103 protein-coding genes (2 of these 103 cut by a window edge) are annotated in these 111,979 nt (G+C 68.6%); 58 read left to right on the top strand and 45 right to left on the bottom strand.

The window, feature by feature from the left end:
* The 7 genes from KU887_RS25435 to KU887_RS25405 all read left to right on the top strand — a co-directional run.
* Nucleotides 1-332, top strand: partial view of a cupin domain-containing protein gene (locus KU887_RS25435; protein WP_006490124.1) — the 3' portion only. The gene continues 247 nt to the left of window position 1, outside the view; only the last 332 of its 579 coding nucleotides appear in the window; its start codon lies beyond the left edge, outside the window; it ends in the stop codon at nucleotides 330-332.
* Nucleotides 333-511: 179 nt separating this feature from the next.
* Nucleotides 512-2,125 carry a peptide ABC transporter substrate-binding protein gene (locus KU887_RS25430; RefSeq protein ID WP_012493623.1) on the top strand — a complete coding sequence of 538 codons (1,614 nt, stop codon included), beginning with the start codon at nucleotides 512-514 and terminating at the stop codon, nucleotides 2,123-2,125.
* Between the two features lie 11 nt (nucleotides 2,126-2,136).
* Entirely contained in the window at nucleotides 2,137-3,075 is a 939-nt protein-coding gene (locus tag KU887_RS25425) for an ABC transporter permease subunit (protein WP_006490137.1), read from the top strand.
* A gap of 13 nt (nucleotides 3,076-3,088) precedes the next feature.
* Complete coding sequence (locus tag KU887_RS25420; protein WP_006490122.1) at nucleotides 3,089-3,991, top strand: ABC transporter permease; 903 nt, start codon at nucleotides 3,089-3,091, stop codon at nucleotides 3,989-3,991.
* A 2-nt stretch (nucleotides 3,992-3,993) separates the two neighbouring features.
* On the top strand, nucleotides 3,994-4,986 hold the full coding sequence (locus tag KU887_RS25415; RefSeq protein WP_048988809.1) for an ABC transporter ATP-binding protein: 993 nt from the start codon (nucleotides 3,994-3,996) through the stop codon (nucleotides 4,984-4,986).
* Nucleotides 4,983-6,002 (top strand): ABC transporter ATP-binding protein, encoded by a 1,020-nt coding sequence (locus KU887_RS25410; RefSeq protein WP_034203162.1) that lies wholly within the window; start codon nucleotides 4,983-4,985, stop codon nucleotides 6,000-6,002. The genes KU887_RS25415 and KU887_RS25410 overlap by 4 nt, the downstream gene beginning before the upstream one ends.
* Before the next feature lie 165 nt (nucleotides 6,003-6,167).
* Nucleotides 6,168-7,634 (top strand): OprD family porin, encoded by a 1,467-nt coding sequence (locus KU887_RS25405; RefSeq protein ID WP_034178623.1) that lies wholly within the window; start codon nucleotides 6,168-6,170, stop codon nucleotides 7,632-7,634.
* Between the two features lie 61 nt (nucleotides 7,635-7,695).
* On the opposite strand, the gene KU887_RS25400 is transcribed toward KU887_RS25405, so the two are convergent.
* The 3 genes from KU887_RS25400 to KU887_RS25390 form a co-directional block, all read right to left on the bottom strand.
* Nucleotides 7,696-8,688 (bottom strand): DedA family protein/thiosulfate sulfurtransferase GlpE, encoded by a 993-nt coding sequence (locus KU887_RS25400; protein ID WP_006490157.1) that lies wholly within the window; start codon nucleotides 8,686-8,688, stop codon nucleotides 7,696-7,698.
* Nucleotides 8,689-8,842: 154 nt separating this feature from the next.
* On the bottom strand, nucleotides 8,843-9,112 hold the full coding sequence (locus tag KU887_RS25395) for a hypothetical protein (RefSeq protein ID WP_012493620.1): 270 nt from the start codon (nucleotides 9,110-9,112) through the stop codon (nucleotides 8,843-8,845).
* Nucleotides 9,113-9,388: 276 nt separating this feature from the next.
* A complete protein-coding gene (locus tag KU887_RS25390) occupies nucleotides 9,389-11,728 on the bottom strand; it encodes a phosphocholine-specific phospholipase C (RefSeq protein ID WP_258255824.1) in 2,340 nt (779 codons plus the stop codon).
* A gap of 580 nt (nucleotides 11,729-12,308) precedes the next feature.
* On the opposite strand from KU887_RS25390, the gene KU887_RS25385 reads away from it, so the two are divergent.
* Both KU887_RS25385 and KU887_RS25380 read left to right on the top strand, forming a co-directional pair.
* Nucleotides 12,309-12,809, top strand: coding sequence for a GNAT family N-acetyltransferase (locus KU887_RS25385; protein ID WP_006490146.1), 501 nt, complete (start codon nucleotides 12,309-12,311; stop codon nucleotides 12,807-12,809).
* A gap of 259 nt (nucleotides 12,810-13,068) precedes the next feature.
* Complete coding sequence (locus KU887_RS25380) at nucleotides 13,069-14,664, top strand: thioredoxin family protein (protein ID WP_258255819.1); 1,596 nt, start codon at nucleotides 13,069-13,071, stop codon at nucleotides 14,662-14,664.
* Nucleotides 14,665-14,703: 39 nt separating this feature from the next.
* On the opposite strand, the gene KU887_RS25375 is transcribed toward KU887_RS25380, so the two are convergent.
* Nucleotides 14,704-14,955 (bottom strand): DUF4148 domain-containing protein, encoded by a 252-nt coding sequence (locus tag KU887_RS25375; protein WP_006490126.1) that lies wholly within the window; start codon nucleotides 14,953-14,955, stop codon nucleotides 14,704-14,706.
* Nucleotides 14,956-15,300: 345 nt separating this feature from the next.
* Complete coding sequence (locus KU887_RS25370) at nucleotides 15,301-16,704, bottom strand: GntP family permease (protein ID WP_006490148.1); 1,404 nt, start codon at nucleotides 16,702-16,704, stop codon at nucleotides 15,301-15,303.
* Between the two features lie 316 nt (nucleotides 16,705-17,020).
* Between KU887_RS25370 and KU887_RS25365 the strand changes: the two genes are divergently transcribed.
* The 5 genes from KU887_RS25365 (at nucleotide 17,021) to KU887_RS25345 (ending at nucleotide 22,772) form a co-directional block, all read left to right on the top strand.
* Nucleotides 17,021-18,508: a sigma-54-dependent Fis family transcriptional regulator gene (locus tag KU887_RS25365; RefSeq protein ID WP_006494351.1), complete on the top strand. Its 1,488-nt coding sequence runs from the start codon at nucleotides 17,021-17,023 to the stop codon at nucleotides 18,506-18,508.
* Between the two features lie 54 nt (nucleotides 18,509-18,562).
* Nucleotides 18,563-19,090, top strand: coding sequence for a BON domain-containing protein (locus tag KU887_RS25360; RefSeq protein WP_006490158.1), 528 nt, complete (start codon nucleotides 18,563-18,565; stop codon nucleotides 19,088-19,090).
* Nucleotides 19,091-19,151: 61 nt separating this feature from the next.
* Nucleotides 19,152-19,424 (top strand): hypothetical protein, encoded by a 273-nt coding sequence (locus KU887_RS25355; RefSeq protein WP_012493616.1) that lies wholly within the window; start codon nucleotides 19,152-19,154, stop codon nucleotides 19,422-19,424.
* Between the two features lie 103 nt (nucleotides 19,425-19,527).
* Complete coding sequence (locus tag KU887_RS25350) at nucleotides 19,528-19,833, top strand: H-NS family nucleoid-associated regulatory protein (protein WP_006490176.1); 306 nt, start codon at nucleotides 19,528-19,530, stop codon at nucleotides 19,831-19,833.
* A 581-nt stretch (nucleotides 19,834-20,414) separates the two neighbouring features.
* The gene (locus tag KU887_RS25345) at nucleotides 20,415-22,772 is read left to right on the top strand and encodes a GNAT family N-acetyltransferase (protein WP_006494355.1); all 2,358 of its coding nucleotides are present in this window, start codon (nucleotides 20,415-20,417) and stop codon (nucleotides 22,770-22,772) included.
* A 655-nt stretch (nucleotides 22,773-23,427) separates the two neighbouring features.
* Here the strand turns inward: KU887_RS25345 and KU887_RS25340 are convergent.
* On the bottom strand, nucleotides 23,428-23,979 hold the full coding sequence (locus KU887_RS25340; protein WP_034178622.1) for a hypothetical protein: 552 nt from the start codon (nucleotides 23,977-23,979) through the stop codon (nucleotides 23,428-23,430).
* A 176-nt stretch (nucleotides 23,980-24,155) separates the two neighbouring features.
* On the bottom strand, nucleotides 24,156-24,977 hold the full coding sequence (locus KU887_RS25335; RefSeq protein ID WP_006490143.1) for an IclR family transcriptional regulator: 822 nt from the start codon (nucleotides 24,975-24,977) through the stop codon (nucleotides 24,156-24,158).
* 663 nt (nucleotides 24,978-25,640) lie between these two features.
* On the opposite strand from KU887_RS25335, the gene KU887_RS25330 reads away from it, so the two are divergent.
* On the top strand, nucleotides 25,641-26,489 hold the full coding sequence (locus KU887_RS25330) for an ureidoglycolate lyase (RefSeq protein WP_006481667.1): 849 nt from the start codon (nucleotides 25,641-25,643) through the stop codon (nucleotides 26,487-26,489).
* Nucleotides 26,490-26,675: 186 nt separating this feature from the next.
* On the opposite strand, the gene KU887_RS25325 is transcribed toward KU887_RS25330, so the two are convergent.
* Together KU887_RS25325 and KU887_RS25320 are read right to left on the bottom strand one after the other, a co-directional pair.
* Entirely contained in the window at nucleotides 26,676-27,059 is a 384-nt protein-coding gene (locus KU887_RS25325; protein ID WP_006481651.1) for a VOC family protein, read from the bottom strand.
* Nucleotides 27,060-27,088: 29 nt separating this feature from the next.
* On the bottom strand, nucleotides 27,089-27,214 hold the full coding sequence (locus tag KU887_RS25320) for a hypothetical protein (protein WP_006494357.1): 126 nt from the start codon (nucleotides 27,212-27,214) through the stop codon (nucleotides 27,089-27,091).
* 122 nt (nucleotides 27,215-27,336) lie between these two features.
* Between KU887_RS25320 and KU887_RS25315 the strand changes: the two genes are divergently transcribed.
* The gene (locus KU887_RS25315) at nucleotides 27,337-27,966 is read left to right on the top strand and encodes an ABATE domain-containing protein (protein ID WP_006494358.1); all 630 of its coding nucleotides are present in this window, start codon (nucleotides 27,337-27,339) and stop codon (nucleotides 27,964-27,966) included.
* A 15-nt stretch (nucleotides 27,967-27,981) separates the two neighbouring features.
* On the opposite strand, the gene prpR is transcribed toward KU887_RS25315, so the two are convergent.
* The gene (prpR, locus tag KU887_RS25310; RefSeq protein WP_059722160.1) at nucleotides 27,982-29,970 is read right to left on the bottom strand and encodes a propionate catabolism operon regulatory protein PrpR; all 1,989 of its coding nucleotides are present in this window, start codon (nucleotides 29,968-29,970) and stop codon (nucleotides 27,982-27,984) included.
* Nucleotides 29,971-30,140: 170 nt separating this feature from the next.
* Here prpR and prpB point away from each other — a divergent pair, with 170 nt between their 5' ends.
* From prpB to prpF, 4 genes are all read left to right on the top strand, one after another.
* Nucleotides 30,141-31,034, top strand: a complete 894-nt coding sequence (gene prpB / locus KU887_RS25305) for a methylisocitrate lyase (RefSeq protein WP_006481649.1) — start codon at nucleotides 30,141-30,143, stop codon at nucleotides 31,032-31,034.
* 40 nt (nucleotides 31,035-31,074) lie between these two features.
* Entirely contained in the window at nucleotides 31,075-32,247 is a 1,173-nt protein-coding gene (prpC, locus tag KU887_RS25300) for a 2-methylcitrate synthase (protein WP_006491569.1), read from the top strand.
* An 85-nt stretch (nucleotides 32,248-32,332) separates the two neighbouring features.
* Nucleotides 32,333-34,927, top strand: a complete 2,595-nt coding sequence (acnD, locus tag KU887_RS25295; RefSeq protein ID WP_006481668.1) for a Fe/S-dependent 2-methylisocitrate dehydratase AcnD — start codon at nucleotides 32,333-32,335, stop codon at nucleotides 34,925-34,927.
* A 24-nt stretch (nucleotides 34,928-34,951) separates the two neighbouring features.
* The gene (prpF, locus tag KU887_RS25290) at nucleotides 34,952-36,142 is read left to right on the top strand and encodes a 2-methylaconitate cis-trans isomerase PrpF (RefSeq protein ID WP_258255807.1); all 1,191 of its coding nucleotides are present in this window, start codon (nucleotides 34,952-34,954) and stop codon (nucleotides 36,140-36,142) included.
* A gap of 58 nt (nucleotides 36,143-36,200) precedes the next feature.
* Here prpF and KU887_RS25285 read toward each other — a convergent pair whose 3' ends face one another.
* From KU887_RS25285 to KU887_RS25255, 7 genes are all read right to left on the bottom strand, one after another.
* Nucleotides 36,201-37,139 (bottom strand): alpha/beta hydrolase, encoded by a 939-nt coding sequence (locus tag KU887_RS25285; RefSeq protein WP_006481650.1) that lies wholly within the window; start codon nucleotides 37,137-37,139, stop codon nucleotides 36,201-36,203.
* Between the two features lie 38 nt (nucleotides 37,140-37,177).
* Nucleotides 37,178-38,332, bottom strand: coding sequence for an acyl-CoA dehydrogenase family protein (locus tag KU887_RS25280; RefSeq protein WP_006481666.1), 1,155 nt, complete (start codon nucleotides 38,330-38,332; stop codon nucleotides 37,178-37,180).
* A 38-nt stretch (nucleotides 38,333-38,370) separates the two neighbouring features.
* On the bottom strand, nucleotides 38,371-39,693 hold the full coding sequence (locus KU887_RS25275) for an MFS transporter (RefSeq protein WP_006481669.1): 1,323 nt from the start codon (nucleotides 39,691-39,693) through the stop codon (nucleotides 38,371-38,373).
* A 10-nt stretch (nucleotides 39,694-39,703) separates the two neighbouring features.
* Nucleotides 39,704-40,756, bottom strand: a complete 1,053-nt coding sequence (locus KU887_RS25270; protein WP_006481652.1) for a porin — start codon at nucleotides 40,754-40,756, stop codon at nucleotides 39,704-39,706.
* A gap of 81 nt (nucleotides 40,757-40,837) precedes the next feature.
* Nucleotides 40,838-41,635 carry an enoyl-CoA hydratase/isomerase family protein gene (locus tag KU887_RS25265; protein ID WP_006481661.1) on the bottom strand — a complete coding sequence of 266 codons (798 nt, stop codon included), beginning with the start codon at nucleotides 41,633-41,635 and terminating at the stop codon, nucleotides 40,838-40,840.
* Nucleotides 41,632-42,852, bottom strand: coding sequence for a CaiB/BaiF CoA-transferase family protein (locus KU887_RS25260; RefSeq protein ID WP_006481673.1), 1,221 nt, complete (start codon nucleotides 42,850-42,852; stop codon nucleotides 41,632-41,634). The genes KU887_RS25265 and KU887_RS25260 overlap by 4 nt, the downstream gene beginning before the upstream one ends.
* 80 nt (nucleotides 42,853-42,932) lie before the next feature.
* On the bottom strand, nucleotides 42,933-43,715 hold the full coding sequence (locus KU887_RS25255) for a crotonase/enoyl-CoA hydratase family protein (protein WP_006481671.1): 783 nt from the start codon (nucleotides 43,713-43,715) through the stop codon (nucleotides 42,933-42,935).
* Nucleotides 43,716-43,849: 134 nt separating this feature from the next.
* Here KU887_RS25255 and KU887_RS25250 point away from each other — a divergent pair, with 134 nt between their 5' ends.
* Together KU887_RS25250 and KU887_RS25245 are read left to right on the top strand one after the other, a co-directional pair.
* Complete coding sequence (locus tag KU887_RS25250) at nucleotides 43,850-44,599, top strand: IclR family transcriptional regulator (protein WP_048987749.1); 750 nt, start codon at nucleotides 43,850-43,852, stop codon at nucleotides 44,597-44,599.
* 125 nt (nucleotides 44,600-44,724) lie between these two features.
* Nucleotides 44,725-45,777: a CaiB/BaiF CoA-transferase family protein gene (locus KU887_RS25245; RefSeq protein WP_258255804.1), complete on the top strand. Its 1,053-nt coding sequence runs from the start codon at nucleotides 44,725-44,727 to the stop codon at nucleotides 45,775-45,777.
* Nucleotides 45,778-45,835: 58 nt separating this feature from the next.
* Here the strand turns inward: KU887_RS25245 and KU887_RS25240 are convergent, their stop codons facing one another.
* Nucleotides 45,836-46,279 carry a PaaI family thioesterase gene (locus KU887_RS25240; protein WP_006480333.1) on the bottom strand — a complete coding sequence of 148 codons (444 nt, stop codon included), beginning with the start codon at nucleotides 46,277-46,279 and terminating at the stop codon, nucleotides 45,836-45,838.
* A 281-nt stretch (nucleotides 46,280-46,560) separates the two neighbouring features.
* Here KU887_RS25240 and KU887_RS25235 point away from each other — a divergent pair, with 281 nt between their 5' ends.
* Nucleotides 46,561-48,180, top strand: coding sequence for a methyl-accepting chemotaxis protein (locus tag KU887_RS25235; protein ID WP_006481657.1), 1,620 nt, complete (start codon nucleotides 46,561-46,563; stop codon nucleotides 48,178-48,180).
* Here KU887_RS25235 and KU887_RS25230 read toward each other — a convergent pair.
* Nucleotides 48,153-49,262, bottom strand: coding sequence for an AGE family epimerase/isomerase (locus tag KU887_RS25230; protein ID WP_043204485.1), 1,110 nt, complete (start codon nucleotides 49,260-49,262; stop codon nucleotides 48,153-48,155). The two genes, KU887_RS25235 and KU887_RS25230, sit on opposite strands and share 28 nt — an antisense overlap.
* A 115-nt stretch (nucleotides 49,263-49,377) precedes the next feature.
* On the opposite strand from KU887_RS25230, the gene KU887_RS25225 reads away from it, so the two are divergent.
* The 4 genes from KU887_RS25225 to KU887_RS25210 all read left to right on the top strand — a co-directional run bounded on the left by KU887_RS25225 (nucleotide 49,378) and on the right by KU887_RS25210 (nucleotide 52,486).
* Nucleotides 49,378-50,076 carry an MgtC/SapB family protein gene (locus KU887_RS25225; protein WP_006481660.1) on the top strand — a complete coding sequence of 233 codons (699 nt, stop codon included), beginning with the start codon at nucleotides 49,378-49,380 and terminating at the stop codon, nucleotides 50,074-50,076.
* Nucleotides 50,077-50,168: 92 nt separating this feature from the next.
* A complete protein-coding gene (locus KU887_RS25220) occupies nucleotides 50,169-51,533 on the top strand; it encodes a flagellar hook-length control protein FliK (RefSeq protein ID WP_124675200.1) in 1,365 nt (454 codons plus the stop codon).
* 175 nt (nucleotides 51,534-51,708) lie between these two features.
* A complete protein-coding gene (locus tag KU887_RS25215) occupies nucleotides 51,709-51,864 on the top strand; it encodes a hypothetical protein (RefSeq protein WP_006481665.1) in 156 nt (51 codons plus the stop codon).
* A 142-nt stretch (nucleotides 51,865-52,006) separates the two neighbouring features.
* Nucleotides 52,007-52,486, top strand: a complete 480-nt coding sequence (locus KU887_RS25210; RefSeq protein WP_034203175.1) for a GNAT family N-acetyltransferase — start codon at nucleotides 52,007-52,009, stop codon at nucleotides 52,484-52,486.
* A 134-nt stretch (nucleotides 52,487-52,620) separates the two neighbouring features.
* Here KU887_RS25210 and KU887_RS25205 read toward each other — a convergent pair whose 3' ends face one another.
* The 3 genes from KU887_RS25205 to KU887_RS25195 all read right to left on the bottom strand — a co-directional run bounded on the left by KU887_RS25205 (nucleotide 52,621) and on the right by KU887_RS25195 (nucleotide 56,333).
* Nucleotides 52,621-55,671, bottom strand: coding sequence for a heavy metal translocating P-type ATPase (locus KU887_RS25205; RefSeq protein ID WP_258255794.1), 3,051 nt, complete (start codon nucleotides 55,669-55,671; stop codon nucleotides 52,621-52,623).
* Between the two features lie 189 nt (nucleotides 55,672-55,860).
* On the bottom strand, nucleotides 55,861-56,184 hold the full coding sequence (locus KU887_RS25200; RefSeq protein ID WP_034203176.1) for a type II toxin-antitoxin system HicB family antitoxin: 324 nt from the start codon (nucleotides 56,182-56,184) through the stop codon (nucleotides 55,861-55,863).
* Nucleotides 56,181-56,333, bottom strand: a complete 153-nt coding sequence (locus tag KU887_RS25195) for a hypothetical protein (protein WP_006494368.1) — start codon at nucleotides 56,331-56,333, stop codon at nucleotides 56,181-56,183. The genes KU887_RS25200 and KU887_RS25195 overlap by 4 nt, the downstream gene beginning before the upstream one ends.
* Nucleotides 56,334-56,631: 298 nt before the next feature.
* Between KU887_RS25195 and KU887_RS25190 the strand changes: the two genes are divergently transcribed.
* Both KU887_RS25190 and KU887_RS25185 read left to right on the top strand, forming a co-directional pair.
* The gene (locus KU887_RS25190; protein ID WP_048987738.1) at nucleotides 56,632-58,068 is read left to right on the top strand and encodes a DUF1254 domain-containing protein; all 1,437 of its coding nucleotides are present in this window, start codon (nucleotides 56,632-56,634) and stop codon (nucleotides 58,066-58,068) included.
* A gap of 151 nt (nucleotides 58,069-58,219) precedes the next feature.
* A complete protein-coding gene (locus KU887_RS25185; RefSeq protein ID WP_258255793.1) occupies nucleotides 58,220-62,041 on the top strand; it encodes a DUF748 domain-containing protein in 3,822 nt (1,273 codons plus the stop codon).
* A gap of 69 nt (nucleotides 62,042-62,110) precedes the next feature.
* Here the strand turns inward: KU887_RS25185 and KU887_RS25180 are convergent, their stop codons facing one another.
* Nucleotides 62,111-62,332: a hypothetical protein gene (locus KU887_RS25180; protein WP_034203178.1), complete on the bottom strand. Its 222-nt coding sequence runs from the start codon at nucleotides 62,330-62,332 to the stop codon at nucleotides 62,111-62,113.
* 251 nt (nucleotides 62,333-62,583) lie between these two features.
* Here KU887_RS25180 and KU887_RS25175 point away from each other — a divergent pair, with 251 nt between their 5' ends.
* Entirely contained in the window at nucleotides 62,584-64,260 is a 1,677-nt protein-coding gene (locus tag KU887_RS25175; RefSeq protein WP_258255791.1) for an alkaline phosphatase family protein, read from the top strand.
* A 179-nt stretch (nucleotides 64,261-64,439) separates the two neighbouring features.
* Nucleotides 64,440-64,634, top strand: coding sequence for a YqaE/Pmp3 family membrane protein (locus tag KU887_RS25170; RefSeq protein ID WP_258255790.1), 195 nt, complete (start codon nucleotides 64,440-64,442; stop codon nucleotides 64,632-64,634).
* A 209-nt stretch (nucleotides 64,635-64,843) separates the two neighbouring features.
* Here KU887_RS25170 and KU887_RS25165 read toward each other — a convergent pair whose 3' ends face one another.
* From KU887_RS25165 to KU887_RS25155, 3 genes are read right to left on the bottom strand one after another with little or no spacing between them, the layout of a single operon-like run.
* On the bottom strand, nucleotides 64,844-65,023 hold the full coding sequence (locus tag KU887_RS25165) for a hypothetical protein (RefSeq protein WP_034187692.1): 180 nt from the start codon (nucleotides 65,021-65,023) through the stop codon (nucleotides 64,844-64,846).
* Entirely contained in the window at nucleotides 64,995-66,002 is a 1,008-nt protein-coding gene (gene cydB / locus KU887_RS25160) for a cytochrome d ubiquinol oxidase subunit II (RefSeq protein WP_006494372.1), read from the bottom strand. The genes KU887_RS25165 and cydB overlap by 29 nt, the downstream gene beginning before the upstream one ends.
* Nucleotides 66,003-66,031: 29 nt before the next feature.
* Complete coding sequence (locus tag KU887_RS25155; RefSeq protein ID WP_006487971.1) at nucleotides 66,032-67,444, bottom strand: cytochrome ubiquinol oxidase subunit I; 1,413 nt, start codon at nucleotides 67,442-67,444, stop codon at nucleotides 66,032-66,034.
* Between the two features lie 469 nt (nucleotides 67,445-67,913).
* Here KU887_RS25155 and KU887_RS25150 point away from each other — a divergent pair, with 469 nt between their 5' ends.
* The 3 genes from KU887_RS25150 (at nucleotide 67,914) to ltaE (ending at nucleotide 69,936) form a co-directional block, all read left to right on the top strand.
* Nucleotides 67,914-68,240 carry a hypothetical protein gene (locus tag KU887_RS25150; RefSeq protein ID WP_058902410.1) on the top strand — a complete coding sequence of 109 codons (327 nt, stop codon included), beginning with the start codon at nucleotides 67,914-67,916 and terminating at the stop codon, nucleotides 68,238-68,240.
* Between the two features lie 13 nt (nucleotides 68,241-68,253).
* A complete protein-coding gene (locus KU887_RS25145) occupies nucleotides 68,254-68,805 on the top strand; it encodes a YMGG-like glycine zipper-containing protein (RefSeq protein ID WP_060265526.1) in 552 nt (183 codons plus the stop codon).
* Between the two features lie 117 nt (nucleotides 68,806-68,922).
* Nucleotides 68,923-69,936 (top strand): low-specificity L-threonine aldolase, encoded by a 1,014-nt coding sequence (gene ltaE, locus KU887_RS25140; protein ID WP_062885033.1) that lies wholly within the window; start codon nucleotides 68,923-68,925, stop codon nucleotides 69,934-69,936.
* Between the two features lie 104 nt (nucleotides 69,937-70,040).
* Here ltaE and KU887_RS25135 read toward each other — a convergent pair whose 3' ends face one another.
* Entirely contained in the window at nucleotides 70,041-70,253 is a 213-nt protein-coding gene (locus tag KU887_RS25135; protein ID WP_006480352.1) for a DUF1059 domain-containing protein, read from the bottom strand.
* A gap of 163 nt (nucleotides 70,254-70,416) precedes the next feature.
* Complete coding sequence (locus KU887_RS25130) at nucleotides 70,417-71,322, bottom strand: HTH-type transcriptional regulator ArgP (RefSeq protein WP_006490811.1); 906 nt, start codon at nucleotides 71,320-71,322, stop codon at nucleotides 70,417-70,419.
* A 278-nt stretch (nucleotides 71,323-71,600) separates the two neighbouring features.
* Between KU887_RS25130 and KU887_RS25125 the strand changes: the two genes are divergently transcribed.
* Both KU887_RS25125 and KU887_RS25120 read left to right on the top strand, forming a co-directional pair.
* Complete coding sequence (locus KU887_RS25125; RefSeq protein WP_006496188.1) at nucleotides 71,601-72,671, top strand: MBL fold metallo-hydrolase; 1,071 nt, start codon at nucleotides 71,601-71,603, stop codon at nucleotides 72,669-72,671.
* Nucleotides 72,672-72,796: 125 nt separating this feature from the next.
* Nucleotides 72,797-73,456: a glutathione S-transferase family protein gene (locus tag KU887_RS25120; RefSeq protein ID WP_006490804.1), complete on the top strand. Its 660-nt coding sequence runs from the start codon at nucleotides 72,797-72,799 to the stop codon at nucleotides 73,454-73,456.
* 99 nt (nucleotides 73,457-73,555) lie between these two features.
* Here KU887_RS25120 and KU887_RS25115 read toward each other — a convergent pair whose 3' ends face one another.
* Together KU887_RS25115 and KU887_RS25110 are read right to left on the bottom strand one after the other, a co-directional pair.
* The gene (locus KU887_RS25115; RefSeq protein ID WP_006490805.1) at nucleotides 73,556-74,248 is read right to left on the bottom strand and encodes a phosphatase PAP2 family protein; all 693 of its coding nucleotides are present in this window, start codon (nucleotides 74,246-74,248) and stop codon (nucleotides 73,556-73,558) included.
* Nucleotides 74,249-74,674: 426 nt separating this feature from the next.
* Nucleotides 74,675-75,907 (bottom strand): MFS transporter, encoded by a 1,233-nt coding sequence (locus tag KU887_RS25110; RefSeq protein ID WP_212262674.1) that lies wholly within the window; start codon nucleotides 75,905-75,907, stop codon nucleotides 74,675-74,677.
* A gap of 101 nt (nucleotides 75,908-76,008) precedes the next feature.
* Here KU887_RS25110 and KU887_RS25105 point away from each other — a divergent pair, with 101 nt between their 5' ends.
* Nucleotides 76,009-76,992, top strand: a complete 984-nt coding sequence (locus KU887_RS25105) for a LysR family transcriptional regulator (RefSeq protein ID WP_077188709.1) — start codon at nucleotides 76,009-76,011, stop codon at nucleotides 76,990-76,992.
* A 30-nt stretch (nucleotides 76,993-77,022) separates the two neighbouring features.
* On the opposite strand, the gene KU887_RS25100 is transcribed toward KU887_RS25105, so the two are convergent.
* Nucleotides 77,023-77,661 carry a 2-hydroxychromene-2-carboxylate isomerase gene (locus tag KU887_RS25100; protein ID WP_258255785.1) on the bottom strand — a complete coding sequence of 213 codons (639 nt, stop codon included), beginning with the start codon at nucleotides 77,659-77,661 and terminating at the stop codon, nucleotides 77,023-77,025.
* A gap of 146 nt (nucleotides 77,662-77,807) precedes the next feature.
* Nucleotides 77,808-78,626, bottom strand: a complete 819-nt coding sequence (locus KU887_RS25095; RefSeq protein ID WP_006490799.1) for an IclR family transcriptional regulator — start codon at nucleotides 78,624-78,626, stop codon at nucleotides 77,808-77,810.
* A gap of 172 nt (nucleotides 78,627-78,798) precedes the next feature.
* On the opposite strand from KU887_RS25095, the gene KU887_RS25090 reads away from it, so the two are divergent.
* The 4 genes from KU887_RS25090 (at nucleotide 78,799) to KU887_RS25075 (ending at nucleotide 83,581) form a co-directional block, all read left to right on the top strand.
* Nucleotides 78,799-79,785, top strand: a complete 987-nt coding sequence (locus tag KU887_RS25090; protein ID WP_258255783.1) for a hydroxymethylglutaryl-CoA lyase — start codon at nucleotides 78,799-78,801, stop codon at nucleotides 79,783-79,785.
* The gene (locus tag KU887_RS25085; protein WP_163123086.1) at nucleotides 79,782-81,074 is read left to right on the top strand and encodes a CaiB/BaiF CoA-transferase family protein; all 1,293 of its coding nucleotides are present in this window, start codon (nucleotides 79,782-79,784) and stop codon (nucleotides 81,072-81,074) included. Before KU887_RS25090 ends, KU887_RS25085 begins: the two co-directional genes overlap by 4 nt.
* Nucleotides 81,075-81,156: 82 nt before the next feature.
* On the top strand, nucleotides 81,157-82,464 hold the full coding sequence (locus KU887_RS25080; RefSeq protein ID WP_006496194.1) for an MFS transporter: 1,308 nt from the start codon (nucleotides 81,157-81,159) through the stop codon (nucleotides 82,462-82,464).
* 1 nt (nucleotide 82,465) lies between these two features.
* A complete protein-coding gene (locus KU887_RS25075; protein ID WP_048987724.1) occupies nucleotides 82,466-83,581 on the top strand; it encodes an amidohydrolase in 1,116 nt (371 codons plus the stop codon).
* 15 nt (nucleotides 83,582-83,596) lie between these two features.
* Here KU887_RS25075 and KU887_RS25070 read toward each other — a convergent pair whose 3' ends face one another.
* The 3 genes from KU887_RS25070 to KU887_RS25060 form a co-directional block, all read right to left on the bottom strand.
* Nucleotides 83,597-84,073: an SRPBCC family protein gene (locus tag KU887_RS25070; protein ID WP_006488803.1), complete on the bottom strand. Its 477-nt coding sequence runs from the start codon at nucleotides 84,071-84,073 to the stop codon at nucleotides 83,597-83,599.
* A gap of 119 nt (nucleotides 84,074-84,192) precedes the next feature.
* Nucleotides 84,193-84,678, bottom strand: coding sequence for an SRPBCC family protein (locus KU887_RS25065; RefSeq protein WP_060265505.1), 486 nt, complete (start codon nucleotides 84,676-84,678; stop codon nucleotides 84,193-84,195).
* Nucleotides 84,650-85,015, bottom strand: a complete 366-nt coding sequence (locus tag KU887_RS25060; protein WP_058902401.1) for a helix-turn-helix transcriptional regulator — start codon at nucleotides 85,013-85,015, stop codon at nucleotides 84,650-84,652. Before KU887_RS25060 ends, KU887_RS25065 begins: the two co-directional genes overlap by 29 nt.
* 204 nt (nucleotides 85,016-85,219) lie before the next feature.
* On the opposite strand from KU887_RS25060, the gene KU887_RS25055 reads away from it, so the two are divergent.
* Nucleotides 85,220-85,750 (top strand): GNAT family N-acetyltransferase, encoded by a 531-nt coding sequence (locus KU887_RS25055; protein ID WP_006496199.1) that lies wholly within the window; start codon nucleotides 85,220-85,222, stop codon nucleotides 85,748-85,750.
* A gap of 161 nt (nucleotides 85,751-85,911) precedes the next feature.
* A complete protein-coding gene (locus tag KU887_RS25050) occupies nucleotides 85,912-86,490 on the top strand; it encodes a hypothetical protein (RefSeq protein ID WP_200062445.1) in 579 nt (192 codons plus the stop codon).
* Nucleotides 86,491-86,529: 39 nt separating this feature from the next.
* On the opposite strand, the gene KU887_RS25045 is transcribed toward KU887_RS25050, so the two are convergent.
* Nucleotides 86,530-87,114 (bottom strand): TetR/AcrR family transcriptional regulator, encoded by a 585-nt coding sequence (locus tag KU887_RS25045; RefSeq protein WP_258255781.1) that lies wholly within the window; start codon nucleotides 87,112-87,114, stop codon nucleotides 86,530-86,532.
* A gap of 313 nt (nucleotides 87,115-87,427) precedes the next feature.
* Here KU887_RS25045 and KU887_RS25040 point away from each other — a divergent pair, with 313 nt between their 5' ends.
* A complete protein-coding gene (locus KU887_RS25040; RefSeq protein WP_069352645.1) occupies nucleotides 87,428-88,132 on the top strand; it encodes an SDR family oxidoreductase in 705 nt (234 codons plus the stop codon).
* A gap of 60 nt (nucleotides 88,133-88,192) precedes the next feature.
* Here the strand turns inward: KU887_RS25040 and fabV are convergent, their stop codons facing one another.
* Nucleotides 88,193-89,395: an enoyl-ACP reductase FabV gene (gene fabV, locus KU887_RS25035; RefSeq protein WP_006483953.1), complete on the bottom strand. Its 1,203-nt coding sequence runs from the start codon at nucleotides 89,393-89,395 to the stop codon at nucleotides 88,193-88,195.
* A 167-nt stretch (nucleotides 89,396-89,562) separates the two neighbouring features.
* Here fabV and KU887_RS25030 point away from each other — a divergent pair, with 167 nt between their 5' ends.
* The 6 genes from KU887_RS25030 to KU887_RS25005 all read left to right on the top strand — a co-directional run bounded on the left by KU887_RS25030 (nucleotide 89,563) and on the right by KU887_RS25005 (nucleotide 95,126).
* Nucleotides 89,563-90,096 (top strand): GbsR/MarR family transcriptional regulator, encoded by a 534-nt coding sequence (locus KU887_RS25030; protein ID WP_006480371.1) that lies wholly within the window; start codon nucleotides 89,563-89,565, stop codon nucleotides 90,094-90,096.
* Between the two features lie 88 nt (nucleotides 90,097-90,184).
* Complete coding sequence (locus KU887_RS25025) at nucleotides 90,185-91,504, top strand: SDR family oxidoreductase (protein WP_258255774.1); 1,320 nt, start codon at nucleotides 90,185-90,187, stop codon at nucleotides 91,502-91,504.
* The gene (locus tag KU887_RS25020) at nucleotides 91,501-91,971 is read left to right on the top strand and encodes a DUF2269 domain-containing protein (protein WP_006485758.1); all 471 of its coding nucleotides are present in this window, start codon (nucleotides 91,501-91,503) and stop codon (nucleotides 91,969-91,971) included. The genes KU887_RS25025 and KU887_RS25020 overlap by 4 nt, the downstream gene beginning before the upstream one ends.
* Nucleotides 91,972-92,064: 93 nt before the next feature.
* Complete coding sequence (locus tag KU887_RS25015; protein WP_058902398.1) at nucleotides 92,065-92,934, top strand: thiol-disulfide oxidoreductase DCC family protein; 870 nt, start codon at nucleotides 92,065-92,067, stop codon at nucleotides 92,932-92,934.
* Nucleotides 92,931-94,430, top strand: coding sequence for a TIGR01777 family oxidoreductase (locus tag KU887_RS25010; protein WP_006485764.1), 1,500 nt, complete (start codon nucleotides 92,931-92,933; stop codon nucleotides 94,428-94,430). The genes KU887_RS25015 and KU887_RS25010 overlap by 4 nt, the downstream gene beginning before the upstream one ends.
* A gap of 72 nt (nucleotides 94,431-94,502) precedes the next feature.
* Nucleotides 94,503-95,126 carry a glutathione S-transferase family protein gene (locus tag KU887_RS25005; RefSeq protein ID WP_006485757.1) on the top strand — a complete coding sequence of 208 codons (624 nt, stop codon included), beginning with the start codon at nucleotides 94,503-94,505 and terminating at the stop codon, nucleotides 95,124-95,126.
* A gap of 78 nt (nucleotides 95,127-95,204) precedes the next feature.
* Here KU887_RS25005 and KU887_RS25000 read toward each other — a convergent pair whose 3' ends face one another.
* On the bottom strand, nucleotides 95,205-96,626 hold the full coding sequence (locus tag KU887_RS25000; RefSeq protein ID WP_059722131.1) for a serine hydrolase: 1,422 nt from the start codon (nucleotides 96,624-96,626) through the stop codon (nucleotides 95,205-95,207).
* A gap of 242 nt (nucleotides 96,627-96,868) precedes the next feature.
* Here KU887_RS25000 and KU887_RS24995 point away from each other — a divergent pair, with 242 nt between their 5' ends.
* From KU887_RS24995 to KU887_RS24970, 6 genes are all read left to right on the top strand, one after another.
* Nucleotides 96,869-97,288: an HIT family protein gene (locus KU887_RS24995; RefSeq protein ID WP_006485763.1), complete on the top strand. Its 420-nt coding sequence runs from the start codon at nucleotides 96,869-96,871 to the stop codon at nucleotides 97,286-97,288.
* A 253-nt stretch (nucleotides 97,289-97,541) separates the two neighbouring features.
* A complete protein-coding gene (locus KU887_RS24990) occupies nucleotides 97,542-97,712 on the top strand; it encodes a hypothetical protein (protein WP_006485756.1) in 171 nt (56 codons plus the stop codon).
* A 162-nt stretch (nucleotides 97,713-97,874) separates the two neighbouring features.
* The gene (locus tag KU887_RS24985) at nucleotides 97,875-98,534 is read left to right on the top strand and encodes an isoprenylcysteine carboxylmethyltransferase family protein (protein WP_077021388.1); all 660 of its coding nucleotides are present in this window, start codon (nucleotides 97,875-97,877) and stop codon (nucleotides 98,532-98,534) included.
* Between the two features lie 377 nt (nucleotides 98,535-98,911).
* Entirely contained in the window at nucleotides 98,912-99,349 is a 438-nt protein-coding gene (locus KU887_RS24980) for a hypothetical protein (RefSeq protein ID WP_006496212.1), read from the top strand.
* Nucleotides 99,350-100,192: 843 nt separating this feature from the next.
* On the top strand, nucleotides 100,193-101,029 hold the full coding sequence (locus KU887_RS24975) for a bifunctional allantoicase/(S)-ureidoglycine aminohydrolase (protein ID WP_006487082.1): 837 nt from the start codon (nucleotides 100,193-100,195) through the stop codon (nucleotides 101,027-101,029).
* Between the two features lie 333 nt (nucleotides 101,030-101,362).
* Nucleotides 101,363-101,596 carry a hypothetical protein gene (locus KU887_RS24970; protein WP_006487081.1) on the top strand — a complete coding sequence of 78 codons (234 nt, stop codon included), beginning with the start codon at nucleotides 101,363-101,365 and terminating at the stop codon, nucleotides 101,594-101,596.
* Nucleotides 101,597-101,931: 335 nt separating this feature from the next.
* Here KU887_RS24970 and KU887_RS24965 read toward each other — a convergent pair whose 3' ends face one another.
* Entirely contained in the window at nucleotides 101,932-102,444 is a 513-nt protein-coding gene (locus KU887_RS24965) for a chloramphenicol phosphotransferase CPT family protein (RefSeq protein ID WP_012493593.1), read from the bottom strand.
* Nucleotides 102,445-102,598: 154 nt separating this feature from the next.
* On the bottom strand, nucleotides 102,599-103,393 hold the full coding sequence (locus KU887_RS24960) for an aminoglycoside phosphotransferase family protein (protein WP_059722130.1): 795 nt from the start codon (nucleotides 103,391-103,393) through the stop codon (nucleotides 102,599-102,601).
* A 243-nt stretch (nucleotides 103,394-103,636) separates the two neighbouring features.
* Between KU887_RS24960 and KU887_RS24955 the strand changes: the two genes are divergently transcribed.
* Nucleotides 103,637-105,766, top strand: a complete 2,130-nt coding sequence (locus KU887_RS24955; protein WP_006496214.1) for a penicillin-binding protein 1A — start codon at nucleotides 103,637-103,639, stop codon at nucleotides 105,764-105,766.
* Between the two features lie 8 nt (nucleotides 105,767-105,774).
* Complete coding sequence (locus KU887_RS24950) at nucleotides 105,775-106,386, top strand: trimeric intracellular cation channel family protein (RefSeq protein WP_258255755.1); 612 nt, start codon at nucleotides 105,775-105,777, stop codon at nucleotides 106,384-106,386.
* Between the two features lie 52 nt (nucleotides 106,387-106,438).
* Here KU887_RS24950 and KU887_RS24945 read toward each other — a convergent pair whose 3' ends face one another.
* The 5 genes in view from KU887_RS24945 to KU887_RS24925 are tightly spaced (at most 49 nt apart) and all read right to left on the bottom strand, a layout consistent with a single transcriptional unit that may run on beyond the window.
* The gene (locus KU887_RS24945; RefSeq protein ID WP_006485871.1) at nucleotides 106,439-107,260 is read right to left on the bottom strand and encodes a heme ABC transporter ATP-binding protein; all 822 of its coding nucleotides are present in this window, start codon (nucleotides 107,258-107,260) and stop codon (nucleotides 106,439-106,441) included.
* A 19-nt stretch (nucleotides 107,261-107,279) separates the two neighbouring features.
* Nucleotides 107,280-108,368, bottom strand: a complete 1,089-nt coding sequence (locus KU887_RS24940; protein WP_062885023.1) for an iron ABC transporter permease — start codon at nucleotides 108,366-108,368, stop codon at nucleotides 107,280-107,282.
* Nucleotides 108,369-108,383: 15 nt separating this feature from the next.
* Entirely contained in the window at nucleotides 108,384-109,316 is a 933-nt protein-coding gene (locus KU887_RS24935; RefSeq protein WP_375167902.1) for a hemin ABC transporter substrate-binding protein, read from the bottom strand.
* A complete protein-coding gene (locus KU887_RS24930; RefSeq protein WP_069352641.1) occupies nucleotides 109,298-110,389 on the bottom strand; it encodes a hemin-degrading factor in 1,092 nt (363 codons plus the stop codon). Before KU887_RS24930 ends, KU887_RS24935 begins: the two co-directional genes overlap by 19 nt.
* A 49-nt stretch (nucleotides 110,390-110,438) precedes the next feature.
* On the bottom strand, nucleotides 110,439-111,979 hold the 3' portion of the coding sequence (locus tag KU887_RS24925) for a TonB-dependent hemoglobin/transferrin/lactoferrin family receptor (RefSeq protein ID WP_034203208.1). The gene runs 733 nt beyond the window's last position; the window shows 1,541 of its 2,274 coding nt (coding positions 734-2,274); its start codon lies beyond the right edge, outside the window — the gene reads right to left on this strand; its stop codon occupies nucleotides 110,439-110,441.

Here is a 111,979-nt window from a genome sequence, read left to right as displayed (position 1 = left end):
CGGTCTGCCGAGGCGATCAGTTGCGCTTCTTCGGGTTCGCCGATTCGACGAACCTGTTCGCGAGGCTGACGAACGTGTCCGAAGGGCGCCAGCTGGAGGCGATCCTCGTGAGGATGCCGCCGGGGCAGAAACGGTCCGAGGTGACGACACATGCAGGAGAGGAGTTCCTGTACGTGATTGAAGGGGAAGTGTCGCTGACGCTGGAAGGCAAGACGTTCGTCCTGCAGGCCGGTGACAGTTCGCACTATCAGTCGACGGTCCCGCACAGCTGGGTCAACACCGCGAAGATCGAGTCGGTGGTGGTCTGGGTCGGGACACCGAGGCTGTTCTAACGCACAGGTATTCCTTCGTTTCTTCGACGGGATGCCTGTCGAAAGAAATGTAAGGAATACTAACATGCAATACGAGAACCACGGGCCTCCTCAATCGCTGCACCCGTCAGCGTCTCACGCGTAAGCCGCGGCATCCGCCGCGCGACGCTCACCGAACACACCTTCTCAAGACTGCCACGATGAAATCCTTGCATGCCATGTCGGCCGTGCTGGCCGCGCTCGCCCTGACGACGCCCGTCGCCCACGCCGTGACCGTTCCGTCCAACGTCACGCTCGCTCCGCAACAGGACCTGACGCGACAGGTGCCCGCCGAAGTCGAGTCGCTCGACCCCGCGCACATCGAATCGTGGACCGGCAACACGATCGGCCTCGACCTGTTCGAAGGGCTCGCGCGCATCGATGCGGCCGGCCAGGTCGTGCCGGGCGTCGCGCTGTCGTGGGAACGCAAGACGCCGCAGACGTGGATCTTCAAGCTTCGCCACGACGCGAAGTGGAGCAACGGCCAGCCGGTGACGGCCGCCGATTTCGTCTATTCGTGGCAGCGCCTCGTCGATCCGAAGACGGGCTCGAAATACACGATCCTCGTCGAGTTCATCAAGAACTCGAAGGACATCATCGCGGGCAAGGCCGCGCCGTCGACGCTCGGCGTGCGCGCCGTCGATCCGTACACGCTCGAGGTGACGACCGACGTGCCCGTCGCGTTCTTCCCCGAACTGACCGCGATGGCGCCGCTCGCGCCGGTGAACAAGGACGTGGTCGCGAAGTTCGGCGACGCATGGACGCGCCCGGGCAACATCGTCAGCAACGGCGCGTACCAGCTCGTCGACTGGCAGCCGAACAACCGCATCGTGGCGACGAAGGACGCGAAGTACTGGAACGCGTCGAAGGTCGTGATCAACAAGGTCACGTACCTGCCGATCGAAAGCGACGAAACCGCGATGCGCATGTACCAGGCCGGCCAGATCGACTACAGCTACTCGATCCCGTCGGGCATCTTCCAGCAGGTCAGCAAGCAGTTCGGCGCCGAACTGCGCCCGGGCCTGCAGCTCGCGACCTACTACTACTACCTGAACAACAGCGACGCGGCGCTGAAGGACAAGCGCGTGCGCCAGGCGCTGTCGATGGTGATCGATCGCGACGTGCTGACGTCGAAGCTCACGCAGGCCGGCGAGAAGCCGATGTACGGGTTGATGCCGAACGGCACGAAGGGCGTGCAGCCGTTCACGCCGGAATGGGCGTCGTGGCCGATGGCCAAGCGCATCGCGACCGCGAAGGACCTGCTGAAGCAGGCTGGCTACTCGGACGCGAAGCCGCTGTCGTTCACGCTCACGTACAACACCAACGACCTGCACAAGAAGGTCGCGCTGTTCACCGCATCGGAATGGCGCACCAAGCTCGGCATCACCACGAAGCTCGAGAACGTCGAGTTCAAGGTGCTGATGAAGCAGCGGCATGACGGCAAGGTGCAGATCGCGCGCGACGGCTGGTTCGCCGACTACAACGACGCGATGACCTTCTTCGACCTGATCCGCTGCGGCAGCTCGCAGAACACCGTCGGCTACTGCAACAAGCAGATGGACGCGCTCGTCGACGAAGGCAACCAGAAGCTCGACGACCAGGCGCGCACCGCGCTGCTCACGCAGGCGCACGACATGGCGATGAAGGACACGCCGATGGTGCCGCTGTTCCAGTATTCGGCCGATCGTCTCGTGAAGCCCTACGTGGGCGGCTATTCGCTGAAGAACGTGATCGACATGCGTGCTTCGCAGGACCTGTACCTGATCAAGCACTGAGCGGAGCGATCATGCTGGCCTATGCATTGAGGCGCACGTTGTGGGCGGTGCCGACGATCCTCGCGGTCATCACCGTCTGCTACCTGCTGCTGCATTTCACGCCCGGCGGCCCGTTCGATACGGAGAAGCAGCTGTCCGCCGCGACGCTCGCGAACCTGAACGCGAAATACCACCTCGACGAGCCGCTGTGGAAGCAGTACCTGCTGTATCTCGGCTCGCTGCTGCACGGCGATCTCGGCCCGTCGTTCCGTTACGTCGACTGGTCGGTGAACGATCTCGTGAAGAAGGCGCTGCCGGTGAGCCTCGGCGTGGGCGGCGTATCGATCCCGGTCTCGATCGTGCTCGGCGTGCTGCTCGGCACCGTCGCGGCCGTGCGCCGCGACAGCGTGATCGACCGCTTCGTGATGCTGATCGGCAACTTCGGCAACGTCGTGCCGCCGTTCGTGCTCGGGCCGGTGCTCGTGTGGATCTTCGCGATCCTGCTGAAGACGTCGGCCGGCAACGGCTGGCTGCCGGCCGGTGGCTGGGGCGACGGCGGCTGGCAATACCGGCTGCTGCCGATCGTGCTGCTGACCTTCATCAACGTGTCGCTGCTCGCGCGCGTGATGCGCGGCTCGATGATCGAGACGCTGTCGAGCAACTACATCCGCACCGCGCGGGCGAAGGGCCTGCCGGGCTCGACGATCGTGCTGCGTCATGCGCTGAAGCCCGCGCTGATGCCGGTCGTGTCGCTGTTCGGCACGGTCTGCATCACGTCGATCACGGCGGCCGTCGTCACCGAATCGGTGTTCGCGCTGCCGGGCCTCGGGCAGCTCGTCGTGAACGGCGCGATCAACCGCGACTACACGCTGGTGCTCGGCCTCGTCGTGCTGACGACCGTCTGCGCGGTGCTGTTCAACCTGCTGGTCGACCTCGCGTACGCGTGGCTCGATCCGCGCATCCGTTATTGAGCGAGGCACAGCGATGACTCCGACCACTCCCGTCGTCGGCCTGCCCGTGCAGACCGATTCGCCGCCGCGTTCGCGCTCGCCGCTCGAGCTGGCGTTCGCGCGCTTCCTTCACAACCGCGCGGCCGTGTTCAGCCTCGTGCTGCTCGCGCTGATCACGCTCGCGTGCTTCGTCGGCCCGTGGCTGCTCGCGGCCGATCCCGCCGCGAGCGACTGGGGCGCGATCAGCCTGCCGCCGACCTGGGCGAACCAGCACTGGTTCGGCACCGACGAGCTCGGCCGCGACCTGCTCGTGCGCACGCTGATCGGCGGCCGCGTCTCGATCGAGGTCGGCCTGCTCGGCACGCTCGTGTCGGGCCTGTTCGGCGTCGCGTGGGGCGCGACCGCGGGCTTCGCGGGCGGCCGCGTCGACTCCGTGATGATGCGCGTCGTCGACATGATGTACGCGATCCCGTACCTGCTGATCGCGATCCTGATGATGACCCTGTTCGGCCGCTCGTTCATGCTGGTCGTGCTGACCATCAGCGCGTTCTCGTGGATCGACATGGCGCGCGTCGTGCGCGGCCAGACGCTGTCGCTGCGCAATCGCGAGTTCGTCGACGCGGCGCGCGCGATCGGCGTGTCGCCGGGGTCGATCGTGCTGCGCCACGTCGTGCCGAACCTGCTCGGCGTGGTCGTCGTGTACGCGACCGTCTCGGTGCCGAACATCGTGCTGACCGAATCGGTGCTGTCGTTCCTCGGCCTCGGCGTGCAGGAACCGATGACGAGCTGGGGCGTGCTGATCCAGGACGGCGCGCAGAAACTGGAATCGATGCCGTGGCTGCTGCTGGCCCCGGCCGTCATGCTGTGCGTGACGCTCTACTGCGTGAACTTCGTCGGCGACGGCCTGCGTGACGCGCTCGACCCGAAGGATCGCTGAAGATGGCAGCTCTATTGGAAGTGGAAAATCTCGGCGTGCGCTTCACGCGCAAGGATGCGCCGCCGATCGACGCCGTCAACGGCGTGTCGTTCTCGCTCGAAGCCGGCAAGACACTGGGCATCGTCGGCGAATCGGGCTCGGGCAAGAGCCAGACCGTGATGGCGCTGCTCGGCCTGCTGGCCGGCAACGGCACGACGACCGGCACCGCGCGCTACCGCGGCGACAACCTGCTCGACATGGATACGCGCGCATTGAACGCGGTGCGCGGCGACCGCATCGCGATGATCTTCCAGGATCCGATGACGTCGCTCAATCCGTTCCTGACGATCGAGCGGCAGATGACCGAGACGCTGCAGCTGCATCGCAGGCTGTCGCGCAAGGAAGCCACGAAGCGCGCGATCGACGCACTCGAATCGGTGCGCATTCCCGACGCGGCGCGCCGCATCCGCATGTATCCGCACGAGTTCTCGGGCGGCATGCGGCAGCGCGTGATGATCGCGATGGCGCTGCTGTCCGAGCCGGAAATCCTGATCGCCGACGAGCCGACCACCGCGCTCGACGTGACCGTGCAGGCGCAGATCATCGACCTGCTGCGCGAGCTGAACCGCGAGCGCGGCACCGCGATCGTGCTGATCACGCACGACATGGGCGTGGTCGCCGGCCTCGCGGACGACGTGATGGTCATGTACGCGGGCCGCACCGTCGAATACGCGCCGGCCGACTCGATTTTCGCGGCGCCGTCGCATCCGTACACGATCGGCCTGCTCAACGCGCTGCCGCGGCTGACCGATGCGGACGATGCGCCGCTCGTCGCGATTCCCGGCAACCCGCCGATGCCCGGCACCGCGCCGGCCGGCTGCGCGTTCGCGAAGCGTTGCACGTATGCGGAAGAACGCTGCGGCGCCGCGCGCCCGGCGCTCGAAACCTATGGCGCCGCGGGCGCGGTGCGCGCGTGCCACCGCCCGGTGGCCGATCTGACGGGAGGTCTGCGATGAGCGTCGATGAACGCCGCCCAGCCGGCGCGACGGACGACACGCTGCTGTCCGTCGAGAACTTGAAGGTGCATTTCCGCGTGCCGCTCGGCGGCTATCCGTGGTCGCCGAAGGGCACGCTGCGCGCAGTCGACGGTGTGTCGTTCGACGTGAAGCGCGGCGAGACGGTCGGGCTCGTCGGCGAATCGGGCTGCGGGAAGTCGACGCTCGCACGCGCGCTGATCGGCCTCGTGCCGATGACGGCCGGCACCGTGAAATGGCGCGGCCAGGCCGTCGCGCCCGATCACCTGCGCGGCACCGCGATGCGGCGCGAAGTGCAGATGATCTTCCAGGATCCGCTCGCGTCGCTCGACCCGCGCATGACGATCGAGCAGGTCGTCGCGGAGCCGCTCGTCACGCATCACGCCGGCCTCGGCCGCACCGAAGTGCGCCGCCGCGTGATCACGATGCTCGAACGCGTCGGCCTGAACGCGCATCACCTGCTGCGTTATCCGCATGAATTTTCCGGCGGGCAGTGCCAGCGCGTCGGCATCGCGCGTGCGCTGATCGGCGAGCCGAAGCTCGTGATCTGCGACGAACCCGTATCGGCGCTCGACGTGTCGATCCAGGCGCAGATCGTGAACCTGCTGCGCGATCTTCAGCGTGAACTGTCGTTGTCCTATCTGTTCGTCGCGCACGACCTGGCGGTGGTGAAGGCCATCAGCCAGCGCGTGCTCGTGATGTATCTCGGCCGCGTGATGGAGTTCGGCACGCGGCAGGACGTGTACGGCGTGCCGCAACACCCGTACACGAAGGCGCTGCTCGATGCGGCGCCGACGCCGGAGCCGGCGCGCGAGCGTGCTCGCCGTCCGATGCTGCTGGCGGGCGAGATGCCCTCGCCGCTCAACCCGCCGTCCGGCTGCGCGTTCCGCACGCGCTGCCCGGTCGCGATCGACGCGTGCGCGCAGGACGTGCCGCTGCCGGAAGTACGGCACGGCTCGGCGGCGCGCGTCGCGTGCATCCGCGCGGGCGCGGCGTGATGTGAAGTGACGCAGCAAACATAACCAAGGCAGGTCAACAGGGGTAGGTGCGGCGCGAACGATCTTCGCGCCGCGGGTACAGGCGCGTCCTTAGCCGGGCTCGCCGGGGGGCTGGAAGCGGATCGCAACCGGCGTGGACGATATCAACACAAGACGAGAATGATGATGAAAAAGCAGAAGACGATCGGGACGGCATCGAAGATGCTGCTTGCATGGGGACTGCCGGCGCTCGCCGGCGTCTCGCTGACGGGTGTCGCGCACGCGGACGACGCGGTGCCGCTGACGGTCGCGCAGGCCGCACCGGCCGCCGGTACGGGCACGGCCGTTGCGCAGGCGCCGACCCAGAACGCCATTGTCAACGCCGAGGCGACCCAGGCCGTCACGCCGCCCGACGAGCCGTCGGCGCAGTCGAAATCGAAGGGCTTCATCGCCGACAGCCATCTCGACTTCCTGTTCCGCAACTATTCGGACATCCTCGACAACAAGGGCGGGCCGCACCGCCATGCGTGGGTCCAGGGCGTGATGGCGAACTTCGAGTCCGGCTATACGGCGGGCCTGATCGGCTTCGGCGTGGACGCGTCGCTGTACGCGGGCCTGAAACTCGACGGCGGCGCGGGCGCCGGCAACATGGTGCACGTGGCGAAGGGCGGCGGCGGGTCGAACCAGCTTGCATGGGCGTACCCGGGCATCTACGACGTGAAGGCGCGCATCTCGAACACGGTGGTCAAGTACGGTCTGCAGGCCGTCGACAACCCGTTCATGGAGCAGCACGACAACCGTGCGCTGCCGCCGACGTTCCTCGGCGCGACGATCGTCAGCAATGAATTCAAGAACGTGATGCTCGAGGCCGGCAGCTTCACGAAGACCGACGCGCGCGGTCATACGACGCTCACCAACCTGACGACGCAATACGGCGGCACGCGCGTCAATCGCCTGACCTACGTCGGCGGCACGTGGGACTACTCGCCGAACGGCGAAGTCGCGCTGTACGCGAACCAGGCCGACGACGTGTGGCACCAGTACTACGCGTCGGTGAAGCACAGCATCGGCAGCCCGCAGACGATCAAGTGGACCGGCTTCGGCAACGTCTACTCGACGCACGACACGGGCGATGCGCTGCAGGGCAAGATCAACAACAACGCGTACAGCCTGTCGGTGGCCGCGCAGCACGGCCCGCACGAGCTGCTGCTCGGCTTCCAGCAGGTGCTCGGCGACCAGTTCTTCGACTACCTGAACGAAACGAACGGCATCTTCCTGACCAACTCGATGGACGTCGACTACAACGCGCCGCACGAAAAGTCGCTGCAGCTGCGTTACACGTTCTACGGCAAGGAAGCGGGCCTGCCGGGCTTCAAGGCGATGGTGTGGGGCGTGACGGGCTGGGGCGCGGACGGCAGCGCGGGTGCGGCGAACGACCCGAGCAAGTCGAGCATCTACTGGAGCAACGGCGCGCCGGTGCAGGGCCGTCACCACGAGTTCGGCTTCATCCCGTCGTACACGTTCCAGAGCGGCAAGCTGAAGGACACGAAGGTCACGTTCATCGCGATGTGGCACAACGGCTCGTCCCACTACTCGGACGCGACCAACAAGGAATACCGTCTGGTCGTGAACCTGCCGCTGCACGCGTTCTGATGCGAAGGGGGCGCAACGCCCCCTGTCCGGACCCGGTGCGGCCGGCCCGCGATCGGTGCGATCAGGCCGGCTTGTGCCATCCCGCTACGGCATCGTTCGCGGCGGGTGTTTCTTCCACGAGCGACGTGAGCTGGCGGCCCGTGTCGCGCCATGCGTCGAGGCCGCCGCGCAGCGCGAGCGCATCGGTGAAGCCTGCATCGAGCAGGCGCTTCGCCATCAGCGCGGCCGTCACTTCGTTCGGGCACGAGCAATAGACGACGAACTTCTGCGTGAGCGGATAGCGCGCGACGATGTCGCCGATCTGGCGCTCGTCGGCGAACTGCGCACCGGGAATCGTGAACGGGTCGAGCTTGCGGTGCTCGGGCGAGCGGACGTCGAGCACCACCGGGGCGGCAGTGTCGCGCAGCAGCACGTCGAGCTCGTCGACGCCGATCCGCGCGTTCGCGAGTTGGCGGATCAGCGCGCGGCGGCGCATCCACCGCACGGCCGCATAGACGGCGAGCAGCGCGACGATCACCAGCAGCACCGCACGGCCGAGGCGGCTCGCGCCGGCGAACAGCCAGTCGATCTGCCGGTAGAACACGAGGCCGGCCATCAGCCCGACGATCGTCCACAGCGCGGCGCCGAGCGCGTCGTAGCCGGCGAACGTGCGGTAGCGCGTGCCGAGCGCACCGGCCATCGGCACCGACACCAGCGACAACCCCGGAATGAAGCGCGCGACCGCGAGCACGCGCACGCCGTAGCGGCCGAAGAAGCGCTCGGTCTTTTTCACGCAGGTATCGCGCGACAGCGACAGCCGGCAGATCGTCTTCAGCGTCGTGCCGCCGTAACGCCGCCCGGCGACGTACCAGACCGTGTCGCCGATCAGCGCGCCGAGCACGGACAGCGCCACGACCGTCACGAGTTGCGAGCCGATCATCGCCGGATGCATCGCGGACATCGCGCCGAACAGCACGAGCGTCGGCATCGCGGGCACCGGCAGGCCGATGGCCGCCGCGAGCACGTTGGCGAACACGAGAAGCGGCCCGTACTGGGCGACGAGGTCACGGAGCATGACGGCTGGCCGAAAAGGAAACGCGTGGGCAGGAAATGCAGATGGGCCGATTATCGGCCTTTTTCAAGGCAGCGGCGGGAATGACGGAAAGCGCCTGACGGCGGCAGGGGGATGTCGGTGAGCCGGCGCGTGGCACGCGGCTCACCGTCCGGAATCAGGAAGGCGTGCGGGCGAGCGAGGCGGCGCCATGGTTTTCGCCGGGCAACTCGGCGCCGTGCGAGCGGATCGCCGCGATCAGTTCGGCCGGCGTGATCTCGTAGCGGACCTCGCGATGGATGCCGGGCTTGCGTTCGTCGATCTCGATCAGCAGCACGCTCTTGCCGTCGCCGGTCGCTTCGAGCCGGAGCGAGCGCAGTTCGCGGCCGTCGGCCGGGTCGTGTTCGGTGAGCAGGGTCATTGCCCCGGATGAGCCGGTAGTGCGCATCGAACCTATCCTCGTATCGTGTCGTGGATGCCGGAGCGGCAAAGATGTCTTTGTTGAATACGGCTTGACGCAGTTTAACGCGAACGGGCCGCGACACGGAGCATTTTCGTGGGGGTGAAATGAGGGCTGCACCACCGATCCCTCTGATGTTTGAGCCGCGCCGGGCGGGCGTCTCAGCCGGATCGGGCACCGGGTGAAACCGGTGCCCGAGCGGCGTTCGCGGCTACGCCGGCGCGGGTGGCGACACGCGCTGCGCCGCGCGTCGCCGCGGCGGCGTCAGAAGCGGTCGGCGAGCCCCATTGCCGGGTCGCTCACCGAGTGGCAGCCGGTTTCCACGCGGCCGGCCACGCGGCGCGAGAAGCTCGCGTCGCTGTCGGCGGTGACGATGAAGTCGTACCAGTGGCCGGTCGAGTCGAGCTTCCAGTGCAGCTCGGACTGGTCGCCGGCGCGCACCGTGACGGTCCAGGTGGTGCCGGTGCCGTGGCCGGTGGCGTTGTCGGTGCCGTGGCCATGACCGTTGCCGCGGTCGTCGTTTCCGCCGCGCCCGGACAGCGGCCCGTAGACCTGGTTCGATTTCACCGTGAAGCGCACCGTGCCGCCGCCGTCGTTGCGCAGCCGCAGATGGAGGTTGCCGCTCGCGCCCGCATAGCCGACGCGCACTTCGGGGTGCGGCGCACGCGCGCCGGCCAGACGGCTCAGGTCGCCGGTGAAGCGGCGGTGATAGCCGTTCGGGCCGAGCACCCACAGGTCATATTTGCCGCCATTGTCGGCGCGCGCGGCCCAGTCGCCGTGCAGCGTCTTGCCCGGCTCGACGACGTAGCGCTGCGGCAGCCGGTCGAGGTGCAGCTTGTCGTAGACGTGAAACACGGCGGCGGCATGGCCGGTGTTCGCGAACTTCAGCGTGACCGTGCCGGCGCCGGCATCGGTGCGCGCGCTCGCGTGCAGTTCGTACGGCAACGCGCGCGACGGGCGCACGCCGGTCGCCTGCGTCGGCAGCGCGGGCGTGGCGGGCGGCACGATCTTCGGCGCGGTTTGCTGCGCGGCGCTCAGCGCGTCGACCTGGCTTTTCGTCGTACGGCCCGCGAGCGTCGGCAGCGGCTCGTTGTTCGGCGTGCGGAAGTTGAACGCGCTCGTCAGGTCGCCGCACACCGCGCGGCGGTACGCGCTGATCTGCGGCTCCGCGACGCCGAAGCGCTTCTCGAGGAAGCGCAGCGTCGACGTGTGGTCGAACACCTGCGAGTTGACCCAGCCGCCGCGGCTCCACGGCGACACGATCCACATCGGCACGCGCGGGCCCGGGCCGTACGGACGGCCGTCGACGGCCGGCTGGCTCGACGTGGCCGGCGTGAAGTCGTGGTATTCGACCGCGACGTCGGCGGCCGACAGCGTATGGCCGCCCGCGAGCGTGCCGTCGGGGTTGCGCGACGGCACGGCCGGCGACGGCATGTGGTCGAAGAAACCGTCGTTCTCGTCGTAGTTGACCAGCAGCACGGTCTTGCTCCAGACCTCCGGGTTCGCCGTCAGCGCGTCGAGCACGGCCTGCACGTACCAGCCGCCCTGCGCGGGGCTCGACGGCCCCGGGTGTTCGCTGTACGCGGACGGCGGGATGATCCACGACACTTCCGGCAGCTTGCCGTTGCGGATGTCGTCGCGGAACGTCTCGAGAAAGCCGTACGGCATCGTGTTGCCGAAGCCCTTCGCGAGCGGGCTCAGCGGGTCGTCGATCGCCGGATCGTAGAACGCGCCGGCCGCCGTCACCGGCTGCGTGATGTCGGTCGACGCGACGTACGTGGGCCGGCGCGCGGCCGGCATCTGCTCGATCGCCGCGCGCCAGTGGCGGAAGCTCATCATCTCGTTGCAGCCGAAGTTGTCGATCAGGCTCTGGTAGACCTTCCAGTTCACGCCGGCCTGTTGCAGCCGGTCGGCATAGGTCGTCCAGGTCCAGCCCTGGCTCGACGGGCCGATGTCGTTGCCGCCGTTGAACTGGTTGTTCAGCGCGGCGATCTTCACGCGGTTGCCGTCGGCCGGGCTGATGCCGTTCGGGCCGTTGGTGCCGCTCCAGTAGAACAGGCGGTTCGCGATCGTGCCCGTGTGCATCCCGCAGTGGTAGTGGTCGCACAGCGTGAACGCATCGGCGAGCGCGCGCTGGAACGGCACCTCGGCCGCGTCGTAGTAGCCCATCGACAGCGGCGTCTTCGCGTCGGGCCAGCGGTTCATCCGGCCGTGGTCCCACGCGGCCTGCGCATCGGCCCACGTGTGCGGCGTGCCGCCCGCGCGCTGCGCGTTGCCCTGGCGCGCGTCGAGGTGATACGGCGTCACGGTCGCGGCGGGCGTCGCCTTCGTGTACGCCTGGTAGAACACGTCGCGGCCGTTCGGCGACGGCACCGCGAAGCGGTCGCCGTAGCCGCGCACGCCCTTGAACGTGCCGAAGTAGCTGTCGAACGCACGGTTCTCCATCATCAGCAGCACGACGTGCTTGACGTCCTGGATGGTCCCCGTTTCGTGGAAGGCGGGAATCGCGAGCGCGCGGCGGATGCTTGGCGGAAACGCGGACAGCGCGGCGGCGGCGAGGCCGGAACCGGCGGTTTGCTGAAGGAATTTGCGGCGTGACGTCATGGCGTTCGGATCCTGTGAGGGTGGGAGCGTTCGTGCGTTCGTCTGGCGGTGCCCGGGCGTCGTCTCGCGCCGGAACGACCGGCGATGCGTGCGCGTTGGGCGCATCGGACGCCTGTTGCGGCGGTGCGCGCATCGCCCGATGCGCGACGTCGCGCGGCTGCCGCGGCCGCCGTCGCGATCCTGCGCGCCGTGCGCTCGTGATGCGCGGAGCAGGAGTCGGCACACACCGGGCCGGCGCATGCCGGGCTGGGGCAGCGCCCAGTCTAGGGACGCGACATGACGCAGGCGTGATGAAGAAATGACATCGCATGTCGCGCATGTGACGTTGCGTGCGCAACGATTCGTTCGAGCGCGATGCGAGGTCGAAAACGGTAAGAAATTACCGATCGCCGCACGCGTGACCGGTCAGAATTTTCCGGATGGGCGCGGATCGCGCGAGCGCCCTTGGTTGCGGATGCAACCTGACGTGCAACGGCGTGACACCCGTGTTTCAAATGCGTGAAATCGGCTAAGCTCGATGCGTTGCTGCGTGCCTGCGCAGTCCGCGCGTTCGGCGCGACTTTTCGGAACCGGCCCACCCATGACCGATATCACGATCCGGCACAGCGAGACGCACGACGTCGACGCGATCCGGCAGATCGCCGCGCATCCCGCGGTGTACATGAATACGTTGCAGCAGCCGTTTCCGTCGCTCGAAAAATGGCGGAAGCGGCTCGACAACGTGCGCGAGCACGGCGTGAGCCTCGTCGCCGAAATCGACGGCACGGTGGTCGGCCATCTCGGTCTGCATCCCGAGCCGAATCCGCGCCGGCGCCACGCGGCGGCGCTCGGCATGATGGTCGACGCGGCGCGTCACGGGCGCGGCATCGGCGGTCGGTTGCTCGCGGCCGCGATCGATCTCGCGGAGAACTGGCTGAACATCACGCGTCTCGAGCTGACGGTGTTTACCGACAACCGCGCGGCGATCGCGCTCTACGAGAAACACGGTTTCCGCATCGAGGGCGAATCGCCGGATTACGCGTTGCGCGACGGCGTGCATGCGTCCGTGTATCACATGGCCCGGCTCAAGGCGCGGCCGTGAAGGGCCGGCCGCTGCGGACGTGACGGCACACGCGGCCGCGATGCCGCGCGTCATATTCAATCGAGAATTCGTTCGTTTTCCTTCGGCTGTACCCGTCGTATCGTCGAACGATTTGCCGGTCGCCGCGGCCGGCTTCGCTTTTCCGTATCGATGCATGCGCGGCGCTGCAGGTCGGCCGGCCTCGTCGTCATCGCTTCACGGCCCTCGTTGCGTGCGCGGCATCTCCCTGAAACCGTCTTGTTCAACGGAACCCGCTTCGATGAAAACCGTTCTTCGCAATCTCACCGCCGCCTGCCTGTTCGCCGCCGCCGGTGCGGCGCTTGCCGCTGCCGCGCCCGCGGGCGCCCCGGTGGCGAACGCATCGCCCGACGGTGCGCATCTGCCGCCCGGCATCGCGTGGCAACACGGCGACGTCGACGCCGCATTCGCGCTCGCGAAGCGCGAGGGCAAGCCGCTGCTGCTGTACTGGGGCGCGGTATGGTGTCCGTCGTGCAACCAGGTGAAGTCGACGATCTTCAGTCAGCAGGCCTTCAAGACGCGCTCGTCGTTCTTCGTGCCCGTGTATCTCGACGGCGATACCGAGAGCGCGCAGAAGCTCGGCGAGCGTTTCAAGGTGCACGGCTATCCGACGATGATCCTGTTCCGCCCCGACGGCACCGAAGTGACGCGGCTGCCGGGCGAAGCCGATCTCGACCGCTACATGCAGGCGCTGTCGCTCGGGATGACGGCCGCGCACCCGGTGCGGCAGACGCTCGCGACGGCGCTGAAGAACGGCGCGTCGCTGACGCCGGACGAATGGCGCCTGCTGGCCGACTATTCATGGGATACCGACGGTGCGCTGCCGGTGCCGGCCGATCGCGTCGCGCAGACGCTGCAGTCGCTCGCGCAACGCGCGCGGGCGGCCGGGGCGAAAGCCGAAGCGGCGCGCTTCGCGCTGAAGTCGGCGGTGGTCGCCGCGTCGGACGACCCGACGCAGGCCGGTGCGCTCGACAAGGCCGCGCTGGCCGATTCGCTGCGCACGGTGCTGCACGATGCCGCGCTGTCGCGGGCCGATTCGGACGTGCTGGTCGCGGCCCCTGCGCGCGTGGTGGCGTATCTCGGCGGCGACGACGCGCAGCGCACGAAATTGCGCGGCGCGTACGACACGGCGCTGGCGCGCCTGTCGACCGACACCACGCTGTCGTCGATCGACCGGCTGATGGCGCTGCACGGCCGCGTGTTGCTCGCGCGCGGCGATGCGCGCAAGGGCACGCCGGCTGCGGCACCGGCGCTGGCCGACACCGCGCGCAACCAGATCGCCGCGTCGGTGCAGGGCGCGGCGAACGCGTACGAGCGGCAGGCGCTCGTCAGCGAAGGCGCGGACACGCTGACCGACGCCAGCCTGTACGACGAATCGGATGCGTTGCTGAAGGCCGAGCTGCCGCGTTCGTCCACGCCGTACTATTTCATGTCGGGGCTGGCCGCGAACGCGAAGGCGCGCGGCGACAAGGCGGCGGCGCTCGACTGGTATCGCAAGGCGTACGACGCGGCGAACGGGCCGGCGACGAAGCTGCGCTGGGGCGCGACTTACTTCGCGAATGCGGTGGAGCTGGCGCCGAACGATGCGGCGCGCATCGAAGGAATTGCCGCCAGTGTGCTCGCGCAGGCCGACAAGACCCGCGACGCGTTCTACGGCGCGAACCTGCGCGCGCTGACCAAGGTCGTCACGCAGTTGAACCGCTGGCGCGGCAGCGGCGCGCACGACGCGTCGGTCAGGTCGGTCGTCAAGCAGTTCGACGGTGTGTGCGGGAAGCTGCCGGCCGGCGATCCGCAGGCGGCGGCGTGCGCGAAGCTGATCCAGCCCGTGAAGGCGTAACGACGCGCGAGCGCATCGTCGAGCGGGCCGGACGTTCCGTTACCGGCCCGACTGCGACGACGCGCCGCGGTCGCTGCCGTATCCGGCGTCGTGCTGGCGGGCGATCTTCGCTTCGGCGGACATGATGCTGGCCGGATAGAACCAGTCGCTCGACTGGAAGCCGGCCTGCTTGAGCGCCTTGACTTCGGCGTGGACCTGCGCGCGCGTGAGCGGCTGGTTCGACTGGGCTTGCGCGGCAAACGGGGCCGAGACGGCCAGGGCGATGGCGACGGCAGGGATCAGGCGCTTCATGATCGGGACCTCCACGATTCCGGTGAATCGCAGCGCTTCGTTTGTCGAAGCGCCAGGCGACATTGAAACCAGTGTAGGCCCGGGCGGAGGTGTGAAAAATGCGATCGCGCCCAACGCAGTGTTTTGCTCCCGGCAACAATCGGCGGATGGCGGCGGGGCCGCGCAATGCGGCCGGGCGGCCCCACGCGCGCGCGGGCACGGTGGCGTGGATTGGACCTGATTGGCCGGGCAGGGAAATGAAATCGGACCGGATGCGCATTCCGGAATCCGTTCCGGTGCGCATGCGGTCCGATCCTGAAACGCGATGCGGACGGCGACGGACGAACGCCGCCTCGATGCCAGGGCTTACACGAGCCCCGTGGCGTAGTAGACGGCGATCACGAAGAACACCGCGAGCGTCTTGATGACGGTGACAGCGAAGATGTCGCGATACGACTCGCGGTGCGTGAGGCCCGTGACCGCGAGCAGCGTGATGACCGCGCCGTTGTGCGGGAGCGTGTCCATGCCGCCGCTCGCCATCGCGACGACCCGGTGCAGTACGTCCATCGGGATGTTGGCCGCCTGTGCGCCCTTGATGAACAGGTCCGACATCGCGGCGAGCGCGATGCTCATGCCGCCGGACGCCGAGCCCGTGATGCCGGCGAGCGAGCTGACCGACACGGCAGCGTTGACGAGCGGGTTCGGGATGCTCTTCAACGCATCGCTGACGACGAGGAAGCCCGGCAGCGCGGCGATCACGCCGCCGAAGCCGTATTCCGACGCGGTGTTCATCGCGGCGAGCAGCGCGCCGGCGACGGCGGCCTTGGAGCCGGCCGCGAAGCGGTCGCTGACACGCTTGAATGCCGTCAGCACGACCAGCACGATACCGAGCAGCAGCGCAGCCTCGACCGACCAGATCGCGACGACGGTCTTGATCGACGTCGTGACCGGCGCATGCACGCCGGGCAGCACGTCCGGCGCGACCGTGTACGACGCGGCGCCGTACCACTGCGGGATCAGCTTCGTGAACGCGAAGTTCGACACGCCGACGAGGATCAGCGGCAGGATCGCCAGCGCGGGATGGGGCAGCGCCTTCGCCTCGACGCGTTCCGGCTCGTTGACGAGCGACGTGCCGTAGCCTTCGCCCTTCGCCATCGCCGAACGGCGGCGCCATTCGAGATACGTGAGGCCGACGACGATGATGAACAGCGAGCCGATCGTACCGAGCGCGGGCGCGGCCCAGGCGGTCGTCTTGAAGAACGTGGTCGGGATGATGTTCTGGATCTGCGGCGTGCCGGGCAGCGAATCCATCGTGAACGAGAACGCGCCGAGGGCGATCGCGCCGGGCATCAGTCGTTTCGGGATGTTGCTCTGGCGATAGAGTTCGGCCGCGAACGGATAGACCGCGAACACCACGACGAACAGCGAGACACCGCCATAGGTGAGCAGCGCGCACACCGCGACGATCACCGCATTCGCGCGCGAGCGGCCGATGTAGCGGATCGCCGCATGGACGATCGATTCGGAGAACCCGGACAGTTCGATCACCTTGCCGAACACGGCGCCGAGCATGAAGACCGGGAAGTACAGTTTGACGAAGCCGACCATCTTCTCCATGAAGATGCCGGAGAAGACCGGTGCGACGGCGGCGGGTTCGGTCAGGAGCACCGCGCCGAGCGCGGCGATCGGCGCGAACAGGATCACGCTGTAGCCGCGATACGCGGCGAACATCAGGAACGCCAGCGCGGCGAGGACGATCACGAAAGACAAGGGAGTCTCCTAATGGCTTTGGTTGTTGTTCGATCGCGCGACGCGCCGCGGACCGGCTCAGGTTCGTGCAGGTTTCGTGCCATCGGCCGGATTGCGCCGCCGGACATGGGCCCGCCGGCGGCCGGCGGGCCCGCGCCGGCGCAAGTCTGACGATTCTACATAAAACGTCTCCATCCGGAGACGTTTCGGCCATCCGGTCACCCCTCGAAATCGTGCAGGGCATTCCCGGACAACGCATTGCGACGTGTCTCCATAGTGAGATAATCCGTCTCGTTCCGGAGACATCCGGTCGACGATACACGGAGACGAAGACACGATGATGAACGACTGGGCGCGCCTGCCCGTCAACTACGGCGACGTGCTGCGGCGCGCCGCCGAGTCGCTGTTCCGGACTTTCGAGGATTCGAGTGCGGGCACGGTGGTCGTCGATCGCGACGCGCGCGTCGTGTGGATGAACGAGCGTTACGCGGCGCGCTTCGGTTTCGCCGATCCGCAGCAGGCCGTCGGCCTCGACTGCGAGGCCGTGATCCCGAACAGCCTGATGCGGGAGGTGGTGTCGACCGGGCAGCCGATCCTGCTCGACATCATGGAGACGGGCCGCGAGCCGCTCGTCGTCACGCGCCTGCCGTTGAAGAACGAAGCCGGCGAGACGGTCGGCGCGATCGGCTTCGCGCTGTTCGACCAGTTGAAGACGCTCACGCCGATTTTTTCCCGCTACGCGCAGCTTCAGCAGCAACTGATCGCGACGCAGCGCTCGCTCGCCCAGGCGCGCCGCGCGAAATACACGTTCGCGAGCTTCGTCGGCACGAGTGCCGCGAGCCTCGAGACCAAGCGCCAGGCGCGCCGCGCGGCGCAAGTCGATTCGCCGGTGCTGCTGCTCGGCGAGACGGGCACCGGCAAGGAGTTGCTCGCCCATGCGATTCACGCGGCGTCGGCGCGTGCGCTCCAGCCGCTCGTGACCGTCAACGTCGCCGCGATTCCCGACACGCTGCTCGAAACCGAATTCTTCGGCGCGGCGCCGGGCGCGTACACCGGTGCCGATCGGAAGGGACGCGTCGGCAAGTTCGAGCTGGCCGATCGCGGCACGCTGTTTCTCGACGAGATCGGCGACATGCCGCTGCCGTTGCAGGGCAAGCTGCTGCGCGTGCTGCAGGACAAGGAGTTCGAGCCGGTCGGCTCGAACCGGATCGTGCGCGCGGACGTGCGCATCATCGCCGCCACGTCGGCCGACCTGCCGGCGCTGGTGACGGCCGGGCGTTTTCGCGCGGATCTCTATTACCGGCTGAACGTGCTGACGATCCATGCACCGCCGCTGCGCGAACGCGCATCCGACATCGCGGCGCTGGTTTATGCGACGCTCGAGGAGCTGGCCGCCCAGCACGGACGCGCCGCGCACTGCGAGCTGACTGACGATGCGCTGCGGATGCTGTGCGCGTATCCGTGGCCCGGCAACGTGCGCGAGTTGCGCAATACGCTCGAACGCGCGCTGATGCTGTCGGACCGTTCGGTGATCGATGCGCGCGCGCTCGCGCCGTTTCTCGGGCCGGTGCGGATCTCGCCGGACGGCGCGGCGCCGGCGCAGCAGGGTGGCGCGGTGCCGGCCGAACAGCGTGCGGACGATGCGTCGACGGCATCCGGTGCGCCGGCCGCCTCGTATGCCGATGCGCTGGCGGCGTGGGAGCGTCAGTTCCTGACCGACGCACTCGCGGCCTGTGACGGGAAGGTCGTCGAAGCGGCCGCGCGCATCGGCATCGGTCGCGCGACGCTGTACAAGAAACTGGCGGCGCTCGGCATCGACCGATAGGCCGATCGGCGATGCCGATGCGGCCCGATGTAACGCATCGAACAGGAGATCACGATGAAGCGGATCGGCATCGCAGGGTGGCTGACCATGTTGCTGGCGAGCTCCGCATTCGCGCAGGCCGGCGACGCCGACACGGCCGACGCGCGGCGCAACTGGTACAACGACCCGTTCGTCGCGCTGTCGCAGGACGTCGCCGAATGCCCGTTGCCGCTCGGCCCGTGGATGACGCGCGCGGAGATGACGGACGATGCGCACTACCGCGCCGAACGCGGCACGACCTGCTGGCTCGCCCATCGCTGCACGAAGCCGAACTCGTATATGTACGATGCGTCGATCGCCGATGCGGCGAAGGCGCACTTCGCGGGCTCCGATCGTCTGCGCGGCACGAGCCTGTGGATTACCGTGCAGCGACGTTTCATCTACGTCGAAGGATGTGCGGATACGAGCGTCGATCGCCAGGCGTTGCAACGTGAATTCGAGGCAATTCCGGACGTCGAGCAGGTGTTCATTCGCATCACCGACGATCCGCGCAAGCGCTTGCCGTACAAGGCGCGCGGACAACCCGACCGCGCGCCGGACTGACGCTCGACGGGCCGCCCATGGCATACTCGCGACATTCAAAAAAAGGTTGACGGGAACCATAATGAAACACATGCTTGCGTCGGTCTGTCGGTGGCCTCGGGCGGCCGTGATGTTGGCTCTGGTTGCAGGGCTCGGCGGGTGCGGTGGCGGTGCTCCGCTGTTCACTTCGGACGGGCGCCCGACCACTCAGGTGCAATGCACCGGCAGCGACTGGAGCAATTGCACGGACAATGCCCGGGCCATGTGCAACGGAGATTTCGACGTGATCCAGCAATCGACGGATGACGCCGTGCGAAATCTTCTCTTCGCGTGCAAGAAGAAGAGCGGTTATTGATCCCGAAATGACCGGCTGAGGAGACCACGATCGGGCGAAGCGCTTTTCTGTTTGCTTGGTGTTACCTATTTTTCACGAATAACACTCACGGAGTCCCATCCATATGGCGACCTACAGGCAACTGTCCGCACAGCTCGAACGGCTTCAGCAAAAGATCGACAAGGAACGTGAAAAGGCGATTGCCGACGCGATTGCCGAAATCCGCGCGAAAATCGACGAATACGACATTACGCCGGAAGAACTCGGTTTTCGCCCGGCAGGATCGGGCGCAGCCGCTGCCGCCACGAAGCCCAAGCGGACCTTGCCGCCGAAGTACCTGAACCCGAAGACGGGCGAAACCTGGAGTGGTCGCGGGCGGGCGCCGGCATGGCTCGGCAAGAATCGCGGACGTTTCCTGATCAAGGACTGACTCCCGAAAATCCTCACCTTTCGCGTATCGACTGACGGTGCGAACGGCCATGCGGCCTTCGCACCGTTTTGTTTTTGGGCGGTCGCCATGCGATTTTCCGTCGCGAATTGAAGTGCAATGTCGCGCAATGAACGGATCCCGTTTTGCGAATTCGCCGCGATCCGACTGCATATTGCGGGGAATTTCCGTAAACAGGCGCGTAATGGCGCAATGCACGCGCATTGGCATTCGCCATTTTCGCGGTGCATGCGCGACGCGGACTTTCATCACCTTTCGCGTATTGGCGCGGTATGTCGTGCGATTCCCGAAGATACTCACCATGGCTCCTGTAAAACCTCACCTTTGAGCGCGCGACTGCAGCATCGTGCCGCGTTGCCTGCATCGTGCGAGCGGCACTGCGATGCCGTGCCGCGTGTGTTGCAGACCCATGATGCGAGCGTTGACGTCCGTCGAATAGTCGGCCGTTCGGCATATAGGCAGTCGCAGGCGCTTCGCCTATGCTTGGGGTTCGCGTCGATCGGCGCACGGCCCGCGTGGCCGCATGCCGATCGTGTCGTCTTTCGTCACCGCAGGGAGCCGATGTGACCGTTCGCCATCTCGATGCGTTGTTCCAGCCCAAGTCCGTTGCGGTCGTTGGCGCGTCGTCGCGCGCGGGCAGTATCGGCGCGATGGTGTGGTCGCGTGTGCTCGACGGCGCGTTCCAGGGGCCTGTCTGGCCGGTCAATCCGAAATATCGCGAGCTGGACGGGCATGCGGTCGTCTCGGATGTCGACCGGTTGCCCGCGCCGCCGTCGGTTGCCGTGATCTGCACGCCGCCCGCGACCTGGGCCGGCATCGTGCGCAAGCTCGGTGAGCTGGGCACGCGGGTCGCGGTGATCGTCGGCGAGGCGCGCACCGATGCCGATCGCGCCGCGGTCGATCGCACGCTGAAGGCGGCGAAGCCGTTCGTGCTCCGTATCGTCGGGCCCGGCAGCCTCGGCGTGTTGTCGCCGGCGCGGCATGCGCATTTCGGCGCGCCTGCGTATACGGCGCGATCGGGCGGCGTTGCATGGGTATCGCAATCGAATGCGCTGACGAACGCGGTGCTCGGCTGGGCCCATGCGCGGGGCCTCGGCTTTTCGCATGTCGTCGCGCTCGGCGGCGAATCGGACGTCGATGCGGGTGACGTCCTCGACTATCTGGCGAGCGATCCCGGCACGCGCGCGATCCTGCTCGAGCTCGATACCGTGCGCGCGGCGCGCAAGTTCATGTCGGCGGCGCGCGCGGCCGCACGCAACAAGCCGGTGCTCGCGTTACGTACCGGCCGTGCCGATCCCGGCGATGCGCTCTACACGGCGGCGTTCCAGCGCGCGGGCATGGTGCGCGTCGATGCGCTCGACGACCTGCTCGACGAAATCGAGACGCTCGGCGTGGGCCGCGTCACCGCACGGGGGGCGGCGACGCTCGTGACCAGCGATGCGGGCGTGGCGAAACTCGCGGTCGATGCGGTGGCCGAGGTGCGCGACGTGCTGACCGGCTGGTCGCCCGCGGCCACGTCGGCCGTCGCGGCCGCGCTGCCGCATCTCGCGGCGCCGGGCAATCCGCTCACGCTGGGCGACGATGCACGCCCCGAACACTTTGCCGCGGCGATCAAGGCGCTCGCCCCGTTTCCGCAGACGGGCACGCTGTTCGTCGTTCATTCCACTTCACACAGTGCGCCGGCCGACCTGGTCGCGCGCACGCTGATCGATTCGCGGCAGTACGCGCATCGCGGCATCCTCGCGTGTTTCTTCGGCGCGGTCGATGCGGCGACACGCGATGCGCTGCACGCGAACGGTATTCCGGTGCACACGACGCCGCAGCGGCTCGCACGTGCGTATGCGCGTCTCGTCGACTACAACCTCGGGCGCCAGCTGCTGATGCAGACGCCGGAGGGCACGCCGCCGCAGCCGGCCGAATGCGTGGCGTCCGCCCAGGCCGACGCGCGCCGCATGGTCGAAGCCGGGCAGCATGAACTGGCCGGCGAAGCCGCGCTGCGCTGGCTGTCCCATTTCGGTCTGCAGGGCGAGCAATCCAGCGAGCCGGCCGGCAAGAAGGTCGTCGATATCACGGTCGACATGTATGACGATTCGAACTTCGGTCCGGTGTTTCGCTACGCCGTGCCGCCGGCGGATGGCGTATCGGCGCCGTTCGTCGTCTACGGTCTGCCGCCGCTGAACACCGTGCTCGCCCGCGCGGTGATGGAGCGCTCGCCGTATGCGCGCAGCACGCCCGTCGAGCCGACGCTCGACGCGCTGACGGCGCTGTCGCAGGTCGTTTGCGACGTGCGCGAAGTCGTTGCGATGTCGGTCACGCTGCGCGTGCTGTCCGACCGCGCATGGGTCGTCGCGCCGCGCATCACGTTGGCTGCAGGGCGCAGCCGGCTCGCGATCATGCCGTATCCGCGGCACCTCGAGCAGACGCTCGAGTGGCATGGCGAGACGGTGACGATCCGTCCGATCCGTCCGGAGGACGAGGCCGCACACAACGAACTGCTCGGTGCGATGACGCCGGAAGATCTGCGGATGCGTTTCTTCGGCGCGGTGCGCAGCTTCGATCATTCGCAGGTGGCGCGCATGACGCAGATCGACTACGACCGCGAGATGGCGTTCATCGTGTCGTTCACCGATGTGTCGGGGCGCGACCACACGCTCGCGGTGGCGCGCGCGGTCGCCGATCCCGACAACGAGACGGCGGAGTTCGCGATCGCGGTACGGCCCGACCAAAAGGGCAAGGGGCTCGGCCGGCTGATGATGATGCGCATCATCGACTACGCACGCTCGCGCGGCACCGCGTGGATGGTCGGCGAGGCGTTGCGCGAGAATACGGCGATGATTTCGCTCGCGAAATCGTGCGGGTTTGCGGTATCGACGACGGAGGAGCCGGGCGTCGTCGGGTTCAGGATGAAGTTGCAGCCGTAGGCGTCAGTCTGTGGTCCCACGTTGCGAAGGTAACGCATGGCGTCGATGCTGCAATGTCTCGCCATGCCGCACGGTCACTCAGGAATGCAAAGGAGTTGAAACCAGTATCCGGCATGAAGCGCTCGCTGACGTGGCGAACCTGCCGGTCGAGGCGATATCGTGAAGCCCGCATCATGTCGGCAGAGGCGCGCCAGCGTGCTGCGATATTCGCCCTGCGCAACCGTTTCAAGCGATGTGCTTGCACGCATTCGTGGCCCTATTCCGGCTTCGCACATGCAAAGCCATCACGAAGGTGAGACTTTTCGGGAGCGGCGAGTGAGCTTTTCCGGGACAGCGCGGTGAGCCGATACGGGAGCGTTCGGTGAGCTTTCCCGGGAACGGCCGATGAGCGCCTGCGGGAAGGGCCGGTGAGCCTTTCCGGGACACCTCGGTGAGCACTTGCGGGAGCGATCGGTGAGGATGTTCGGGAGGCGTCAGTAAGCGTCTCCAGGAGCGTTCGGTGAGACTTTACGGGAGACTGCGGTGAGCGCTTGCGGGATGCCGAGGTGAGCTTTTTCGGGAGCATGCGAACGCACGCCTGCCGCGGGCGCCGCGCCGGCCAATGCCGGCGTGACGCGCGGGTGTGGGCACGCAGGAAGCGTGCCCACGATCACATTCACGCAGCGAGTTTCGACGCCGCGTCGTTCACCTGATCACGCGAAATCGCGAGTTCCTCGAGGTGTGGATCGGCATAGACGGCACCGGTTTCGCGCTCGAGGCGGGCGATCGTCAGCGCACAGCGCGCGGCGTCTTTCGGCATCGCGATGAAGCGCTTGACCGACTCGCCGGACGTGAACGCGTCGAACAGTGCGCCGCGCACGTCGTCCGGAAGCGTCTTGGTCCACTGGTACGGCTTGCCGTTGAACGTGATCGACGGCGGCAGCGTGCGTTCCTTCTTGGTCGCCGTGATGAGCCCGTAGGTGCGCGCCGCGTCGCCGATCTGCTCGGGCGAGAAGAGTTCGTCAGGCGTGATGTCGAACTGCTCGATGTAGTTCTCGATCGCCTGCATTGCGGCGGCACGATCGTCGCGCTTCTTCTGCGCGCGCGCGACGATATCGCGCAGTTCGTCCGCTTCCTCGGGCGTGATCGTGAAGCTTGCCTGCTTCTGCTGAAGTTCGGAGAAACGCTGGAATTCTTGATCGTTCAGAAGTTTGGCCATGACATCCATCGGACACGACGGCCGCGACAACCGGCCGCCGTAGTTTTTGAGAGGGCCGCTATTCTAGCGTAGCGCCGCGGCTGCCCGATGCGACATCGCGCATCGGGCACCGCGCGGGCGTCGTGCGCAATCGCACCCGGCGCCGCTGCGCGATGCCCGGTGCGCGTTGGCGGCGAACCCGCGCGTCAGCAGGTCTCGGTGCGGCACATCGACAGATGGGCGGCCGTGTCGCGCAGTGCGTCGACGACCACGTCGACGGTCGGCGCCATGTGCGCATCGATCCGTCGCATGTACGGACACGTCAGCACGGCCATCGCATGGCCGGCGGGCCCGAGGATCGGCACGGTCAGGTCGGTCACGCCGTAGGCCTGGCGGCTGTCCTGGCGCAGGTAGCCGGACTGCCGGATCGACTGGCATGCATTCGCGAGCTCCTGCTCGTTCAGCGGCGTTTCGCCCTTGACCTTGCGGTGCTCGGCCAGCATGTGCGCGCGTTGCTCGGGGCCCTGGAACGCCAGCAGCGTGCGTCCCGACGCGGTATCGGCGAGCCCGACGCGCGAGCCGAGCCGGACCGACACGCCCCACGGGCCAGGCCCGTCCACTTGCGCGATCACGAGCAGGTTGCCGCGATCGTAGACGGACAGGTGGCACGATTGCTCGGCGGCATCGGCGAAGCGCTGCATCGGCGGCAGCGCTTCGGCGATCAGCCGGTTCATCGGTGGATGCCGGTGCGCAAGCGCGAACAACTTGAGGCTGAGCGTATAGCGGTCGCCGCCGGTCGAACGCATCACGTAGCGGCGTGCGACGAGGCGTTCGAGCATCCGGTAGATCTCGCTCGCGTTACGGCCGAGTTCCTTCGTGATTTCGGTGCGGGTGAGTCCTTCCTTCTGCTCGGACAGGAGTTCGAGAATATCGAGGCCCTTGTCGAGCGCGGGTGCGCGATAGCGGTCGATAGCGGCCATCGATTCCCGTGCGTCGCTGCCGGGAAGCGGGTCGTTGGTTGTCTGCATTGTCGGTGTGAGGTTGGGGGATTACCGTCGATCGGTTGGCGACGCACGCTGGCCGGTTCTGCACGCGTATAGGGCGGGCCCGCGGATGGCAATGAAAGCCATCCGTATGAGCTTAGCAATAAACATACAGTGTGCAATGCAGCGTCTTTTTACCGATCATTACCGGACAAGAACGGATGGGCAAACGTTTCCGATGACAGGGGCACCCCGAATAGCCAGTATTCATGCACCGATGGCAGGCGCCACTGCGAACGATGGTCGTTCCACCGACGCCGGTGCGGCGCGTGCTGCGCCGCAGCGTCGGCAGGCGCACCAATAGTCGGTATCCGTCGCGCGTCATTTCACGGCGCGCGGCCGATGGTACAAAGGCTTGCGGGCCAGCGACGGCGCGGCCGCGCGTGCAGCCGGCCGGCATGGACCGGCACGCGTCGCGGATGCCGGGCCGTCGTCGCCGATGCGCAGACCGGCGGCCGCCCGTTCGATGCGCGCCGTACTTCCGTACGGCGCCGCGATCGCTGCGCCCGCGCGACCCTCGCGCGTCGACGGCATCCCGCATGCGGCGCCGACGCGTGCAATCGACGATCGACAATCAGTCCGGCGCGCGGCTGCGAAAGGCCGCGTCGGCCGGTATCCTGTCCCATTCGACAACAGAGGTTAAGCACGATGAAACTGCTTCGCTATGGCCCGCCCGGCCAGGAAAAGCCCGGCATCCTCGACGCGGCCGGCCGGATTCGCGACCTGTCCGCGCATGTGCCGGATCTTGCCGGCGAGGTGCTGTCCGACGCGGGTCTCGCGCGGCTGCGCGCGATCGATCCGGCCACGCTGCCGCTCGTGTCGGGCGAGCCGCGCATCGGCGCGTGCGTCGGTCACGTCGGCAAGTTCATCGGCATCGGCCTGAACTATGCCGATCATGCAGCCGAAGCCGGCATGCCGGTGCCGAAGGAGCCGGTCGTATTCGGCAAGTGGACGAGCTCGATCTGCGGCCCGAACGACGGCATCGACATCCCGAAGGGTTCGGTCAAGACCGACTGGGAAGTCGAACTGGGCGTCGTGATCGGCGCGAAGTGCAAGGACGTCGACGAAGCGCGCGCGCTCGATTACGTCGCGGGCTACTGCGTCGTCAACGACGTGTCCGAGCGCGAATGGCAGATCGAGCGCGGCGGCCAATGGGACAAGGGCAAGGGTTTCGACACGTTCGGCCCGATCGGCCCGTGGCTCGTCACGCGCGACGAGGTGCCCGATCCGCAGCGTCTCGACCTGTGGCTCGAAATCGACGGCCACCGTTATCAGAACGGCAACACGCGCACGATGGTGTTCACCGTCGCGCAGCTGATCGCGTATCTGTCGACCTGCATGACGCTGCAGCCGGGCGACGTAATCACGACCGGTACGCCACCGGGCGTCGGCATGGGGATCAAGCCGTCGCCGGTATTCCTGAAGGCCGGCCAGATGGTGCGCCTCGGGATCGACGGGCTCGGCGAGCAGTTGCAGAGCACGCGCCACGCGCAATGAGCGCGTGAGCGACGCGGGCCGGCTGGAGGACGCAGCCCCCCGCGCTGGCCATGCTGCCCGCCACGTCGGCATGAATGCCGGCGGCGAGCGGCGTGCCCGAACGACGAGGCAGCTCGAACCAGGGGCCCGATTCCGCGCGATGCGGAATCGGGCCCTTGTCGCATGTCCGCGGCGGTGCGAAGCGGATCAGACCACGTTGTCCAGCTCGCAATGCGCTTCGAGCCGATATCCGTCGGGGTCGACGACGAACGCCGCGTAGTAGCCCGGGCCGTAGTGCTCGCGCTTGCCGGGGCCGCCGTTGTCCTTGCCGCCGTGCTCGAGCGCGGCGCGGTAGAACGCATCGACCTCGACCGGCGACGCGGCCTTGAACGACAGGTGCAACCCCGAATCGGGATCGGCGACGACCGGGCGAGCCGCGTGCTGCAACCACAGCTCGGGCTCGGTCGTGCCGTACCCGATCGCGTTGTCGTCGCTATACAGACGCTTGTAGCCGAGTGCGCCAAGCGTGCTGTCGTAGAAGGTGCGGCTGCGGCCAACGTGTGCAACGCCGAATGAAAGGTGATCGATCATCTGTGGTTCTCCTTGAACTGAGGGGGACGTCAGAACGGCAAACCTGCCTGGAGGCACCATGCCAGCCGCTTGCAGCGAAGCGCGCCGAGCGTACTCGCCTCGTACGTGCGGCCGGCGACGGTGTGGATAACGCTGAACGAAAAGCGATCGATCATCTGTGTCTCCTTGGATTGAAGGGAGCGTCGGTGCAGCAACCTGTTTTTAACCACCATGCCGGTTATGTTAGAAATCGCTCCGGCGCTTGTCAACCGGCATGGTGGTTAGATACGATCGCGTCATGAGAAAAACGCAACCTTCCGTCGCGATCGACTGCCTGATCCCGGCGCCGCCCGAGACGTTGAGCCTCGATTTCGCGAACACGCTGTACTGGCGCGGCAGCGATCCGCCGACGGAAACCTTCGGCGCGCTGGACGACCTGCTCGCGTGGTGCCGCGAGCAGGCCGGCGTACCGGCCGGGCTGGTCGACGCGTGTCGTGAGCAATATCCGAACCCGAAGAAGAATGACGAGCCTCCGATGCTCGCGCAGGCGCTCGCATTGCGCGAGGCGCTCTACCGGCTCTTTCACGCGCAAGCGGAGCAGCGCGAGCCACAGCCCGACGATCTCGCGCTGCTCGGCGGCTTTCTGGCGGAAGCGTCGCCGCGCGTTGCGCTGGCGCGCGTCGACGGCCGCTACGCGTGGCGGATCGATGCGTCAGGTGCGACGCTCGCGGGGCTGCTGAGTCCGGTGCTGTGGTCGGCGATCGACCTGCTCGGCGGCGCGCGGCTCGCGAAGGTCAAGCGCTGCGCGAACGATGCATGCCAGTGGCTGTTCATCGACGACAGCAAGAACGGCAGCCGACGCTGGTGCTCGATGTCGTCGTGCGGCAATCGCGCGAAGGCGTATCGCCACTATCACAAGGCCGAATGACGGGGCGGCCCGAACCTATTTCGCCGACAGCTTGCGCCACAGCGTCGTCTTGCTGATGCCGAGCATCGCGCAGGCGCGATCGCGGTCGCCGCCGCACGCGTCGAGTACCGCGCGGATCTCGTCGGCTTCCGCGCGACGGCGGCGTGCGTGGAGCGTTTGTCCATCGTCGTCGGCGCCCCCACCGGCGTCGGGCGGCGCGGCGAACAGCTCGGGCGCGATCACCTGCAGCGCGCCGGCGGCGAGCGCCGCACACGCGGCGTCCGGATCGCTCTCGTCGACGTCCTCGGCCAGCTCCACCGCGATCCGCTCGACCACGTTCTGCAACTCGCGCACGTTGCCCGGCCAGCGGTAGCGCGCGAGCGTCGCTTGCGTCGCGCCGAGCACGCGCAGCGCGTCGTCGGTGTCGCGCACGCGTTCGGCGAGACGCGGCTCGCGCCGCGCGGCCTGCACGAGCAGCGTCGCCGCGAGCGCGGGAATGTCGGCCGCGCGTTCGCGCAGCGGCGGCAGGCCGACGTTCAGGATGTTGAGCCGGTAATAGAGATCCGCGCGGAACGTGCCGGCCTCGACGGCCGCGAGCAGCGGCCGGTGCGTCGCGGCGATCACGCGCACGTCGATGCGGATCGGCTCGGTCGAGCCGAGGCGGATCACTTCGCGTTCCTGCAGCACGCGCAGCAGCCGGCTCTGCAGCGACGGCGGCATCTCGCCGATTTCGTCGAGAAACAGCGTGCCGCGATGCGCGGCCTCGAACAGGCCGGTCTTGCCGCCGCGCCGCGCGCCGGTGAATGCGCCTTCCTCATAGCCGAACAGTTCGCTCTCGAGCAGCGCTTCCGGAAACGCGCCGCAGTTGACCGCGACGAACGGATAGCTGCGCCGCGCGGACAGCGCATGCAGGCTCTGCGCGATCATTTCCTTGCCGGTGCCGCTTTCGCCGAGCACGAGCACGGTCGCGTCGGATTTCGCATAGCGGCGCACGAGCTCGCGCACGCGCGTCATCGGCGCCGAGGCGCCGACCACGTCGTCGAGCGCATAGCGGGCCGCGAACTGCTGCGTGGTCGGTTGCGAACGCAGCGCGCGATCGAGCCGTTCGACCGCGCGCGATTCCTGGAACGTCAGCACGCTGCCCGACGTGACGCCGCGATCGACCAGCGGCCCGCGATGCACGACGTAGCGCACGCCGCGCACGGTCGCGAGCGCGTCGCCGTCCTCGCCGCGCAGCGTGCGCAGTTCGGGCCGCAGGTCGACGAGCGCGCGGCCGACGGCCGCCGCGGGTTCGACCCCGAGCGCCGACGCGAGCCGCTCGTTGATCGCTTCGACACGGCCGTGCGCGTCCAGCGCGACCACACCGTCACGCAGATGCTGCAGCAGCGTGTCGAGCCGCTGGCGGCGGAATGCCTCGGCGTGCGTCGCATACGCGACTTCGAGCGCCGTCTCGACGGCCTTGCGCACCGACGCGTGCGAATACAGGAACACCGCGCCCATGCCGGCGCTGGCCGCGAGATCGGTGACGAGGCCGGGGCCGACGATCGTCTCGATGCCGCGATCGCGCAGGTCGTGCACGCAGGCTTCCGCTTCCTGCGCGGACTGATATGACGCAAACTGCACGTCGAGGCCGTACGCGGCGACGAAGCGACGCACTTCGGGCGGCGTTTCGCCGGCGCTGACGAGCGCGATCCGCGTCGCGTCGCGTCGCGCGCGCGCGAGCGCCTGCATCACGTCGAAGCCGGTCGGCGACACGACCACCACCGGCACCTGCGCACGCGTTTTCAGAAAGCCGCCGTTCGAGCCGGCCGCGACGATCACGTCGGGCCGCGCGGTGCCCGCCTCGGCGATCGCGCCGAGCGCATCTTCATAGGCGCGCGTCACGATGCGCACGTCGGCGCGTTCGTCGAACTCGCCGGCGATCTCGCGAAACAGGTCGCGCAGGCGGCTGATGCCCATTGCCCAGATGCGCGGACGCACCGTGCGGTCGGCCGGGCCGACGGGCTTGGTCGAAGAGAGGTCCATGACCGCCGATTATGCGCGCGCGATTTCATTTTTGAAACACGAAATTGCCGAATTGAAATCTTCCGGCGCCGCCTCGCCCGGGGCGGGTGCTTAAGAATCAGTGGGTTAGCGACGTTTCGCAAGCTGGCCCGGTCCTTGCTGTTATCGGGCATTCCATCAGGAGGCCGTTCATGAGCAATACGCATCTTCAGAGCGCCGGCGCGAAGTTCCGCGCGGCAGTCGCGGCCGAGCAGCCGCTGCAGGTGGTCGGCGCGATCACCGCGTACGCGGCCAAGATGGCGCAGGCCGTCGGCTTCAAGGCCGTGTACCTGTCGGGCGGCGGCGTCGCCGCGAACTCGCTCGGCATCCCCGACCTCGGCATCAGCACGATGGAAGACGTGCTGATCGACGCGAACCGGATCACCAACGCGACCGACCTGCCGCTGCTGGTCGACATCGACACGGGCTGGGGCGGTGCATTCAACATTGCGCGCACGGTCCGCTCGTTCATCAACGCCGGCGTCGCGGCCGTGCACCTCGAGGACCAGGTCGGCCAGAAGCGTTGCGGCCACCGTCCTGGCAAGGAAGTCGTGCCGATCGACGAAATGGTCGATCGCGTGAAGGCCGCGGTCGATGCGCGTACCGACGACCAGTTCGTGATCATGGCGCGCACCGACGCGGCCGCCGCGGAAGGGATCGACTCGGCGATCGAGCGCGCGGTCGCGTACGTCGAAGCCGGCGCGGACATGATCTTCCCGGAAGCGATGAAGACGCTCGACGACTACCGCCGCTTCAAGGCTGCCGTGAAGGTGCCGATCCTCGCGAACCTGACCGAATTCGGCTCGACGCCGCTGTTCACCGTCGACGAGCTGCGCGAGGCGAACGTCGACATCGCGCTGTACTGCTGCGGCGCGTATCGCGCGATGAACAAGGCCGCGCTGAACTTCTACGAAACGCTGCGCCGCGACGGCACGCAGAAGGCGGCCGTGCCGACGATGCAGACGCGCGCCGAGCTGTACGACTTCCTCGGCTATCACGAATACGAGCGCAAGCTCGACGAACTGTTCGCGCAGGGCAAGAAGTAACGCGGCCCGCATCCCCCGATACCCATTGGAGAAACAAAACATGAGCGAGACGAAAGACGCAGCAGCACCGGCCGCCGCAGGCGCATTCAAGCCGAAGAAGTCGGTGGCGCTGTCGGGCGTGACGGCCGGCAACACCGCGCTGTGCACGGTCGGCAAGACCGGCAACGACCTGCACTATCGCGGCTACGACATTCTCGACGTCGCCGAATCGTGCGAATTCGAGGAAATCGCGCACCTGCTGGTGCACGGCACGCTGCCGAACCTGACCGAACTGGCTGCGTACAAGACCAAGCTGCGCGCGCTGCGCGGCCTGCCGAGCGCGCTGAAGGCCGCGCTCGAGCAGATTCCGGCGTCGGCGCATCCGATGGACGTGATGCGCACGGGCGTGTCGGTGCTCGGCACCGTGCTGCCGGAGAAGGACGACCACAACCTGCCGGGCGCGCGCGACATCGCCGACCGCCTGATGGCGTCGCTCGGCTCGATGCTGCTGTACTGGTATCACTTCTCGCACAACGGCAAGCGCATCGAAACGGAAACCGACGACGATTCGATCGGCGGCCACTTCCTGCACCTGCTGCACGGCAAGACGCCGTCGAAGTCGTGGGTCGAGGCGATGCACACGTCGCTGATCCTGTACGCGGAGCACGAATTCAACGCATCGACGTTCACGGGGCGCGTGATCGCGGGCACGGGCTCGGACATCTACTCGGCGATCACCGGCGCGATCGGCGCGCTGCGCGGGCCGAAGCACGGCGGCGCGAACGAAGTCGCGTACGAAATCCAGAGCCGCTACAGCTCGCCTGACGACGCCGAAGCCGACATCCGCCGCCGCGTCGAGAACAAGGAAGTGGTGATCGGCTTCGGTCACCCGGTCTATACGATCTCCGATCCGCGCAACAAGGTGATCAAGGGCGTCGCGCACAAGCTGTCGAAGGAAGCGGGCGACCTGAAGCTGTACGACATCGCCGAGCGCCTCGAATCGGTGATGTGGGACGCGAAGAAGATGTTCCCGAACCTCGACTGGTTCAGCGCCGTGTCGTATCACATGATGGGCGTGCCGACCGCGATGTTCACGCCGCTGTTCGTGATCTCGCGTACGTCCGGCTGGAGCGCGCACATCATCGAGCAACGCATCGACAACAAGATCATCCGCCCGAGCGCGAACTACACGGGCCCGGAAGACCTGCAGTTCGTGCCGATCGAGAAGCGCTGAAACGCCCGCCGCGCGTGCCGGCGCCCGTGAGGATGCGGGCCGCCGGCGCGCGCGGAACGTCATACCCAGATTTCCGCCCCACATCATGAATACCGCCAACCGCAAACCCCTGCCCGGCACGTCGCTGGACTATTTCGACGCGCGTGCCGCGGTCGACGCGATCGCGCCCGGCGCCTACGACACGCTGCCGTACACGTCGCGCGTGCTCGCCGAAAACCTCGTGCGCCGTTGCGATCCGGCGATCCTCGCCGATTCGCTGAAGCAGATCATCGAGCGCAAGCGTGAACGCGATTTCCCGTGGTTCCCGGCGCGCGTGGTGTGCCACGACATCCTCGGGCAGACGGCGCTCGTCGATCTCGCCGGCCTGCGCGACGCGATCGCGGACGGCGGCGGCGACCCGGCGAAGGTGAACCCGGTCGTGCCGGTGCAGCTGATCGTCGACCACTCGCTCGCCGTCGAATGCGGCGGCTTCGATCCGGACGCGTTCGCGAAGAACCGCGCGATCGAGGATCGCCGCAACGAGGATCGCTTCCACTTCATCGAGTGGACGAAGAAGGCGTTCGAGAACGTCGACGTGATCCCGCCGGGCAACGGCATCATGCACCAGATCAACCTCGAGAAGATGTCGCCGGTGATCCAGGCGCAGGATGGCGTCGCGTTCCCGGACACCTGCGTCGGCACCGACAGCCACACGCCGCACGTCGACGCGCTCGGCGTGATCGCGATCGGCGTCGGCGGGCTCGAAGCCGAGAACGTGATGCTCGGCCGCGCATCGTGGATGCGCCTGCCCGACATCGTCGGCGTCGAGCTGACCGGCAAGCGCCAGCCCGGCATCACCGCGACCGACGTGGTGCTCGCGCTGACCGAGTTCCTGCGCAAGGAAAAAGTGGTCGGCGCGTACCTGGAATTCCGCGGCGAAGGCGCGGCGAGCCTCACGCTCGGCGATCGCGCGACGATCTCGAACATGGCGCCCGAATACGGCGCGACCGCCGCGATGTTCTTCATCGACGGCCAGACGATCGACTACCTGCGCCTCACCGGCCGCAGCGACGAGCAGGTGAAGCTGGTCGAGACCTACGCGAAGGCAGCGGGCCTGTGGGCCGATACGCTCGCGAACGCGCAGTACGAGCGCACGCTGACGTTCGACCTGTCGAGCGTCGTGCGCAACATGGCCGGCCCGTCGAACCCGCACAAGCGGCTGCCGACGTCGGATCTCGCCGCGCGCGGCATCGCCGGCCAGTGGGAAGAGAAGCCGGGCGAGATGCCCGACGGCGCGGTGATCATCGCCGCGATCACGAGCTGCACGAACACCAGCAACCCGCGCAACGTGATCGCCGCCGCCTTGCTCGCACGCAACGCGAACGCGAAGGGCCTCACGCGCAAGCCGTGGGTGAAGAGCTCGCTCGCGCCCGGCTCGAAGGCGGTCGAACTGTATCTGGAAGAAGCGAACCTGTTGCCCGAACTCGAGAAGCTCGGCTTCGGCATCGTCGCGTTCGCGTGCACGACCTGCAACGGGATGTCGGGCGCGCTCGATCCGAAGATCCAGCAGGAGATCGTCGATCGCGACCTGTACGCGACGGCCGTGCTGTCCGGCAACCGCAACTTCGACGGCCGCATTCACCCGTATGCGAAGCAGGCGTTCCTCGCGTCGCCGCCGCTCGTGGTCGCGTATGCGATCGCCGGCACGATCCGCTTCGACATCGAGCGTGACGTGCTCGGCCACGATCCGGACGGCCAGCCCGTCACGCTGAAGGACATCTGGCCGACCGACGAGGAGATCGACGCGATCGTCGCGTCGAGCGTGAAGCCCGAACAGTTCCGCAAGGTCTACGAGCCGATGTTCGCGCGCAGCGCCGATGCGGGCGAGCGCGCGGCGCCGCTGTACGACTGGCGCGCGCAGAGCACGTACATCCGCCGTCCGCCGTACTGGGAAGGCGCGCTGGCCGGCGAGCGCACGCTGAAGGGCATGCGCCCGCTCGCGGTGCTCGGCGACAACATCACGACCGACCACCTGTCGCCGTCGAACGCGATCCTGCCGAACAGCGCGGCCGGCGAGTACCTCGCGAAGATGGGCCTGCCGGAAGAAGACTTCAACTCGTACGCAACGCACCGGGGAGACCACCTGACCGCGCAGCGCGCGACCTTCGCGAACCCGACGCTCGTCAACGAGATGGCGGTCGTCGACGGCGCGGTGAAGAAGGGCTCGCTCGCGCGCGTCGAGCCGGAAGGCAAGGTCATGCGGATGTGGGAAGCGATCGAGACGTACATGAATCGCAAGCAGCCGCTGATCGTCGTGGCCGGCGCCGACTACGGCCAGGGCTCGTCGCGCGACTGGGCCGCGAAGGGCGTGCGGCTCGCGGGCGTCGAGGCGATCGCCGCCGAAGGCTTCGAGCGCATCCACCGCACGAACCTGATCGGGATGGGCGTGCTGCCGCTCGAGTTCAAGCCGGGCACCAACCGGACGACGCTCGGCATCGACGGCACCGAGACCTTCGACGTGATCGGCGAGCGCACGCCGCGCGCCGATCTCACGCTCGTGATTCATCGCAGGAACGGCGAACGCGTCGAGGTGCCGATGACGTGCCGGCTCGATACGGCCGAGGAAGTGTCGATCTACGAAGCGGGCGGCGTGCTGCAGCGGTTCGCGCAGGACTTCCTCGAATCGTCGCAGGCAGCCTGACCGGCGCACATTGAGAACACAGACATGGCTCATATTCCTCAAATCAGGATTCCCGCGACCTACATGCGCGGCGGCACCAGCAAGGGCGTGTTCTTCCGGCTGCAGGATCTGCCGGATGCCGCGCAGACGCCGGGTGCCGCGCGCGACGCGCTGCTGCTGCGCGTGATCGGCAGCCCCGATCCGTACGGCAAGCAGATCGACGGGATGGGCGGCGCGACGTCGTCCACCAGCAAGACGGTGATCGTGTCGAAGAGCACGCGGCCGGGGCACGACGTCGACTACCTGTTCGGGCAGGTCGCGATAGACAAGGCGTTCGTCGACTGGACCGGCAACTGCGGCAACCTGTCGGCGGCGGTCGGCCCGTTCGCGATCAGCGGCGGGCTGGTCGATCCGGCGCGCGTGCCGCGCGATGGCGTCGCGACCGTGCGGATCTGGCAGGCGAACATCGGCAAGACGATCATCGCCCATGTGCCGATCACGAACGGCGCGGTGCAGGAGACGGGCGACTTCGAGCTGGACGGCGTCACGTTCCCGGCCGCCGAGGTGCAGCTCGAATTCATGGATCCGGCCGCGGAGGAAGAAGGCGCGGGCGGCTCGATGTTCCCGACCGGCAACCTCGTCGACGATCTCGCGGTGCCGGGCATCGGCACGCTGAAGGTGACGATGATCAACGCAGGCATCCCGACGATCTTCGTCGACGCGGAAGCGATCGGCTACACGGGCACGGAGCTGCAGGACGCGATCAACGGCGACCCGAAGGCGCTCGACAAATTCGAGACGATCCGTGCGCACGGCGCATTGCGGATGGGCCTGATCGACACGCTCGACGAAATCGCGACGCGGCAGCACACGCCGAAGATCGCGTTCGTCGCGAAGCCGGCCGACTACGTCGCGTCGAGCGGCAAGCGCGTGAACGCGGGCGATGTCGACCTGCTGGTGCGCGCGATGTCGATGGGCAAGCTGCACCACGCGATGATGGGCACGGCGGCGGTCGCGATCGGCACGGCCGCGGCGATCCCCGGCACGCTCGTCAATCTCGCGGCGGGCGGCGGCGAACGCCACGCGGTGCGCTTCGGCCATCCGTCGGGCACGCTGCGCGTCGGCGCGGAAGCGCGGCGCGAGAACGGCGAGTGGACCGTCACGAAGGCGATCATGAGCCGCAGCGCGCGCGTGTTGATGGAAGGCTGGGTGCGGGTGCCGGGGGATGCGTTCTGAGCGTGGTCGTCGGGATCGGCGCGGATGCGGGCGGCTTCGGCCGCCCGCATTGTTTTGGTCAGCCGTGCAGGAACCGGCGCAGCGCGTCGTGGCTCAGGCGGCGCGCCGTTTCCGACACTCGCGCGCCGGGCACGAGGTCGAATCCGTGGACGCCGCCGGGCAGCACGTGCAGTTCGGTCGGCACGCCTGCGCGCAGCAGGCGCTGCGCGTAGTCGAGATTTTCGTCGAGGAACAGGTCGAGCGAGCCGACCGACAGGAACGTGGGCGGCAGGCCGTCGAGCCGCGTGGCGCGCGCGGCCGCCGCGTACGGCGACACGCCGTCGATGCCCGGGGCGTGACCGAGCAGCGCGGTCCAGCCGAACCGGTTGTTGGCCGCATGCCAGATGAATTCTCCGGCATGCGGATGCGGCGGGCGCGTGCAGGTGCGATCGTCGAGCATCGGATAGATCAGGTGCTGGAACGCGAGCGGGAATTCGCCGCGGTCGCGGGCCAGCAGCGCCAGCGCGGCGGCCAGCCCGCCGCCCGCGCTTTCGCCCGCCACGCCGATCCGCGCGGCGTCGATGCCGAGGGTATCGGCGTGACGGAACACCCATGCGAGCGCCGCGTAGCAGTCTTCGATCGCACCGGGAAACACCGTTTCCGGCGCGAGGCGATAGTCGATCGAGATCAGCGCGCAGCCGAGGTGTGTGACGAGCAACCGGTGCACCGCTTCGAGCTCCTTCGCCGCGCCGCGCACGAAGCCTCCGCCGTGCAGGTGGACGATCGCTGGTAGCGGGCGCGCGTGGCCGTCGGGCAGATAGACGAGGACCGGGACGTCCGGCGCGCCGGACGGGCCGGGCACCGTGCGGCGTTCGAGCGTGCTGCCGGTCGGGTCGGGCGGCGGCAGCGGCAGCACGCGCTGGCGCGACTGCGCGAGGTTGTCGGCATCGAGCGTGACGGTCGGCCAGGTCTCGAGCAGCGGGCGGATTTCAGGATCGACGAGATGCAGGGTGTTCAACGCAGGGCTCCATCGTGGAAGTGGGCGGCGCGCCGCGGTCAGAGCACGCTGCGCGCGACGACCCAACGGTGCACCTCGGTCGGGCCTTCGAAGATGCGCATCAGCCGCGCTTCGCTGGCCATCTGCTGCAACGGCATTTCCTTCGTCATGCCCATCGCGCCGAGCGTCTGCATCGCATGATCGATCACGGTCCACGCCATTTCGGTCGCGAACACCTTGACCATCGAGATCTGCGTGCGGGCATCCTGCCCGGCATCCACGCGCGCGGCCGCTTCGTAGGTCATCAGGCGGCATGCGTGGATCTGCGTGAGCGCGTCGGCGACCCACCACTGGACCGCCTGACGCTCCGCGAGCGGCACGCCGAAGGTCGTGCGCTGTTTCGCATGGTCGCACAGCAGCGCGACCGCGCGCTCGGCGCGGCCGATGCACCACGCGGCCATCTCCAGCCGCCGGTTCGCGAGCCGGGCCTGCATCGGCGTGAAGCCGGCGCCTTCCGGGCCAAGCAGTTGCGCGGCGGGAATGCGGCAGTCTTCCAGCACGATTTCGTAGGTCGACAGCCCGCCGATCATCGGAATCCGGCGTTCGATGATGAAACCCGGCGTGTCGCGATCGACGATGAACGCCGACATGCCGCCGCGCTTGCCCTTGCTGCGATCGGTCAGCGCCATCACGATCGTCCAGTCGGCATCGGCCGCGTGGCTGATCCAGATCTTCCGGCCGTTCAGCACCCAGCCGTCGCCGTCGTGCACGGCGGTCGTCGACAGCGCGCCCGGGTCGGAGCCGGCGCCCGGCTCGGAGATCGCCATCGCGGCACGCGTGGCGCCGCGTGCGTACGGGTCGAGATAGCGCGCGCGCTGCGCATCGTCGGCCGCATCGCACAGCATCCGCAGGTTCGGCGAGTCGGGCGGCAGGATGTACGGGGTGACGGTCGTGCCGATCGCCTCGTTCACGCCGACCATCGCGACGGCCGGCAGATCCGAGCCGCCCACGTCGAGCGGCGCGTCGAGTCCCCACAGGCCGAGTTGCCGGGAGCGCTCGTCGAGGTGCGCACGTTCGTCGACGAGCAGCCCGAAGCGCTGGCCGTCGGCCTCGCGCGCCATCACCGCCGCTTCGAGCGGAATCAGTTCGTCCTTCACGAAACGCGCGACGAGATCCCGGATCATCCGGTGTTCGAGTTCGAGTTCGAAATTCATGTGGGTAGGTGCGTACAGGAGAGGAAGAAGCCGTGCCGTCAGCCGGCGTTCGCGCGCGCCGCCGCGCGGGCGCGCAGCGTCCCGAGCAACGCGAGCGCGCCGGCCGCCAGCAGCGCGGCATTGAAATAGAGGCCGCCGCGCATCGATCCGGTGGCCGTGTTGAGCACGCCCATCAGGAACGGGCTCGCGAATCCGCCGATCGCGCCGGTCATCGTGATCGCCGCGATCGCGACCGCCATCGAGCGCTTCGGCAGCGCGAGCCCCGGCAGCACCCAGAACGCGGGCAGCGCCGCGGCGTGCGTGGCGACCGCGATGCACAGCGCGATCATCAGATGCGACGTGCCGGCGCTGCTCGCGAGACCAGCGAGCGCCGCCGCGCACGCGAGCATCGCGACGGCGCCGTGCTTGCGCCATTCGCGCCGGCGCTCGGTGCGCCAGCCCATCGCGAGCATGCCGACGATGCCGCACAGGTACGGCAGCGCGGATATCAGCCCGATCTGCATCGCGCCATGCAAGCCGCCGCGATGCAGGATCACGGGCATCCAGAACACCAGCGCGTAGCCGGCGGCCGCGATCGCGAAATTGGCCGCGCACAGCAGCCAGAAATCGCGGTGCGCGAGCAACGACCGCGCCGCGTTCGCGGCCGGCGTATCGGCTTCGGCCTGCGCATGCGCGGCGCGCAGCGTGGCCTTGTCTGCGTCCGACAGCCAGCGTGCGTCATCCGGCCGGTCGTCGAGAAAGCGTAGCGCGACGAGGCCGAGCGCGCTGCTCGGCAGCCCTTCGACGACGAACAGCCATTGCCAGCCGCTCAGGCCGCCCAAGCGGTCGAAGTACGACAGGATCGCGCCCGACACGGGGCCGGCGATCAACCCTGCGAGATACAGCGCGGTCATGAACAGCGCGAACGCCTTGGCGCGCTGCCGTGGCGGATACCACGCGCCGAGATAGAACAGGATGCCGGGGAAGAAGCCGGCCTCGAACACGCCCAGCAGGAAGCGGCACGCGTAGAACTGCGCGGGCGTCGTGACGAACATCGTCGCGGCCGAGCCGAGGCCCCACAGCACCATGATCCGGGCAATCGTCCGCCGCGCGCCGATCCGCGCGAGCCACGCGTTGCTCGGAATCTCGAACGCCATGTAGCCGATGAAGAAGATGCCCGCACCGAGCCCGTAGACGGCGTCGGAGAAGTGCAGCTCGGCGGCCATCTGCGCGTGTGCGAAGCCGATGTTGATCCGGTCGATGAACGACAGCGTGTAGCAGAGGATCAGGAACGGCAGCAGCCGGCGCGAGATCCGGCGATACAGCGCCTGCGTCGCGCCGTCGTCGTCGACGGCCGGGTGGGTCGAAAGGGTCGGGGTCATGGGCACTCCGTCAGAAGCGGTGAACGATGCCGAGCGCGAACACTTGCTCGGTGCCGCCTGCTTGCGGCTGCAGGCCGGCGACGACGGTATTGCGGGCGTCGCCGCCGTTCTTCATGTAGAGATAGCGGGCGTAGAGCGAAGTCCGCTTCGACAGCGGATGGTCGTAGCCGACGCCGAGCGCAGTCGCGTCGTTTGCCGAACCCTTCACGTCGCGGCGCACCACCGACACGAGCACGCGATCGAGCGCGCCGACGTTGATCGACGCACCGACGCTCGCGGTCGAGAACGCGGGCAGGCGCGCCGCCGTGCCGACGCCGTACAGGAACGCGGCGTACAGCTTGACCCGCGCGAATGCGTAGTTGGTCGCGAACACGTAGTGGCGGGTCGTCGACGGCGCGACGACGGGTCCCAGGTTGCCGGCCGACGTATCGCCCTGGAAGCCGGCGCCGACATAGAGGCCGCCGATCCGGTACTGCAGCCCGGCGCCGTAGTTGCGTCCAGCCTGTGTCGACAGCGCGTTCGGCGTCGGAAAGCCGTACGTGGCCATCACGCGCAGGCCGTTCCAGTCGGGGCTCAGGTACGACGCCGCCTGGTTGAAGCGCGGAATCGGTGGCGTCGTGTTGCTCGTGATCGTGTCCGTCGACGTCGCGAGCAGCGCGAGCGGCGACAGCCGCTCGTTGAGTCCGAACGGATCGCCGTCGTACACGACGTAGAACGCGGGCGTGTATTGCCGGCCGAGCCGCAGGTCGCCGTAGCGCGCGTTCTGCAGCGACACGTATGCCTGCCGGTAGAACAGCGTGCCGCCCTGGAACGATCCGTCGGCCGGCGAGAAGCCGCTTTCCAGCACGAATTTCGTCGACGTGCCGCCGCCGAGATCCTCGACGCCCGTCAGGCCGAAGCGGCTCGTCGACGCGCCGCCGCCGCTTTGCCGCATGCTCGACAAACTGCCGACGCGATCGAATTCGACGTAGCTGTCGACGATCCCGTACAGCGTGACCGACGACGCGTGCGCCGGCGTGGCGCACAGCACGCACGCGCTGACCAGGAATGCTTTTCGTTGCATGAAGGTGTCTCCGTCCATGTTTTATTGGCGCGCCCGCGTTCTGGGAGCGGTGCGCGCGGGTGTCGCGGTGCGGTGCCGGGCTCAGCGCCCCTTGAACACCGGCTTGCGCTTCTCGAGAAACGCGCGGGCGCCCTCGATCCGGTCCTCGCTCGCGTAGACGTCGGGGCCGACGTCCAGCCGCAGCGCGGCGGCCACCGGCAGCCCCTGGCTGCGGGTCGCGGTTTCCTTGATGCGGCGGATCGTGAGCGGTGCGTTCGCGGCGATCGTCTGCGCCAGCTCGCGCACGGTGTCGTCGAGCGCGGCGCCCGGCACGACGCGGTTCAGCAGGCCGACGCGTTGCGCTTCGTCTGCGTCGAAGCGGCGGCCCGTGAACAGCAGCTCCATCGCGATCGCGTGCGGCAACATGCGCGGCAGCAGCACGCTAGCGAAGTTCGCGCCCATGCCGACCCGCGCTTCGGGCAACGCGAAGGTCGCGTTATCGGCGGCGATCCGCAGGTCGCACGCGAGCGCGATTTCGCAGCCGCCGCCGATTGCATGGCCGTTGACGGCCGCGATGGTCGGCTTGCGCAGTTCCAGGATCAGCTCGTGGACGTTGCGCGCGAGTCCGCGCATCGGCTGCATCCCGCGGATCTCGGGGTCGCCGAGATCGACGCCCGCGCTGAACGCGCGTTCGCCCGCGCCGCGGATCACGATGACGCGAATCGACGGGTTGTCGTCGAGCGTGACGAGTTCGTTGCACAGGCGCCGGATCGCGTCGGCGGACAGCGCATTGGCGACGTGCGGGCGATTCATCGTCAGCCACGCGACGCCGTCGGCGTCGTCGCGCAGGATCGACGGCGCATCGTCGTCCGTCGGTGAAGAAAAGCGCGGGGCGGTCATGACGCGCTCCCGGCCACGTCTGCCCGCGTGTCGGGCAGCACGCCCGCCTGCCGCAGCGCGTCGCGGCGCGCCGCGTCGATCCCGAATGCGTCGAGCACGGCGTCTGTGTCGGCGGCGAACGGCTGGGGCGGCCGGCGGATCGCGCCGGGCGTGCGGGACAGCTTGGCGGGGATGCCCGCGCCGATGTACGTGTCGGTGTCGACGAACATCGCGTTGCGCGCCGCCTGCGGATGGCCGAACGCATCGGCCACGGTGTTCACCGGCCCCGTCGCGACGCCGGCGTGCATCAGCCGCTCGACGACGTCGTCCGCCTGCAGTTCGGCGGTCAGCTGGCCGAGCAGCGAGTCGAGCGCATCGCGATGCGCGACGCGCTGTGCATTGGTCGCGAAGCGCGGATCGCGCGCCAGCTCGGGCACGCCCAGCGCGTCGACGAGCCGCGCGAACGTGCGGTTGTTGCCGGCGCCGGTCGCGACCGGCTTGTCCTTGCACGGATAGACGCCGTACGGCGCAATCGCGCCGTATACGTTGCCGGTCGCGACGGGCACGTCGCCGGTTGCCATCCAGCTCGTGCTGACCGGATGCAGCATCGACAGCGCGGTGCTGAACAAATCGATGTCGACGTGCTGCCCGAGGCCGGAGCGTGTCCGCTCGACGAGCGCGATCAGAATGGTGGAGACGGCGCTCAGGCCGGCCGCGTAATCGACGACCGGAAACGGCACCTTGAGCGGCATGCCGCCCGGTTCGCCGTTGATCGACATGAAGCCGGCGAGACCCTGCGCGACCGCGTCGTAGCCCGGAAACCGCGCAAGCGGGCCGTCGGTGCCGTAGCCGGAAATCGAGCAGTGGACGAGGCGCGGAAAGCGCGCGCGCAGGCAGTCTTCGTAGCCGATGCCCCAGCGTTCGAGCGTGCCCTGCTTGAAGTTGTCGATCAGCACGTCGGCCGTTTCGAGCACGCGGAACAGCACGTCGCGTCCGTCGGGATGCGACAGGTCGAGCGCGAGATTGCGCTTGTTGCGGTTGAGCCCCCAGTAGTAGCTGGAGATGCCGTTCGGCATCGCGGGGCCCCAGTCGCGCGTTTCGTCGCCCTGCGGCGGTTCGATCTTGATGACGTCGGCGCCGTGGTCCGCGAGCGTCTGCGCGCAGAACGGCCCCGCATAGACGCGGCTCAGGTCCACCACGCGCACCCCTGCGAGTGCGCCTTCGTTGCTGCTGGTCATGACGATGTCTCCTTCGATGTGGGTTCGACGGGCCGGCAGGCCGGCCTGTGCCGGCCGCACGGCCGCGATGCGTCGCGGGTTCAGCCGCGCGCGGCGAACAGCGCGGTGACGGCCGCGCGATGGTCGGGACTGGCGTGCGCGAACGCCTGGTACGACGCCGACAGGTCGAGCAGCGTGTCGAGGCTTGCGTGGCGGCCTTCGCGCAGCAGCCGCTTGGTCAGGCGTAGTGCGGTGCCCGAGTGATGCGCGATGCGGCCGGCCAGTTCGTGCGCATGCGCGAGGAGGTCGCCATCGGGCACGACGCGCGACACGAGTCCGCAGCGCAGCGCGGCCTGCGCGTCCAGCGCATCGCCGGTGAACGACATTTCCGCGGCGACCGCGGCGCCGACGATCCGCGGCAGGAACCACGCACCGCCGTCGCCCGGCACGAGACCGAGCGCGATGAAGCTCTCCGCGAAGCGCGCACGCTCGGCGGCGATGCGGATGTCGCACATGCACGCGAGATCGGTGCCGGCGCCGATGGCCGGACCGTTGACCGCTGCGATGGCCGGCACTTCGAGGTGCTCGAACGCATGCGCGAGCCGCTGGATGCCGCGGCGATAGCTGGTGCGGATCGCAGCAGGGTCGTGCGGGCCCGCTTCCACGAACGCGCGCATCGCCTTTACGTTGCCGCCCGACGAGAACGTCGTGCCGGCGCCGGTCAGGATCAGCACGCGGATCGATTCGTCACGGTTTGCTTCGTCGCAGCATTCGGTCAGCGCGTCGATCGCATCGGTGTCCGAAATTGCGTTGCGGGTGTCCGGGCGGTTCATCGTGACGGTCAGGATCGCGCCCTGCCGTTCACGGATCAAAAAGGCTGCCATGTTGTCTCCGTGTGTTCTGTGCCGCGGGACTTCACGCCGCGGGCCGAAGCCTAGTATCGTCACGACGGTTGGCGGCGGGAAATTCCGTTCCACATACGTGGAAGGCCCGTGCCGGTCGCTGCGGAGAGGGCGGGATGAGCGGAAACGTGGTCAAGAGCGCGGCGCGCGTGTTCGAGGTGCTGGAACTCTTCAGCACCTTGCAGCGGCCGCTGAGCGTGCGCGAGATCGCGACGCGCTGCGGGTATCCGGGGTCGAGCGCGGCGGCGCTGCTGACCAGCATGAAGACGCTCGGCTATCTCGCCTACGACGATGCAACCCATGCGTATGCGCCCACCGCGCGGCTCGTCAATCTCGGCGAAGCGCTGGTCGATTCGGCGGCCGGCAGCCGGCGGCACTGGCATGCGGTCGCGAAGCGGCTGGCGGCGCGCACGCACGAGGCGGTCGTGATCGCGGTGCAGAGCGACCTGTACGTGCAGTACATCGACGCGGTCGAGGGCTCGCATTCGATTCCGGTGCAGTTCTATGCGCCGATCGGCACGCGTCGCGAGATCTGCATGTCGGGCCTTGGCTGGGCGCTGCTGAGCATCCAGCCCGACAGCACGATTCGCCGGCTCGTGTCACGCAGCATCCGCCGGATCGGGAAGTCGGGCAGGACGATCGACGAGGACGTCGTGCTCGACAAGGTCGAACAGACCCGCCGGCTCGGCTATTCGTATTCGGCGCACACCGTGACGCAGGGCGCCGCGATGATCTCGATGGTGATCGCGGATGGCTGGAACGGGCTGCCGCTGGCGATGGGCGTGGCCGGGCCGGTCGAGCGGATCGACCCGCATCGGGACGCGATCGTGCGCGCGATGCAGGCGGCGCTGGCCGAGCGGGCGTAGGGCCCGCGCAAGCCCGTTATCGGTGTGAACAGGCGCTGGTCGCGCGAAGCTGGCGGGCGCAGGCATTCGCATAGAATCGGAAAGCTTCGCCGCCCCTGTTCCGACTGCATTTCAGCGAGGTCACCATGTCATTGAACGCGCCGCTTGCCGGCATCCACATCGTCGAATTCGAAGGGCTCGGCCCCGGCCCGCTCGCGGGCTGGATGCTCGCCGGCATGGGCGCGCGCATCACGCTGATCGCGCGCCCGTCCGGCCGAACCAGCGCGCCGGACGCGCTGCGGGCTCGCGACGGCGATCTGTTGCGCGAAGGCAAGACGATCGTCGAACTCGACCTGAAGGCGCCGGCCGGGCGTGACGCCGCGCTCGATCTGATCGCGCAAGCCGATGCGCTGATCGAGGGCTTGCGGCCCGGCGTGATGGAGCGGCTCGGCCTCGGGCCCGACGTTTGCGCGCGCCGCAATCCCAAGTTGGTCTACGGGCGCATGACCGGCTGGGGCCAGGATGGACCGCTGGCAGCCGCGGCCGGGCACGACCTGAACTACGTCGCGCTGACCGGGCTGCTGTCGCTGTCCGCGCCCCGCGACGGTCGGCCCGGCGTGCCGCCGACGGTCGTCGGCGATGCGGGCGGCGCGCTCGGGCTCGCGTTCGGCATCGTCTGCGCATTGCTCGACGTGCGCGGCGGCGGGCCGGGGCGGGTGGTCGACGGCGCGATCGTCGACATCGTGTCGATGCTCGGTTCGCTCGCGCTGTGGGCGCGCGCGAACGGCCAGCTCGACGGTGCGCAGCCGAGCCTGTTCCACGACGCGCCGTTCTACGACGTGTATCGCTGCGCGGACGGCGAATGCGTGACGATCGGCGCGCTCGAACCGCCGTTCTATGCGCTGCTGCTCGAACGGCTCGGGCTGACCGACGTCGATCCCGCGTCGCAGTACGACCGGGCGCGCTGGCCCGCGCTGAAGGCGCGTTTCGCGGACGTGTTCGCGCGGCAGCCGTCCGCGCACTGGCGCGCGCTGCTCGAAGGCACCGATGCGTGCTTCGCGCCGGTGCTGAGCGTGGCCGACGCGGCCGTGCACCCGCACAACGCGGCGCGCGGGATCTATCGGACGGATGAGCACGGGAACGTGCGAGCGCGGGTGGCGCCGCGTTTTTTGCCGCTGGTGGGGGACGACGCGGCCTAGCGGCGCGACTTGGGCGCCAGGCGGCCGCGATATTGGGCGCAGGCCGTTCAGGCCGTTCTCACGCCGTTTCCACCGGCGCATCCGGCATCTTGCCGTCGCCGACGCGGTTGATCGTGCCTTGCGCGATCGCGACGAGCCGCTCGTGATCGCCGTCGATGACGAACACATGGCACTGGCAGGTCGCCTGGTGCCGGCCCGCGTAGACGAGCTTCGCGCGGGCGACGAGCGTGCCGTTCACGGCCGGCCGCAGATAGTTGATCTTGTATTCGGCGGTGATCACGCGCGGGCCGAGCACGAGCGCGCCGGCGAACGTCAGCGCGTTGTCCGCGAGATAGCTGATGACGCCGCCGTGCACGAAACCGTGCTGCTGCCGCAATTCCTCGCGCACGGGCAGGCACAGCGACACTTCGTTGTCGCCGATGTGCATCAGCTCCGTGCCCAGCAGCATGCTGAACGGCTGCGCGCGCAATGCGCCGCGCGCGTGGTCCGTGATGTCGGTCATCGAACTTTCCTTCGAAATGCGTGCCCGCTTGCGCTGAACTCTAGGAAGGGGGCTCCGGATAAGCAAGGAAATTCGTCCGCGTTTCGTGCAAATCCTGGCGCGATGCAACGCGATTATTGCGCCGAATACACAAGATCTCCGCGTTTGCGCGCGATTCGACGCGAATGCGCGAGCGAAGCGCGCACTTGACCTGCGTTGCCGCTGATTCCGCCTAAAGTCCGACGAAGAAATGCCGCTAATGCCGGGGCATCGCCTCATCGTCCGCTCTCCAGGAATCCCCCATGTTCGGAAAAATCAAGCTCGCGTCGGGTCTGCTCGGCGTGTTGACCGTGTTCTGTCTCTTCCTGTTCGCGATCGAAGCGCTCGGCTTCTGGGCGCTCACGTCGACGCGCAGCGGCGTCGACGATCTGTCGAATGTCGCGATCGCGCAGGTCGACGCGGCCAGCCGGGCGACCGAGCAACTGCTCGACGCGCGCATCAACCTGTCGCGTGCCGGCACGCGGATGGTGCGCGGCGGGCCGAAGCCCGAAGACATCATCCGCCACGCGGGCACGTCGCTCGCGCAAGCGGACAAGGCGTTCGCCGTACTGACGGCCGCGCAGGCGGTCGACGACACCAACCGCGCGCGCGTCGCGGCGCTCACCGAGCGCTATCGCGCGCTGCGCGGCGCGCTGGGCGAACTCGTGCAGTTCCTCGACGCCGACAACATCCAGGCGTTCCTCGACCAGCCGACCCAGGGCTTCCAGGACGCGTACATCGCCGAGCTGCATCGCTTCACCGACTATGGCGGCACGTCGAGCCGCGCGGCGCTCGACACTATCGACGGCGGCATGCTGTGGTTCAAGTCGGTCGGCATCGTGCTGCTGGTGGCGATGCTCGCGGCGAGCGCGGCGATCTACGCGGCCGCGCGGCGCGCGGTCGTCGCGCCGCTGGAGCAGGCCGGCCGCCATTTCGAGCGGATCGCGCAAGGCCGTCTCGACGAAGCCGTGCAGGCGGGCGGCGTGTTCGAGATCGACCGGATGCTACGCGGCCTCGCCGCGATGCAGACGAGCATCGCGGGCACCGTGCGCACGGTGCGCCAGGCGTCCGACGCGATTCACCTCGGCGCGGGCGAGATCGCGGGCGGCAACGCCGACCTGTCGGCGCGCACGGGCACGCAGGCCGCGTCGCTCGAGGAAACCGCCGCGAGCATGGAGGAACTGACCGCGACGGTCCGGCAGAACACCGACAGCGCCCGCGCGGCGAGCGCGCTGGCCGACGCGGCGCTCGAAGCGACGAGCCACGGCGGCGGCGTGGTCGACAGCGTGATCGACCGGATGCGCGGCATCGCGCAGAGTTCGGGGCGGATCGCGGAGATCATCTCGGTGATCGACGGCATCGCGTTCCAGACCAACATCCTCGCGCTGAACGCGGCGGTCGAGGCCGCGCGGGCCGGCGAACAGGGGCGCGGCTTCGCGGTGGTCGCGGGCGAAGTGCGTTCGCTCGCGCAGCGCAGCGCGCAATCGGCGAAGGAGATCAAGGCGTTGATCGAGGATTCGGTCGCGCAGATCAACGGCGGCGCGGCGCTCGTCGAGCGCGCCGGCGACGCGATGCGCACGGTGTCGGCGTCGATCACGCGGGTCGTGCAGACGATGTCGGAAATCACCGCGGCGTCGGTCGAGCAGAGCGTCGGGATCGAGCAGGTGAACCAGGCCGTCACGCAGATGGACCAGCTCACGCAGCAGAACGCGGCGCTGGTCGAGGAAGTCGCGGCGGCCGCCGCGTCGCTGAACGACCAGACCGCGCACCTGATGCAGGCGGTGTCGGTGTTCGAACTGGGCGACGGGCGCGCCGCGCATGGCGAGCGCGCGGCGCCGTCGTTCGCCGCGGCGGGTTACGCGCCGGTCGGCAGCGCCGCGTAGGCGGTCGCGAGGTGGTAGGGCGTCGTCGACGGCATGTCGGCGCGCGACACCTGCCCGTCCGCCGTCTTGCACTCGAACCAGCCGCGCGGATGCAGGAAGCGCGCGGCGAACCGCTCGATCTGCCGCGCGAGCGGCGCGGAGGCCGGCGTGCCGCCGTGCGTCGCCAGCGCGCGCAGGTATTCGGTCTGCGCCCAGATCCGCTGCGTGCCGTCGATGCATGCGCCGTGCGCGTCGAGCGCCGCGCACACGCCGCCCGTCCGCGGATCGACGCCGTACTGCTCGGCGAACGCGAACGCGCGCGACAGCGCGGCGGGCAGCCCGGTCCGCGCGAGCCGCGCACCGGCCGCATCCACCAGATAGAACCACTCGAACTGATGGCCGGGCTCGAAACGGTTGTCGGCCGCGCCGAGCGGCAGCTCGGCCACGCAGCCGGTCGCCGCATCGACGAACGTGCGCTCGACGGCCTGCGCGGTGCGCGCGAGCGCATCGTCGAACGCGGTATCGCCGAACGCATCGGCGGCCGCGAGCCACGCTTCGGTCAGATGCATCAGCGGATTCTGCAGCGCGCCGCTGCCGGACGACGAGAAATCGGCGTGGCGCGCGGCATCGAGCAGCGCGTCGCCGGGGCGCGGCGCGAAGCGGTCCTGGATCAGCGCGGCGGTTGCTTCGGCCACCGTGCGCGCGGCGGCGTCGCCCGACGCCGCATGCCACGCGGCGCATGCGAACACGATGAACGCATGCGTATAGAGATCCTTGGTCGTATCGAGCGGCGCGCCCTGCGCGTCGACGCTGTAGATCCAGCCGCCGTGGCGCGGGTCGCGAAAGTGCCGGCACAGCGCGTCGAACAGCGTGGCCGCGTGCGCGGTGTCGCCGGCCTGCGCGAACACGAACAGTTGCCTTGCGCACGCCATTGCGCGATAACGGGTCACGGGCAGCGGCGCATGGGTGGCCGGATCGACGGCCTCGAACGGCAGTTGCAATGCTGGGTCGAACCCTGAACCCCGCCAGATCGGCAAGACGACGTGCGCGAAATGGTGGCGCAGCTGGGCGGCCTGGGCGGAAGCGGAGTCGGAAACGGACATGGCGGGGTTGAGCGCTTGGATCGAAACGTGTCGGCGCGGCCCGGAGAATCGGCGCGGCCGGGGCCAAGGATAAAACATTCCGCGCGGCCGGCACCAAAAAAAGGAGAGAAATAGGATGCTCAGCAACCTGGAACTCGTGATGCGGCTCGTTCTCGCGGCGGCGCTCGGCAGCGTCATCGGCTTCGAGCGCGAGCGCCTGTCGTGGGCGGCCGGCCTGCGCACGCACATGCTGGTGTGCGTCGGCTCGACCCTGATCATGATCGTGTCGGCGTTCGGTTTCGCCGACGTGCTCGGCACCAGCGACCACGTCGTGCTCGATCCGTCGCGGATCGCCGCGCAGGTCGTGTCGGGCATCGGTTTCCTCGGCGCGGGCTCGATCCTGCTGCGCGGCGAGATCGTGCGCGGGCTGACGACGGCCGCGAGCCTGTGGTCGGTCGCCGCGATCGGCCTGGCGGTGGGCGGCGGGCTCTATGTCGCGTCCATTTCGGCGACCATCATCATCCTGATCATCCTGGCCGGCATCAAGCCGCTGGAGCGGCGCTATTTCACGGTGCGCCAGCGGCGCCAGCTCGCGTTGACGGTGGCCGGCGGCACGCTGACGTTCGATTCGCTGCATGCGGCGCTCGGCCCCGACAGTGCGCGCGTGAAGCAGTTCATCGTGCAGCGCGCGGACGACACGGGCGAGCAGGACGAGGTGCGCATCGCGCTGGCGCGCGTGTCGGAACTCGAATACAAGGCGATCTGCGACAAGCTGCGCGCGCTGCCGGGCGTCACGCGTTTCGACGGCGGGAACGGGCTGTCGGGCGACGAATAGCGTGAATCGGTTGCGGGGCGTGCGACAATGGCCGATCACCGATTCCGTTCGACATCCGGGTCCGCGCTTGCGGGCCCCGCCATCCGATTTCCATGACCGAATCCGTTTCCACGCCTCGCTCCCGCTCCCGTTCCACCCGTTCGTCGGCCCGTTCGCGCCAGCGCTCGGCCGCTGCCGCAGGCAGCACGTCCGCCCGGGCGACGGCACGATCCGGCAGCGCGCCGGCCGGCGACGCGCCGCGCGACGAACGGACGCTCGACCTGTTCGGCGATCCGGTGCTCGAGCCGGGCGAGCGCATGCCGGTGGCGGCGCACGATGAAGCGAGCGTGGAGGGCGATGCGGCAGCCGGTGTCGACGACGGTCGACAGGCCATGCTGGACGGGTTCAGTCCGCCAGCGGATGCGGCCGTGGCAACGCGTGCGGAAGCGGAGAGTGCGGCGGCGACGGTTGCGGCGGTCGAGGCCGTTTCGACGCCTGAAGGCGGGACGGCCGCGAACGTCTACAGCGCATCCGCAGAGCGTCGTGCAACGCAGGCCGCCGATTTGCCCGCGGGCGCTGGCGCCGCCACGAAGATCGATGGTCCCGTGATCGACGGCGCCGCGAAGGCGGCGACGAAGCTGCAAGCCGCCGATGGCGTTGCGGCGCGGACGGTCGAATCGCAAGCAGCGGACGTCGAAGCCGCGCAGCCTGCAGTCGAGGCGGCGGTCGTCAAATCCCGCGAAGGGAAATCTTCCGGTGATGCCGCGAAGGAACGCCGCGCGTCGTCGGGCGGCAAACGCCGGGCGGCTGCCGGTGCCAACGAAGCGGCGGCGACGCCGGCCGTGCCGGTTGCGCCGAGCGTCGATTCGAAGCCGGAAGCGGTCGATTCGAACCCGCCGTCGGTCCCGGCTGCGCCGGCCGAGCCGCAGACGCAGGCACCGTCCGCACAGCCGCCCGAACCGGTCATCGCCACGCCATTCGCGAAGCCTCGCGACGCAGCGGCGCAGCCCGACGCTTCGCCGTCGCCGGTTGCACAGCCGGTGGCATCCGTCGCGTCGTTCGTGACCAGGCCATCGTCCGAGCGTACGCAACCGGCCGCGCCGGCCTTCGATCCGGACACCCACCTGCGCCCGCTGACCGACCGGCTCGCCGCGCTGCAGGCCGACGTCGACGGCCTGACCCGCGCGGCCGATCGCGAGATGCGCCGCGTCAACCGCTTGCTGCTCGCGCTGGCCGTCGTCGTGCTGGCGGGGCTCGTCGCGCTGGTGCTGCAAACGCGGCAGATCGCGCATCTGAAGCAGGACGTCGCCACCAAGCAGCAACGGATCGATCGTCTCGCGGCCGACCTGTCGACGCAGCAGGCCACGCTGATGACGCTCGAGGAGCACCACGAAGCGCTGCTGTCGCAAGTCGACCGGCTGCAACGCAACGCGAACCGCGAGGCGGCCGTCGCAAAGCGGGTCCGCCGCACGCGTTGATCGTTTCGACCCTATCCAGGAAGCCCGGCGCAGCAAGGATTGCCGTTTCGCACCGACGCGCGGCTGTCGCGTGCGTGCGGCAAACCGATGCAGTGCACTGGCAGAGTTAAGGGAAAACCCTTAGAATGGAGGTCATCTAAGGGAAAACCCTAGCCACATCTGTCAGGAGTCTCACATGAGCTTCATCCTCGCCCTGCTGCAAAAGATCGACGACCTGTTCGTGTCCCCGCACCTGCCGCTCGACGCCGAATACTCGTACGCCGCGCGTCGTGCCGAAGCCGAGCGCGTGCGTCGTGCGCACCTCGTGCCGATCGTCCTGTACCGTCGCTGATTCGCTGATTCGCTGATTCGCTGATTCGCTGATTCGGCGCGGCGTCCGCCGTACCTGCCTGCCCGTGTCCACCGCCGCATCGCGCGCCGGTGCGAGTGTCCCGCTACACTGGAAGTCCGATTCCGTTCACGGCGACCGGGCCATGTTGCAGATGCGGCCGATGACGGCCGGCGAATTCCACGCGTACCGCACGCGAGCCATCGACGGCTACGCGCGCGACCTCGTTTCCTCCGGACAAAATGCTGTCGAAGACGCGCCCGACCGTGCGCGCGCCTGTTTCGACACGCTGCTGCCGGACGGCCTGCTGACCGCCGGCCAGACCCTCGTCACACTCATCGATGGCGCCAGCGGCGACACGGTGGGCGACCTCTGGTACGCGATCGTCCCCGAAGGGCCGAACCGCACGCTGTTCATCTACGACCTCGACATCGTCCCGTCCCGGCGCCGCCAGGGCTGGGCCACGCGCGCGCTCGATGCGCTCGATGCCGAGGCGCGCCGGTACGGCGTCACCGAGATCGGGCTGTCGGTGTTCAATCACAACGCGGCGGCGCGTGCGCTATATCGAGCATGCGGCTTCGCGCCGATCACCACGACGTTGATCAAACCGGTCGTGTCGAACTGAATCCGCCGGCATCGCGATGCATCGTCACGTGCTTTCGGTTCGGCGCACTGCGTAGCCGGCCGTCTTCCCGATCCTTCCTGTCGATCGAACGCCGAACGGCCCGTTCGGCCGTCCGCCATTCACCGCTTGCCGCCTCAACGCGCGCGGCCTTTCCATCTCCGCAGCAGCAGCGCGTTGGTTACGACGCTGACGCTGGAAAACGCCATCGCGGCGCCCGCGATCACCGGGTTCAACAAGCCGAGCGCCGCGAGCGGCACGCCGACGAGGTTGTACACGAACGCCCAGAACAGGTTCTGCTGGATCTTGCGGTACGTGCGCTTCGAGATGTCGATCGCGTCGGCGACGAGCGCCGGGTCGCCGCGCATCAGCGTGATGCCGGCCGTGTGCATCGCGACGTCGGTGCCGGTCGCCATCGCGATGCCGACGTCCGCCGCGGCGAGCGCGGGCGCATCGTTGATCCCGTCGCCGACCATCGCGACGACGCCGCCGTGCGTGCGCTTCAGCTCGGCGACGACGCGTGCCTTGTCGTCGGGCAGCACCTGCGCGTGCACTTCGCCGATGCCGAGCGCCGCCGCGACGGCCGCCGCGCTGCCACGGTTGTCGCCCGTCACGAGTGCGCTCGCGACGCCGCGCGCCGACAGCGCCGCGATCGCGTCGCGGGCGCCCGGCTTCACGGTGTCGCCGAATGCGATCAGCGCGAGCACCGCGCGCGGCGCATCGACGCGCATCAACCACGAGATCGTGTTGCCGGCGCGTTCGAGTTCCGCCGCGCGCGCGTCGAGCGCCGGCGGTACCGCGATGCCGAGTTCGTCGCGCCAGCGCGTACTGCCGAGCGCAAGTTGTTGCCCGCCGACGTGCGCTTCCACACCGCGCCCGGCCACCGCGCGCGCATCGGTCGCGACGACCGGCGCGGCTGCGCCGCCCTGTGCGGCCACGTCGGCGTCATGCGCGGCGACCACCGCGCGCGCGAGCGGATGGTCGCTCTGCCGCTGCACGGCCGCCGCGAGCGCGAGCGCTTCGTCGCGCGGCACGCCGACGGCGTCGAACGCCGTCACGGACGGTTTGCCTTCGGTCAGCGTACCGGTCTTGTCGAACGCGATCACGGTCGTGCGCTGCGCGAGTTCGAGCGCCTGCGCGTCCTTGATCAGCACGCCGTGCCGGGCCGCGACGCCGGTGCCGGCCATGATCGCGGCCGGCGTCGCGAGACCGAGCGCGCACGGGCAGGCGATCACGAGCACCGCGACCGCGTTGAGGATCGCGGTTTCCATCCCGGCGCCGGCGATCAGCCAGCCGACCAGCGTCAGCACGGCGATGCCGAGGATCGCCGGCACGAACACCTCGCTGACGCGATCGACGAGCCGCTGGATCGGCGCCTTCTCGGCCTGCGCGGATTCGACGAGGCGGATGATGCGCGCGAGCGTCGTCTCCGCGCCGATCGCGGTGGTTGCGACGACGAGCGCGCCTTCGCCGTTGATCGAGCCGGCCGTGACGGCGTCGCCGTCGTCCTTCGGCACGGGCAGGCTTTCGCCGGTGATCAGCGATTCGTCGATGTGCGAGCGGCCCGACACGATCCGCCCGTCGACCGGCACGCGCTCGCCGGGCCGGATGCCGACGTGCGTGCCGACGCGCACCTGCGACAGCGGCACGTCGCGTTCGACGCCGTGCTCGACGACCCGCGCGCGGTCGGGGCGCAGCGCGTTCAGCGCGCGGATTGCCTCGGTGGTCTGGCGCTTCGCGCGCGATTCGAGCCACTTGCCGAAGCGCACGAGCGTGACGATGACGGCCGACGCTTCGAAATACAGATGGCCCGGATGCGCGGGATCGCGCAGCAGCATCCACAGGCTCAGCCCGTACGCGGCCGACGTGCCGAGCGCGACGAGCAGGTCCATGTTGCCGGTGCGCGCCTTCACCGCATGCCAGGCCGCGCGATAGAAGCGTGCGCCGAAGCCGAACTGCACGATCGACGCGAGCACGAGCTGGAGCCAGCCGGGCAGCATCAGGTCGAGGCCGAACGGCGCGGCGAGCATCGGCGCGACGAGCGGCGCGCTCAGCACGGCGGCGCCGATCACGAGGTTGCGTTCGCGGATGGCCTCGCGGCGCTTGCGTGCGTCGGCGTCCGGCGCGGGGCCGGCCGGTTGCGCGTCGGCGCCGGCCGTTGCGCCGGCGGGTGACGCGGCGGGAAGCGATGCATGGTAGCCGGCCGTGGTGACGGCGGCGATCAGCGCGGCGGCGTCGAGTGCGCCGGCGCCGTGCACCGACGCGCGCTCGGTCGCGAGATTGACCGTCGCGCGCGCGACGCCCGGCACGGCGGCCAGCGCTTCTTCGACGCGGCCGGCGCAGGACGCGCAGGTCATGCCGCCGATGTCGAGTTCGACGTCGGCGGCCGCGGAAGTGGCGGGGGCCGCAGGCGTGGCGACGGCCGCCGGTGTCGCGCCGTAGCCGGCCTGTTTCACCGCTTCGGCAAGCTGGGCGGCGGATACGTCGGCCGACGCGTCGACCGTCGCGCGTTCAGTTGCCAGATTGACCGAGGCGCGCGTGACGCCCGGCACTTTCGCGAGCGCCTTCTCGACACGCGACACGCACGACGCGCAGGTCATCCCGTCGATGTCGAGTTCGATGCTCGCGGGCGTAGCGGGGCGGGTCGGGGCGGCGGCCGGGGCATTGGTATCCGACGCTGTCGGCGTCGCGCCATAGCCGGCCTGTTTCACGGCATCTGCCAATTGCGCGGCGGAAACCCCGGCCGACGCGTCGACCGTCGCGCGTTCGGTCGCCAAGTTGACCGAGGCGCGCGTGACGCCCGGCACCTTCGCGAGCGCCTTTTCGACGCGCGACACACATGACGCGCAGGTCATGCCTTCGATATCGAGTTCGATCGTCGCGGCGGCGGCCGGCGCGGACGATGTTGCTTCGCGCGCCGCCGGCGTGGCCACACCGGCTTCGACGGCCGCGTCGCGCACCGCTGCGTGGTAGCCGGCCTCACGGATCGCGTCGACGAGCCGGTCGGGCTCGACCGTGTCCTGAGCGGTGACCGTCGCCGCCTGTGCATCGAGATCGACCGCCGCATCGACGACGCCCGGCACGGCGGCCAGCGCGCGCTGCACGCGGCCCGTGCAGCCGCCGCAATGCATGCCGTCGACGCTCAGCGCGATCGTTTGCAGTGCCGCGGAGGCAAGTGGTTCAGTCATGTCGGATTCCCCAAAAGCGCGGTTCGTGCCGCGAATGGTTCCAGTATCAACATTCCCATGATGGTAAGGTCAAGCGCCGGCGACGATGCGACGCAGGTCGATGTACACAGGTTGTCACAACGCGGAAAAAGCGATCGCCCGGCTTCCGGACGGACGACCGGGCGACCGAGCGTGCCGGGGGGTGTGCGCTCAGGCGCAGAGCTTGGCGCTTGCGAGGCGATTGAGGCTGACGCCTTGCTCGGCGGCCTGGATGACCAGCGCGCGGTGCGCCTGCGGCGGGATGCGAACCTTGAATTCGCCGCTGTAGGTTCGGTCGGCGATCGGTTCGGGCACCGTCTCGCCATTCGCCGTCATCTCGCGCACGACGTCGGCGACGAGCCGGCGAATGCCGACCAGCGCGCCTTCCGGTGTTGCGTCGAGCCACGCAAGAGACGGGAATTCCGCGCAGAGGCCGACGTGCTCCCCGTCCTCCGGGGACCACGTTACGCGGTACGTAAAGTGGTCTTGGGTCATGATTTCTGTTCCTTCAGTCGATCGATCGCGTCGAGAACCTGCGAGATCTCGAACAGATCGATGAAGCGCACCTTCGCGGGCTTGCGCGTCATTTGGTCGAGGATCTTCCATTCGCTTGGCGTAGCCTGTGGTGCCAATAGTGACACCATTCGTCGATCCTCGCCGACGGTCTTCGTCTGGCCATCATTCCGGCGCGATGGCGCCGTTTCAGATTTTTGTCGAATCCTGTGCAATATTTCAGATTCGTTGATAGTTCGACTACCGTTTTACCCGTTATTCGGCATATTGGGGGATGCCCTTAGGCGCTATGATACCGGCCTGACATCAGCGCCCACCGTTACGAAACGTAGCGAAACGGTCATCCGGGTACGCTGGGGTGCCCTGTTTTAGCCGTTCGCGAGACGAACAGGGCGTTGACTGAAAAGAACGATATTCGGCCAGTAATCGATGATTGAAAACCAGCGAGAATCAGTTTCTCTGCGACGCGCGTGCGCGTCGCTGGCCATTGCGGCGTTGCTTGCAGGATGCGCGTCGCAACCGGACGCGATCCAGCGGAAAACCGGCTGGATGCGGGCGGAAGTTGCCGACTCCTATATCTATGCGTATCCGCTCGTGCTGATGGACGTCGCGAAGGAAGCTGCGACGGGCGGCGACGGCGCGCAACCGGGGCAGGCGCCGCTCAACACGCTGCGCCACGCGCAGGCGCTGCCGCCCGTCGGCGCGGTCAACCCGCCGCTGCCGGGCGTCGACACGCTCGACTCGACCGGCTGGCTCGATGTCGCCGCCGAACCCGTGATCGTCACGCTGCCCGACACGCGCGGCCGCTACTGGGACGCGCGTGCGCTCGACATGTGGACCAACGTGCTGTGGTCGTCGTCGAGCGTCGCCGCACGCGGCCCCCGTGGTGCCGGCCGATCGCAAACGATTGCCTTCGCCGCGAAGGACTGGCAAGGCACGTTGCCGAAGGGCGTGCTGCGTGTCGACGTGCCGTCCGCCAATGCGTGGCTCGAAGTGCGGTTGCAGACGAGCGGCGGGCGCGACCTGACGAACGTGAAGAAACTGCAGCGCGCGATCCGCGTGGTGCCGCTGTCGGTGTACACCGGCGCCGAGCGCGGTGCGTCGGTCGCGGTCCATGCGGGCAGCGCGCCGTCCGAGGCGGTGGGGGGCGGCACGCCGGCCGAGCAGGTCGCCGCGCTCGACCCGAAGGCGTTCTTCACGCGCTTCGCGCGGGCGCTGCAGGACAATCCGGCGCCGGCCGACGACGCGCACGCGCAGGAATCGCTCGCCGACATCGGCGTGACGGCCGGCTACCCGGTGCTGTGGACGGGCGACCGTCTGACGGCCGCGACGGCCGGCGTCGCCGAGGCGCGCGCGCGGCTCGCGGCGGCGCCGTCGAACCTGCTGAACGCGAACGGCTGGAGCTGGATCGGCGATACGGCCGGCAAGTACGGCCAGGACTACGCACTGCGCGCGTACGCGGCCTACACGCAGTTCGGCACCGCGACGCGCGACGACGAGACGCTCGCGGTCGCCCGCGTCGACAGCGACGGCCATCCGCTGAACGGCGCGAACCGCTACGTATTGCATTTCGCGCCGGGCGCGCTGCCGCCGGTGCGCGCATTCTGGACGCTCACGCCGTACACGACCAACGGCGCGCTGCCCGACGTCGGGTCGGCGCGCCGCTCGCTCGGCGATCGCGACCGGCTGCGCCGCAACCATGACGGCTCGATCGACATCGTCGTGTCGGCGTCGCCGGGCGGCACGCATGCGGCCAACTGGCTGCCGGCGCCGCGTACCGATTTCGCGCTCGCGTTGCGCCTGTACGCGCCGAAGCCGCAGGCGAGCGACGGGTCCTGGATGCCGCCCGTCATCCTCCGGAAATGAACGGTTGACCGTCGCCGTTGTCCGACCGGCGGGCGCTGCGGCGGCGCCCGACCTCCGTACCGTCACCTCCTGAGCCTATACTTTCGGGATAGCGTGCGCGGCCGCCCGGTTATCCGGTGCGGCCCGGCATCCATTCCCGAGGCATTCAAGCATGGCAAGCGCAGACAAAGAAACCGTACCCTCGACCCTCCATGCCCTCGGCGGCGTTGCACGCTCGCGCCGCACCCGGCGTATCGGCATCGGGGTGCTGATCTTCATCGTTTTATTCGGACTGCTCGGCTTCTTCGCGGCGCCGCCGCTGATCCGCCATGTCGCCGAACAGCAGTTGAGCAAGCAGCTCGACCGGCCGGCCACGATCCAGCGCATCGCGCTGAACCCGTACACGCTGAACCTCGAAGCCGACGGCATCCACCTCGGCGAGCGCGGCGGCCAGGGCGATTTCATCGACATCGGCAAGCTGGTCGTGCGGCCGTCGTGGTCGTCGCTGTTCCGCGGCGCGCCGATCGTCAACGAGGTCCGACTCGACTCGCCGCGCTTTCACATCGTCCGCTACGATGCGCAGCGCTTCAATTTCACCGACCTGATCGAGAAGTTCTCGTCGCCGAGGCCGAAGCCCGACAGCAAGCCGACGCAATTCTCGGTGTCGAACATCCAGGTCAACGACGGCCGGATCGATTTCGACGATCGCCTGCTGAACGAAAAGCACGTGGTCGACAACTGGACGCTCGGCATCCCGTACATCGCGACGCTCGCCTCGAAGACCGACATCTTCGTCGAGCCGAAGCTGCGCGCGCGCTTCGACGGCAGCCCGATCTCGATCGACGGCAAGACCAAGCCGTTCGCGCAGTCGCGCGAATCGGAGATCGCGCTGAAGTTCGACCGCCTCGACGTGCCGAAGCTGATCTCGTACGTGCCGGCGAAGCTGCCGGTGGCCGTGACGAGCGGCCTGCTCAGCAGCAACCTCACGGTCAATTTCGTGATGAGCGGCGAGACGCCGGCGCTGCGCGTGTCGGGCACCGTCGACCTGAACGACGCGAAGGTGACCGACCGCGCGTCGGCGCCGCTGTTCGCCGCGCGCGGCGTGCACGTCGCGGCGGCCGGCCTCGAGCCGCTGCGCAACGCGATGCACTTCGACGAGATCCGGATCGACCGGCCGGTGGTCGACCTGTCGCGCGACAAGCAGGGCGTGCTGAACGTCGAGAAGCTCGTCGCGCAACCGGCCGCCGCGCCGAAGGTCGAGGCCGGGGCTGGCAAGCCGGCCGCGTCGGCCGTCGCCGCCGCATCCGGTGCGTCCGGCGCCGTCGCCGCCGCCAGCGGCGCGAAGGCCGAACGTAGCGCCGCCGCGAAGGAAGCGCCGCCGCTCGACCTGACGATCCGTCATGTCGCGATCGACGGCGGCACGATCAACGTCGACGACCGTGTGCCGGCGACGCCGACCGCGATGTCGCTGACGAAGCTCGCCGCGACGCTCGACGGTTTCTCGCTGCAGGGCAAGACGCCCGCGAAATACACGCTGTCGACGTCGCTGTCGCGCGGCGGCGACGTGACGGCCGAAGGCGCGTTCAATCTCGCCGCGAAGCAGGCCGACACGAAGCTGACGGTCGCCGCGCTCGCGCTGCCGGCGCTGCAGCCGTACCTCGGCGAGGCGACGCGCGCACGCGTGCTCGACGGCACGCTCGGCGCGACCGTCAACGCGAAGACCGACTGGGGCAAGACGCCGCTCGCCGCGGAAGTCGCCGACAGCACGGTCAGCCTGAAGTCGCTGAAGATCGCCGCGCCGGACAACAAGGCGTCCGCGATCGTGCTGCCCGACGCGAGCGCGAAGATCGCGAAGGTCGACGTCGCGGCGCGCACCGCGGAGATCGCGAGCGTCGACGCAAGCGGGCTCGCGCTCGACGTGAAGCGCCTGAAGGACGGCAAGATCGACCTCGCGGCGCTCGCCGAACCCGCGCAGGCGGCGGTGCCGAAGCGCACGGTCGCGCGCAAGGCGCAGGCCGCCGCGCCGTCGTGGCACTACCGGATCGACGCGCTGAACGTGAAGGAGGCGTCCGCGAACTTCACCGACCTGTCGACGCCGCGTCCGGTGAAGCTGGCGATCAAGCCGCTGGAGCTGTCGGTGCAGAAGGTGAGCGACGACCTGACGAAGCCGCTGCCCGTGCAACTGAAAGCGACGCTGAACCGCAAGGGCTCGCTGAACGTGACGGGTGACGTGACCGCGCAGCCGCTGAAGCTCGGCCTGAAGATCAACGGCAACCGCCTCGACGCGGCCGCGTTCGAGCCGTACTTCGGCAGCGCGCTGAACGCGACGATCGCCAGCGCGCTGCTCAACGCGCAGGGCAACCTGACGTTCGCGCAGGTGAAGGACACGCCGCGCGCGACCTATCGCGGCGACGTCGCGCTGGTCGACGTGCGGATGCTCGACAAGGCGACGTCCGACCCGTTCGCCGGCTGGCGCTCGCTCGCGCTGTCGAACCTGAAGGCAAACTACGACGAGAAGGGCACCGACGTCGACGCCGCGCGCGTGACGTTCTCGAACTTCTACGGCCGCGTGCTGCTCGATGCGCAGGGGCGGCTGAACCTGAAGGACGTGGTCGCGAAGGAGACGGGCCCTGCGCAGTCGCTCACGCGCGACGCGAGCAAGGGCGAGCCCGTGCCGCTGTCGCCGGGCGTGACGCCGCCGGCCGCCGCGCAGGCCGCATCGGCCGCGGCCGCGCAGCAGGCGTCCGTGCCGGCCGCCGCGTCGGCGACGGTGGTCGTGAAGGCCGCGCCGCAGCCGCAGAACCCGGTGCGGATGCACTTCGGCGAACTGGTGCTGCAGAACGGCCGCGTCACGTACACGGACAACTTCATCAAGCCGAACTACACGGCGAACCTCGTCGCGATCAAGGGCACGGTCGGCGCGTTCGGCACGGATTCGACGACGTCCGCGCCAGTCGACGTCGCCGCGAACCTCGCGGGCAACGGGCCGATCTCGATCAAGGGCTCGGTGAACCCGCTGATCGAGAAGCCGGCGCTCGACCTCACGGCGACCGCGCACGACATCGAGCTGACCAACCTCACGCCGTATTCGGCGAAGTACGCCGGCTATCCGATCACGAAGGGCAAGCTCAACGTCGACCTGCACTACCAGCTCGCGAACGACCAGCTGTCGGCGAACAACCACATCTTCATCGATCAGCTGACGTTCGGCGATCGGGTCGAGAACGACACGGCGACGAAGCTGCCGGTGAAGCTCGCGATCTCGCTCTTGAAAAACACGCGCGGCCAGATCGACGTGAACCTGCCGGTGTCGGGCTCGCTGTCGAATCCGGAGTTCAGCGTCGGCGGGCTGATCTGGCATGCGGTGCTGAACCTGATCGCGAAGGCCGTCACGTCGCCGTTCACGCTGCTCGCGAATGCGTTCGGCGGCGGCGGCGAGGATCTCGGCTACGTCGAGTTCGCGCCGGGATCGTATGCGCTGACCGACACGCAGCAGAAGAAGCTCGACACGGTCGTGAAGATGCTGACCGAGAAGCCGTCGATCCGCCTCGACCTGATCGGCCGCGTCGATCCGGCGCAGGACACGCCGGGGCTGCGTGACGCGTACGTCGAGCGGCTGGTGCGCCAGCAGAAGCTGAAGGACGTGGTCGGGCAGGGCGAGAGCGTCGATCCGATGTCGGTGAAGGTCGACAAGGCCGAATACTCGAAGTACCTGACGCGCGCGTACAAGGCGGCCGACTTCAAGAAGCCGCGCAACCTGGTGGGCCTGCAGAAGACGCTGCCCGATGCGGACATGAAGCAGGCGCTCGCCGATCATGCGCCGGCCGACGACAACGCGCTGCGTGCGCTCGCGCAGCAGCGCGCGCAGGCCGTGCGCCAGTACCTCGACGGCAAGATCGATTCGAGCCGCATGTTCGTCGTCGCGCCGAAGCTCGATGCGAAGGGCATCTCGGACAAGGGCGCGACGACCCGCGTCGACTTCGGGCTGCAGTAAGCGTTACCGCCGTCCGTCATCCCGCATCCGCCGCCGCGCCCGCACTCGTCGGGCGCGGCGGCTTTTTTTTCAGCGGCCGGCGATCGCCGGTTCGCGCTTGTCCAGTTCCTTCCTCGCGGCCAGCGGCAGACGCGCGTCGTCCCACTGCGTCAGCCATTCGACTTCCTTCGCGGTGAACACCGGTCCGTAGTTGCGCAACGCGTACTGCAGCGCGTCGACGACGTGATGACGGATGATTTCAGGGGTACGTGCATCGTCCAGCACGAACCGGAGAGCTTCCAGGGTCGACATACTCGTGCTCCGGGTCAGGGGAAACCCTTTATCACACGCCAATAGTCGCGGGCCAACCCGAAAAAAAATCCCGCCGCACGGGCCGGCGCACGCGAGGGCCGCGGATTGCGACCGCGTGATGTCATTTGCGATTGGTTACGTTTGACAGAGAACAGAAAGCCCCGCTTCATCCGAGCGCCGCACGATCCGGCGATATTTTGCGCGCCTGAAGGCAGGTCACGTGGTTCAACATCAATCGGTGAGGTGGGGTGATGATTTCCAGGTTCATCAAGCAACGGAAAATGGCGGCGATGGTGGCGGGCGCGCTGGCGCTCGCCAGCGCGGGCGTGCATGCGGCGCAACAGGACGGCAACGCACAGGGCGGGGACAACGGCCGGGCGAGCCGCGTCGTGAAGCACGTGCTGCTGCTGAGCATCGACGGCCTGCACGAACAGGATCTCGCGCGCTGCATCGGCGCGAATACGTGTCCGAACATCGCGGTGCTCGCGAAGAGCGGTGTGACGTATGCGAATGCGTATACGCCGGGCCTGTCGGATTCGTTCCCGGGCCTCGCCGCGCTCGTGACGGGCGGCTCGCCGAAGACGGCCGGCCTGTTCTACGACGTGTCGTACGACCGCAACCTGTACGCGCCGAGCGACACCACGTGCTCGGGCAAGCAGGGCTGGAACGTCGTGTTCGACGAGACGACCGGCATCGATGCGCAGAACGGCGGCGCGCTCGTGCACCTCGACGGCGGCGGCGCGTTCAATCCGCAGGCGATCCCGCATGCGAAGGTCAACGGTCAGTGCGTGCCGGTCTACCCGCACAACTACGTGAAGACCAACACGGTGTTCGAGGCGGTGAAGGCCGGCGTGCCGAATGCGCGCACCGCGTGGGCCGACAAGCACGCGTGGGGCTACGACTGGCTGAACGGCCCGTCGGGCACCGGCGTCGACGACCTGATGCGCACCGAGATCAATTCGATCGACCCGGCGACCAACACCGCGTACACCGACGTCTATTCGCACACCGCGCGCTTCGACAACCTGCACGTGCAGGCGCTGATCAACCAGATCGGCGGCCGCGATTCGACCGGCACGAAGATCGCACCGGTGCCGACGCTGTTCGGCGCGAACTTCCAGACGCTGAGCGTCGCGCAGAAGGCGCCGGTCGCGAAGGGCGGCGGCTATCTCGACGCCGATTTCACGCCGAACGGGCAGGTCGCGAACGCGATCAAGTATGTCGACGACGCGATCGGCCATATCGTCGCGGCGCTGAAGCAGGCGAACCTGTATTCGTCGACGGCCGTGATCGTCACGTCGAAGCACGGCCAGTCGCCGAGCGATCACACGAAGCTCGTGAAGAACGGCGACACGCTGACGAAGCTGCTCGAAGCGAACAACTACCTCGACCCGAACGGCAACTTCGGCCAGAACAACACGACGACGGGCAACCTGAACGACGGTTCGGGCCTGGTCGGCACGGGCTTCGTGCAGACCGACGACGTCGGGCTGATCTGGCTGCGCGACCGCAGCCAGCGCACGGCCGTCGTGCAGACGCTGAAGGCGAACCTCGGCTGCAACGCGCCGGGGATCTGCGCGGACGGCCCGCAGGCATACGTGCTGTACGGCGCGGCGCTCGCCGAGCGCTTCGGCGATCCGGCCAACGGCCGCACGCCGGACATCGTCGTCCAGCCGAATCCGGGCGTGATCTACACGTCGAGCACGAAGAAGGACGAGGAGCACGGCGGCAACGCGCCGGACGACAGCCACCTCGGCCTGCTCGTGTCGTATCCGGGCATTCATCGTGCGCGCACGGTGAACGACCTCGTCGGCACGAAGCAGGTCGCGCCGACGATCCTCGCGCTGCTCGGCGCCGACCCGCGCCTGCTGCAGGCGGTCGTGGCCGAGAACACGCGCGTGCTGCCGGGGCTCGGTATCGGGCGTTGAGCGTGGGGAAGGGCGGTGCGTCCGCGGCATGACGCGGGCGTTTCGGAAGTTGAGTGGGGTGAACGCGGCGCCGGGCGGATCACGGCGCCGCGATGCCGGTGCATGGCTTGAATTCAGGCGCGTGCACCGGCATATTCGTCGCGCATCACCCGTTCAACGACGTACCGAGAGGATCGCTCATGCGCCTGCTGCTTGCCCTGCTGCTTCCGTGGTTCCAGTTCTTCACGATCGGCCGCCCGATCGCCGGGACTATCTGCCTGCTCCTGCAACTCACGATCATCGGCTGGTTGCCGGCCGCGATCTGGTCGGTGTATGCGCTGAGCCAGTACAAGACCGATCGCAAGATCGACGCGGCGCTGCGCGGGCGGCCGTAGACGCGCAATGCGCGGTGGGGTGATTCAGCCGCGTGGTTCGTATTTCGGTAGAAATCTATATATTTCATTCACATCGGCGATGTGATTTGCATGGATTTCTGCCTAAATGGCGGATTCGTGCGTTGTTCGACTTGATGTATCCAGCCGAAACCGCTGCCCAATGACAAAACGGCCGCCCGGTCCATCGTTCGACCGGGCGGCCGCTTTACCTACTTCACCGCAAACAGCGTCAGGTTCATGAAGATCTTGAACGCATAGCCGAGCGTGACCGCGCCGATCACGCCGCCCGCCCACAGGACGACGAACCACATCCAGCCGCGCATCCGCGGCCGCGGCGCCTCGGGTGGGCGATCGGCGGAATCAGTGGTGGTAGTAATGCTGGTCTTCATGGCGCACCTTGCCTCGGAATACCCAGTAACCCATCGTCGTGTAGGCGATGATGATCGGGAGGATAACCGCTGCGCCGACCAGCGTGAAGGTCTGGCTCGAACGCGGCGCCGCCGCTTCCCAGATCGTCATCGTCTGCGGAATCGCATACGGGAACAGCGTGACGAGCAGGCCGACGTAGCCGAGCAGCACCAGCGCCAGCGCGAGCACGAACGGCGTCATGTCGTGCCGGTCGCGCACCGCGCGACGCATCCACGCCGCGCACGCGGCGACCAGGAACGGCACCGGCAGCAGGCGCCAGAACAACCCCGAATCGAACCAGCGCTGCGCGATGGCCGGGTCCTGCAGCGGCGTCCACAGGCTGACGATCGCGATGAAGCCGAGCAGCACGACGGTCAGCGGCCACACGACGCGATGCAGGCGGCGCTGCAGGTCGCCTTCGGTCTTCGCGACGAGCCAGCAGCAGCCGAGCAGCGCATAGGTCACGATCAGGCCGAGGCCGGTCAGCAGGCTGAACGGCGTGAGCCAGTCGAACGCGCCGCCGGCATACACGCCGTCCTTCACGTCGATGCCCTGCAGGAACGCGCCGAGCGCGATGCCCTGGAACAGCGTCGCGCCGGCCGAGCCGCCGATGAACGCGAGATCCCACAGCTGTTTCGTGCGGCGCGCCTTCGCACGGATCTCGAACGACACGCCGCGGAAGATCAGGCACACCAGCATGAAGATCAGCGGCAGGTACAGCGCCGACAGCACGGTCGAATAGACGACCGGGAACACCGCGAACAGCCCGGCGCCGCCGAGCACGAGCCACGTTTCGTTGCCGTCCCACACGGGCGCGACCGTGTTCATCATCAGGTCGCGTTCCTTCTCGTCCGGGAAGAACGGGAAGACGATGCCGATGCCGAGGTCGAAGCCGTCGAGCACGACGTACATGAAAAGCCCCAATGCGATGATCGCGGCCCAGATTACGGTGACGTCCATAGGTTTTCTCGTAAGCGAAAGGAGTGGGCTCAGACGGTCTCGATCAGCTCGTCGACGGCCGACATCGGGCGGCGCGCGGTGTGATCGGGGCGCGTATCGGGTTCGTCGTCGTGCTTGACGTCGGGCAGCGCGGGGCCGGCCTTCATCAGCTTCAGCATGTAGTACACGCCGGTGCCGAACACGAGGAAGTACACGATCACGAACGTCATCATCGACAGGCTGACCTGCTGCACCGACAGCGGCGACACGGCTTCCGCAGTGCGCTTCACGCCATACACGACCCACGGCTGGCGGCCGGCTTCGGTCGTCACCCAGCCCGCGAGCAGCGACACGAAACCCGTCGGGCCCATCGCGAGCGCGAAGCGCTGGAACCCCTTCGATTCATACAGGCGGCCGCGGCGGCGCAGCAGCCAGGCGAGCGCGGCGAGGCCGATCATCGCGAAGCCGAGGCCGACCATGATCCGGAAGCTCCAGAACACGACCGTCGAATTCGGGCGGTCTTCCGGCGGAAAGTCCTTCAGACCGCGGATCTCGCCGTCCCAGCTGTGCGTGAGGATCAGGCTGCCGAGGTGCGGCACCTTCACCGCGTAGCGGGTCGTTTCCGCCTGCATGTCCGGAATGCCGAACAGGTTCAGCGCGGTACCGCCCTTTTCGGTTTCCCACAGCCCTTCGATCGCGGCGATCTTCGCGGGCTGGTGCTTCAGCGTGTTGATGCCGTGCTGGTCGCCGATCACGGCCTGCAGCGGCGCGAGCACCAGCAGCAGCCACAGCGCCATCGAGAACATCTTTTTCACGCCCTTGTCGCGGCGACCCTTCAGCAGGTGCCACGCACCCGTCGCGGCCACCACCAGCGCGGCGACGATGAACGCGGCGATCGCCATGTGGAACAGGCGGTACGGGAACGACGGGTTGAAGATGATCGCGAACCAGTCGGTCGGCACGACGCGGCCGTCGACGATCTCGAAGCCTTGCGGCGTCTGCATCCAGCTGTTCGACGCGAGGATCCAGAACGTCGAGATCAGCGTGCCGATCGCGACCATCAGCGTCGCGCCGAAGTGCGCGCGCGGGCTCACGCGGTTCCAGCCGAACAGCATGATGCCGAGGAAGCCGGCTTCGAGGAAGAACGCGGTCATGACCTCGTACATCAGCAGCGGGCCGGTGACGGCGCCGGCGAAGCTCGAGAAGCCCGACCAGTTGGTGCCGAACTGATAGCTCATCACGACGCCGGACACGACGCCCATCCCGAACGCGACCGCGAAGATCTTCGACCAGAACAGGCAGAGCGTTTTGTAGTACTGCTTGCCGGTCTTGAGCCAGCGATATTCGAGCACGGCGATGAAGCTGGCGAGGCCGATGCTCAGCGCCGGAAAGACGATGTGAAAGGAGACGGTGAACGCGAATTGCAGGCGGGCCAGATCGAGGGCCGAAAGTGCGGTGTCCATACCAGATGACCGAGGCTGACGATACCCGCCGGCGGGTGCCGGCGGACCCCGGCGGACAGGCGTCGGGGTTGGCTGGAGTATGTGCCGCGATGTTGCGCCGCGAAATGCGCCAACTCGTCGCAGATGTCCAGTCCGTCGCGCGCGATTTCGGGATAAATCGTTGATTCGTATCAAGAACGTCGTTCGCGGCGCGCGCGGTCGCGGCGTGGCGGTCTGACGCACGTGCGTCAATATGGCGCGTCGCGTCATCGGAACGGTTTTGAGCAGACGAAAACCGTGTGCCGGGACGGCGATCGGTTTCGATGCGTTAAACGCGTAACGCGAGCGTTCGAACAGGCGGGGCGTCTGTCACACGGGTAACGTCGCGCAACATTCGCGCGCCGGCCCGTAATGGATCCCCGAGCGCGTGCGGCGTAGCGTTCGGGATGCCCGGTTCGGATCGCCGAACCGGCCTGCCGGAGAACGTGACGTGAATGGATTGAAGCTCGCGCTGGGCGCGGCGGCCGCGCTCGCGGTCGCGACGGGCGGCGTGGCGCATGCCGCCCGGGTCGGGGTCTATATCGGCCCCGGCTACCCGTATTACGCCCCGGTCGTCCCTGCGCCGTACTACTACCCGCCGCCCGTCGTCGCGGTGCCGGTCGCTCCGCCGCCGCCGCCCGAGTATGTCGAGAAGGGGCAGCCGCAGGACGGCGGCGACGCGGACCTCTGGTACTACTGCGACGCGTCGAAGCATTACTACCCGCATGTGAAGACCTGCAAGTCGGGCTGGCGCGCGGTGCCGGCGCGGCCGCAATGACGGAGGCGCGACGATGAACACCGTATTTCGACCGCTGCGCGTGCCGGCCGTTCTGGCGCTGGCCGCGCTGCTCGGCGCGTGCGCCTACCTGCCGAGCGGGCCGAGCGTGATGGCGCTGCCGGGCACCGGCAAGTCGTTCGACCAGTTCCGCGCGGATGACGGCAGTTGCCGGCAGTATGCGTTCCAGCAATCGGGCGGCGTGAGCGCCGGGCAGGCGTCGACCGCGAGCGCGGTCGGCAGCGCGGCCGTCGGCACCGCGCTCGGCGCGGCGGCCGGCGCCGCGTTCAACGGCGGCACCGGCGCGGCGGTCGGCGCGGGCGCGGGGCTGCTCGCGGGCAGCGTCGTCGGTGCGGGCGCCGCGCAGGGTTCGGCCTACGACGTCCAGCGCCGCTACGACTATGCGTATCTGCAGTGCATGTATGCGACCGGCAACCGTGTGCCGGTGCCGGGCGGCATGAGCGGGGGGAGCGGCGGCGGGTATGGCGGTAGCGGATACGGCACGGCGCCGCGCGCGGCGCCGCCGATGCCGCCGGCGGGCGTCCAGCCGCCGCCGCCGCGATACTGATCCGCGCGATCGCGTGCCTCCATCGGCACGCGCTGCGTGAATTGCGTACACTCTGAGTCTCGTTTTCGGCAGGGCCGGACGCAGGGATGCCGGCTCGCGTTTTCTCAGGGCACAGCGATGATCGATTTACGCAGCGATACCGTGACACGTCCGAGCCAGGCGATGCTGGCTGCAATGACCGCCGCCGAAACCGGCGACGACGTCTGGGGCGACGACCCGACCGTCCTGCGCCTGCAGGCGGTGACGGCCGAGCGGGCCGGCAAGGAAGCCGGCCTGTTCTTCCCGAGCGGCACGCAGAGCAACCTGGCCGCGCTGATGTCGCATTGCGAGCGCGGCGACGAGTACATCGTCGGCCAGCTCGCGCACACCTACAAGTACGAAGGCGGCGGCGCGGCCGTGCTCGGCAGCATCCAGCCGCAACCGATCGAGAACGCGCCGGACGGCACGCTGCCGCTTGCGAAGATCGCCGCGGCGATCAAGCCGCTCGACAATCACTTTGCCCGCACGCGCCTGCTCGCGCTCGAAAACACGATCGGCGGCCAGGTCTTGCCGGAAGGCTATGTGCAGGAAGCCGTCGCGTTCGCGCGCAGCCGCGGGTTGTCCACGCATCTCGACGGCGCGCGCGTCTGCAATGCGGCGGTTGCATCGGGTCGCCCGATCGCCGCGCTGTGCGCGCCGTTCGACACCGTGTCGATCTGCTTCTCGAAAGGGCTCGGTGCACCGGTCGGCTCGGTGCTGGTCGGCAGCCGTGCGCTGATCGAGCGCGCGCAGCGCTGGCGCAAGGTGCTGGGCGGCGGGATGCGGCAGTCGGGCATTCTCGCGGCGGCGTGCCTGTATGCGCTCGATCACAACGTCGAGCGGCTCGAGGACGATCACGCGAATGCCGCGCATCTCGCCGAAGGGCTCGCGCGCATCGACTCGGTGAAGGTGCTGTCGCATGCGACGAACATGGTGTTCGCGCAATTCCCAGAAGCCGATTGCGCGCCGCTCGAGGCATGGCTCAAGGAACGCGGGATTCTCACGCAGATGCTGTATGCGTCGCGCTTCGTCACCCACTGCGACGTGTCGCGCGCGGACATCGACACGTTCCTCGGCGCGGTCGGCGAGTACTTCTCGCAGCGGCGCGCGTGAAGCGGAGTGCGTCGGCCGGCGACGGGCCGGCGCGACGTGGCATGACGCAGGACGCGGAGGGTTGACGCGGCGCGTCGTCGGTCGATCGTTGCCGTGCCGGCGGATTACGCCTGCCGCGGCGTGTCGGCGGGCGGCGTGCCGTCGTGGAACAGCGATTTCAGCTGCGTGCGCAGTTCGGCGCTGTCGGTGTGCTGGTGGACCGAGACCGCGTGTTGCACGGCGGCCTCCAGCAGTTCGTTGTCGGAGTCGGCGGAAATCGCGACCGAGCAATGCATCGCGCTGGGAAACTCGCGGCAATCGATATAGCGGCGGGACATGATGTTCTCCTCACATGAAAGGGAACGGCCGGACCTGGACGATCGGCCGCGCGGCGCGTTCGCGAGGCCGATGGAAAAAGTATAGGCGGCGCGGCCGACTATCTCGTCGGAGTGCGTACCGCGCCGCCCGACCGTATCGATCGCCGGCGCGGCTGCCGGCGCGTTACGGCAGCGGCGCGAGCAACCGGCGCGCCGCTTCGACGACCCGCTCCGACAGCGACGCCATCGTCGGCGACTGCACGGTCCACGCGTGCCAGTACAGCGTGACGTCGGTCGGATGCGCGGGCGCGAGATCGACGAGCCCCTGCGTATCGAGCGGCGCGGTGCCGATCAGCGGCTCCGGCACCATCGCGTAGCCGAGCGCGTGCCGCACGGCCGCGAAGTGCGCATGAGTGCCCGGCACGTAATGGCACGGGTAGGCGCCGTCCGGCAGCCCGAACTTCTCCTTCAGAAACGACGATTGGAGCGTGTCGCGCCGCGAATACGCGACGACGGGGGCCTTGCGTGCGCTCGTGCGGTTCAGCCCGCGCGGAAACCAGCGCACCGCGAACGCGGCGGCCGCGAGCAGCCGGTAGCGCATCGTGCCGAGCGGCGTCGCGATGCAGCCGCGCATCGGCTTCGGCTCGGTCGTCACGCAGCCGACCGCCATTCCGCTTTCCAGCAGCGCGAACGTGTGATCCTGATCCTCGACGATCAGCTCGAACAGGATCCGCTCGCCGGCGAGCACGGACGTCAGCGCGGGCAGGAACCAGGTGCCGAGGCTGTCGGCGTTCAGCGCGATCGTCACGGAGATCGGCGATTCGCGTTCGGTCGCGAGCGTGCTCTGCAGGTCGGCCTGCAGCAGCGCGACGCGGCGCAGGTGCTGCAGCACGCGCTGTCCGGCCACGGTCGGGCGGCACGGCCGCGTGCGCAGCACGAGCGGCGTGCCGAGGCTCGCTTCCAGCGCGCGGACCCGTTGCGTGACGGCGGACGCGGTCACGTGCAGGCGCACGGCCGCCTGCTCGAAGCTGCCGGTGTCGGCGACGGCCAGCAGCGCGGCGGCCTGCTTCGGATCGATCGTCATCGACATGTCGGGGGCATTCCTGTGAGCGGAGACGAGAACAGGCCGTAGTGTAAGGCAGCGTGGGCCGCCGTCCCGGCGCGGCGAATCGTCCCGCCGTGGGATTCGTCGTCGGAATCGGTTGCCGCGAATGGGGGCGCGGCGGCGCGGGCATTTTGATCTACGCTGTATGCATGCGCGAAACGCGGCGGCGATGTCGTCATGCCGATGCCGGTGCCCGACGACGACAGGCGGCACACGAGCCCGGCTACACTCCACTGAAGAACACGCGACGGAGCAACCGAGCCATGATCTTCCGGCAACTTTTCGACCCGCAATCGTCGACGTACACGTATCTGCTCGCCGATAGCGCATCGCGCGAGGCGCTGTTGATCGATCCGGTGTTCGAGCAGGTACGCCGCGACGCGGCGCTGCTCGACGAACTCGGGCTGCGGCTCGTCGCGACCGTCGACACGCACGTGCATGCCGATCACGTGACGGGCGCCTGGCTGCTGAAGCAGCGCACCGGCAGCGCGATCGCGATCTCGGCCGCGAGCGGCGCGCAAGGCGCCGACCGCTACCTGAACGACGGCGACCGCTGTGCGTTCGGTTCACGCTACCTGACCGTGCGCGCGACGCCCGGCCACACGAGCGGCTGCATCAGCCTCGTGCTCGACGACGAATCGATGGCGTTCACCGGCGATTGCCTGCTGATCCGCGGCACCGGCCGCACCGACTTCCAGCAGGGCGACCCGCGCGCGCTGTATCGCGCGGTGCACGGCCGGCTGTTCACGCTGCCGGCCGCGTGCCTGCTGTACCCGGCGCACGACTATCGCGGGCTCACGGTGACGAGCGTCGGCGAGGAGCGGCGCTTCAACCCGCGCCTCGGCGGCGATCTCAGCGAGGACGATTTCGCGGGCTACATGCGCAACCTCGGGCTCGCGCATCCGCGTCAGATCGACGTCGCGGTGCCGGCGAACCTGCAGTGCGGGGTCGCCGCGAACGCGCCCGATGCGCAGGCGGCAGCCGACTGGGCGCCGCTCGTCTATACGTTCGCCGGCTTCTGGGAAATCGATCCGCAATGGCTCGAGGATCATCTGCCGGCCGTGCAGGTCGTCGACGTGCGCGAGCCGGACGAATTCACCGGTCCGCTCGGCCATCTGCCGGGCGCGACGCCGATCCCGCTCGGCGAACTGGCCGCGCGCACCGGCGAGATCGCGCGCGACCGGCCGGTCGTGACCGTATGCCGGGCCGGCGGGCGCTCCGCGCAGGCGACCGTGATCCTCAGGAAGGCCGGCTTCGACGCGGTCGCGAATCTCGGCGGCGGGATGCTGCGCTGGCGCGCCGAAGGGCGTGTCGTGATGGACGGCCGATCGTAGCGGCCCAGCCAGTCCCTCGAAAAAATGTCGGACCGATGTCGAAACGGCCGGGCGCCGTTCGTCGTCAAGGTATCCGATCACGTGGCGCCGCACGCCGCGGCGCCGAAACCCAGAGAGACCCCACGATGATGCCGACGCTTTACGCCCATCCCTTTTCGTCATACTGCCAGAAGGTGCTGACCGCGCTATACGAGAACGGCACGCCGTTCGACTATCGCGTGCTCGCGCACGACGACCCGAAGCCGATGCAGGAACTGGCCGCGCTGTGGCCGCTGAAGCGCTTCCCGGTGCTCGTCGACGCGGGCCGCACGGTGATCGAGGCGACGATCATCATCGAATATCTCGGCCTGAACCATCCGGGCCCGGTGCGCCTGCTGCCCGACGATCCGCGCGCCGCGCTCGAGGTGCGGACGATGGACCGCTTCTTCGACAACTACGTGGCGACGCCGCAGCAGAAGGTCGTGTTCGATGCGCTGCGGCCGGAAGCCGAGCGCGATGCGCGCGGGGTGGCCGATGCGCGCGCGATGCTCGACACGTCGTATGCGTGGCTCGACAGGACGATGGCCGAGCGCGAATGGGCGGCCGGCGACCATTTCAGCCTCGCCGATTGCGGCGCGGCGCCGTTCCTGTTCTACGCGGACTGGACGCACCGGATCGATCCGGCGTTCGCGAACGTGATCGCGTACCGCCAGCGTCTGCTCGCGCGGCCGTCGTTTGCGCGGGCGGTCGACGAGGCGCGGCCGTATCGTTCGTTCTTTCCGCTCGGTGCACCCGATCGCGACTGACGGGTGCGGCCGTCGCACGGCGCGCGGCCGCGGCGCATGGCCGGCATCGCGCGCCGGGGCGACGGAACGACAGCAGCAGCACCATTGCGCGGCGGCCCGTCACATCGTGCGCGTGGCCGACTGCGCGAGCGTCAGCAGTTCGTCGAACTGCGTGATCAGCTCGAAGCACAGCAGGAACGCGAGCGTATAGGCGGGCGCGGGGAAGCGCCGGATCATCTCCAGCACCCGCGGCGCGAAGCGCGACCGGATCGCGTCGCGCGTCAGCAGCCACGCGATCGCGATGCCGATCGCCGCGCCCGCGATCAGGTCGGTCGGATAGTGAAAGCCGAGATACGCGCGCGGCAGGCAGATGAACACGACCGAATACAGCAGCGCGACGATGCCGACGCGGCGCGCGATGATGAAGATGCCGGTCGCGATCGCCATCCACAGCATCGCGTGATCGCTCGGAAACGAACTCCATGTCTGCAGCGTCGCCGCGCGCAGTCCGGCCGACGGAAAGTGCAGGTGCAGGTCGGGGTTGTAGATCGGCCGTACGCGGAACGGCAGCACCTGGGCGAGCACGCGGCCGACGGCGAGCGCGACGAGCCCGCTCGCGACGGTGGCGACGACCCGTTCGCGTTGCCGTTCGCGGTTAGGGCCGGGCTGGAACCACAGCCAGCACAGCACGGGAACGAGCACGAAGCCCTTGAACGTGTAGAGGCCCGCGATCACGCGGATCGCGTGATTCATCAACGGGCCGAACGTCACGTGGGTGAGGAAGATCTGGATCGTGGTGTCGAAATCGTTCATGTCCTGTGCGACCCGGGCGGACGCGCAGCGCATGACGGGCGGCCGGCTGGATCGGAAAGCGCGCTCGCACGGAGCGCAACGGGGGGCAAGTATGTCACCCGTTATTTCGAAGAAAATGCGAAAAAATACCGGGAATCCCCTGACGCACCGGGCTCGGTGGTGGGGCCGGATGGCAACGCGCCGTGCGGTGCGGCAGGGTCGAATCATCCGATGTTTGCGTGCGGACCTGCACGCACGCCGGAAAAATATTTGGGTGAACTGGACAATTCGCCCGGCCGGTGCGGACCTTGCGCCGGATGAACGATTGCCGTGCCGGAATGGTATGAAGCTGCCGGGCGGCGCGGCGTCATGCACGCGTCGATCAAAAATATAAAAAAGCGGGCAAGCCTCGTGGGCTTGCCCGCCGGTGCTACGCGACGCCCGATCTCAGTTGCGCCAGATCCGCACGACGAGCGCGGCCAGCGACGTCGCGACGGCCAGCGCGGTCACCGCATTCCAGCCCAGTTGCGCGAGCAACGAACTGCCGAGCGCGGCGCCGGCCGCCATCCCGATGAACATGCCGACGAACAGCACCGCGTTGAGGCGGCTGCGCGACGCGGGATCGATCCGGTAGACGATCGACTGGTGCGCGATCAGCGTCGCCTGCACGCCGAGATCGAAGCCGATCGTCGCGACCGCGAGCAGGACGAGCTGCGCATGCGGCGACATCAGCGGCGCGGCGGCCATCGACGCGAACGACGCCGTCGCGATGCCGATCCCGATGCGCGTGACGCGTTCGGGGCCGTGATGGTCGGCCAGCCGTCCGGCAATCGGCGCGGCCAGCGCGCCGGCGGCGCCCGCAAGGCCGAACGCACCGGCGGCCGCGCTGCCGAGATGGAACGGCGCACCGTGCAGCATCACCGCGAGCGTCGACCAGAACGCGCTGAAGCCGACGGCCAGCAGCCCCTGCGCGAGGGCGGCGCGGCGCAGTGCCGAATGCTCGCGCCACAACGCGCCGAGCGAGCCGATCAGCGCGCGATACGGCAGCTGCGTGGTCGGCGCGAAACGCGGCAACCCGCGTGCGGCCACGGCGCCGATCGCGGCGACGCTGACCGCCGCGAGCGCGAACATCGCGCGCCAGCCGGCCGTCTCGGCGATGAACCCGGCCACGACGCGCGACAGCAGGATGCCGAGCAGCAAGCCGGTCATCACCGTGCCGACGATGCGGCCGCGATGCGCGTCGTGCGCGAGCGTCGCGGCGGCCGGCACGACGTCCTGCGCCATCGTCGCGGCGAGGCCGATCGCGAAGCTCGCCGCGAGCAGCAGCCCAAGCGATGGCGCGACGGCCGCCAGCAGCAGCGCGACGACCAGCGCGGCGGCCTTGGTGACGATCACGCGGCGTCGGTCGAAGCGGTCGCCGAGCGGCGCGAGCAGCAGGATGCCGAGTGCATAGCCGAGCTGCGTGAGCGTCGGCACGAAGCCGATCGCGCGCGCCGACGCGCCGAGATCGGGTGCGAGCGCGCCGAGCATCGGCTGCGCGTAGTAGAGCGGAGCGACGCCGAGGCCGGCGGCGGCCGCGAGCAGCAGCACGAGCCGGCGATCGGGCATCGAATGGGCGGCCGGATGGGCCGGAGCGTGCGCCACGCGGGGCGCGGTATCGAGACGGGCAGGGGTGGACATCGCGTACATCCTCGGTTGAAGAATGGGATGGACGCGAGTGTGGCGGCACGCGGCCGGCGACGGTAGTGCCGCCTTGCGCAGATTTGTTATACGCTGCACGCATGACCGAAAAATCCTCCTCCTCTCCCGCTGCTGGCGGGTCTCCGCGCATTCAGACGGTGCCGGTGGACGGCGCCGGCTATCGTTTCGAGCTGATGGAAACCTTCGTGCGCATAGTCGAGGCCGGCAGCCTGTCGGCGGCGGCCGTGCAACTGCATACGACGCAGCCGACCATCAGCCGCCGGCTGCAGGCGCTGGAAAGTTCGCTCGGCATGCGGCTGCTGCAACGCACGACCCATGCGATGCGGCTGACCGTCGACGGCGAGCGGTGCTTCAAGCGGGCGAAGGAGCTGCTGGCGAGCTGGGCGGCGTTCGAGGCCGATTTGCGCGGCGCGCAGGAGGAGCCGGACGGGCTGCTGCGGGTCGCGGTGCCGCACGCGTTCGGGCAAGAGCGTTTCGTCGTGCCGCTCGCGCAGTTCCTGCGCGACTATCCGCGCGTGTCGGTCGAGTGGCTGCTGCAGGACGAGGTGCGCGATTTCGTCGGCAGCGGCATCGATTGCGCGATCCAGGTCGGCGAGCCGACCGATCCGGGCGTGGTCGCGATCCGGCTGACCAAGGTGCCGCGCTTCGTGGTCGCCGCGCCGTCCGTGCTGAACGGCGCCGACGTGCCGGCCGACCCGGACGCGCTGGCCGCACTGCCGTGGCTCGCGTTGCGCACGTACTACCGCAACGAACTCCTGCTGACGCATGCGGCCACCGGCGACACGCGGCGCCTCGCGATCCGCCCGCGTATCACGACCGCGAACCTGTATGCACTGCGCAGCGCGGCGCTGCTGGGCGTCGGCGCGTGCGTCGGATCGTCATGGTTGCTGGCCGGCGATCTCGCGCGCGGCGATCTCGTGCACCTCGCGTCCGAGTGGCAGGCCGCGCCGCTGCCCGTCTACCTGACCTATCCGCATGCGCAGTTCTATCCGTCGCGGCTCGTGCGGTTCGTCGCGATGATGCGCGAAGCCGTGCCGGCGCTCGTCGAAGGGCGCGACGGCTGACGCGGGCGGCGCGCCGGTGGCGACTCGCGGTCAGCCGCGCCGGATGCCTTCCGGCAGCGCGCTGATGCGGCGTACCTCGGGCGAGTCGAGCCACGCGCGCGACGTCGCGCAGTCGACGAACATGTCGGTCGCGTCCTCGCCCCAGAACAGGTCGCCGTCGAGTACGAAGGTCGGGACGCCGAACACGCCGTCGGCGATCGCGCGATCCGTGTTAGCACGCAGCGCGTCCTTGACCGGCTGGGCGTCGACGGCCGTCACACCTTCCGGAAAACCGACGGCTTCGCACAGGGCGGCGAAGCCTTCCGGCGTCGATACGTCCTGGCCGTCGCGCCAGATATGCCGGAAGATCCGCCGGTTCGCGTCGGGCGAGCTGCCCATCGCGATCGCGAGGCGCAGCGGCTTGATCGGATTGAACGGGTGCGCGGGCGGCATCCGGAAGGCGATGCCGAGCTTGTCCGCGCGGTATTGCGCGTGGCGATAGGTGAACACGCGCTTGGCCGCGATCTCCGCCGGCGCTTTCTGGCCCCAGTGCGCGAGCAGCGCGCCGAGCACGATCGGCCGCGGCTCGAACGCGGCGGCGAGCGGCAACCGGTCGAACTGTTCCTGTTGCAGGTAGGCAAACGGCGAAACGAAATCGAAATACCAGGTGGCGGTGCGCGCGGCGTTCATCGCGGGTGTCTCCTCGTGCGGGTCCGGTTGACGGTTGCACGCGCGGCGCGGTGCCGGTGAACGACGCGCTGCGTGCATCGGCGGCCAGTGTCGCATGCGGTTGCCTTTCATGCTGCCGCGTCACCTGCCGGGATGCGGACGACGCCCTACGAGCGGACCGTGTCGTCCGCTGACGACGCGAGCCGCGCGAGACTGTCGCGCACGGCGGGTGCGTCGTAGCGCGCGCCCGCGCCGCCGAGCGCGACGGTCGCCTTCTGCGCGAGCGGCAGCAGCATCGCGAGCGCCGCCGTCATCGCCGGCGCGGCGGCGAGCCGCGATTTCGGGCCCGACACCGTCAACGCACCGACGCATTCGCCGGCCGCGTTGAACACGGGCACGGACGCCGATGCCGTCTCCGGGTCGCGCTCGCCGTACGACGCGGCCCACAGCTGTTCGCGCACGTCGTGCCAGCGGGCGTCCTGCGTGTCGGTGAAGGCCAGCAGCACCTTCCCCGAGGCGCCCTGGCCGACCGGAAACTCCTCGCCGACGCGGATCGAAACACGTACCGCCCGCGCGGGCTCGACGCGATAGAGCACGGAGCGCACGTCGCCCTGGCGCACGTAGAACGATGCCGTTTCCCCGAGTTCGCGGCTCAGCGTCTCGAGGAGCGGCTCGACTACCGGGCCGACACGGAACGAACGCTGGTACAGCGCGGCGAGCCGCAACGGCTCGTGCCCGATCGCGTACTGGCCGTCGTCGAGTTTGCGCATGAAGCCGCCATGCTCGAGCGCGGCGAGCAGGCGCAGGATCGTGCTCTTGTACAGCCCGGTGCGGCGCGACAACTCGGCGAGCGACAGCCGGTCGTCGGTCTGGCCGAACGCACGGAGGATCGCGAACGCACGGTCGAGCACGGCGACGCCGCTGGATGCTTCCTCGGTCGCCGGATCGGATGCGTCGCCGGCGTGAACTGCTGGATTCCTCGGCACTGCTGCTTCCTTCGAATGATGGGTCGGTCGACTATATCGTTCTATCTGACAGAACACAAGTTCCAGAAAAACGCGATTTCACGGGTATACCCCGCTTATCGCCCGTCCGACGTGCGCTTAAAGTTCTGTCAAACAGAACTATGTTCTTTCAGATAGAACGATGAGGTGTCGAATGAAGGTTTCCGAACATCCGAAGGTGCTGGTCAGCGAGGTCGGGCCGCGCGACGGGCTGCAGAGCATCGAGGCCGTCATGCCGACGGCCGCCAAGCTGCGCTGGATCACCGCGCTGGCCGCGGCCGGCCTGCGCGAGATCGAGGTCGGGTCGTTCGTGCCGGCCAGGCTGCTTCCGCAGATGGCCGACGTCCGCGAAGTCGTGGCGCACGCGCTCGCGATTCCGGGGCTGCACGTCGCCGCGCTCGCGCCGAACCTGCGCGGCGCCGAGGACGCGTTCGACGCGGGCGTGCACAAGCTGACGCTGCCGGTCTCGGTGACGGAAGCCCATTCGCTGGCGAACATTCGCAAGACGACCGCGCAGATGATCGACGAGGTGCGCGCGATCGTCGCGTTGCGCGACGCGCGGTTTCCGTCGGTGCAGATCGAGGCGGGCGTGTCGGTGGCGTTCGGCTGCACGATCGCGGGCACGGTCTCCGACGACGAGACGATCGCGATGGCGGCGGCGATGGCCGAATGCGGGGTCGACGAAGTCGGCCTGTCCGACACCAGCGGTTATGCGAATCCCGCGCAGGTGCGCCGGCTGTTCACGCGGCTTCAATGCGAAGTCGGCGACAAGGCCGGCGGCGCGCATTTCCACAACACGCGCGGGCAGGGGCTCGCGAACGTCGTCGCGGCGCTCGATGCAGGCGTGACGACGATCGACGCGAGCCAGGGCGGCCTCGGTGGCTGTCCGTATGCGCCGGGCGCGACCGGCAACATCGTCACCGAGGATCTCGTGTTCCTGCTCGAGGCGATGGGCTACGACACGGGCGTCGACGTCGACGCGTTGCTCGCCGCGCGCGCGATCCTGCATGCGGCGCTGCCGTCCGAGGCGCTGTACGGCCACGTGCCCGACGCAGGGTTGCCGAAGGGTTTCCGCTATGCGGATGGTCGCGCTGCGGCGGCTCCACAACCGGAAGGATGCGTAGCGGGAGTCGCACGATGAACGATCGACAACAGGCTGCCGCGCTGCCGTATGCGGGCGTGCGCGTGATCGAGATGACGCACATGGTGATGGGCCCGACGTGCGGGATGCTGCTCGCGGATCTCGGCGCGGAAGTGATCAAGATCGAGCCGATCGCGGGCGACAGCACGCGGGCGCTGCGCGGCTCCGGCGCGGGCTTCTTCGGGATGTTCAACCGCAACAAGAAGAGTCTCGCGGTCGACGTGAAGGATCCGCGCGGGCTGGAGATCGTGCGGCGGCTCGTCGCGACGGCGGACGTCTTCAGCGAGAACTTCAAGAGCGGCACGATGGACCGGCTCGGCCTCGGCTACCCGGCGCTGGAATCGCTGAATCCGCGTCTCGTGTACGTATCGCACAAGGGTTTCCTGCCGGGGCCGTACGAGCATCGCACCGCGCTCGACGAGGTCGTGCAGATGATGGGCGGCCTGGCCTACATGACGGGCCCGGAAGGGCGGCCGCTGCGCGCGGGCGCGAGCGTGAACGACATCATGGGCGGCATGTTCGGCGCGATCGGCGCGATGGCCGCGCTCGCGCAGCGCGAGCGCACGGGCCGCGGCCAGCAGGTGCAGAGTTCGCTGTTCGAGAACAACGTGTTCCTCGTCGCGCAGCACATGATGCAGTTCGCGGTGACGGGGCAGGCCGCGGCGCCGATGCCGAGCCGGATTTCCGCGTGGGCCGTCTACGACGTGTTCTCCGTCAAGGACGACGAACAGATTTTTCTCGCGGTCGTGTCGGACACGCAGTGGGCGCTGTTCTGCGACGCGTTCGGCCTGACCGCGCTGAAGGACGATCCGCGCCTCGCGACCAACAACCTGCGCGTGCAGGCGCGCGAATGGCTGCTGCCGGAATTGCGTTCGCGGCTGGCGCCGTATTCGGCCGCGGAGATCGGCGCGATCTTCGAATCGACCGGCCTGCCTTACGCACCGATCACGAAGCCGCAGGACCTGTTCGACGATCCCCATCTGCTGGCCACGGGCGGCCTCGAAGCCGTGACGCTGCCGGCCGACGCGAGCAGCGCCGGGCGGCCGGTCGACACGCGCACCGCGCTGCTGCCGCTGACGCTCGCCGGCGAGCGCTTGCGGCTGCGCTCGGCGCCGCCCGCGCTCGGCCAGGACACGTGCGCGCTGCTCGGCGAGCTCGGCTACACGCCGGACGATGCGCGTGCGCTGATCGATGCCGGCGTCGTGGCGGGGCAGTACGGCGCGGCAGCCGCCGCGCACGGCGACGCGCCGGGCGGCGCGCCTTCGGCGAACGAAGTGGCGAGCGCGTAGCGCAGCCGCGATTCATCGAACGAACAAAGGCGTCCCGGCCGCGCACCGCGCGGGGAGGCTCGCCGCATTCACGGAGACAACCATGACATCCGCTTCCCCGGCGCTGGCCGCCGATCGCGAGACCGACGCGTCGATCGAGCAACGTGCGGTGCGCAAGGCCGCGTGGCGCTTCATCCCGCTGCTCGCGCTCGCGTATTTCTTCAACTATCTGGATCGCACGAGCGTCGGATTCGCGGCGCTCACGATGAACCGCGATCTCGGGCTGACCGCGACGCAGTTCGGCTGGGGCGCGGGGATCATGTTCGCCGGCTATTGCGTGTTCGAAGTGCCGAGCAATCTCGCGCTGTACCGTTTCGGTGCGCGCCGCTGGCTGGCCCGCATCATGATCACGTGGGGGCTGATGGCGGCCGCGACCGCGCTCGCCACCGGGCCGACGAGTTTCTATGCGATCCGGCTGCTGCTCGGCATCGGGGAAGCCGGATTCTTTCCCGGCGTGATCTTCTTTCTTGCGGTGTGGTTTCCCGCGAGCTATCGCACGCGCGTGCTGGCGTGGTTCACCGTGTCGACGCCGCTGTCGTCGCTGATCGGCGGCCCGCTGTCGACGTGGCTGCTGCAGCTCGACGGCGCGCTCGGGCTCGCCGGCTGGAAGTGGATGTTCATCGTCGAAGGGCTGCCGGCGTGCGCGCTCGGTTTCCTCGTACTGAAACTGTTGTCGGACTCGCCGGAGCATGCGACGTGGCTGTCGGACGACGAGCGGGCCGCGCTGCAGCGTGCGTTCGAGCGTGACGGCGCGGCCGCCGGCCGCAAGAAGCGCTTCGGCGTCGCGCTGCGCGACGTACGCGTGTACGTGCTCGCGCTGATCTCGTTCGGCTTCACGATGGGCTCGTACGGCATCGGCATCTGGTTGCCGCAAATGCTGAAGGCGCACGGGATGTCGACGATGCAGACCGGCTGGCTGTCCGCGGTGCCGTACTTCTTCGCGACGGTCGCGTTGCTGTGGTGGGCGAAGCGGGTGGACCGACGCGGCGGCCCGGTCGCGAACCTGGCGATCGGATTGTGCATCGGCGCGGTGGCGCTCGGCGTGTCGACCCATTTCCTGACCCTCGGGCCCGCGCTCGTCGGCATCACGCTCGCGCTGATCGGCACGATTGCCGGCCGCACGATCTTCTACACGCTGCCGTCGCGCTTCCTGTCCGGCCAGGCCGCGGCCGGCGGGCTGGCGCTGATCAATTCGATCGGCGCGCTCGGCGGCTTCGCGGGCCCCTATCTCGTCGGTTACCTGAAGGACAGCTTCGGCACCTTCACCGCCGGGATGCTCGGCCTCGCGATCGTGCTGGCGATCACGACACTGCTCACGCTGTCGCTGTACGCGTTCGACCGGAGCGAATGACATGACCTTTTCGATCAAACGGCGCCGGTTGATCGGCGCGGCCGCCGCCTCGCTCGCGCTGCCCGCGTTCGCCGACACGCCGGCCCCTGATGGAGCCTCCCGCATGACGCAAAGCAACTACCTCGCGGTCCGCCCCGACTGGCTCGCGTCGGCGCTCGAACCCGCGCTCGAGCCCGACCTGCCGATCGTCGACGCGCATCATCACTTCTATGAACGGCCGGGCTGGATCTACCTCCTCGACGACTATCTGCAGGATGCGCGCTCGGGCCACAACATCCAGGCGTCCGTCTACATGCAGGCGCAGACGCGCTATCGCGATTCGGGTCCCGCGGAGCTGAAGCCGGTCGGCGAGACGGCCTATGTCGCCGGCGTGACCGAGCCGCTGCAGCACGGCCCCGTGGCGGTCGCGAAAGGCATCGTCGGCCATGCGGACCTGCGGCTCGGCGAACGCGTGCGCGACGTGCTGGAAGCGCATCTCGAAGCGGGGCGCGGGCGGTTTCGCGGCGTGCGGCACCTGAGCACGTGGGATGCCGATCCGACGCTCGCCAATCCGCTGTCGGCGGTGCCGCGCGGGCTGCTGCTCGATCCCGCGTACCGGGCCGGCGTCGCGCAGCTCGCGCCGCTCGGGCTGTCGTACGACGCGTGGCTGTTCTTCCCGCAGTTGCCCGAATTGTTCGAGCTCGCGAAGGCGAACCCGGACACGCGGATCATCGTCAATCACTGCGGCGGCGTCGTGCGGATCGGCAGCTATGCGGACAAGCGGCCGGAGGTGTTCGCGCGCTGGTCGGCGTCGATGCGCACGCTCGCGCAACTGCCGAACGTGTACGTGAAGGTCGGCGGCCTCGGGATGCGCATCAACGGATTCGATTTCGAGAAAGGCGCGAAGCCGCCGTCCTCGGCGCAGCTCGCCGACGCGTGGAAACCGTGGATGATGACCTGCATCGACGCGTTCGGCCCCGGGCGCTGCATGTTCGAGAGCAATTTCCCGGTCGACAAGGGGTCGTATTCGTTCGTGAACGGCTGGAACGCGTTCAAGCGTCTGACCGCGCAGGCCGGCGCGGACGAGCGCGACGCGCTGTTCCGCGGCACGGTCACGCACGCGTACCGGCTCGGCTGACGCGCGTACGCCGCGTCACCCGGCTTCCACCAGCGCCGCGAGCCGCGCCAGCGCCATCTGCCAGCCGGTCTCGTTGTCGGCGGCCGGCACACCGGGCGGGACGCCGTCGTGCACGGCATCCACGCGCGTGCCGCCCGCTTCGTCGGACAGCGTGATCGTGATCGTCATCGCGCCGCGCAGCATCGGGTCGTCGGTTTCGAATACGTCGATCTCGACGATCTGCTGGTCCGGCACGAGCGTGACGAAGCGGCCGTGATAGGTGTCGGTATGCGCGGTGGTCTTGCCGGTGCCGGCCGCGGGCGCGTCGTAGCTCAGCGACACGCGCAGCGCGCCGCCTTCGCGCGCATCGTACGCATGCACGCGGCAGGTCATGCCGTCGGGCACTTTCCACTGTTCGACCGCGTGGGGGTCGAGCAGCGCGCGGTAGACGCGCCCGCGCGGGGCGTTCAGGTGCCGGCTGACCCGGGTCGAATGCGTGTGCGTGTGCAACATGTGGCCTCCCGCGAAGCGCGCGCGACGGTGCACGCCGGCGCCCGGCGTGTCGTCATGCTTCCTTCAGGAATCCTAGGCGCGGGCGCGGCGGCATGCAATGACCGCACGCGAGACGGCGTTCAGCGCAGGGTCGCGGCGAAGGCGTCGAGCTGCGTGATGCAGGTGTTCCAGCCCTCGAAAAAGCCGAGTGCTTCGTGGCGCTCGCGCGTCGCCGCGTCGGGATGCATCACGCGCGCCTCGTAGCGGCTGCCCGCGTCGTCGTCGGCCATCGTGATGATCGCCGTGAAGCCCATCCACGGCGCCTGCGGCCGCCAGCCGCCCGTGAGCATCGACGTGAACGCGATGCGCGATTCCGGCACGATTTCGAGGAAGCAGCCGGGATTGTCGCTCGTGCCGCCGTCGGGGCCGCGCATGAACGTATGGAAGGCGCCGCCCGGCCGCAGGTCGAACGCGCGCACCTCGGTGGTCCACGGTTTCGGGCACCACCATTCCTTCAGCAGATCGGGGTCGGTCCATGCGCGCCACAGCGCCTGGCGCGGCGCGCGCAACGTACGCGTGATGACGAGGTCGTGGGCTTCAGCGGGTTCGACGTGGCTGGCTGGCATCTTGCTCCTCCTGGTGACGGCGTTCGACGAATTCGACGAGACGATCGGATCGCGCTTCCCACTGCGCGCGTTGCGCGGCGAGCCACGCCTCGGCCTCGGTCAGCCGGCTGCCGACCAGCGCGCAGGTGCGCGAGCGGCCGGTTTTGCGGGTTTCCACGAGGCCGCTGCGCTCGAGCACGGCAACGTGCTTCATGAACGACGGCAGCGCCATGTCGAACGGCGCGGCCAGCGCGGAGACCGTGCGCTCGCCCTGGCCGAGCGCGCTGACGATCGCGCAGCGCGTCGGATCGGCGAGCGCATGAAAGACGTCGCTGATGCCGGGTTGAAAGTTATCCATTTGGCTAAGTGTAGGCGATGCGGGAAACGCTGCAGCGAAAATTTTCGTCACGTACGATGATGGGGCGGTAACGCGCGCCGATCGGGCGCTGCGTCGCCGGACGTCTGCCGTCGTCGCGCGAGCCTCGACGCCCGGCCGGCGTTCGTTCCGATTCCGGCCCATGCCGAACCCGCGCATGCGGCCCACCTGATTACCGGAGATGGCATGACCGAACCTGTTACCGTCCGCCGCGTCGGCGCAAGCGAAGCGATGGCCTGCGTCGATGCGCTGGCCGACGTGCTGATCGATTGCGTCGAAGGCGGCGCGTCCGTCAGCTTCATGTTGCCGATCGCGCGGTCGACCGCGGTCGCGTTCTGGACGCGCGTGGCCGACGGCGTTGCGAACGACGAGCGCATCCTGCTCGTCGCCGAGGATGCATCGGGCCGGATCGTCGGCACCGTGCAGGTCGTGACCGCGCAGCCCGAGAACCAGCCGCATCGCGCGGACATCTCGAAGATGCTCGTGTCGCGGCACGCGCGCCGGCAGGGCATCGCCGCGCGCTTGATGGCGGCGGCCGACGCGGCCGCGCGCGACGCCGGCAAGACCGTGCTCGTGCTCGACACGGTGACGGGCGGCGACGCCGAGCGGCTGTACGAGCGGGCCGGCTGGCAGCGTGTCGGCGTCGTGCCGAACTATGCGCTGATGCCCGACGGCGCGCTCTGCGCGACGACGATTTTCCACAAGCAGCTCGCGTAACGGCAATCGCCATGTTGAGCGGCATCGTTCCGGGCGTGTCGGGAGCCGCTTCTTGCCCGGCAGCCAACCGTCAGGAATAGCAGGACCGGAGGCAGCCCCGGTCCGATATAGTCGCGTTCTCGCAAAGGACGCCGACAACACGCCACGCAACCGCCGCCTCGATGAAACGCTCCCATGTCGCTTTCGCCCTCACGGGCCTGCTCGTCGCGCTGCCGATTGCCGCGTATGCGCTCGTCAAGCCGCTGCGCGTCGTCGCGCCCGCGCTGGTTCCCGGCGTGTCGTGCCCGCGCGCCGACATCTGCACGGACGATGCCGCGAAGCTCGGCGCCGCGCAGCAGCTCTATCGCGACGGCGCCGCCCGCGCGGCGGCGGCCGTCGGCGGGTTCCGCGCCGCACCGCGCATCGTGTTCTGCGCGACGCGCGCGTGCGCCGATGCGTTCGGCCTCGGCACGCGCGCGGCGCTGACGCTCGGCGATTTCGGCATCGTGATCGCACCGCGCGGCTGGCAGACCTATTTTCTCGCGCACGAGCTGATCCATCACCGTCAGGCCGAGGTGCTCGGCAACCTGGCCGTCGTGACCAAGCCGCGCTGGCTGATCGAAGGGATGGCGTATTCGCTCAGCGACGATCCGCGCCATCCGCTCGCGCAACCGTTCGAGGCTTGGCGCACGCAGTTTGCAGCGTGGAATGCGGCGCGCGGTGCGCAGCCGCTGTGGGATGCCGCGCGGGCGATCGAATAGCGCGGCAGCAGCGAGCGCGCTGCGTCGAAGGGTGCGCCGTTACGCCGACGTCACCGGATTGCCGCGTCGGCCGGTCAGCGCGTCCCGCCCCGCGTCGAGGATCTCGTCGGCCAGCGCGGGATCGCTGCCGGCGATCGCGCGGGACAGCACGAGCGCACCGACCATCTGGCTGAAGACCGCCAGCGCGTCGCGACGCGTGTGCTCCGGCGTGGCGCCGTCGGTCGCCACCATCCGTTCCAGTCGATCGAGATACGCGGCGAGCCCGTGCGCGTAGCAGGCGCGCGCCGTCTCGGTCAGCCGCGGCGCATCGCCCGCGAAGCCGGACAGCGGGCAGCCGGCCTCGAGGTTGTCGCGATGCGCGGGTGACAGATACGCGGCCACCTGCGCGTCGAGGCTGCCGGCATTCGGCGGATCCGCGCGGTCGTGCATCGCCTTTTCCATCACTTCGGCGACCAGCGCGTCTTTCGACTTGAAGTGGTTGTAGAAGCCGCCCTGCGTGAAGCCGGCTTCCTTCATCAGCTCCGTCAGCCCCACGGCGTCGACGCCGCGCACGCGGAACAACCGTTCGGCGGCCGCGACGATCGCGCTTCGGTTCTCGGCTGCCTGCTGTCTGGATACGCCCATCGATCTCTCCCTGATTGTTGCCGATCGCGTCGATTGAAAAACACGATGGTGATCGCCATTGACATGCCCGCGTAGCGCGAACACAATGCACCGCAAAGACAATGGTGATCGACATTGACATCGAGTGTAGCCGACTTGGCGGGCAACACAAAGCCAAGCCGGGCGCGGATGGCAATCGGTCGGCGTCTTTAACGTCGCGGGCACACAACCGGCAGCGAGCGGCTCGGTACGCGATGGCAACCTCGTTTTCCACCGGATCTCATGCGCGCGGCGAGCCGGCGTGCAGGCGATTCATCATGCGAAAGGAACGATCATGAAGATCGAAGGTGCAGTCGTTTTCGTGACGGGCGCGAACCGCGGGCTGGGGCTCGAATTCGCGAAGCAGGCGCTCGCCAGGGGCGCGCGCAAGGTCTATGCGGCGGCGCGCGACCCGGCCACCGTGACGCTGCCGGGCGTCGTGCCCGTGAAGCTCGACGTGACCGATCCGGCGGCGGTCGCGGCGGCGGCCGATGCGGCGCGCGACGTCACGCTGCTGATCAACAACGCCGGCATCGCGCGGCTCGGCAGCCTGACGGACGACGGCGCGCCCGACGCGCTGCGCGATCACTTCGAAACCAACGTGTTCGGGATGCTCGCGATGTCGCGGGCGTTTGCGGGAACCCTGGCGGCCCACGGCGGCGGCGCGATCCTCAATATCCTGTCGGTCGCGAGCTGGGTGAACCGGCCGATCCTGTCGGGCTACGGCGTATCGAAATCGGCCGCATGGGCGTTGACCAACGGACTGCGCCACTCGCTGCGCGAGCAGCGCACGCAGGTCGTCGGGCTGCACGCCGGTTTCATCGATACCGACCTGACGGCCGGCCTCGACGTGCCGAAGGCCACGCCGGCCGACGTCGTGCGCCAGGCGTACGACGCCATCGAAGCAGGGGCGGAGGAAGTGTCGACCGACGAGTTCACGCGGCAGGTGAAGGCCGCGTTGTCGTCGGGCGTCTATCTGGAAGAGCCGGCGCCGCGTTGACGGCGCCGGTCATGCGCATCCGCCGCCCGCGCGGTGAGCGCGGCGGCGGCGATCGACGCGTCAGACCGTCGTGTCGATGATGCCCGGGATCTTCACGTCCGGGTTCACGTCCGCGTCATAGTCGACGCCGGCGATCTCGAAGCCGAACAGGCGCAGGAACTCGGTCTTGTAGCCCGCGAAGTCCGTCATCTCGTACAGGTTCTCGTTCGTGACCTTGTCCCACATCGCGACGACCTGGTTCTGCACTTGCGGATCGAGTTCCTTGTAGTCCGCGCGCAGGCGGCCTTCTTCGTCGACGTGCGGCGTCGCGCCGTACAGGCTGTCCTTCAGGAGCCCGTACACCTGCTCGATGCAGCCTTCGTGCGTGCCCTTTTCCTTCATCACCTTGAACAGCAGCGACAGGTACAGCGGCATCATCGGGATCGCCGAGCTGGCCTGCGTGACGACGGCCTTCAGCACCGACACGCGCGCATCGCCGCCGTGCGCGGCCAGCTTGTCGCGGATCGACAGCACCTTCTTGTCGAGATCCTTCTTCGCTTCGCCGATCGAGCCGTTCCAGTAGATGTCGTGCGTGATCTGCTCGCCGAGGTACGTGAACGCGGTGGTCTTCGCGCCGTCGGCCAGCACGCCGGCGTCGGCCAGCGCGTCGATCCACATCTGCCAGTCCTCGCCGCCCATCACCGCGACGGTGCCGTCGATCTCTTCCTGCGTCGCCGGTTCGAGCGAGACTTCGCGGATCACTTCCTTGTCGGTGTCGAGGCCGCGGAACGTGACGGCCTTGCCGACCGGCTTGAGCGTCGAGCTGATGGTTTCGCCCGTCTTCGGATGCGTGCGGCGCGGCGCCGCGAGGCTGTAGACGACCAGATCGACCTTGCCGAGATCCTGCTTGATGGTGTCGATCGTGACCTGCTTGACCTTGTCGGAGAACGCGTCGCCGTTGATGCTGCGCGCATACAGCCCCTTTTCCGTGGCGAATTTCTCGAACGCGGCGCTGTTGTACCAGCCGGCCGTGCCCGGCTTCGTCTCGCTGCCGGCACGCTCGAAGAACACGCCGAGCGTGTCCGCGCCCGAGCCGAATGCGGCCGAGATCCGGGCGGCGAGGCCGTAGCCGGTCGACGCGCCGATCACGAGCACCTTTTTCGGGCCATTGGCGATCGGGCCGTGCGAAGTCACGTAGTCGATCTGTTCCTTGACGTTGGCTTCGCAGCCGACGGGATGAGTCGTCACGCAGATGAAGCCACGCACGCGCGGTTTGATGATCATGGAAACCTCTGTCTATCTATCGGAAAGGCGGGGACGGCCTGAAATCGGAAAAATCCCGCGCATTGTAAAGGAAGCGGCCGATCGCGGGCGGGCGCGGCCGGAAGGTGCCGGACCGCCTGGATATTTCTCTCTTGACAGAAATAACTGAAAAAACTAAATTCCCCACCATGGAACTCACACCGATTGCCGAACGATTCATTCTCCACTGGGGCGAAATGGGCTCGCGGTGGGGCGTCAACCGCACCGTCTCGCAGATTCACGCGCTGCTCTACCTGGCCGGAAGGCCGGTGGCCGCCGACGAGATCGCCGAGACGCTCAACGTCGCGCGCTCCAACGTCAGCACGAGCCTGAAGGAGCTGCAGGCGTGGCGGCTCGCGAAGGTCGTGCACGTGCTGGGCGATCGCCGCGACCACTTCGAGACGTCGACCGACATCTGGGAACTGTTCAAGCTGATCGTCGAAGGGCGGCGGCAGCGCGAGATCGAGCCGACGCTCACGGTGCTGCGCGATTGCCTGACGAATCCGGAGATCGCGAACGAGAGCCGCGAGACCGAACAGCGCATTCGCGACACGCTGCAGTTCGTCGAGACGCTCACGACCTGGTCGGACGAGATGTTGCGGCTCAAGCCCGATACGCTGATGAAGGCGCTGGGCATCGGCGCGAAGATCAGCCAGACGGTCAGGCGCAAGCCGTCGAAGTAAGCGGTAACGGGAGAGCGGGCACGCAGCCCGCTTTTTTCGGGGTTGTTATTTCTGTCTGTACAGAAATAACTGTAAATAAAGGATGGATATGAACGCAGCCTTGCCGTCGACCTGTCAGCCCGAGCGCACCGGCGCACCGGGCATGACCGTGCTTGTCTGCGGCGCGAACGGCTTCATCGGTCGGGCTCTGTGCGCGCAGCTCGAAGCCGGCGGGCATCGCGTACTGCGCGGCGTGCGTCACGCCGCCGGCCCGTACGACGTCGCGATCGACTTCGCGCGGGACGTCGATCCGCAAGCGTGGCTCGCGCGGCTGAACGGCGTCGACGTGGTGATCAACGCGGTCGGCATGCTGGCCGATCGACGCGGCGCGACGCTCGACGCCGTGCATCGCGCCGCGCCGTGCGCGCTCTTTACCGCGTGTTGTCGTGCGGGCGTGCGGCGCGTGATCCAGATTTCGGCGCTCGGCGTTGAGCGCGGCGATACGCGGTACTTCGCGAGCAAGCACGCGGCCGACCGTTTCCTGCAGACGCTGCCGATCGACTTCCGCATCGTGCGCCCCGCGCTCGTCTACGGGGCGGCCGGTGCGTCCGCTCGGTTTTTCCGGATGCTCGCGAGCCTGCCCGTGCACGGGTTGCCGGCGGGCGGCCATCAGCGGCTGCGCCCCGTGCATGTCGACGATCTTGCCGAAGTCGTCGCGCGGCTCGTCGCGCTGGCGGGCGATTCGCCGGCGACGGGCAGCCGCGTGATCGACGTGGTCGGCGGCGACGAAGTCGAATACCGCGAGATGCTGGCCGGCTACCGTGCCGCGCTCGGATTTCCGCCGGCGGCGTGCGTGACGCTGCCCGGCGCGCTGGTCGGCGCGGCGGCCGCACTGTTCGGCGCGTGGCCGGGGGCGATGCTGACGCGCGACACGTGGACGATGCTGCGCGCGGGCAACACCGGCGATCCGGCGGCCACCGCGGCGGTGCTGGGCCGGCCGCCGCGCGGCATCGGCAGTTTCATCGGCGCGGATGCCGCCACGCTGCGCCGCGACGCGCTCGCGATGTGGCGACGCCCGTTGCTGCTCGGCGCGCTCGCGATCGTGTGGATCTGGACGGCGATCGCCAGCGCATTCATCCATCCACTGCACGCGAGCCTCGCGCTGCTGGCGCCCGCGCACGTCACGGGGCTGCCCGCGCTGATCGCGCTCTACGCGGCCAGCGCGCTGGACTTCGCGTTCGGCGTCGTGACCGTCGTCGCGCCGTCGCGGCGCCTGTGGGTCGCGCAAGCGGCGCTGATCGTCGCGTATTCGGCGGTCATCGCGGTCACGATGCCCGGCCTGCTGGCCGAACCGTTCGGCCCCGTGCTGAAGAACGTGCCGATTCTCGCGATCCTGTTGATCCTGTTTTCAGAAGAAGAACACGCATGAATACCTATCTCGTCGTCAAGGCGCTTCACATCCTGTCGTCGGTGCTGCTGGTCGGTACGGGCTTCGGCACCGCGTTCTACCTGTTCTTCGCGAACCGCACGCGATCGGTGCCCGCGATCGCGGCCGTGTCGCGGCTCGTGGTGCGCGCGGACTGGTGGTTCACGACGCCGGCCGTGATCTTCCAGCCGGCGTCCGGGCTGTGGCTCGCGCACACGGCCGGCTGGCCGTGGCATGCGCCGTGGCTGCTCGCGTCGATCGTGCTGTACGCGGTCGCCGGGGCGTGCTGGCTGCCGGTCGTGTGGCTGCAGCTCGAACTCGCATCGATGGCGAAGCTCGCGCACGCGAACGGCGACGCCGCGTTGCCGGAGCGCTACTGGCGCTATGCGAAGCGCTGGGAACGGCTCGGTTATCCGGCCTTTTTCGCGATGCTGACCGTCTACTTCCTGATGGTGGTCAAGCCGATGTAAGTCCGTGGCCGTCGCGCGGTGTGGCGGCGTATGCGGGAAAGCAGGCCATCGATCGATTCATGATGCTGGCGATAACGAGAAGGAGTGCAAAGCATGGGTTCGAGTGAATTGGTTCTGTACTTCGACGGACGATGTCCGCTATGTGTCGCTGAAATCCGGCGTCTCGGCGCTCGCGACACGCGACACCGGCTGGCGTTCGTCGATATCGCCGGGCCGGGTTTCGATCCGGCGCCGCTCGGCGTCGATCTGCCCGCGTTGAATCGCGAACTGCATGCGCGTCTGCCCGACGGACGCATGCTGACCGGCATCGACAGCATCGTCGCGGCGTATGCGCTGGTCGGGCGCCGCGGGCGAGTCTGGCTGCTTCGCATGCCGGCGATGCGTGCCGGGTTCGCGTTGCTGTATCGCCGCCTGGCGCGCAATCGGCATGCCGTGTCGCACTGGCTCGGATATCGCTCGCAAGCCTGCAGCGAAGGCGGTGCGTGCAGCATCGGCCGGGATTCCGATAGTGCAGCAGCGAATCGCCCGCCGCGCGATACCCCGCGCCGTATCGTCGTGAGCTGGATGTACGCAGCGGCGCTCGTTCACCTGCTCGTCGGCGTGGTGATGCCGTGGATTGCCGGCGCATCGTGGCTCGACGCGTATCACCGGGAGATCGAGCGGCATTTCTGGACGGGAACCGCACCCGAGGCCGCGCGTGTCCAGCAGGTGTGGTGGTTGTCGCTGATCGCCGCGACGGTGCAATGCGCGGCGGTCTGGATGCTCGCGCTCGTCCATCTCGGCAACCGCTTGCGGAAGCGGGAAGCGTGGGGCTGGTTGCTGGCCGGCCTGTTGATCTGGGCGCCGCAGGACATGCTGTTGTCGTGGCAGGCGCAGGTGTGGGGTCACGTGGCGATCGACGTTGCCGCGCTCGTCGCGATGGTGCCGCCGCTGGCCTGGCTGTGGAGGAGGGATACCGCATGAACACGTTGCCGGCTTTCGACTGGGCGCTCAACCTGCTGATCGTGCAGGGCGCGATGGGCGCATTCGATACGCTTTATCACCACGAACTCACGCAGGACCTGCCGCACCGCCCGCGTGCGCGGCTCGAGCTGGCGATTCATGCGGTGCGGTCCGTGCTGTACGGGCTCGTGTTCGCCTCGATCGCGAACGTCGCGTTTCACGGCGCGTGGGTCGCGGCCGTCGCGGCGGTCGTGCTCGTCGAAGTGGGGCTGACGTTGTGGGATTTCGTCGTCGAGGACCGGAGCCGCAAGCTGCCGGCGACCGAGCGCGTGCTGCACACGCTGCTGGCCGTCAACGGCGGCGCGTTGTTCGGGATGGTCGCGATGCAGTTGTCCGCGTGGGCGCACGAGCCGACCGCGCTGCAGCCGATCGATCCCGGCTGGCGCGGCTGGCTGCTCAGCCTGTTTGCCGTCGGCGTGACGGTGTCGGGCGTGCGCGACGGGATCGCCGCGTGCCGCGTCGCGCCGCGCGCGCCGGCCGCCAACCCGTTCGCCGGGCAGCGGCCCGGCAACGTGCTGGTCACCGGCGGGACCGGCTTCATCGGCGAAACGCTGGTGAACCAGTTGCTCGACGCAGGACATACGGTCACGTTGCTGGCGCGCGATCCGCTGCGCGCCGCCTACCTGTTTCAGGGGCGCGTGCGCAGCGTGACGTCCGTCGAACAGTTGCAGCCGCACGCGCGCTTCGACACGGTGATCAATCTCGCCGGCGCGCCGGTGCTGGGTGCACGCTGGAGCAAGCGCCGGCAGGCGCTGCTGCTCGCCAGCCGCGTCGGCGTCACGCAGGCGCTGATGCGCTGGGTCGAAACCGCCGAGGCCAAGCCGCGCACGTGGATCCAGGCGTCCGCGATCGGCTACTACGGCGTGCGGCCGGGCGACGAACGGCTCGACGAGCGTAGCGGCGCCGGCACCGGCTTCATGTCGGCGCTGTGCCGGCAGTGGGAGGCGGCCGCCGCGCCGCTCGCACGCCACGGCGTGCGTGCGGTGGTGCTGCGACTAGGCGTCGTGTTCGGCCCGGGCGGCGCGTTGCGCCCGATGCTGCTGCCGCATTACTTCGGGCTGGGCGGCCGATTCGGCGACGGCGCGCAAGTGCTGAGCTGGATTCACCGCGACGACGTGCTGCGGATCGTGGCGCGCGCGATGTCGCAGGCGGGCATGCACGGCGTCTACAACGCGGTCGCACCGGTGCCGCTGACCCAGCGCGCGTTCGTGCAGATCGTGTCGAAGGTGCTGCGCCGCCGCGCGTGGCTGCACGTGCCGGCCGCGCCGCTGCGCGCCGCGATGGGCGAGATGGCCGAGCTGCTGCTGGACGGGCAGCGCGTAGTGCCCGCACGGCTGCATCAGGACGGATTCATGTTCCGCTTCCCGACGGCCGAGCATGCGCTGCGCGACCTGACGAATCGGCCGCACACCGATTTCGCGCACGCGGCCTGCCGTTTTCCGCGAGGTCGTGTATAAATTCGGCGTGAATGCGTTCGGCGCGTGTCGCGCGCCCCGAATGCTCCGCACCCGACCTCACAAGGAGACTGCATGCTGCGCATCCTCGGCAAGATTCCGTCCATCAACGTCCGCAAGGTGCTGTGGCTGTGCACCGAACTGAACCTGCCGTTCGAACAGGAGGACTGGGGCGCGGGCTTTCGCACGACCCACGATCCGGCCTATCTCGCGCTGAATCCGAACGCGCTCGTGCCCGTCATCAAGGATGACGACTTCGTGCTCTGGGAATCGAACACGATCATCCGCTACCTCGCGAACCGCTACGGTGGCGATGCGCTGTATCCGGCCGAGCCGCAGGCGCGTGCGCGGGTCGACCAGTGGATCGACTGGCAGGGCGCGGATCTGAACCGCTCGTGGGTCGGCGCTTTCCTCGGCCTCGTGCGCAAATCGCCCGATCACCAGGATCCGGACGGCATCGCGCAGTCGATCGCGGGCTGGACGAAGCACATGCACGTGCTGAATGCGCAACTCGACAAGACCGGCGCGTACGTGGCCGGCAACACCTTCACGCTCGCGGATATCCCGATCGGCCTGTCGGTGAACCGCTGGTTCGGCACGCCGTTCGAGCATCCCGAATTGCCGGCGGTGTCGCGCTATATCGAACGTCTCGCGACGCGCGAAGGTTTCAAGCAATACGGCGGCAGCGCGAATCCGTAATGCTGCGCCCGTCGCGCGTGATGCGGCGGCGCCGTCGCGGGCGGCGCTTCATCGCATCCGGCGGGCACCGGCCCGTCGTCACGCACCGGGCGCCGGCACCGCGTCGAGCACGCGCGCGAGAAACGCCTCGTGATTCCACGCGGCTTCCGGCCGCGACAGCCCGAGCCGCACGACCACCAGCTGACGGCTCGGCACCACGCTCACGAACTGGCCTTCGTGGCCGACCGCATGAAACGCGTCGGCCGGCATCGCGCGTGCGTGCGGATCGCGATCGTTGAACGGCTCCGGCACCTTGACCCACAGCTGCGCGCCGAATTCCTGCCGCGACGATTGCGGCGTCGCGCGCGTCAGGTAGCGCACCCACCCTTCCGGCAGCAGCCGCTGCCCGTTCCACACGCCGTCCTGCAGCAGCAGCTGGCCGAAGCGCGCCCAGTCGCGTGCGCTCGCATACATGTACGACGCGCTGACGAGCGTGCCGGACGCGTCGGGCTCGAACACCGCGCTGCGCATCCCGAGCGGCGCGAACAGCGCGCGGCGCGGCAACGCGAGGTAGTCGCCGGCGTTGCCGCCCAGCGCCTCGCGCATCACGCGCGCGACGATCGCGCTCGTGCCGCTCGAGTACGACCATTGCGTGCCGGGCGTCGCGACCAGCGGCTTCGCCGACGCGAACCGCGCGGTATCGGGCTGCGTGAACAGCATCACCGCGACGTCGGACAGCGGGTCGTCGTAGTCCTCGTTGAATTGCAGGCCGCTCGTCATCCGCAGCAGCTCGTCGAGCGTGATGGCCGCGCGCGGATCGCCGCTGCCGCGCCATTCGGGCAGCAGCGCCGACGCGTCCGGCGACAGCTTGTGCTGCGCGACCAGCGTGCCGACCAGCGCGGCCGTGACGGTCTTCGTCATCGACCAGCCGGGCAGCGGCGTGTCGGCCGTGAAGCCGGGCGCATAGCGTTCGGCGATCACCTGGCCGCGCCACATCACGACGACCGCGCGCGTGCGGCGCGGCCGCGCCGGATCGGGTTCGTCGAACGCGCGGTCGATGGCGGTCTGCAACAGGTGTGCGTCGATGCCGGCGGGCGGTGTGGCCGGTGCGGGCGGATCGGGTTGCGCGGGCGCTGGATCGGGGAGGGGCGGCAACCCGGCGGGCAAGGTGGCCGCCGCCGAGCCGGTCGGGGACCCGACCGCGAGCGTGCAGCCGAGCCCGGGCCGGAAGTCGGCTTCGCGTTCGGCGAAGCCGGCGAACGTCGCCACCGCGCGATGATGGTCGGGATCGAGCGACGGGCGCACCAGTTTCAGCAGCGGATGGACGCCGGCCATGATGTCGACGTCGATCACGGACGCGGCCGGGCGCCCCGACACGAACACGCCGGAACACAGCGCCTTCGCCGCATAGCCGGTCGCGATCGGCGCGAGCCGGTACAGCATGTAGGCCGTGTAGCCGATCGCGGCAACGAGCGCGAGCGCGACACCGCGCAGCATCAGTTTCTTGAGGGGGATCGTCATGCGCGAGCGTCCTCGGTGGCGTGCCGGCCGGCAACGATCCGGCAGTGTCGCAGGTTCGGGCGACGCGTTGCAATCGCCGCCGCGTGACGCGCGATGACGGCCGCATGCGTGCGCGCTGCCGCGTGCCGACGGGGCGGCCGGCGGCGCGCGTCGAGGCGAGTTGATATCGGGCCGGCCATCGGCCGATAATCGTCCGGCATTGCTCTCCCAGTCCCATTGTCCAACCGAGATCGGAAAACGCCATGTCCTACGACAACAACAACCCGTTCGCCAAAATCCTGCGCGGCGAACTGCCGTGCGTGAAGGTCGCCGAAGACGACGCGACGCTCGCGATCATGGACCTGATGCCGCAGGCCGACGGCCACGTGCTCGTGATCCCGAAGGAGCCGGCCGCGCAGATCTTCGAGCTGTCCGGCGACGCGGCCGCGGCCGGCATCCGCATGACGCAACGCGTCGCGGCGGCGGTGCGCGCGGCGCTCGAGCCGGACGGCGTGTTCATCGGCCAGTTCAACGGCGCGGCAGCCGGGCAGACGGTCCCGCATGTCCATTTCCACGTGATTCCGCGCTGGGAAGGCGCCGAGCTGCGGATGCATGCGCGCGACGTCGCCGACGCGGCGACGCTCGAAGCGCTCGCGCAGCGCATCCGGGCCCGCTTCGTGTAACAGCGTGATCGCCCTCGGCGCGGCGGCCGCCCACTGGCGGGCCGCTGCGCCGACCGGGCCTGTTTCAGCGGTCACACGAGGTAACACGTGTAACCGCCCGGGAAACTCGGCCGGCCAGGCCCGGCGCTAGACTCCGCGCATTGTTTCATCGAGCGACAGGAAGGGCGGATCGCCTCTTCGTGCCGGCCGCCGCGTGGTGCGGCGGCGCGGCCTTCGCGAGGTGCCATGCGTCTTTCGCGCCGGGAATCGAGCCATGTCCAGACTTCTCATCACGCTTGCCCTGATCGGCGGCCTGTCCGGCTGCTACGTCGCGCCGCCGTACGGCTACGCGCCCGCGCCGGCCTACTACGGTTACGGCTATGCGCCCGCGTATTACGCACCGCCGGTGAGCGTCGGCATCGGCGGCAACTTCCGCATCCGCTGATCCGGCTTCGGGCCTCGGCTCCGGGCCCGGCCGCACCGGCCCGGTCGGCCGCCGTTAGCCGGACGATGCGCGCGAATTCACGCGCCGCATGAAGGCGGCGCACGGCGCCCGGGGTGCGCGGTTCCTATACTTCACAGGAAAGCGCATCCTCGCGAGGCCGTCATGACAGTTACCCCCAAGGTCGTCGTCCTGTCGGGCGTCGCCACGCTCGTCTATCTCGGGCTCGCCGTGCTCGGCAGCGGCGGGTTCGCTGCGTTCTTCTCGCATCCTCAGTCAACCGTCGTGGCGATCGCGACACTCGCGATGGCCGTCGCCGCCCTGTTCACCGAAGGCAACCTGAGCAGCGGCGAACGCGAGAACCGCGACAACCGCTGGGTGCTCGCGGCGTTCGCGGTGAGCGGCTTCCTGCTCGCATACCTGCCGGCGCTGACCGACCGCCTCGACATCTGGACCTTCGGTGGCGACACGGTGCGCTGGAGCGGCGTCGGGCTGTACCTCGTGGGCGGCGTGCTGCGCATATGGCCCGTATTCGTGCTCGGCAAGCGCTTCAGTGGGCTCGTCGCGATCCAGCCGGGCCATACGCTCGTGACCGGCGGCATCTACAGCCGCATCCGCAATCCGAGCTATCTCGGCCTGGTCGTCAATTCGCTCGGCTGGGCGCTGGTGTTCCGCTCGAGCGTCGGCGTGCTGCTGGTCGTGCTGACGCTCGTGCCGCTCGTCGCGCGAATCCGTTCGGAGGAGGCATTGCTGCGTTCGCAATTCGGCGCCGAATACGACGCGTATTGCGCGCGGACGTGGCGGTTGCTGCCCGGCGTGTACTGACCCCGTCATCTTTTCCCCGACCGTCGTCCGGATGCCCGTTACCGGCGTGTGCAGATGTGTTGCCACGTGTGTCTCGAACGTGCGATCGCGTGCATGACCGGCGTGCCGCAACGTGGGGTCGGACCGATGCGGGAGCCAATGCCGGCAAGGGTTTCAGCCGGATTCGACGGCCCCGTTGAATGTCTGTGATTCGTAAACAACTTGTTACCACAATGTCCACGGCAAGGATGCGGGACCGGTGCTATTCTTCGCCGCAAGCTCATTGAAATGAATTGGTCCGCGGTTCGGCACAATGCCTGGCCCGACGTCGATCGATTCAGATCGTCGTACCGAGCGGACCTCGATAACCAGAATTGCGAACAAGGAAGAATACGGGAATGTGGAAGAAAATCGCCCCCGCTCTCGTCGTCGCCGCGTTGACCGGCGCGACTGCACTGCCGGCAATGGCCGGTGACTTGAACAACGCGCTCGGCGGCGCGCTCGGCGGGGTTGCCGGCGCAGCGGTCGGCGGCGCGGTCGGCGGCAGCACGGGCTCCGTCATCGGCGGCGCGATCGGCGGCGGCGCCGGCGGCGCGGTGACGTCGAACCGTCGCGAGCGCACCGGCGCGATCATCGGCGGCGCCCTCGGCGGCGGCGCGGGTACCGCGGCCGGCAACGCGATGGGCGGCCGCACGGGCGGCCTGCTGGGCGCGGCGGTCGGCGGCGGCGCCGGCGCGGCGCTCGGCGGCAACATGTCGCGCAGCTCGTACGATCGCGATCACGGCGACCGCGGCTACCGTCACCGCAAGCACCGTCACCACCGCGACTGGGACTGATCGCCGCTGGCGCGGCACGGTGCGCGATCCGCGCACCGGCGCGCCGACGGCGTCGGGACTTCGACGCGAACCTCAGCCCGGCAGCCTGCCGGGCCGCTTCGCCGGCCAGACCGGCGATGCGCCTCCGGCTTCAATCAGCCACTGCCATGGGCCCGATCGACGGGCCGGCCATCCTCCTCCCGCCGTTTCCCCCATTTCGTTTGTCGACGACATCGCGTCCCGCGCATGAATGTGCCCGGACGGGATGGGCCGAATGTCCTCTGCTTTCCGTTCGCCGCGTCGGCTCGTTCCAGCCTGACGTGAGCGTATCCCGCGACCCTGCTGCAGCGATCCGCTGTCGCGCGCTTGTCGATCGCCCTCGATCCGCTTAACGGGACGTGTTGAATTGCGCATGGGTACGCCGTATTGCCGGGTACGGACGCATCGCGCGCACCGCGCAACCGTCAGGATTTCCCTGATGGTCGGCATGCCCCCGCAACGCCTCCCGACCGCGCGTCGCGGGCGGCGGCGGGTAGTGGGAAATCGAATGGATGTCATCGCAACATTTAATTGGTCGATCGAGATCGACTTCGCTATCGTCGGCGATGCTCGCGTACGGAGTCGAACCGTGCCGCTGTCCGCGCCTCGCCGCATGATCGCGAGCGCTGCGGCCCGGCCGCCGGCCCGCCGCGTCCGATGAACCGGACGGACCCGATGCGAAGCCTGGCCGACCGACCGAAGGCGCATGCGCCTTCAAGCCACCCCGGCAACGATGTCCCGCCCCGCATGCGTGCCCCACGCGCATGCGGACCGCCCGATGCCGTTTGCGCCCGGGGCCGGACCAACCCATTGCCTGGATGCAATATGTCTAAGACAACGTATTACGCGCCGCATGGCGGCCACCCGCCGCAGACGGATCTGCTGACCGATCGCGCGATGTTCACCGAGGCGTACGCGGTGATCCCGAAGGGGGTGATGCGCGACATCGTCACGAGCTGGCTGCCGTTCTGGACCCACACGCGCCTGTGGGTGATCGCGCGCCCGCTGTCGGGTTTCGCGGAAACCTTCTCGCAGTACATCGTCGAAGTGAATCCGGGCGGCGGCAGCGACAAGCCCGAGCAGGACAAGAACGCCGAAGCCGTGCTGTTCGTCGTCGAAGGCGAAGCCGAGCTGACGCTGCAGGGCCAGAAGCACACGCTGAAGCCGGGCGGCTATGCGTTCATCCCGCCGGGCGCGGACTGGACGCTGCACAACGTCAGCGATGCCGCGGTGCGTTTCCACTGGGTGCGCAAGCACTATCAGGCGGTCGACGGCATTCCGTTGCCGGAAGCGTTCGTGACCAACGAGCAGGACGTCGAGCCGATCCCGATGCCGGGCACCAACGGCGCATGGGTGACGACGCGCTTCGTCGACATGAGCGACATGCGTCACGACATGCACGTGAACATCGTGACGTTCGAGCCGGGCGGCGTGATTCCGTTCGCTGAAACGCATGTGATGGAGCATGGCCTGTACGTGCTGGAAGGCAAGGCTGTCTATCGCCTGAACCAGGACTGGGTCGAGGTGGAAGCCGGCGACTTCATGTGGCTGCGCGCGTTCTGCCCGCAGGCTTGCTATTCGGGTGGGCCTGGCCGGTTCCGTTATCTGCTGTACAAGGATGTGAACCGTCACATGAACCTGACGCTGAACCCGGCGCGCTGAAGCGTCGCGCAAGTCGGATATGAAAACCCGCTGGTGTGAGCCGGCGGGTTTTTTTTCGGGTTCCGCGCGGGTTTCCTTGGATGTCGGGTGGCGACCCGGAACGGCCCTTCAGATTTATCCAAAGCGGCCAATCGTTGCGACCTGCGGCGGGATTTTATAGCCACGCTCGACGAGTATCTTGGCCTCGGCGCGACTGCGGAATCATTCCCGATTAAATCGCTTCTCCCGCAGGGTGCCGTTGGAACCTTCAACGGAGTCGTTCTGCCAAGGGCGGCAAGAACGGACACAGCGTGTACGATCTGGTCTTCAAGAAAACCATCCAAGGAGAGAGGAATGAATCCGGAACAGGCCCGAGCCGAAGAAACCGAGGCGATGGAGCGCATGGTGGCCGCCACGCTGCGCGTGCAGAGTACGTTCGCCTCGATGCAGAAGCAATTTCCGCCGCAAGGCAGCGGCGAGCCTTCGCCGTTCGCGCTGCAAACCTTTGATGCTGCCCTGCAGGAACTTGAAGACGCACAGGCCGCGTTCGATGCGCTGCTGAACGATCTGATCGACGGTAACCGCTAAAGGCTACGCCCTTATCCGCACCGATTGTCGACGATCTAAAAAGCTGTGTCGAACGGCCGTTCGTAGCCGGCAGCCGCCGGTCGTGATCTCCAGCAACTGGCCGAACGGCGAACTTCGAGCAGTCCCGTGCGGGCCGCTGATAAGCTCGGGCAGCCAAAGCAACTTTTCCCGGTCACATGAGCACGCACCCCACCGCAGCCCCTGCACCCGTCACTCCAATGATGCAGCAGTACCTGCACCTTATCTGACAAGGCTTCGCGCGCAAACCTACGCTCACCTTTTTGAGGATCGTCCGCGAACGCCCCCCTTGAGCCATTCGCTGATAGCAAAAGCGATCATTCCGCCTGCGCGTTGAGGAATGAGCGGATTCTTTGAGCGCCTTCTTCGGGACTGCAAGTCGACGTATCCAGACGCATCGAGTAGGGCCTTGAGTAAGCTGGATGCCCGAATTGGGATCGCGCCATTCCTTCTCCACGGTCCGGCCTGCTGCGTTCACGCTCTTCCAGAACATCCAATGGGCAACAAACACCTATCACGTACGTGCGGCGAGGCGCGAGTGCAGAAATACATTCTTCGAAGGCGGTTGTATCTCGCAGCACAAGATCGAGAACAATCCCGAAATGACTTGCAGCTACGCGCTTCAGGGTGGACTGCAGATTGAGGTGATGTATCCTGAGCGCCTGATTCAACTCTTCATCCGATCTCATGTCACGCCTACGCGACATTTCGACGAATGCATCGAGCGATATGTGGAACATCGGCGCTTCCGAGCTATTCTGAAGCGCCTTGGCCAAGCTGCTTTTTCCCGCGCTGGTAGGTCCGTGCAATACGATCGCGATCTGTGTCATATGTCTCGCCGGCAACTCTAAGTCGATCCGTGCTGACAATTGTCGGCGATATTCTCAGCGCAGTCGATTGTCCGTTCATGGCCGAAAGGCGCCGATTCTCCCCGCATTCCCCCGTAACTCGTAACGAGTCTGTTTTCATCGGCGATGCGTATCGCTACAGCCCGAGCGCACCCGCCGCAAGCATCGCAACCTCCAGCCGTGTATCGGGCGACAACTCGTCTTCCATCAACCACACGGCCGACAGTCCCGACCACGCGAGAATCCACTGCAGCAGCCGGCGCCGGTCGAGTTGTGCGGCATCCGCCACGACCGCGACGCGCCGCCCGAAACGCAGGGGATCGACCGCGATGTCGTGTGCGGGATTGCAGAACAGATTCGCGTAGTCGAACGTGCGCTCGCCGCGCAGCCCTTTCGGGTCGATCGCGCGCCAGCCGCGATCGCCGAAATGCAGGATGTTGTCGTGATGGATGTCGCCGTGCAACACGACTTCGTCGACGAACGGCTCGGCCAGCAATTGGCGAGCCATCGTTGCCGCGCGGCGAAGCGTGTCGTTGTCGGCATCGCTCGATAGCAGCGCATAGAACCAGTCGTGCAGCGGCACGACCGCAGGGCACTGCGGCGCACGGTGCGCGTGCAGCCGCGCGACGACGTCGCAAGCGATGCGCATCGTGTCGTCGTCGTGGCCGGCTGCCGACAATGCGGCGAGCGACGGCGCCGGCTGCGCGCGTTCGAGCAGGATCGCGTCGCCGTCGTGCCGCCACACCTGCGCGGCGCCTTGCCCGTTCCACCAGGCCATCAGCGCATTGCCGCGGCGTTCCTCGTCGCACGTTGCGACTTTCAGCATCGCGGGCCGCGCGTGCCAGACGACCGGCAACAGGCCGCCGCTCGCGGTCAGGATCGGGCCACCGTCGGGAACGAGGCCCCACAGGTCGAGGTATCGGTCGAACATCACGCGATGGTACAGGCGAACCGGCTCATGCGCCTCGCCTGCCCGGCCGCGACGACATGCCGCAGACCCACATACGCGCCGCGAGCGGGCCCCGGTGCGCTTTCCTAAATAAAATTTAGCCAGCCAAACTTTGGCTAAAGAATGTTCCGGTTTCGCGCCATCCCTTCGACAATGCGCGCCTTTCGTGACCGATCGGCGCCGCTCGCGCGCCGGCCGTCGCGGCACTGAAGAAGGAGCCCCGACATGACCGACCCCACCGCCAACCCATCGCCGCCGCCCGCGCCGCCATCCGCACCGCCGCGCCGCCGCCGCGTCTGGCGCACGCTCGCGGGCGCGCTGCTCGGCCTGACGCTCGCATGCGCGGGCATCGGCGCATGGACGATCGATCGCATCTGGACGCAGTTGCCGTCCGTCGAACACCTGGCCGTCTATCGTCCCGCGCTGCCGCTGCGGATCTTTTCGCGCGACGGCGACCTGCTGGCCGAATATGGCGTCGAGCGGCGCGAGTTCGTGCCGCTCGAACGCATTCCGCCGCTGATGCGGCACGCGCTGCTCGCGGCGGAGGACGCGAAGTTCTACGAGCACGGCCCGGTCGATGTCGGCGGTCTTGCGCGCGCGACGTTCGCGAACGTCGTGACGGGCCAGCCGGGGCAGGGCGGCAGCACGATCACGATGCAGGTCGCGCGCAACTTCTACCTGACGCGCGACAAGGTGCTGAGCCGCAAGCTCGCCGAGATCCTGATGGCGGCCAAGCTCGAACGCGAATACAGCAAGGACAAGCTGCTCGAGCTGTACATGAACGAGATCTATCTGGGCGAGCGCGCATACGGCTTCGCGGCCGCCGCGCACGTGTACTTCGGCAAGCCGCTCGATGCGCTGAGCGCGGGCGAGGCGGCCGTGCTCGCGGGGCTGCCGAAGGCGCCGTCCGCGTTCAACCCGGTCGTCAATCCCGCGCGCGCGACCGCGCGGCGCAACTACGTGCTCGGCCGGATGCACGCGCTCGGGCAACTCGACGATGCGACGTATCGTGCGGCCGTCGACGCGCCGATCGCGCTGGCGACCACGCCGCCGCCCGGCATCGTCGCGGCGCCGTACGTCGCCGAGCGCGCGCGCCGGATGATGGTCGAGCGGTTTCACGACGACGCGTACACGCTCGGCCTCGACGTGACGACGACGATCTCGATGCGCGACCAGCGCGCGGCCGAAGCCGCGCTCGAGCGCACGCTGAGCCGCCAGGCGCGCGCGAAGCGCGAGACGCGCAACGGGCTCGAAGGCGCGCTCGTGTCGCTCGATGCGGCCACCGGCGACATGCTCGCGCTGGTCGGCGGCGCGGATTTCAATCGCAACGTGTTCGACCATGCGCTGCAGGCGTATCGCCAGCCGGGGTCGAGCTTCAAGCCGTTCGTCTATTCGGCGGCGCTGGAGAAGGGCTACTTCCCCGGCGTGCTCGTCGACGATACGCAGCGCACGCTCACGCACGCGGAAACCGGCGCGCGGCCGTGGCGTCCGCGCAATTTCGGCAATCGCTACGAAGGCTTCATCCCGGTGCGGCGCGGGCTCGTGCGTTCGAAGAACCTGGTCGCGGTCAGCCTGATGCAGGCCACCGACGCGCGCTACGTGCAGCAGCACGCGGTGCATTTCGGCTTCGACGCGCAGCGCAATCCGGCGTCGCTGCCGCTCGCGCTCGGCGCGGGCGCCGTGACGCCGCTCGAACTCGCGAGCGCCTACAGCGTGTTCGCGAATGGCGGGACGCGGATGGAGCCGCGCCTGATCCTGTCGGTGAAGCAGCGTCACGGCGGCGCGATGTACGAGGCGACCGTGCCGGCGGGCGAGCGGGTCGTATCGGCGCGCAATGCGTTCGTGATGGACAGCATGTTGCGCGACGTCGTGCGGGCCGGCACCGCGCGCGGCGCGCTCGCGCTGCGGCGTGACGACGCGGCCGGCAAGACGGGCACGTCGAACGGGTCGAAGGACGTATGGTTCGCCGGCTATTCGTCGGGCATCGTCGCGGTCGCGTGGCTCGGCTACGACACGCCGCGCCCAATGGGGCGCGCGACCGGCGCGACGCTCGCGCTGCCGGTCTGGCTCGACTACATGAAGACGGCCGTCGACGGGCGCACGCCGGTCGCGGCGATGCCGCCCCAGGACGTCGCGCTCGTCGACGGCGACTTCGTCTACGCGGAATACACGCGCGGCACGTGCACGGCCGACGTGCCGGCGTATATCCGCAGCCGCTTCGCGTGCGGCGGCGCGGCGGCCATCGATGCGCCCGACGCGCCGGCCGACAACGGCAAGCGCGACGAGCCGATGCCTGCCGCCGTCGATGCGGCCGAGCGCGAACGCGTGCTCGACCTGTTCCGGACCGACGACTGACGCGCGCCATGCATACGCTCTATCTGATTGCGATCGTCGCGGAAGCGATGTCGGGGGCGCTGATGGGCATGCGCCGCGGGATGGACCGCTTCGGCCTCGCGCTCGTCGGCGCGGTGACGGCGCTCGGCGGCGGCACCGTGCGCGACGTGCTGCTCGGCCACTATCCGCTCGGCTGGATCGCACATCCCGAATACCTGGTGATCACGCTCGTCGCGGCGACCGTCGCGTCGTGGGCGGCACGGCACGTCGCGCGGATGAAGACGTTGTTCGTCACCGTCGATGCGATCGGCCTCGCGGCGTTCACGATCATCGGCTGCGACATCGGCGCGTCGACCGGCACGGCGCCGATCATCGTCGTGCTGGCCGGCGCGATCACGGGCGTGTGCGGCGGGATGCTGCGCGATTTACTCTGCAACGAGATGCCGCTGATCCTGCGCGAGGAGCTGTACGCGAGCGTCGCGTTCGTCACGGGTTCGCTGTATGTCGGGATGCAGCATGTCGGCATCGACACGGGGTTCGCGACGCTCGTCGCGCTGGCGGCCGGCTTCTCGATACGGATGCTCGCCGTACGGCTCCGCTGGAAGATGCGGAGCTTCGGCGCGGCGGATGTCGAGCATTGAGCGCGCGCGCCGGCATTCAGTCAGGCCGCATCAGCTGAAAGACGCGCCCGCGCTACGCGGGCACCATCACCGGCGGCGTCCCGTCGCCGGTTTCCACCATCTTCACCGCGAAGCCGTAGCACTGCGCGATATGAGCAGGCGTCATCACGTCGCGCGGTGCGCCATGCGCGACGATCGTGCCGTCGGCGAGCATCGCGATCGCATCCGCATGCCGCGCGGCGAGGTTGGGATCGTGGACGATCGCGAGCACGCCGAGCTGCCATTCGCGCGCGACGGCGCGCACGGTATCGAGCAGGCGGTGCTGGTGCGCGAGATCGAGCGCGGCGGTCGGCTCGTCGAGCAGCAGGTAACGCGGGCCGGGTTCCGTCGTGTCGTGATCGGGCCACAGCTGCGCGAGGACGCGGGCGAACTGCACGCGTGCGAGTTCGCCGCCCGACAGCGTCGTGACGTCGCGGCCGACGAGCGCGTCGGCGCCCGCGCGTTCGAGCGCGCGCCATGCGATGTCGCGATCGCGGTGCGACGTCGCACCGCTGCGCCGCGCATGCGGATAGCGGCCGAGCAGCACGATTTCGTCGACGCTGAACGGGAACGCCGGCTGCGCGGCCTGCGGCAGCACCGCGCGCAGGCACGCGAGCCGCGGCGCGTCGATGCGTGCGAGCGGTTCGCCGTTCAGCGTGACGTCGCCCGTCACGCGCACGCCGTGCGGCGCGACGCTGCCGGTCAGTTCGCCGGCGAAGGTTTTCAGCAGCGTGCTCTTGCCTGCGCCGTTGCGGCCGAGCAGCGCGGTCACGCGGCCGGGTTCGATCGACAGCGACAGGTCGCGCAGGATCGTGCCGTGCCGGCGGGCGACGTCGAGGTGGTGGGCAGTCAGCATGGTCGTCGTGAAGAAGGAATTACCCGCCGAGCGCGCCGCGGTTCTTCCACAGCAACGCGAGGAAGAACGGCGCGCCGAGCAGCGCGGTCAGCACGCCGAGCGGAATGTCGGCGGGCGCGGCGACCGTGCGCGCGGCGAGATCGGCCGCGAGCGTCAGCAACGCGCCGAGCAATGCGGCGCCGGGCAGCACGATGCGCTGGTCGGGGCCGCACGCGAGGCGCACGCAATGCGGCGCGACGAGCCCGATGAAACCGATGATGCCCGCGCACGACACGAGCGCGCCGACCGCGAGCGCGACCGCGACGAGCACGCGCCGCTTCAGTCGCTGCACGGGCACGCCGAGATGCAGCGCTTCGGTTTCGCCGAGCTGCAGTGCGTTCAGCGCGTCGCGCTCGCGCACGAGCAGCACGCCGCCGAGCGCGACGCACGGCGCGACGGCCGCCAGCGTCGGCCATTGCGCGCCGCCGAGGCTGCCGAGGCTCCAGAAGGTCAGCGAGCGCAGCTGCGCGTCGTCGGCGACGAACGTGAGCAGCCCGATCGCCGCGCCGACCAGCGCATTGATCGCGATGCCGGCGAGCAGCAGCAGCGGCAGCGCGAGCCGGCCGCGCGACGCGGCCAGCCGGTAGACGAGCGCCGCGACCGCGAGCCCGCCCGCGAACGCGGCCACGGGCAGCGCGGCCGCGCTCGCGTGGGCGGCGAAGAGCGCGGGGCCGAGCACGATCAGCGTGGTCGCGCCGAGCGCGGCGCCGCTCGATACGCCGACGAGCCCGGGATCGGCGAGCGGATTGCGGAACAGCGCCTGCATCGCGGCGCCGGTCGCACCGAAGCCGCCGCCGACCAGCAGCGCGAGCACGACGCGCGGCGCGCGGATGTCGAGCAGTACCGCGCGCGCCTGCTGGGCGGCCGGGTCGCCGCTCAGCGCGGCCCAGGCTTCCGCCAGCGGAATGCGGTACGCGCCGACGCACAGCGCGACGACGGACATCGCGCCCACGAGAATGGCGAGCGCGGCCAGGACGAACGGCGCGAAGCGGCGCGACGTGCCGAGGCGCGCGGCGCCGGCGCGCGAGGCGGACGATGGCGCGTTGAAGGGCGAGGCGTGAGCGGGCATCGGGTCGATCCGGATTCAGGCGAGCGCATCCGACAGGCGTCGGTGCAGGGTCGTGACGGCGAGCGGTAGGCGCGGGCCGAAGCCGAGCAGGAACAGCGCGTCGAGCGACACGACGCGCCGCGCGCGGCCGGCCGGCGTCGCGCCGAAGCCCGGCGTCGCGAGCAGCGCGGCGTGGCCGCCGACGGCCGCCAGCCCTTCGTCGGAGATCAGCACGACGTCGGGCGCGGCCGCCGCGAGCGCCTCGGTCGTCAGCGGCTTGTAGTGATCGAAGCCCTGCATCGCGTTGCGCGCGCCCGCGTAGCGGATCATCGCGTCGGCGGCCGTGCGCTGGCCGGCGACGAGCGCCTGGGTGCCGGTATGGTTCAGCACGAACAGCACACGCGGCGGCTGCGCGCCGCCGGGCACGCGCGCGGCGACCGCGTCGCGCGCGGCCTGCCAGTCGCGATCGAAACGCTGCAGCAGCGCGGCGCCGGCGTCGCGCACGTCGAGCGCCTGCGCGACGCCGGTGATCTTCGCGCGCACCGATTCGACGTCGTGGCGCTCGTCGAACGTCGTCACCGTGACGCCGGCGCCTTTCACCTGCGCGATCGCCGTCGGCGGGCCGGCTTCGGCCGAGGCCAGCACGAGATCGGGCCGCAGCGACAGCAGCCCTTCGGCCGACAGCGCGCGCTGGTATCCGACCTTCGGCAGGCGCTTCGCGGCGTCGGGATACGTGCACGTCGTGTCGGCGCCGACGAGCCGGTAACGCGGCGTCTCGGCGCCGCCGAGCGCGAATGCGGTTTCCGCGAGCGCGCCGCCGATCACGATCACGCGTGTCGGCGCGGCGGCCGCGCCCTGCGCGAGCACGCCGCCGGGCAGTGCGCCCGCGAGCGCGCCGGCCGCCGCGCCGGCCAGCAGCGACCGGCGGCGCGGATCGAACCGCCGCGCGCTCACCGCGCGGCTCCGCATGCGGCCGCCGGCAGCGTCGCGACGAGCGCGCGCCAGTCGTCGCGCTCGACCTTGCCGGGCTTGCGCTCGCCGAACAGCAGCGCGACGTGGTCGCCCTGCCGGTCGAACAGTTCGAGCGACGTGACGATGCCGTCGCTCGTCGGCTTCTTCACGACCCACGCGGCGGCGATCAGGTCTTCGCGCACATGCAGGTTGAAGCCCGGATCGAGCACGTTGATCCACGCGCCGATCTCGCGCACGTTCGCGACGGGGCCCGTATGGATCTGGATCATCCCCGCGTTGCCGACGAACACCATGATCGGCTGGCCGCTTTTCGCGGCCTGTTCGAGCACGTGGCGCAACGCATGCGCGGTTTCGACCGGATACGCGTAGCGCGGATCGGCGAGGCGCAGCGCCTGCATGCGGCTCACGCCGAAGCGTTGCGTGATGCCGAAGAACTGGTGCGTGTCGGTCATCGCGTCCCACGCGGCGCGAAAACCCGCGACGTCGATCTCGGTGTCGGCGCGCTCGGGCGTTTTCGCTGCGGCGGGCGCGACCTCGAGGCCCGGCTCCTGCGACGGCGCGCGCCAGCGTTCGACGAACGCGTCGTATGCGGCGTGATCGCTGTGCGCGCGCAGGTAGACCTTGTGGATCGCATGACCTTGCGCGTCGAAGAACTGCAGGCTCTTCAGCGGGCCGTGCGCGGTCTCGTCGCGCACCGCGAACGCCGACACCCAGTGACGATAGAAGATGCGCAGGTCGATGTCGCCGAGCGCGAGGCCGACCGGGCCGTCGTGGCTCATCTGCGCGTACTCGCCGTCCTTTTCGTGGACGGCCGTGTCGTTGCGCGTCAGCGCCATCACGCGGCCGAGGCGCGGCATTTCCTCGAACATCGCCGGAAAGCGCGCGTCGAGCCGCACGACGTGCTCGCCGACGAACGCGGCGAGCGCCTCGCCTTCGCTGACGCCGAGCGCCTGCGCGACGTCGCGGTTGCGCAGCTGACGCTCGGTCTTGAGCTTGATGAACGCGTCGCGCAGCGCGGCGGCCGCGCGGGCCGGCGTGGCCGATTGACCGGGAAGGGCGGATTGCATCATGTCGGACTCCTTCGAGTAACGGTTGGGGTAGGCGCGCGGGCAACGCGCATCAGAAATCCACTTTCATACTGACGGCGACCGTGCGGCCGGGCGACGAATACGCGTCGAGCACCTGCGAATCGGCCGCGATGCCGCGCACGTCCGACCAGTTCCAGTACTTGCGGTCGAACAGGTTGCGGATGCCGATCGTCGCGCTCACGTGCTTGTTGAAGCGGTAGCCGCCGCGCAGGTCGACGACGAACGACGACGGCGGCGTGAAGCACGCCTTGTTCGAACAGTCGGACTTGTCGACGTCCTTGTCGCGTTTGGCGGCCTGGAACAGCAGGTCGGTCTGCACGAACCAGCGTTCGGTCGGCTCGTACCGCACGCCGAACACGGCCGAGAACGGGTTCACGGTGTTCAGCGGCTGGCTGGCCGCGCCGTCGTTCTGCGTCGAGCCCTTCGTGAACGCCATCGCCGTCTTCAGCGTGATGCCGTTCGGCATCACCCATTCGGCGCGGCCTTCGAGGCCATGAATGCGTGCGTCGGCGAAGTTCACGTACTGGAACACGAACGGGTCGACCGGCCGGCCGCTGCCGGCGATCGTCGTGCGCGAGATGAAGTTGCGGTAGCGGCCGGTGAACGCGGCCGCGCTGTAGCGCACGATGCCGTAGCCGGTGCCGGCCTTGCCGCGCAGGCCGGCTTCGAACGTGTCGCTGGTTTCGGGCTTCAGGTTCGGATTGCCGATCGACGTGTAGCCGTACACCGGATTCGAGAAGCTGCTGTTCACCTGGTCGGGCGTCGGCGCGCGGAAGCCGTGCGCGTACTGCACGTACGGAATGACCGCGGGCGTGATCTCGTAGAGCACGGCAACGCGCGGCGACAGTTCGTTCGCGCTCGTCGACACGGCCTTGCCGGTGAACAGCGGATCGTTCTCGGTCGGGCTCAGCCGGTACGTGTCGAAGCGCAGGCCCGGCGTGACGAGCAGGCGGCCGTAGCCGATCTGGTCCTGCACGAACGCGCCGAACAACGTGTAGTCGGTGTCGGGGAACGCCTTGTTCGGGAACGCTTCGCCGACGCCTGGCACCGTGCCGTCGCGCAGGTTGGTCACGCGCGACAGGCTGCCGTCCAGGCCGACCAGCAGCTTGTGCGCGAGCGGGCCGGTCGCGAAGCCGCTCTCGGCGAACGCGGCGCCGCCGAACGTGCGTTCCTTGTACTGGTTGTCGCGCGAACGCGAGGGCAACTTGCCGCGCGTCTCGAACGCGTATTGATCCTGCTTCGCGTCCTGGTAGTAGAACTGCACGTGCGCGGTCTGGAACCAGCGGAGCGCGTCGTCGCGAAAATCGTAGTCGACGCTGAAGCGGTTGCGTTCGAGCCGGTCGTGGGTCGTGAGGCCGAGCGTGGTCGGCGCATTGATCGCCGACAGCACGTCGGTGCTTACGCGCCGCTGCACCGTTTCGGCGGTGAACTTGATCGTGTCGCGCGTGGTCGGCGTCAGCACGAGCTTGCCGAGCAGCGATTCCGAATACACGTCCTGCGGGTTCGACGTCGTGCGCAGCGTGCTTGCCGTGTTGTTGCCGCCGCGCGTGTCGACCTCGTGGCCGCGCCGGC

Origin of the sequence: Burkholderia sp. EMB26 (assembly GCF_024730645.1) — a bacterium.
GTDB lineage: Bacteria > Pseudomonadota > Gammaproteobacteria > Burkholderiales > Burkholderiaceae > Burkholderia > Burkholderia cenocepacia.
Note: the sequence above shows the minus strand (reverse complement) of the source record. Positions and strands in the feature narration are given on the sequence as shown.

Excerpts from the sequence above, each read along its gene's own strand:
- KU887_RS25315 (WP_006494358.1), top strand. The coding sequence starts at position 27,337 with ATGAGAAAAACGCAACCTTCCGTCGCGATCGACTGCCTGATCCCGGCG.
- prpR (WP_059722160.1), bottom strand. The coding sequence starts at position 29,970 with ATGGACCTCTCTTCGACCAAGCCCGTCGGCCCGGCCGACCGCACGGTG.
- KU887_RS25230 (WP_043204485.1), bottom strand. The coding sequence starts at position 49,262 with ATGTCCGTTTCCGACTCCGCTTCCGCCCAGGCCGCCCAGCTGCGCCAC.
- KU887_RS25185 (WP_258255793.1), top strand. The coding sequence starts at position 58,220 with ATGGCAAGCGCAGACAAAGAAACCGTACCCTCGACCCTCCATGCCCTC.
- KU887_RS25065 (WP_060265505.1), bottom strand. The coding sequence starts at position 84,678 with ATGCCAGCCAGCCACGTCGAACCCGCTGAAGCCCACGACCTCGTCATC.
- KU887_RS25260 (WP_006481673.1), bottom strand. The coding sequence starts at position 42,852 with ATGACCAGCAGCAACGAAGGCGCACTCGCAGGGGTGCGCGTGGTGGAC.
- KU887_RS24945 (WP_006485871.1), bottom strand. The coding sequence starts at position 107,260 with ATGCTGACTGCCCACCACCTCGACGTCGCCCGCCGGCACGGCACGATC.
- KU887_RS25255 (WP_006481671.1), bottom strand. The coding sequence starts at position 43,715 with ATGGCAGCCTTTTTGATCCGTGAACGGCAGGGCGCGATCCTGACCGTC.
- KU887_RS25330 (WP_006481667.1), top strand. The coding sequence starts at position 25,641 with ATGAAACTGCTTCGCTATGGCCCGCCCGGCCAGGAAAAGCCCGGCATC.
- KU887_RS25265 (WP_006481661.1), bottom strand. The coding sequence starts at position 41,635 with ATGACCGCCCCGCGCTTTTCTTCACCGACGGACGACGATGCGCCGTCG.
- KU887_RS25055 (WP_006496199.1), top strand. The coding sequence starts at position 85,220 with ATGACCGAACCTGTTACCGTCCGCCGCGTCGGCGCAAGCGAAGCGATG.
- KU887_RS25360 (WP_006490158.1), top strand. The coding sequence starts at position 18,563 with ATGAAGCGGATCGGCATCGCAGGGTGGCTGACCATGTTGCTGGCGAGC.
- KU887_RS25155 (WP_006487971.1), bottom strand. The coding sequence starts at position 67,444 with ATGGACACCGCACTTTCGGCCCTCGATCTGGCCCGCCTGCAATTCGCG.
- KU887_RS24985 (WP_077021388.1), top strand. The coding sequence starts at position 97,875 with ATGACAGTTACCCCCAAGGTCGTCGTCCTGTCGGGCGTCGCCACGCTC.
- KU887_RS25400 (WP_006490157.1), bottom strand. The coding sequence starts at position 8,688 with ATGCTCCGTGACCTCGTCGCCCAGTACGGGCCGCTTCTCGTGTTCGCC.
- KU887_RS25120 (WP_006490804.1), top strand. The coding sequence starts at position 72,797 with ATGATGCCGACGCTTTACGCCCATCCCTTTTCGTCATACTGCCAGAAG.
- KU887_RS25225 (WP_006481660.1), top strand. The coding sequence starts at position 49,378 with ATGCTCAGCAACCTGGAACTCGTGATGCGGCTCGTTCTCGCGGCGGCG.
- KU887_RS25270 (WP_006481652.1), bottom strand. The coding sequence starts at position 40,756 with ATGCAACGAAAAGCATTCCTGGTCAGCGCGTGCGTGCTGTGCGCCACG.
- KU887_RS25250 (WP_048987749.1), top strand. The coding sequence starts at position 43,850 with ATGAGCGGAAACGTGGTCAAGAGCGCGGCGCGCGTGTTCGAGGTGCTG.
- KU887_RS25130 (WP_006490811.1), bottom strand. The coding sequence starts at position 71,322 with ATGTCGATGACGATCGATCCGAAGCAGGCCGCCGCGCTGCTGGCCGTC.
- KU887_RS24940 (WP_062885023.1), bottom strand. The coding sequence starts at position 108,368 with ATGCCCGCTCACGCCTCGCCCTTCAACGCGCCATCGTCCGCCTCGCGC.
- KU887_RS25350 (WP_006490176.1), top strand. The coding sequence starts at position 19,528 with ATGGCGACCTACAGGCAACTGTCCGCACAGCTCGAACGGCTTCAGCAA.
- KU887_RS25220 (WP_124675200.1), top strand. The coding sequence starts at position 50,169 with ATGACCGAATCCGTTTCCACGCCTCGCTCCCGCTCCCGTTCCACCCGT.
- KU887_RS25010 (WP_006485764.1), top strand. The coding sequence starts at position 92,931 with ATGAACACGTTGCCGGCTTTCGACTGGGCGCTCAACCTGCTGATCGTG.
- KU887_RS25380 (WP_258255819.1), top strand. The coding sequence starts at position 13,069 with ATGAAAACCGTTCTTCGCAATCTCACCGCCGCCTGCCTGTTCGCCGCC.
- KU887_RS24965 (WP_012493593.1), bottom strand. The coding sequence starts at position 102,444 with ATGACACAGATCGCGATCGTATTGCACGGACCTACCAGCGCGGGAAAA.
- KU887_RS25080 (WP_006496194.1), top strand. The coding sequence starts at position 81,157 with ATGACATCCGCTTCCCCGGCGCTGGCCGCCGATCGCGAGACCGACGCG.
- KU887_RS25420 (WP_006490122.1), top strand. The coding sequence starts at position 3,089 with ATGACTCCGACCACTCCCGTCGTCGGCCTGCCCGTGCAGACCGATTCG.
- KU887_RS25015 (WP_058902398.1), top strand. The coding sequence starts at position 92,065 with ATGGGTTCGAGTGAATTGGTTCTGTACTTCGACGGACGATGTCCGCTA.
- KU887_RS24990 (WP_006485756.1), top strand. The coding sequence starts at position 97,542 with ATGTCCAGACTTCTCATCACGCTTGCCCTGATCGGCGGCCTGTCCGGC.
- KU887_RS25410 (WP_034203162.1), top strand. The coding sequence starts at position 4,983 with ATGAGCGTCGATGAACGCCGCCCAGCCGGCGCGACGGACGACACGCTG.
- KU887_RS25050 (WP_200062445.1), top strand. The coding sequence starts at position 85,912 with ATGAAACGCTCCCATGTCGCTTTCGCCCTCACGGGCCTGCTCGTCGCG.
- KU887_RS24980 (WP_006496212.1), top strand. The coding sequence starts at position 98,912 with ATGTGGAAGAAAATCGCCCCCGCTCTCGTCGTCGCCGCGTTGACCGGC.
- KU887_RS25125 (WP_006496188.1), top strand. The coding sequence starts at position 71,601 with ATGATCTTCCGGCAACTTTTCGACCCGCAATCGTCGACGTACACGTAT.
- KU887_RS24995 (WP_006485763.1), top strand. The coding sequence starts at position 96,869 with ATGTCCTACGACAACAACAACCCGTTCGCCAAAATCCTGCGCGGCGAA.
- KU887_RS25425 (WP_006490137.1), top strand. The coding sequence starts at position 2,137 with ATGCTGGCCTATGCATTGAGGCGCACGTTGTGGGCGGTGCCGACGATC.
- KU887_RS25235 (WP_006481657.1), top strand. The coding sequence starts at position 46,561 with ATGTTCGGAAAAATCAAGCTCGCGTCGGGTCTGCTCGGCGTGTTGACC.
- KU887_RS25365 (WP_006494351.1), top strand. The coding sequence starts at position 17,021 with ATGATGAACGACTGGGCGCGCCTGCCCGTCAACTACGGCGACGTGCTG.
- KU887_RS25390 (WP_258255824.1), bottom strand. The coding sequence starts at position 11,728 with ATGACGTCACGCCGCAAATTCCTTCAGCAAACCGCCGGTTCCGGCCTC.
- KU887_RS25075 (WP_048987724.1), top strand. The coding sequence starts at position 82,466 with ATGACCTTTTCGATCAAACGGCGCCGGTTGATCGGCGCGGCCGCCGCC.
- acnD (WP_006481668.1), top strand. The coding sequence starts at position 32,333 with ATGAATACCGCCAACCGCAAACCCCTGCCCGGCACGTCGCTGGACTAT.
- KU887_RS25115 (WP_006490805.1), bottom strand. The coding sequence starts at position 74,248 with ATGAACGATTTCGACACCACGATCCAGATCTTCCTCACCCACGTGACG.
- ltaE (WP_062885033.1), top strand. The coding sequence starts at position 68,923 with ATGATCGATTTACGCAGCGATACCGTGACACGTCCGAGCCAGGCGATG.
- KU887_RS25180 (WP_034203178.1), bottom strand. The coding sequence starts at position 62,332 with ATGTCGACCCTGGAAGCTCTCCGGTTCGTGCTGGACGATGCACGTACC.
- KU887_RS25405 (WP_034178623.1), top strand. The coding sequence starts at position 6,168 with ATGAAAAAGCAGAAGACGATCGGGACGGCATCGAAGATGCTGCTTGCA.
- KU887_RS24930 (WP_069352641.1), bottom strand. The coding sequence starts at position 110,389 with ATGATGCAATCCGCCCTTCCCGGTCAATCGGCCACGCCGGCCCGCGCG.
- KU887_RS25215 (WP_006481665.1), top strand. The coding sequence starts at position 51,709 with ATGAGCTTCATCCTCGCCCTGCTGCAAAAGATCGACGACCTGTTCGTG.
- KU887_RS25175 (WP_258255791.1), top strand. The coding sequence starts at position 62,584 with ATGATTTCCAGGTTCATCAAGCAACGGAAAATGGCGGCGATGGTGGCG.
- KU887_RS25340 (WP_034178622.1), bottom strand. The coding sequence starts at position 23,979 with ATGGATGTCATGGCCAAACTTCTGAACGATCAAGAATTCCAGCGTTTC.
- cydB (WP_006494372.1), bottom strand. The coding sequence starts at position 66,002 with ATGGACGTCACCGTAATCTGGGCCGCGATCATCGCATTGGGGCTTTTC.
- KU887_RS25325 (WP_006481651.1), bottom strand. The coding sequence starts at position 27,059 with ATGATCGATCACCTTTCATTCGGCGTTGCACACGTTGGCCGCAGCCGC.
- KU887_RS25280 (WP_006481666.1), bottom strand. The coding sequence starts at position 38,332 with ATGAATTTCGAACTCGAACTCGAACACCGGATGATCCGGGATCTCGTC.
- KU887_RS25060 (WP_058902401.1), bottom strand. The coding sequence starts at position 85,015 with ATGGATAACTTTCAACCCGGCATCAGCGACGTCTTTCATGCGCTCGCC.
- KU887_RS25070 (WP_006488803.1), bottom strand. The coding sequence starts at position 84,073 with ATGTTGCACACGCACACGCATTCGACCCGGGTCAGCCGGCACCTGAAC.
- KU887_RS25045 (WP_258255781.1), bottom strand. The coding sequence starts at position 87,114 with ATGGGCGTATCCAGACAGCAGGCAGCCGAGAACCGAAGCGCGATCGTC.
- KU887_RS24960 (WP_059722130.1), bottom strand. The coding sequence starts at position 103,393 with ATGTTCGACCGATACCTCGACCTGTGGGGCCTCGTTCCCGACGGTGGC.
- KU887_RS25000 (WP_059722131.1), bottom strand. The coding sequence starts at position 96,626 with ATGACGATCCCCCTCAAGAAACTGATGCTGCGCGGTGTCGCGCTCGCG.
- KU887_RS25355 (WP_012493616.1), top strand. The coding sequence starts at position 19,152 with ATGAAACACATGCTTGCGTCGGTCTGTCGGTGGCCTCGGGCGGCCGTG.
- KU887_RS25415 (WP_048988809.1), top strand. The coding sequence starts at position 3,994 with ATGGCAGCTCTATTGGAAGTGGAAAATCTCGGCGTGCGCTTCACGCGC.
- KU887_RS25200 (WP_034203176.1), bottom strand. The coding sequence starts at position 56,184 with ATGACCCAAGACCACTTTACGTACCGCGTAACGTGGTCCCCGGAGGAC.
- KU887_RS25145 (WP_060265526.1), top strand. The coding sequence starts at position 68,254 with ATGAACACCGTATTTCGACCGCTGCGCGTGCCGGCCGTTCTGGCGCTG.
- KU887_RS25385 (WP_006490146.1), top strand. The coding sequence starts at position 12,309 with ATGACCGATATCACGATCCGGCACAGCGAGACGCACGACGTCGACGCG.
- prpF (WP_258255807.1), top strand. The coding sequence starts at position 34,952 with ATGGCTCATATTCCTCAAATCAGGATTCCCGCGACCTACATGCGCGGC.
- KU887_RS25430 (WP_012493623.1), top strand. The coding sequence starts at position 512 with ATGAAATCCTTGCATGCCATGTCGGCCGTGCTGGCCGCGCTCGCCCTG.
- prpB (WP_006481649.1), top strand. The coding sequence starts at position 30,141 with ATGAGCAATACGCATCTTCAGAGCGCCGGCGCGAAGTTCCGCGCGGCA.
- KU887_RS25170 (WP_258255790.1), top strand. The coding sequence starts at position 64,440 with ATGCGCCTGCTGCTTGCCCTGCTGCTTCCGTGGTTCCAGTTCTTCACG.
- KU887_RS25085 (WP_163123086.1), top strand. The coding sequence starts at position 79,782 with ATGAACGATCGACAACAGGCTGCCGCGCTGCCGTATGCGGGCGTGCGC.
- KU887_RS25335 (WP_006490143.1), bottom strand. The coding sequence starts at position 24,977 with ATGCAGACAACCAACGACCCGCTTCCCGGCAGCGACGCACGGGAATCG.
- KU887_RS25105 (WP_077188709.1), top strand. The coding sequence starts at position 76,009 with ATGACCGAAAAATCCTCCTCCTCTCCCGCTGCTGGCGGGTCTCCGCGC.
- KU887_RS25135 (WP_006480352.1), bottom strand. The coding sequence starts at position 70,253 with ATGTCCCGCCGCTATATCGATTGCCGCGAGTTTCCCAGCGCGATGCAT.
- KU887_RS25395 (WP_012493620.1), bottom strand. The coding sequence starts at position 9,112 with ATGCGCACTACCGGCTCATCCGGGGCAATGACCCTGCTCACCGAACAC.
- KU887_RS24975 (WP_006487082.1), top strand. The coding sequence starts at position 100,193 with ATGTCTAAGACAACGTATTACGCGCCGCATGGCGGCCACCCGCCGCAG.
- KU887_RS25005 (WP_006485757.1), top strand. The coding sequence starts at position 94,503 with ATGCTGCGCATCCTCGGCAAGATTCCGTCCATCAACGTCCGCAAGGTG.
- KU887_RS24955 (WP_006496214.1), top strand. The coding sequence starts at position 103,637 with ATGACCGACCCCACCGCCAACCCATCGCCGCCGCCCGCGCCGCCATCC.
- KU887_RS25275 (WP_006481669.1), bottom strand. The coding sequence starts at position 39,693 with ATGACCCCGACCCTTTCGACCCACCCGGCCGTCGACGACGACGGCGCG.
- KU887_RS24950 (WP_258255755.1), top strand. The coding sequence starts at position 105,775 with ATGCATACGCTCTATCTGATTGCGATCGTCGCGGAAGCGATGTCGGGG.
- KU887_RS25210 (WP_034203175.1), top strand. The coding sequence starts at position 52,007 with ATGTTGCAGATGCGGCCGATGACGGCCGGCGAATTCCACGCGTACCGC.
- KU887_RS25205 (WP_258255794.1), bottom strand. The coding sequence starts at position 55,671 with ATGACTGAACCACTTGCCTCCGCGGCACTGCAAACGATCGCGCTGAGC.
- KU887_RS25190 (WP_048987738.1), top strand. The coding sequence starts at position 56,632 with ATGATTGAAAACCAGCGAGAATCAGTTTCTCTGCGACGCGCGTGCGCG.
- KU887_RS25195 (WP_006494368.1), bottom strand. The coding sequence starts at position 56,333 with ATGGTGTCACTATTGGCACCACAGGCTACGCCAAGCGAATGGAAGATC.
- KU887_RS25375 (WP_006490126.1), bottom strand. The coding sequence starts at position 14,955 with ATGAAGCGCCTGATCCCTGCCGTCGCCATCGCCCTGGCCGTCTCGGCC.
- KU887_RS25240 (WP_006480333.1), bottom strand. The coding sequence starts at position 46,279 with ATGACCGACATCACGGACCACGCGCGCGGCGCATTGCGCGCGCAGCCG.
- KU887_RS25245 (WP_258255804.1), top strand. The coding sequence starts at position 44,725 with ATGTCATTGAACGCGCCGCTTGCCGGCATCCACATCGTCGAATTCGAA.
- KU887_RS25090 (WP_258255783.1), top strand. The coding sequence starts at position 78,799 with ATGAAGGTTTCCGAACATCCGAAGGTGCTGGTCAGCGAGGTCGGGCCG.
- KU887_RS25020 (WP_006485758.1), top strand. The coding sequence starts at position 91,501 with ATGAATACCTATCTCGTCGTCAAGGCGCTTCACATCCTGTCGTCGGTG.
- KU887_RS25320 (WP_006494357.1), bottom strand. The coding sequence starts at position 27,214 with ATGATCGATCGCTTTTCGTTCAGCGTTATCCACACCGTCGCCGGCCGC.
- KU887_RS24935 (WP_375167902.1), bottom strand. The coding sequence starts at position 109,316 with ATGCGGAGCCGCGCGGTGAGCGCGCGGCGGTTCGATCCGCGCCGCCGG.
- fabV (WP_006483953.1), bottom strand. The coding sequence starts at position 89,395 with ATGATCATCAAACCGCGCGTGCGTGGCTTCATCTGCGTGACGACTCAT.
- KU887_RS24970 (WP_006487081.1), top strand. The coding sequence starts at position 101,363 with ATGAATCCGGAACAGGCCCGAGCCGAAGAAACCGAGGCGATGGAGCGC.
- KU887_RS25025 (WP_258255774.1), top strand. The coding sequence starts at position 90,185 with ATGAACGCAGCCTTGCCGTCGACCTGTCAGCCCGAGCGCACCGGCGCA.
- KU887_RS25030 (WP_006480371.1), top strand. The coding sequence starts at position 89,563 with ATGGAACTCACACCGATTGCCGAACGATTCATTCTCCACTGGGGCGAA.
- prpC (WP_006491569.1), top strand. The coding sequence starts at position 31,075 with ATGAGCGAGACGAAAGACGCAGCAGCACCGGCCGCCGCAGGCGCATTC.
- KU887_RS25040 (WP_069352645.1), top strand. The coding sequence starts at position 87,428 with ATGAAGATCGAAGGTGCAGTCGTTTTCGTGACGGGCGCGAACCGCGGG.
- KU887_RS25110 (WP_212262674.1), bottom strand. The coding sequence starts at position 75,907 with ATGTCCACCCCTGCCCGTCTCGATACCGCGCCCCGCGTGGCGCACGCT.
- KU887_RS25165 (WP_034187692.1), bottom strand. The coding sequence starts at position 65,023 with ATGAAGACCAGCATTACTACCACCACTGATTCCGCCGATCGCCCACCC.
- KU887_RS25100 (WP_258255785.1), bottom strand. The coding sequence starts at position 77,661 with ATGAACGCCGCGCGCACCGCCACCTGGTATTTCGATTTCGTTTCGCCG.